Raw genomic sequence first — 115,343 nt, 5'->3', positions numbered from 1 at the left:
AAATTCTTCCACAGTCCGCACAAAAGGCAACAGTAGATTCACATTGCTGTAGCCAGCTTGCTGTACACTCGCTAAAGCTTGCAGTTCCAACTCAAAGACTGCGGGATTTTGTAAATAGCTGAAAGTGCCGCGTTCACCCAACATCGACTGTGACGAAGATGGTAAATTATTACTCAATGATGTTAAATCTTGCGGCCAATCTAAAGAACGATAAAAAACTGGTCTTGGTGCAAAGGCATGGGCAAACTGCATAATCTGCTTAGACCATCGCTGTAATAATTCTGCTTGCCGCCCGCCTAAAATCCAATTATTAGGATGTTGCCCGTCCAATATATTTAGTACCATCAATTCTGAGCGCAACAACCCCACTCCATCCACAGGGAAGCTTTGTACTTGTTCTATTAAACTGGACTGACTTAAATTAACCAGCAATTGCGTTGCAATCATAGGTGAATGAGGAGTAAAGGGAGGACGGGATGGAGAGGTAGGGAGATGAAGAGGATTTTCTGCGACTTTCCTCCTCTCCATCTCTCCCCCTCTCCCACTTTCCCCTTCTCCTCTAAGCCGATAAACTTCTCCTCTATCGCCATCGAGCAGGAGTCGTTCGCCAGTTTTGATTAAGGTTGTAGCAGATGTTGCGTTGACTACTGCTGCGATACCTAATTCTCTAGCAAGAATTGCAGCGTGGCTGGTTAATCCGCCTTGTTCGGTAATAATGCCACCAACTTGTTGCAGTAATGGTAACCAATCAGGCGCGATCGCTGGTATGACTAAAATTACTCCTTGGGGCAATTCTTCGGGTTTCTGTAGCTGATTAATAATTACTAAGGCAGTCGCCACAACACGTCCTCCTGCCGCCCCTAGCCCCCTAATGAAGTGTGCGTGGGTGATTACATGGGGAGAACTAACTTGTGTTATGTAGAGCTTGCTAGATGCAGTTTGCCCGGCGATAGTCCATTTAATGGTGAAGGTTTTACCTAGTTCACTTACCAGTTGAGTTCCCAGAGCAATTATTTGTTGTAAGTATTCTTCTTGTAAAGCGTACTGTTTTTGTTGGGCTTCGGGAAGTAGATAGGTATTTAGGCAAGTGTGATCTGGTGTTAGCGCTGACTTGGACACGGGTTCTAAAAAAGCTCCAACTGCTGCATCACCCACACCATAAGCCAGCATTTTATTGCCCAACTGTTGCTCCACAACACCGACTGCCTGTTGAATATAGTAAACATCTGGCTGGACTTCGCCAAGAGCGATCGCAATTCCTAATCCCCAAGTAGCTTCAATTTCCCACCCAGAAGAGTTGGCTCTGAGCAGGCCACTAGCGATCGCATTCTCAACAGGTTGAACCAAAACCGCTAAACTGATTTGTTGCAGGTTAATTCCTGCCCGTTGCCAATATAGTAGACTTCTGGCACGAAATATCTGGCTCCAGGTACGCTTTAGGGCAGAAGCGATCGCTTCGGGTTCGCACTGGCAAAATACCGACTCCAGCAAACCAGATATATTCTTCATCCCTGGAGTGGCAGTTGATACTGCCAAGGTAGGTCGAAGAATCAAACAGCCAGTTGGCCATTCTCTAGCTGCTTGGAAAATTGTATTCACCCAATCCTGTGGCACAGTTGCAGTCAGAATTTCTTGGCGCAGGCGACTAGCCACCTGCTGAAGTTGACGCCAATTAGTGACATCCAAGTGTAATGAAGAATGGGGTAAGTCAGCCACTAATGATTCTGAACTGTTGAGATTTTCGAGAAATTGTCGTAAAATTTCCGCCGGAACGACAAAACCAGGCACCACCGGATAGCCACGCTGGATAATTTTGCTCAAGTAAAACGCTTTGTCACCTACTTTGGCGCGGTCTTGTAGTTTAATTTGGTCTAGCCAGTAGAGTTTATCCACTCAATTTGTTAGTTGTCAGTTGTCTATTTGTAGCCACAGCTATGAAAATCAAATTTTTGCCTTCATTTGCCTCTCTTCCCTAAAACCAGGAGTTTAGTTCTTTATCGAGATTGTACATAGCGGTATCATATTTAATTATTAAGTGTATGGGTTAAACTTAGCAATTTAAGGTAGAGTTTTATAGCATTAGTTATTTTCAATAGTCAAAAACTATTTGATAAACTTAAAAGTCATGTAGTTTGCCCAAATTATGAACATTGCCATAATTTCCCAATGCAAATCTCAATTTATTCACCAAAAGAATATATTATTGGAAAATAATCCTAATAATGGAAGTTATTAATTAGTAGCTTAAAAAGCATTCCTGAATCGATAAAATTCAGAGATGAGATAGGCTATTGCACTACACCCATTGGATTAGACTCCATTAATAAAAATATTACCAGTTAACATAGTATATAGAATACTCTATAGCAAACTAAGCATTGTCAAACACTTACTACCTTGCAACTAATGATTGGCTGAATATAAGCTTCCGGCTATGCATTGCATTGCTTATGGGAGCAATAATCGGCTTAGACCGCCAAATTAGGAACAAACCAGCCGGTTTAAGAACTCATATGCTGGTGAGTTTCGGTTCAGCCATGTTTATTTTGATAATTATGCAAACAGGAGGACTGCAAGATAGTCCTGATGCACTGAGCCGCGTGATTCAGGGAATTGCAACTGGTGTAGGATTTCTCGGTGCTGGAGAAATTGTCCGCCAATCTCCCCAAGAATCACACAGACTTGAAATTCATGGACTTACATCAGCAGCAGCTATTTGGGTTTCGGCTGCATTGGGAATTGCTGCTGGCTGTGGTTTATGGCAGTTAGGATTAATCGGTTCTATGCTGACTCTTGTAGTTCTCAACGTTTTTAAAAGGTTTGAATAATGTCAAAATTCATAATTGATAATCACTGTTGGATTATTTCTCCTGCTTTCACAAAAAGAATTTGGGAGGACTTTAACCATTGCGAATCAAAAGAACCCAAGTGAGTGGTAGTAATTAGGGTCTGAAAGCGGTCTTGAATAGCATCGAGCAATTGATTTTGACGGGATAAATCGAGTTCGGCAAGAACATCATCAAGTAATAGCAATGGTGGTTCTTTGACGACTTCTTCAATTAATTGTAATTCGGCTAATTTTAAGGCTAGAACCAGCGTTCGTTGTTGACCTTGAGAACCGTATTGACGAGCGGGTGTCTGGTTAATAGTTAATTCTATTTCGTCACGATGAGGGCCGACAAGAGTAGTGCCTTGGTGCATTTCAGCAACAGCTCGCTGTTGAATTTTTGCTAAAAAAGCTTGCTGCACTTCTTCTGGATGGTTATCCTCTGAAATAATATTAGGCAGGTAATTGATATGCAAAACTTCTGTACTGCCGCTAATACTGGCGTGCCAAGCACTAGCAATGGGAGCTAATCTTTGGATGGCGCGATCGCGTCGTCTAATTACCCTGGTTCCTGTAGTAGCTAACTGTGCATCCCACACAGCCAATTCTGAGTGTAGAGACGTTGCATCCAATGTTTCTATATGGCGTTTTAAAAAGGCATTGCGCTGGCGTAACACATGGTTATACTGCTGCAAAATGTGAGCATAAACTGGTTCAAGTTGAATTAAGAGTGTATCTAACCAGTTGCGGCGACCTTCAGGGCCGCCGCGTACTAGGTCTAAATCCAGGCTAGAAAATTGGACTGCATTGAGAACGCCGAGAAAATCCATTTGACGGCGGATAAATTCACCATTGAGAGCAACGCTACGGCGACCATTGCGGCGCAACGTTAAGCTAAGGTCACTAACGCCTGTTTGTCGCTCAAGGGTGGCATTAATTTGGGCTATGGCTTCCCCTTCTTGAACTAAATCGCGATCACGGGTCATACGGTGCGATCGCAATGTCGCCAGTAACTCCACCGCCTCCAACAAATTCGACTTTCCCTGAGCGTTATTACCTACCAAAATTGTTTTGGCAGCATTAAACTCAACCTGTTGGTCTTGGTAATTGCGAAATTGTCGGAGGTTTAGAGTTTTCAGGTACATAACGAAAAGTTAGGAATGAGGAGTTAAGAGTTAGAAATTATGAGTGAGGAGTGAGGAATTTTAAATTTTGAGTTGTGAATGCAAAATGTTCTTCAACTCATAACTCCTAACTCCCAACTCCCAACTCCCAACTCCTCACTTTTTCAGACAGCCTTCTTGCCCATAATCCGCAGAAATATCTTCTCCGCTTCAATCCACACAAACATTAAGGCACTGAAGCCAATACAAACCCCCAACTCTTGCAAATTCAGGTAGTGAGTACCAAAGAAATCTCGCAGGGGTGGGACGTAAACTAGCATCAACTGCAAAATTGTAGTCACTACAACAGCCGCTAGTACAAATATATTGGAGAAGGGATTCATCTCAATGGCCAGTCGGTTGTTAGAGCGAATGGCGATCGCATGACCCATTTGGGCGAGACACAAGGTAGTGAATACCATTGTCTTCCAAGTATCCCGATTGCCCTGATACTCAGGGGCATGGGTATGTTGATAAGCCCACCACATCAAGGCAATGCTGATAATGGCAAAAATGATCCCAATGCGAATCATGTAAGAACCCAATCCCCTAGCGAAAATACTTTCGCGGGGACTAAAAGGCGGACGTTTCATTACATCTGGTTCTGGAGGTTCCACAGCTAATGCTAAGGCTGGTAAACCGTCTGTTACCAAGTTCATCCAGAGAATTTGCAAGGGGGTAAGGGGAACGCCTCCTAAACCAATTAGGGGCGCAGCTGCAATGGTGATAACTTCGCCAATGTTACTGCCCAGAATGTATTTAATAAAGCGGCGAATATTGGTGTAGACAACTCTACCTTCCTTGGTGGCGCTGACAATGGTAGCGAAGTTGTCATCAAGTAATACCATGTCACTGGCTTCTTTACTGACATCAGTGCCAGTAATGCCCATTGCAATACCGATGTCGGCTTGTTTGAGGGCTGGGGCATCGTTGACGCCATCACCTGTCATCGCCACAAATCTGCCCCGGCGTTGTAGTGCTTGGACAATTCGCAGTTTGTGTTCTGGGGAAACCCTAGCATAGATGCTCACTAGGTCAACGTTTTGCTCTAGTTCCTGGTCACTCATTCGTTGCAATTCTTGACCTGTGAGGACGCGATCGCCTTCTTGGGCAATTCCCAAATCGGTAGCGATCGCTCGTGCTGTTAACTGGTGATCGCCAGTAATCATCACTGGGCGAATGCCTGCATCCCGGCACTCTTGGACTGCTGCCCTTACCTCTGGGCGTGGTGCATCCAACATTCCCACCAATCCCAGCCACACTAGGCCTTGTTCAGATGCTTGATCTGAACCTTCCGGCGGAATCTGTGCCAGGGGTTTGTAGGCAAAACCTAGCACCCGCAAACCTTTACTCGCCATTTGGTCATTTTCTGCCAAAATTTTCTGGCGTTGTGCTTCGGTTAAGGGCGCTGAGTGATTGCCCAAATGAATCTGAGTGGAACGTGCCAAGGTTAACTCTGGAGAACCTTTGGTAAACATTAAGTAAGGTTCAGATTGGAGAAAGTTAGCGATCGCAGGGTCAACGCCTCTTGAAGATGCATCACCCGTAGCGACTCCCTCCACCTGAGAAATCACGCTCATCCGCTTACGTTCCGAGGAAAAGGGAAACTCAGCAACGCGAGGTAACTTACTGTTCCACTGGTCTTTTTCGATTCCAGCTTTTCCGGCTAGGGTGACTAATGCTCCCTCTGTCGGATCTCCCAAAATTGCCCATTCACCTTGTTCTTTTTGCAACACTGAATCATTACAAACAGCACAGGCAACAGACAACGCTGAGATTTCTGGAGATTCTTCTAGGGAAATTTTTTGACCATCTAACTGAAAGTCCCCTGTGGGAGCATAACCTTGACCGGTAACGCGAAAAGTTTTGTTATTGGTGAAAACCGATTGCACGACCATTTTATTTTGCGTCAGCGTACCGGTTTTATCAGAACAGATGGTAGTTACAGAACCCAATGTTTCCACTGCTGGCAGTTTGCGAATCAAGGCATTCTGGCGCACCATTCGCTGGGTTCCCAGCGCTAGAGTCACGGTAATTACAGCAGGTAAACCTTCTGGCACCACAGCAACCGCCATACTCAAGGAAACTTCCAACAGTTCTTGGATGTTACTAAAGCCTCTTGCTTGGATCACACCGCCGACGACAACGATCGCCACGAGAATCAAAGAACCCGTAACTAGGACGTTACCCAGTTGAGTCATCCGTTGCTGTAACGGCGTAGGTTCACTTTCCACCGACTGCAACATGGTGGCAATTTTGCCGAGTTCTGTAGTCATTCCGGTGTTAGTCACCAGAACCTTGCCGCGTCCTTGGACTACTTCAGTTCCTTGAAACACGACATTTAGGCGATCGCCTAATGATGTTTCCTGCGGCAATTTTAATGATGCCTGTTTATTCACGGCTTCGGCTTCACCAGTCAATGCCGACTCACGCACTTGTAAATTAGACTGTTCGATCAAGCGTCCATCTGCGGCTATCTGCATCCCGGCTTCTAGCAGCATTACATCCCCTGGGACTAATTCCTTGGCTGCTATCTCCACCAGCCTACCCTCGCGGATGACTCGCACTAGGGGAGAGGTGAGTTTTTTCAGGGCTGCCAAGGCTTTTTCAGCACGGCTTTCTTGGACGTAACCGAGTATCCCATTGAGAATGACAATTGCTAGGATAGCGATCGTATCTTTAAATGGCACTTCGCCAGGCTTCAAATCGCCCGCCCGCAAAGCCACCAGGTCTAAAATCCCAGAAATCAGAGCTACGCCAATCAGCATCAACAACATAATGTTCTTGAACTGATCCAGCAGAATTTCCCAAGCACTACGGCCAGCAGTTTCTTCAAGTTCGTTGGGGCCGTACTTTTGCAACCTCTGTTGAATTTCTTGGGGTGTTAAGCCACTGTCTGCGTTACTATCGAGCAGGCCTAGCGCTTTATCAACTTCTAAACTATGCCAAACGGCGGCACCTTCAGGCAGAGAATTAGCAGACATCGTGTAAGTCACAGGAATGGTTATAGAATTCGATCATAATTTAGTGATGGCAGGAATTCCATCTTCTAAAGTTACATTAAGGCGATCGCTCAGTTGCATGAGTGTATCTGTAATTTTTAACATTTGTAAATTTATACTTTTTTGAGGTAGTGTTATTTCTCACGAAAGAGTTTTTCGGAACACATTGTACCGATAATTATGAGTTATAGAGGTTTAAAGTTTAGTTACAGAGCATATGCCACAATTAATTTTAGGCTGTCATTGCTTTAATTTATATCTTGTCAATAGCCAGGATGCATGGCACGATTGCATTTCTCCTCTACGAGACGCTACGCGAACATTTTAAATTTTGCCCTAAGTTGAGTCAGTCGCTTGTGTATTTCCCCACTCAAGCTAACTGGTGTGCCAGTAGGATTTCCCGATCTAGCAAACTTTTCAAGCTGAATTTTGAATTTTGAATTGCTTAAGCGTGCTAAACCATTCAAGAAATATGATTAATTAATATGAGTTTTGCACTCCCCACGACCGTTAGCCAGATGTTTGGGCAAAAAACAATTCGACCGCTTACTGCTGCTACCCTGTGTGGCATTACTTTCATTAACGATAGACTAATTGCTATTGACAGTATTAAAGGGCATCTACTAGAAATTGATCCGACCTCTGACAACAGCAAAATTCTCAATCCCCATCAAGTTAAAGAATTTACCGATGTCACTGGTTTAGCTGTGTGGGAAGATACCCTGTGGGTGAGCCGAGAAAATAGTGTTTACTTGTGCAATTTCAATGCTTTGGGTCTAGAACATTTTGTGACATTGCCTTATGCTGTTGATGGCGTTGCTGTTTGGGAAACAACAGTTTATATCACCTGCCAACGGCTGGGCTACATTCTGGTTTATGACCGCGAAACGCGAAAAGAGATTACCAAATTTTATGCCCCTGGAGTTGGGATAGAGAATTTAGCAGTCACTCAGGAAATGCTGTGGATTTGCGATCGCACCGAACAATCAGTTTACGCGATGGATAGGGCCACAGGAGAACTTCAATTTAGTGTCTTGACCCCCTTTGAATGTCCTACAGGCATAGCAATCCATAAAAATGGCGAAACAGGCAAAGAAAGTATCTATGTAGCCTACGCTTCAGAGGAACCTTATATCAGGGACAACCCTAATGCTGATCCGAGTCATGAGCTAACATTCCGCGATCGCACTTTTATTCATCCCCTGTATTATCATTACGAGCCAGATAAGCGCTACGCCCTCTCTAATGGCTATCTCATTGAAATGTCTTATGCTGAGGAAATTGCTCCCTTAGACGAGGTTTATTTACCTGATGTAGAATGGCGTATTGCCCTCCCATCAGAAACTGAGCGTCAAAAGGTAAAACACGTTGAACCTATTGGTATACCATTTACCGAGGAAGTGATAGGAGGGCAACGTGTAGCAGTCTTCAAATTTGATTCTCTTGCTCCAGGAGAAAGGCATATATTTGGCTGGAAAGCACTTTTGGAAGTTCGAGGTATTAAGTATCGCATCACACCCAGAGATGTGGAAGACGTTCCTGATCTCTCCCCAGAATTACAAACGCGCTATCTAGTGGATGACGACGATTTAGCAATGGATACTACCATTGTTCGCCGTAGCGCCAGAGAAGCAATTGGTTCTGAAACTAATGTGCTGCGGAAAATGTACAGCATCCGTAACTACGTGTATGATGAGTTGTCCTATGGCATTAAACCTTATATTGACACGCCAGATGTAGTTTTAGAACGGGGTGTTGGTTCCTGTGGCGAATATGTCGGCGTTTTACTTGCCCTATCTCGTTTAAATGGCATCCCCTGCCGCACTGTAGGTAGGTACAAATGTCCTGCCCATAGTGACTTACTAGGAGTCCCGCTACAACCAGACTTTAACCATGTTTGGCTAGAGTTCTACGTCCCGAATTTTGGTTGGTTGCCAATGGAATCAAATCCTGACGATGTAGGTGAAGGTGGGCCTTATCCGACGCGCTTTTTTATGGGCTTATGCTGGTATCACATTGAAATTGGCAAAGGCATCACCTTTGAAACTGTGACAAGTCAAGGTGCGCGGCTAACCAAAGAAGATATCCCCATTGGCGATTTGGCGATAAATCATATCCGATTTACAATTCTTAAAGAATTACCGCCTTTTTAAATTAGGGAATTGGGCATTGGGCATTGGGCATGGGGCATTGGGCATGGGGCATGGGGCATTGGGCATGGGGCATGGGGCATTGGCAAGAGGACTTGGGGACAAGGAGAATTGGGGACAAGGGGAAAGACTTGTTTCAAGTTCTCACCCCTTGTCCCCCTCATCTCCCTCATCTCCCTCATCTCCCCCTGCCTCCCCTGCCTCCCCTGCTCTCTCATCTCCCCCCACTCCCCACTCCCCACTAGCTATTAACTCTTAAACTGGGCATTGGATACGATTGATGCTGCTTAAAATCAGCAAACTCGCAGATTGAGTTAAATGGACAAAAGCGGCAGTGAGAGCCAGGATTGGGAGGGAAAATTTTACTAAAATTACTAGTTTCTTCCTGATATTTTTGCAAATCGTGCTGGTGCTTGTGGGCAATATTAGCTAACTCAAATTTTAAGGATTCTAACTCACTATTATTGATGCTAATTAACTCAGACTTTTTACATATTTCTAAATTATAAAATGATGCAACGGCTTCCCGTCCAGGATAAAGATAACGAGCAGCTACTAAATAAACTAATGCTTGTCGTTTGTCAAAAGCTGACTTACCAGTTTTGAAATCTAAAATATGTAAAGTGTTATCAGACTCGATGAAAACGCAGTCCATAGCCGCATATAAGCGAAAGCAATAATCTTCTTGTTCAACTACTATCGGTTTAGGAAAGCCTTCATCACCCGGAGTTAATTGGATAATATCTTTATCCAAAAGCAACGGCGCATCATGATATTTTTTCAGAATTTGCAGCACGCGTTGCTGGACTTGATCGCTTGAGTTGCCTAATTTAAGTAGCTGTGCAACTCTTTCTACACCATCGGCTTGCTTCAACAGATACCTGTGATGATGAAACTCATAAATGCCTTTTTGGGCAAGTATGCCAATCCTCTGGGGTGCGGTGGCTTTCGCTAACAGTACTTTAACTTGTGGTTCGTGTTGCCGTGCTTTGATAAACCCCCGCCTCATCTGGCAATGCCAGCGTTCTTGCCCGGTCGCTGGGGCAACTAGAGACCAAAGGTGATAACTGGCAAAAGGTCGATCGGGAGTTGACATTGCTCAGAAACAGTGAGAGAAAATACGGGGGGAGAAGTTTAAGCTAAGGCTTGCTTAGAAAAGAACTTCGGAGGATACTTGCTGCTACACACGCTTTGCGGGAAGCTTTGATAGTACCGATAATGTACGGGGGCAAGTGGCAAAAATGTCCAGCAAGATAAAATTTGGTACCGATGGATGGCGAGGGATTATTGCCGATGACTTTACTTTTCCCAATGTGCGGAAAGTAACAAGGGCAATCGCCGCTTATTTGGAAACAGCCTACACAAAAGACAGACCAGTACTTATTGCCTACGATACTCGCTTTTTAGCTGACCAGTTTGCCCAAACAGCAGCCCAAGTTTTAGCAGATTTAGGTTGGACTGTAAAAATTACTAATCGGGATTGCCCTACACCAGTAATTGCCTACAACGCCCGTCACCTAAATTCGGCTGGGGCGTTAATGTTTACTGCTAGTCATAATCCAGCACCCTACTGTGGAATTAAATATATACCCGATTATGCTGGGCCTGCCACTCCAGAGATTACTGATACTATTGTGGCAAATATAGAAAGTGCATCGGATAAGTTGCCTGGAAGCAACCCATCAGGTTCAATTTCAATTTTCGATCCGAAACCAGATTACCTACAATTTATCTACACCCTACTTGATATAGAAAAGATCAAAAGCGCTAATTTAAGGGTAAAGTACGATGCTTTGTATTCTACCTCTCGCGGCTATTTAGATAAAGTTTTGCAACATAGTGGTGTTCAATTAGAGAGTTTCCACGATTGGAGGGATGTTTTATTTGGGGGTGGGATGCCAGAACCCAAAGGAGAACAATTAGTTGAATTAATGGAAGCAGTACTTCACGATCAAGCTGATTTGGGCTTGGCAACGGATGGAGATAGCGATCGCTTTGGTATTGTTGATGAACAAGGAACCGTTCTTACTCCTAATACTGTGCTGTTAGTTCTAGCGCGTCATTTAATTAAAAATAGAGGTAAAACAGGGGCTATCGTTCGCACTGTAGCGACAACTCACCTGCTGGATAATTTCGCTGCTAAAAATGGACTGCAAATTTATGAGACAGCAGTTGGTTTTAAATACATCGGCGAAAAAATGCGAGAAACTGCCGTATTAATTGGTGGAGAAGAATCAGGCGGTTTGAGTATTATTGGGCATATTCCCGAAAAAGACGGGATTTTAGCCGATATGCTGGTGGCAGAAGCGATCGCTTATGAAGGCAAACCCCTGAGTCAACTTGTCAAAGAAGCGATCGTAGAAGCCGATGGTCCCCTTTACAACAACCGCCTTGACTTGCACCTCACAGAAGCTCACAAAACCGCCGTCATCGACTTCTTCACTAAAAACCCACCTACAGAGGTAGCAGGAATTAAAGTCAAGGAAGTGGGGCGTAAAGACGGTATTAAGCTGTATCTAGAAGAAAGTAGCTGGGTGCTGCTGCGTCCTTCTGGTACAGAACCACTGATGCGCGTCTACCTAGAAACCAACACTCCCGAAAAACTCACCAAAATCGCGCAAGAGTTAGAGAGTGCCATTGCTAAATTAGAGGCATAAGAAAAAGGAGTTAAGAGTTGTAAATTAATAATTCTTAACTTATATTTATTAACATTTATTTATGGTTCTAAATTAATAACTCCTAACTCCTAACTCCTAACTCCTAACTCCTAACTCCTAACTTCTCACTTAAATCAAACTATGAAAACTTTTGCTCCTTTTTTGACAACCCTAATAATAGCTATTTGGGTAATAGCGATCGCAATTATTTCTGTTCAAAACGCTACACCCGTATCGTTAAAATTCTTAACATTTCAATCGATTCAAATACCAATGGGTTTACTGCTAGCTTTTAGTGCCGGTATAGGATTAATTGGCATGGCAATGCTGCAACCTCTTTGGGGACTTGCTAGTTTTGGGCAGCGTAATTCTCGATTGGAAGACGATGCCGAATTTTTTGTTGATGATGAAGATTTTTGAGGACTGAGATAGGATTATTTGTGAACAACAAGATTCCCCGATTTCTGAGAGAAATCGGGGAATTTGAGTCGTGGAAATATGACAGCGTGTCTTTTGACATGATTTTACTATTACAGCAACAATACTACGTGGTGACTGTTTTTAGTTGGTGTGAAAGAGAACGTGAAAAAGGATTTTTTGTTGCTAACAGTTGCTTTACCGAGTTTACTGATAGCGTTTCCTGGTTTTGCTGCTGAGAATGAAATTAAGCAGAGAAATACTGATAAATCAACCGAAGTCATTTTAGATATTCGGAGTTTGAGTGAAATTGAGCTACCCGCTACTAATGCCGAATTATTAACTCAAGAATCTCTACCGAGTGAAGTTTATCCAGAAACTCAGCCAGAAACAGAGCAAACTCCGAGTGATGATGCAGATATTTATATAGAAGCGATCGCAGAACCAGACAACCTACCTCAATCTACTCCAACTTATGTAATTGATAAAGAAGAAATTAAAAAACAGGGCGCTACAAGTTTAGCGGATATTTTAAAAAGAATGCCTGGTTTTGCTATCAATGATGTAGGTCATGGTGCAGATATTCATACAGGTACATATTACCGGGGAGCTTCAATTAATCAGTCTGTATTTCTGATTAATGGCAGACCAATTAACAATAATGTTAACAATTATCATGGTGGAACTGACTTAAATAGCATCCCTGTAGAGGCTATTGAACGAGTAGAATTATATAGCGGCACAGCTTCTGCATTGTATGGTTCTTCAGCCTTTGGGGGAGTTGTAAATATCATTACCAAACAAGGCTATGGCAAACCTGAATTGAGCGCTATTGCAGAATTTGGCTCATTAAATTTAAATAATCAGCAAGTAACTTATGGTGGTTCATCTAATAATGTCAATTACAACTTTAGCTTTGAAAGATTCTTTATAGATAACCGTTACCGCGTCCCTGTAGGCGCAGCAAATCGTGATGAGCAGGGATTCTTATCAAATGCAGACACAGCTACAAGTACCTATTTTGGTAGTATTGGTCTAGACTTAGATCAGAAAAATTCATTGAATTTAGATGTTACTGCACTCAGCAGTCGTCGCGGCTTAATTTATTTCGGTTTTCCTCTTCAAAGAGATAGATTAGACCACGATGGTTTAAATGTTGGCTTATCCTGGAAAACTCGGCTAGGTAATGGGGAAAGCTCGAATCTTACAACCTCAATTGGTTATAACCAAAATTATTTCAGCACCTATGGCCCGACAGGAGAATTTTACCGTACAGCATCTTTAGATACACAACAACTTACAGCCAGGGTAGATCACGAGTGGAAAATTACTTCTAATAATAAATTACGCTGGGGATTAGATTTGAAAAACACTGACTTAATCGGTGATGTTTTAAGTACAAATCCTGATAGAATTGCCAATAATGAAACTGAAGATAGGAGTTTGTTCAATACAGCTTTATTTGCTGTTAATACTTGGAATATCAGCGATAATTTTCTGATAGATTTAGGGCTAAGACAAAGCTTTGACAGCCAGTTTGGAAATTATCTCAACCCTAGTGTTGGGTTACGTTATGCGGTCACACCCTTAGTAGCAGTGCGTGGAAGTTGGGCAGGGGCACAACGCAATCCTGGGTTAGATCAGTTGTATGTTTATGATACAGTTCATGGTTGGGAACCTAACCCTAATTTAAGACCAGAAACTGGCTCTACTTGGAGTGCGGGAGTAGATGTGAATTTTTCGGAAAATCTGATTGGACAGTTTACTTACTTTGGTAGTAGTATAGGCGATCGCTTGGGAGTCATCGCCGGCAGATGGGAAAACATTGGATTAGTAGATACCAATGGTTTAGAAGTTGCATTGCAATTAAGAATTGCGGCTGGCTGGTCAACTTTTCTCAACTATACTTATACAGATGCTCAAATAAAAACAGGCTCAGAGAGAGGTTTACAGTTAGGTTTAATTCCCTACTCTGTACTTCAAACTGGCGTGGGTTATCAAAATTTAGGTTGGCAGGCTAACTTGTATGTTACCTACAATAGTGGCGCTCGTAGAGCCTTCTTTACTAACCCTGGTGACACTATTACAGATTTTGCACCATCTTTTGTGAACTTAGATTTGAGTGGTCGTGTACCTTTAACTAGGAATCTAGGATTGACAGTTTACTTAGAAAATTTACTCGGTGAGCAATATGAGCGAGTTAATCGCATCTATAGCCCCGGATTGACTTTTCGTGTGGGTTTAAACGCCAATTTTTAGGTTAGCGTAACATCAGGGCGTTGTGTTATGTCATTCCGGTTAATTAGTTATGATTCCCACATCCGTGCAAAAATCGGAAAAGCCTCTTTCCCCTTGCCCTCTGCCCTGATGGAATGTCCACAATCTGAGTTCTATGCTTCCCTTTGGTATAATTTGCATCAGCGATTGATTGAATACCAACGCTGTAGCGCCAAACGTTGAATTTCGCGCCAGGGAATATTATGTTTTCGGGCTAACTCTGCACAATCTTCATATTCTGGCTGCACATTTGCAATAACTTTTTCTGGTGATTGTCCCTTCCATGCTACTTTGACACGCACTTTGCCATATTCAATTTCCACGTGTTGAATTTCTCGTTGTAAAATGGCGCGTTGCTGAGTTGTTCGCCGAATACCCAAAGTTGTAGTTTCGCGGAATATAACCGCTTCACAACTGAGCAAATTTTCTGGATGACAAATCACAGTCAGCAAAATCCCTAGACGGGACTTTTTCATGGCGATCGCTTGGGTGAAAACATCCACTGCACCAGCAGCAAACAACGCCTCAAACACATACCCGATCGCTTGGGGATTTAAATCATCAATTTGGGTTTCTAGTACTGATATCGTTTCTAAATTTGAGCTAGTATCTTTCGAATCGCTGAAATTTGACTGTAAACTTGCGCTTTCGCCCAGCCAGAGGCGTAGAATATTGGGAATGGGTAAATTTATGGTTCCTGCTCCCAGTCCTATCTGCTTGATAGCGATCGCAGGTGGTGAACCAAAATCTCTTGCCAAAGTAGTAGCGATCGCAGCTCCTGTTGGTGTCACCAGTTCTTTATCAATCCCATTGCTATAAACTGGACAACCCCGCATTTCCCACAGTTTTAATACGGCTGGTACTGGTACTGCCATCTGACCATGTGCAGCCCGAACAGTGCCGCCACCAGTCGGGAACGCCGAGCAGTAAAGTAGAGGCCATCCTTCCTCATTACTCTCAATCCCCAACCAATCTAACCCCAGGCAAGTACCCACAATATCGACGATCGCATCTATAGCACCTACTTCATGAAAATGAACTTTTTCAGGAGAAATGCCATGCACCGCTCCTTCTGCCACTGCTAGCTGTCGGAATACCCCTAAACTCCAAGCTTCTGCCCGTGATGGCAACCCCGCTTTGAGAATCATCCGCTCTATTTCTGGCAGGTGGCGTGTGTGATGGTGATTGTGTTCGTGGCCTTGGTGATGATGATGATCGTGTACTAAATCCACATGGACTTTAGTCGCCTGCTGACCATTCCGTTGGACAAATTCTGCCCTTAACTGATATTCCTGCTCAATACCCAACCCATTCAGCTTTTTAATTAAATACTCCACAGGAACACCCAAACTTACCAAAGCACCTAGGCACATATCACCAGAGATTCCTGTCGGACATTGAAGATAAGCAATTTTATTCATAATAAATTAGTCATTAGTCATTAGTCATTAGTCATTAGTCATTGGGCATTGGACATTAATTTATTCTCCTCTGCTCCCTCTGCTTCCCCTGCCCCCACTCCCCACTCCCCCTGTTATGGCAAAAATTTTCTCAGTTCATCCGGATAATCCTCAAATTCGCCGAATAGAGGAAATAAAGTCGGCGCTTTCTAGTGGCGCAGTCATGCTTTACCCTACTGATACAGTCTATGCGATCGGTTGTGATTTGAATGCCAAGTCGGCGGTAGAACGAGTGCGGCAAATTAAACAGCTAGCAAATGATAAACCACTGACATTTTTATGTCCCTCGCTTTCAAATGTGGCAACTTATGCCTTCGTAAGTGACACAGCTTATCGGATTATGAAACGCCTGATTCCAGGGCCATACACGTTTTTGCTCCCAGCAACTAAATTAGTACCGCGATTGGTGCAAAACCCCAAGCGGAAAACTACTGGAATTAGAGTACCAAACCATACTGTGTGTTTGGAGTTGCTGGCAGCCTTGGGCAATCCGATTATTTCAACTTCAGCACATCTGCCACCAGATGAAGCAGATAATGGCATGATTCGGATAGATCCAGAAACTGTTCAGTCGCGGGTAGAGCTATTTGACCTTTTAGACAAGTTGGTAGACATAATTGTAGACACTGGCGAAGAACCTACATACGAGGTATCTACCATCTTGGATATGACGCAAGATGAACCAGTAATTATACGGAGGGGTTTAGGTTGGGAAGCAGCAGCAGCATGGGTATAAGAATTAAACTTCACAGGCGCACCTCTCCGTTTCGGAAATTGTGATAAAAGCGACTCCAGTTTTGAAATTGTCATACTTAAAAGCGATGTCTACGATGGTTTGTTTGGTGAGGCAGTGGATATAGCAGGATGGTGGCAACAGTTGGTACAACAAGAAATTTGACAACTTGGAGAAAATGGCGGGTACTTATGTCCCAGCGTCAATGTGGTGGCTTGTGAAAAAACCGACACATTGCCATAACTGTAACTCTCTCGTATTTCCTACAGTAGTTTTATATATGAGCTTTAGATGTGAGCATTATATGCGGCAAGTTTTGATGGATGAATGCCTAAAGATTCACAAGCCAAGGCCTGTCTTGATTGCTGTGTCTGCGTTGTAATTACGGTGCAATACTACTCCCTGGAAAAGTCATGAAAACTAACGTCGTTAATCTACCAAACTCTACACCCATTTTTGATAACCACCTTTCGACTGAAGAATTTTCAGACAGCAGCAGCGAGACTTTGATTGAATTGCTGTGTCACGAAATGCAAGCGCAAGTGAAAGCAGCGCCCAGGTGTGTAGAAGCTTTAGCAAACCGAATAGCCATAGAAGTAGAACGTATTTGCGATAAAAGCTCCCGTATCCAAACATCTGGGGAAATCAAATCTTGGCAGATTACGTTGGGAAGGCATCGGATGCACAAGTGCTTACGTTACTACCAACTAGGTTCAAAACAAGGGCGTGTGGAACTACATAGCAATTTAGGTGCTATGGTTTACCGTCATGTAACTATATCCGGCTCTGAGTTGGGTTTTGAGGCTCGTTACAGCCTAATTGAAGATTTTTTACAAGCATTTTATATTGAAGCTATTAAAGCTTTCCGCAGAGAAAACGAACTACCTAATGATCACACACCGCGTACTCAGCTGCAACTAGCTGAATATATGGCATTTACTGAACAGTATGCTAAACGCCGGATCAATTTACCTGGTGGTGCAAATCAGCAATTAATTATCTTGCGGGCCCAAGGCTTTGCTCGTCGTCAGCCCCAAGAAACTACTGTGGATATTGAAATGGCGGTAGAGTCTGCTAAGGGTGAAGAAGCAGAATCTTACCAGCGTAACTCGGCGGTGCAGCAGCTGCGATCGCAAATGGTTGCCCAAACTAATTTCGATCCATCTGAAGAGTCAGAACGCGATCGCGTCATCACTGAATTGATGAAATACCTGGAGTCTCAAGGTCAATCTGACTGTATGAACTACCTCAGCTTGAAGCTTCAAGACCTCTCAGCCCCAGAAATTGATCAAATTCTTGGTTTAACCAGCCGTCAGCGCGATTATCTCCAACAACGGTTTAAATACCATGTGGAAAAGTTTGCCAAACAACACCATTGGCAATTGGTACATCAATGGTTAGGTGCGGGTTTAGAGCAAAAGTTAGGTTTATCTTCCCAGCAGTGGGAAATCTTTGTAAATCAACTCACAGAACAGCAACAGCAAATATTAGAGTTGAAAACTGCACGACAAAACGACCAAGCGATCGCCAAAACCATCAAATGCACCCCCAAACAGTTACAAAAGCGCTGGACTCAACTTTTAGAAATAGCATGGGCTATCCGCAACGGTCATATTGAAGCCCAGACAGGCTGAAGCTAAGGTGAAATAACTAAAATTTATCCAAGCTCAATTTTTTATGTTAAGTAATATTTCGCCAACGGGATCAGGATCTCGGCTTAATGCCTACTTTGGTTATCGAAAGGAAGTCTAAGCAAGTTACATATGTAAAACTAGAATCCCCTCGCCTAAAAGCGTGGGGAATGTCAATCTAACCATACTCCTTATCTTTTCGTTATATACATATAAATTTTTCCGTCGACTTACTTATCAGATTAAACAAATTATTTATGAACCAATTCAAGAGGTAATTGTACAATGGATACCCTAGAATCTTATCGCCATATCATTCAGTCGTTGTTGACTGCTTATGCTGCTATCCCAATAGCCAATGGTCAGATTGATTGTTACACTGTTTTTGATACAAAACAAGACCATTACATGGTTATCAATGTGGGATGGGATGGTCATCGGCGAGTCTATGGTTGTGTTTTACATTTGGATATTAAACAGGGAAAAATTTCGATTGAGCAGAATATGACGGAAATGAGAGTGGCTCAAGAACTTGTAGAGCTAGAGCTAGGGGTTCCAAAAGATGATATTGTTCTTGGATTTCAATGTCCTGAAATGCGGGAATATACGGGCTATGGAGTTTTTTAACGACAACATCGCAATCGCACTAACGCACCCTACAGGATCAGGCGATCGCCCTATTGTTCATCCCAAGCACTCAAAAATTCTACTTGATTTTGCATCTCTTGGGCTGATTTAGTAGCAATTATTCTTAAAATCCGACGCATTTGCTCGCCAATCGAATAATTTTGAACCCCTAAAATGATACCTGTGTGTCCTTGTCCTTCTTCCACTAAATTAGTATGAATTTTGTAAAAATCTCGAACATTAAAGCTATAAATAACACGCTGATTATCTAATGCCCATTTTAATTGTTCTTCATCGCTACGGGATGACATTTGAGCTTCATTGGTCGATAAAACATCAACATTACGAAGGCGTAAAGCGTCTAGAAGATCGCTGTCCATCGTATCTTCATCTAAATAAAGACGAATTTTGGTCATTTGCCAAATGAAGCTTGCTGATGATGTTGTTTTGCTAATTGTTCATAGGCGGTTTTTTCTGCTGCTATATCTTCATCGATTTCATCTCGATTGGCATGATAATAGGTTAAAGCCGCATAAATTTGAGTTATCGTCAAGTGATTTAACCGTCTCGCTATTTCTTCGGCGTTGTTTCCTTGATTATATAAGCCAGCTATTCGGCGCACAGATGTTCCTGTTCCGGTAATGATCGGACGACCACTATGAAGGTTAGGATCGGTTGTGATCAATGTGCTAATGTCATTAAGGGTTGCCAAAATTTTCTCCTTGGGACTTTTTTGGGGTTGTTTCTTTCACCATACTAAGACAATGGTCGGTTTGTTGGGTTTCGTTCCCTCAACCCAATCTACAATAGGAGGCAATCGCACTCAACCGACAACAGCAATCGTATTTTTAGTGAGAATAGAGAGAGCGATCGCACTACAAGATTAGGCGATCGCACTAAAAGATCAGCGATCGCACTATGAGTTTTACATGAGTTTCGCAAAAAATAAAAAGAATTATTGCGGAGAATACACAATTTCAAAGTTTTTGCGGTTTTTGCGGTAATAATCTGCAATCTCTATGAAATTAATGCCAAGGGAGTCATTTAGTTGAGGATACGCATCCGCCATCGTACGTGCATGCTGTTCGAGGACTGCCTTGCGTTTATCTTCTCCCAGCCTGTTTACCCTGCCGTGATCGAATGCCTTCCAAATGTATTGTAGAACTTCATTTTTATTTAATTTCGGCTTATGACCCAATTGAAACTGACGTTCCTGATGCTGAAGGGAACCCGCCCATGTTCCTTCTGCATTTCCGTGCCCCCCTTTTGGCAGTGATGTTAAAGCTATGTTATTCCGCAAATATAGCATCTCCGTAACTGCCGTTTGCAATGCATTGATATCGCCTTTTTTATTCAGCAAGCCTTCTACATGATTCCCGTAGGTCTCCTGTATCCACTTTGTGGAAAGCTTCCAGCCCGGAAGAGTCCTATACACATTGAGGGTATCATACAGATTCACCCATGCGTCGTCTAGCGTAACACCTTCAATCGCGTTTGCGATCTGGTCTTGCAGCGAGGTAAACGGCGTTGTATGATCGCCCTGGTGACCACCTAGACCTGACGGCCTCTTACCGTCTTGTTTCGTATAGATAAAGTTATTATCGTCAATTTTCAAGTCAATCATCCGCTGGATCACGCGCTCGCCAAGCGATGCACTTGGTTTTTCGATGGAGGGGTGTTTCTGTAATTGCTCCTGTGTCTGCAATGATCGCTGCACCGCCCCACCATTCTGCTGCACAACATGGGTCAACTCATGCGCCAACAACTCCTGACCGCCCCGACTCCCTGGATTATATTCTCCCGAACGAAAGAACACATCCTGCCCCGTTGTGAAAGCACGCGCCTGAATTGACCGATTCAACTGGTCAGATTGACCATCAGTGTGAACCTTCACCCCACTGAAATCTGCGCCAAACGCCACCTCCATCGGTTCGCGGATATTGTCTGCGATCGCTTGTCCACCACCCCTTGCACTGTTAATGGAGGATTCCAAATCCGTTGATGCTTCCCCTCCACCTATGGCTTCCCGGCGCTGCACCTGGGATTTCATTTGCAGTTCTTCCTCATCGTCAATCTCCACGCGCTGGATAGAATCTGCCAGGGATTTCATTTGTAGTTCTTCTTCTTCATCTTCCAGGCGCTGAATGGAATCTGCCAGAGGTTTCATTTGCAATTCGTCCTCTTCTTCTGGCATTGCCTCACGCTGTACAGATTCCCCTGTCGATGATGGTGCATTAATCCTTTGTACTACAACGGATGCCACCCGATCTGCTTCCTGTTCGTAGCGATCGCCTGGTTCCCCGATACTCAACTTGGGCTGTATGCTTAATCCATTGGTTTGTGGCGATGCACTACTACTTTCTTGCCCTGCCAACTTGCTAATACTGTGACCAAAGGTTTTTGCTTGCAAAAGTTGGGTGCTTAAGTCAGATTTTTGGGTATGGGTATCTGATTTTTTTTGCACGGTAAACCCACGACCTTCAAATTGATTATCTTGGGTTTCTGTATTGGTTGAGGTAGATTTTCGAGCGAGGGCTTTTTGATTACTCATAGTAGTTGGATACGTATTATGTATAATTTAGTTTGATTTTTTAATCGTAAGTTTTTCTAATACAATATAAATTTAATTTGATAAAATTAACGCCTTAACGTATTCAAAAATATTGGCGATCGCACTTAGTAATTTGGCATAGGCTCTAAATTATTCTCTTATTTGAGCGATCGCACTTCGTTAACGCACCCTACAAGATCGGGCGATCGCACTACCTTAGTACAGCCCACCATAATAGATGAGGTACGGAATTCACTTTTGGAATGAGTAGCGTCTAGTGCGATCGCAATTTTCATTTACGACCACTTTTTGCGGTGACGTGTACTTAATAACTATTCAAGTTGGTATGAATGTTTCTTGGTATGAATATTTCATGTCATTCGCCAATTTGTTTATCAAATCACATGGCAAACCCACGACCTTCAAACTAATTTTTTCGGGTTTCTGTGATCGCGGCGCACACGTCAGTGATCTTATCCCATACTGCCCGTCCTGACTTCGTTTGGTCATAGCTTAGTCCCACCCACTCTGGCTCCGCATTATCTTCTCGGATAAATGTAGTCAAGTCTGCACGGTTTGAGCCATCCACCGTGATCGTGCCATCCTTCAATACAACATCGCGGATAGCTTTGTACATACTTATGTCTCTACCTTTATTTTGTGCTTTTTTTTGCGCTTTAATACTATACAGTCTAAGTGGATTTAAACTCAATCCATCTAACTCTGCACCTTGAAATATTTCGCCGTTCACATTTTTTACCCTTACCGTTCGATACGTTACCTCGTCGTGCGCCATTGTAGCAAATTCCTCTTCTATTACGTCTCCCAACTGCTGCTTTACTGTAGTGTTATCTAACTTCTTGGGCCTTCCGCCCTTCCCTTTAGCGGATGCTAGTTTCTCTATGACCTCAATCGCTTTCCGACCCACCTTGGAATCCTGCAAAACGCTAATATCTATTTCTAGCGATTCTCCTAGCGATTGTACGCTAAATGCTTTGTCAGTTTCCATGCGCTGGATGGTATCTGCCAGGGGTTTCATTTGTAGTTCCTCCTCATCGTCAATTTCTACGCGCTGAATGGAATCTGCCAGAGGTTTCATTTGCATTTCTTCTTCATCTTCTGGCATTGCCTCACGCTGTACAGATTCCTCTGTCGATGTTTGTACTACTTGCGATGCTATCCGATCTGCTTCCTGTTCGTAGCGATCGCCTGGTTCCCCGATACTCAACTTGGGCTGTATGCTTAATCCATTGGTTTGTGGCGATGCACCACTACTTTCTTGCCCTGCCAACTTGCTAATACTGTGACCAAAGGTTTTTGCTTGCAAAAGTTGGGTGTTTAAGTCAGATTTATGGGTATGGGTATCTGATTTTTTTTGCACGGCAAAGCCACGACCTTCAAACTGATTTTCTTGGGCTTCTGTGTTGGTTGAGGTAGATTTTCGAGCCAAGGCTTTTTGATTACTCATAGTAGTTGAATATCTATTATATTGAATGTGGTTGAAGTTTTATAATCGTAAATTCTTCTAATAAAATATAAATTTAAAGAAATTTCAGTTAAGAAAGTTAACTTAATTTTCCCCTCAATAACTGCGTAACTTTAACTAATAAATTCCTTAAACTTTGTTTTTGCTGGGCATTTATATGTTGTCACTACAGAAAATTATAACTTAATTAAGTTATTGCAAATCTCCTAAAAATTCGACTTAAGTATAATTTTACTTCGTAAATATTTTTGAATCGCTGCTTTATGTAAGTAAAACCTCGTTCATTTCGGAACGCCCAAATTTATCAGTGAGGTGAGTTCAACCAGCTTTTAACTTCTGTATCTGTGAGCGATCGCTCTAATTTTATATACTCGCGGAAATTGTTCGGGCAAATGATAATGGTGTGGCGGCGCATTGGATTGTAGGGGCGCAAGGCCTTGCGCCCCTACAGATATACAAATAATTTGGGATAATTTATTTTTTGCAAGCCCCTTATTCAATCTAAATAGAGATGCGATCGCACTAACGCACTCTACAATATCAGGCGATCGCACTTCACACATTTAGGTAGTTAGTAGAGGTTTCTTCTAAAGCTTCCACTATTTTAGAACCTACTGGGATGACTTGAAAGATAATTTTGAACCTACCTCCAATCTCACTATCTTCGGAATATGCCTCATCTTCTCTAAAGGCAGTATTCAATATCTCGATTAATGTAAGTAGGTCTTTCTTTTCAGCGTCGATCAACAGGTTATCTGCTTGATTAAACATGATAACAAAGGTAGTATCTTTTTCCCAGTAAAAGTCATTAAGGCTATCCCAAAATGCATTCCAATTACCTCCGAAATAGCTGGGAAATCCAAGCTTACTTGCTATTTCCTTGAAAAAATTAGAGGTTGTTCTATTCTCTTGTCCTGATATGAGGATTGGCTGAGTTTTAGAGTTGTTTTTGAGCGCCATCCACCACTGAACAAAACTATCTGGATTTATAGTTGTAGTAAAAAATCTTTCTTTAGCGCTGATGTTAGGATATGACATAATTCCTTTCTTTCACTAAACTTATAATTCTTCAGGTAATTTCTGTAAAAGTATTGTAATGGTCGCCTGTATACCAAACTCTATTATCCGAACCAAGGACTACCCTTTCGGCATCCCTTCCTTTTCCGTTATAGGCATTCACATCATACTCTTTGTACGTTATTGGATTACCTAATGCATCGCTAACTGGTAGTGGGTTTCCTAGATTTTTAAAAGTAAATCCTCCTGCTCTTTGTCCCGCCGTCAATTTAGGTGGTCTCAAAGAAACATAACCTGTCGATGTTAATAATAACGCATCAGATCGACTTGCAGGTTGAGCGCATTGAATCATTTCCATTCTTTGCAAGGTACTTGTAATATTGAGTGGGAAAGATATCAAGCCTGGATAATTTGACTTCCGGCGGATCAACCCACTTTTATTCTGTTGCACAACATGAGTCAACTCATGCGCTAACAGCTCCTGACCTCCCCGACTCCCTGGATTATATTCCCCTTGCCGAAAGAACACATCCTGTCCCGTCGTGAAAGCACGCGCCTGAATTGAGCGATTCAACTGGTCAGATTGACCATCAGTGTGAACCTTCACCCCACTGAAATCTGCGCCAAACGCCACCTCCATCGGTTCACGGATGTTGTCTGCGATCGCTTGTCCACTACCTCTTGCACTGTTAATGGAGGATTCCAAATCCGTTGATGCTTCCCCTCCACCTATGGCTTCCTGGCGCTGCACCTGGGATTTCATTTGCAGTTCTTCCTCATCGTCAATCTCGACGCGCTGGATAGAATCTGCCACAGGTTTCATTTGCAGTTCGTCCTCTTCCTCTGGCATTGCTTCACGCTGTACAGATTCCCCTGTCGATGATGGTGCATTGATCCTTTGTACTACAACGGATGCTACCCGATCTGCTTCCTGTTCGTAGCGATCGCCTGGTTCTCCGATACTCAACTTGGGCTGTATGCTTAATCCATTGGTTTGTGGCGATGCACTACTACTTTCTTGCCCTGCCAACTTGCTAATACTGTGACCAAAGCTTTTTGCTTGCAAAAGTAGGGTGTTTAAGTCTGTTTTTTTTGTATGGGTATCTGATTTTTTTTGCACGGCAAACCCACGAGCTTCAAATTGATTATCTTGGGCTTCTGTGTTGGTTAATGTAGACTTTCGAGCCAGGGCTTTTTGATTAGTCATAGTAGTTGAATAGGGATTACATCGAAATGTGGTTTAATTTTTGTAATCGTAAATTCTTTTAAAAAAAATATAATTTCAAGAAATTTCAGTTAAGAAAGTTAACTTAATTTTTCCGCTAAATAACTGCATAACTTTAACTAATAAATTCCTTAAACTTTGCTTTTGCGGAGCATTTTTATGTTGTCATTACAGAAAATTATAACTTAATTGATTTATTGTAAACCTCCTAAAAATTCGACTTAAGTATAATTTTACTTCGTAAAGATTTTTGAATCGCTGCTTTATGGAAGTAAAACCTCGTCGATTTTGGAACCCCCAAATTTATCCGTGAGGTGAGTTCAACCAGCCTTTAACTTCTGTATCTGTGAGCGATCGCTCCAATTTAATATACTCGCTCTTAGCTGCCTGCAATATATAATTCATCGTGATCGCGCTCCCTTCATCTGCGGCTAAAAAGGCCGCATTCATGGCAATACTGCGAATATTACCTCCTGCGACACTCAATTGTCCCAACTTCTGATAATCTAAATTTTCTGTGGGTGTCGCTTTAGGAAAAACCCGCCGCCAAATTTCTGCCCGTTGAGTGGAATCTGGAAAGGGAAACTGAACAATAAAGCGGATACGACGCATAAATGCTTGGTCTAATGAACTTTTCAAGTTAGTTGTTAATACTGATAATCCCCGGTAGCTTTCCATGCGTTGTAGTAAGTAACTCACTTCCACATTAGAATGGCGATCATGGGAATCTTTGACTTCAGTACGCTTACCAAACAAAGCATCGGCTTCATCAAAAAGTAAGATCACACCTCCCAACTCTGCCGCATCAAATACCCTACCCAGATTCTTTTCTGTCTCCCCAATATACTTACTAATTACTGCACTTAAATCAACACGGTATAAATCCAATCGCAGTTCCTGAGCGAGTACTTCTGCTGCCATTGTCTTACCTGTACCGCTAATACCAGCAAATAATGCACTAATTCCCAATCCTCGGTTGCTTTTACCTCCAAATCCCCACTGATCATATACTTTCGCTCGCTGTTTGACTTGGAGGGCAACATCTCTAATAACTTGTAACTGTGATTTCGGTAATACCAAATCTTCCCAATCAGCAACCGAATCAATCCGTTGTGCTAAATCATCTAATTTCGGACGGGCTTGGGCGCGGCAAGTATCCCAGAGAAGATGGTTGAAATCGCCTGTAACTTCTGACTCCTTTGCTTGCTGCCACTGAACACAGACTTGGGAACAGACAGCTTGAATCACAGGAACACTGAGATTAAATTGAGACACTAAATTACTAACTTGAGCATTCATCGACTCCGATGTTCCATTCAATGCCTGCTCCCAGATAGTATACTGTTCAAGAGTCGTGGGGCGTTTGATATCAAAAACTAGCGCAGGTCTTAAACGCGATCGCCTACGTTCGGTAGTGGTAATAATTATCGGAGAACGCATCCATTCGCACAAATATGTAATCGTGGATTCTTTATTTGCGTCTACCCCTTCCAAATCATCGCAGTCAATCAACAGCGCGTAATTAGCTAAAAGCACTTCCCGTTCCCAAAGTTGCTTAAACTTGTTGATTTCACTGGGAGTTGTTGGTAAAGCGTGTGCCGCGATTACACACAAATTTAGCTCCAAATAGTGACAAGCAACAGCTGCGATCGGACGTTTGCTAGCAACTTCATTCCCACATAATTGCAATATTGGCAATTTGAGAAAATCATAAATATCTACCCACCAAGCAGCTGTCATTTTCTCTATCAACTGCAAGTGAGATGAAACCAAGTCTTCTGTAACTACTACAGGTTCTACCATTCCCAACAAATGTTGATCTAGATGCTGCACCCCAATTAAATAATGTAATATTCGCTCATCAATCCGTAGAGGACTGCTCATCAACTCACTTCCCGAACCCACTTCGATTAATTGCCATCTGCGTAATGCACCCGCGGGAGTAAAAGCACTCCAATGCAAACCTTCTAGCACTGTCATCGCTAAACCAAAAGTAGGGTAGGTACGCTGTTCATTCCCACAAGCAGCAGCGCAAAGTATGGAAAAGCTGGTATCTAGTTCTACACCAGCACACAACAGCAGTAAATTACGTTCAAAATTACTTAAATTAAAAGTGGCGCAGACTCTATCTAACGCAGACGGTTCTCTGGATGTAATCGAGTCATCTATTAGAGAATCGTCTACTAGATTTTTTGCTATAAGATTTTCCCCATGTGCAATATCCTTCTCCAGCAAACTTGGGTCAGCGTGCTTCACCAAAATCTCCCTGAGTTTACCCAAGGCTACCGTCATATACGTATAATTATCAACGTTCTGATGGTTGGTGGTCGTTGCGTCCATTGTTAAATATTTTCCTATTTACCAACTTGTAGTCTGCGCCAAATTCTTTAATGGTAAAAACTACCACCACAAAGTTGTGGAATAAAGAAAGAGTTTTGGTGCTAACCCTGAGAATCAATCACATAGACTATTAGTACTGCAAAGTTCGTAGTAAGAACTCCAGTCTTCACTCTAGATAATCATAAAAGAAAATACATTCCCAGCATTATCAACTAAAGTCTATGATTATTAATTAGGCGCGATACCAAATCCACCTATTAAAAGTTGTAACCAATTCCTAAGAGTAGCCCAACATCATGGTAATAATCATAAAACTTGTTTTTGATCCAAATAATTAATACATTTATATTTATTTAGTACAAAAATACCAATTTTTTCCTACTTCATACCTGACAAATTTAGACTTTTGCATTTAAAATCAAAAATTTATTAATCTAGGATTTGCTGTTGCTTCCAAGGAATTCTAAAAGCAGGAAACCTTTTGAAGATAACCAGGATAAAGATGACTCAGGGTGCAAGAGCAGTTACTTCTGGCAATGTTTTAGAAAAAGCTGTGGAAGGAACTTTACTAGGTCATGGATATGTCCAAGTGGGCTTTGATTTACCAAAAAAACAGCGCCTTGGATGTCTCTTAAACTCGAATACCATACCAAAACGATATGCAAGGCAGGTTTATATTGGAGCAGGAATTTATGGAAGCTATATATATGTAGATTTTTACATTATTGGCGCTGCATCCGTTTCTTCCGGGCTGATTATTGAGTGTAAATGGCAGCAAACTAGCGGTTCAGTTGATGAAAAACTTCCTTACCTTAACTTGAATATTCAAAATTGCTATCCTGCACAAGCAGTTGTATTAATTGACGGTGGCGGTATGAAACCGCAAGCTGTATCGTGGTTAGATAAACAATTTGTTCTCAATCAAAATCTTCTTTCTGTTCATAATTTAAGTTCATTCATTGCTTGGTCTAACAATAATCTTTAATACGAAGTTACTAGTACTTCTGTAATTTTTCCGCGCTTTTTAGCGTTAGAATTAATTGCCCTAGATGCTGATATGGTGTGGATATTGAAACTGCTATAAAGGTTGCGAATAAACTCACAATCTGAATTAGATAGCATGAGTTTGACTCCACGTTCAGCTAATTTTTCAAATACATCTTTGAGTTGAACTTGCTGATCTTTAGCAAAGCGATCGCTACTGTAAGCTGTAAAATAGCTAGTTTCACTTACAGGATAGTATGGTGGATCAAAATAAATAAAATCATCATTGCTTGCAGCATAATTTAGTACATCAACAAAATTTGCTTGTTTGATTTTAGATGTAGAAAGCACTTCTGAGGCTGTTCGCAGTAAATCCTCAGAACAAATATTGGGATTTTCATATCTGCCTAAAGGTACATTAAACTTTCCCTGTGAGTTGACTCGATAAAGACCATTAAAACAAGTCTTATTAAGATAAATTAAACGAGCAGCTTTTTCTATATCAGTACCGCCGGAGTTATTCCTAACACTATAGTAATAATCTTGATCATGTCGGGTTTTATGCTCTTTCAATATAGAAATTAATTCCTCAACATGATCTCGAACACAACAATAAGTATTAATTAATTCTGCATTAATATCAGTTAAAACTGCTGCGGTTGGTTGGAGATAGAAAAAAACAGCACCACCACCTAAGAATGGCTCATAGTAATTTTTATAACTGTTGGGAAAATAAGGAATATATTGCTGTATCAACCTACTTTTGCCCCCTGCCCACTTCAAAAATGGACGCGGGCTAGTTTCCTTGAGGGTTTGAATTACCATTTACTTACAATTTAATTTAAAATAATCGTGACTAAATAAAGCCAATATAACCGACGGAGTATATTTTATATTAACTGGCTAATTTTCCAGCTGCATAGATTACAATTGAGTAGATAAAGCATATCAAAACAAACGTAAGTATATAAGAAGGCAGTTTACATTCAGATGTTTGACGGATTTTGGGATAACGTCTTTCGCTACCCCCGGTACTTAATTAGTATCGTCTTAGGACTGTTTCTGAACGCCTTTGCGCCGTTAGTGCCATTGTTGAAGCGCCCAGTTACCTTAATCGCTATCTTGGGTTTGTTTGTCAGCAGCCTAGTCTTCCTTACTCTTACCTTACGGGCAATGCTGGGCTTGAGTACAATCTAGACTAGCGCTATATCGGGGCTGTGCCCCACAGACAGTTATTCTTGGCGTTGCTCCCGCTAAGTACTGTCTATCCAACTTGCATATATTTTTGTTGTACAACCTCTGTGAGGAGGCGAAATTTTTATGGCTACAAATCGCCGGGTTTCCCGCGTTGCTGAATTGATCAAACGGGAAGTTAGCCAAATGCTACTCAACGGCATCAAGGATGACCGTGTGGGTACAGGAATGGTAAGTGTTACTGATGTTGATGTTTCCGGCGATCTCCAACACGCCAAAATCTACGTCAGTATCTATGGTACAGATGAAGCTAAAGCAGAAACAATGGCAGGCTTAAAGTCCGCCACGGGTTACGTCCGTAGCGAACTTGGGGCGCGGGTACGGCTGCGTCGTACACCAGAAGTGCTATTTCTCGAAGATCGTTCTATAGAACGCGGCAATAAGGTACTGGCCCTACTAAACCAACTTAACCATGAGCGTCCGCCAGAAAATCCTATGTCAGTAGATGGCAGCACTGATCAAGATGATGAATTATTTGATGAATAAGTAACTTAAATAACAATGTAACTTCAGAACAATTAATCTCAGCAAATCCGCCAAACAGTTTACAGACGTGACTAAATCGCGTCTGTTTTAATATGACCATAACCTAGTTCAAGGATCGGTAGTTGCATCTATATACTTTTTTCTGTTTACCTTGGTCAATGCTAGGGAGCAAGGGTTCAAACATCCTACTGAACTCTCGTAAGAAAGCGGGAAGCTAACGCAACAATGGCTTTAAATCGGGGATCTGCTCCTCCTGCCTCTTTCAAATAACGAATTAGTACTCCACCCTTCTACAAATGTTTATCCAACGAAAACTGTGTAATTTTAGTGCTTAAATTAACCAATAAATTACGGTTTTATTTAAGAAATTATTAACAGATGCCGGGATAAAAGCCTTCATAGTGTATTTTGGGCGTTATGTTTTGGAACACTTTATACCCTAGTATCTGACAAATATTCTTATGTTGTTTAACCTTAGATAAATACCAGCAGTTCTAGATCCGGCTTTAAGGTGATTATTTGATATGTAACCAATGCCTGCGGTGGTCACAGAGCTTGCGTTGCCCTGACTTGTACTGAGCGCAGCCTCTCCAAGAGTTGGGTCGAGGTGTAGTTTAAGGCTACGCAATATAAATTCTTCCCACACATTATATCTTGCTTAAAGACCTTAATAGGAAGACTTTCAGGCTTGTTGAATGAAGATAATACAGCCACCATAGCAGGTTAAGTTAACTACTCGGAATTTTTTTTGTAAAGCGGATTTTCGATGAATGTCAGGATTCGTTGACTTTCTTAACATTTCTTGAGATAATTTTAGGATATGTAGCGTCAAAATAAAAATAGTTCCGTATAGCAAACTACAAAATCCTAGCCACAAGTCTAAATTCTGTCATGTTTGTTCCTAATTATTAAGGGGAACACTATCGTAAGTGTTAATTTGTGAGTAAAAACCATGAGTGTGAATACGGTGCCTTCTATCAATTACTATTCTCTCGATCTGATTCAAGACGAAGCACGCCGACTGGTGCAAAAGGGAATGATTAGCAGACAACAGCCAATATATACTCTCTGCCAATATATTCCAGCGAGAGAGTGGGTTTGCGTTGAATGTGAATTAGAAAAATGTGACTTTTTGTTACGCGATCGCATTGGCGACCTCATTGGTCGTGAACAGTGGGACAACGATTAATCAATGTTTGATATCGGGTTTGGGATTAGGGGTTCATTTTCGATGTGTGGATGTCACAATCAGCGATCCTACGCCCAACCTGGGGGATCATCTCTGTTTTTTGATCAGCATCGCCCTACATAGAATCTTGCGTTTTTCATTAACCCAGAAGCATTTGAGTCTGAATTTATACAACTTTTCAAGTTAGGGAAGGCATCAGAAGGATTTTTTCTGTAATATGTGATGCTACAGCTTGAGTCTAGTATGTAGATTCTGTGACGTTCCTACATTTATCTGATAGGTAAGTCTAGGAACTTCACTTTTGACTCGCAATTAATTGCTGTTCAAAGCTAAAACCCGTCTTGAAAAGCTTGCTAAATTCGACAATGAAGAGAACCTCCGCAAGTAACTGACTCAATTTTCGCGAAATCTAAAATTTGTATAGTATTTTTTCTGAAAAAATCTCAAAAAGCACAGAAAAATTACGTAAACTATTATCCTACTTGCTCTAAATACTGATTAATGTCTTCAATGATCCGGGTAAGTTCAGCTTCAGTAGTCAAGCGGATGTTGACATTGCGGACAGTCAACAAAACTTTGGCTGCGAAGGGCGTTGGCCAGATATTAGGATTACAGAAAATTTCTAAAAAAACTTCACCCGTATAACGATATTCAAGGGGAGGTTGGGGAGTCACTTTACCGCCGCCAGGAGTGGGTTTAGCGGCGACAGCTTTCAGGCGCTCCATTAGTTGATCTGTCGCTGTCTTTAATTCTCGTGCTGCTTGGGGTGAAAAACTAAAGGAGACAGAACCTTCAATTAGGTTCAATGTTAGAGGGGTTGAAGACATATCTTTTTTATTAAAAGTTCTTGATAAGTACTAATATTACCGGAAGAAGGTATCTGATCTGAATCTTACTGTGATAGTTCCCCGTATTTGTCAGTCCTGGTGGCAACTGGAGCCACTCAGAGGGAATTACTGCGGGTTTTGAAGAAAGCGTTGAACCGTGGCGGGAGTAAGACAACACCTATTTGGTGTTGGATGTAGAAGTATTAATAAAAAAATTAATTAAAATATTTCTGGAATTATTAATGCTAAATATGCCTTTTTATCTGTAAAGCTATTACTAATTATTATCTAGCTTCTAGCTGCCGTTACTAAAAAAGAATGTCAAGAAATTGGTATAAAAGATAGAGGCTATAGAGAGTCTTAATCCTTACTGCGTAAGACTTCGATACAGTTTATTTGTGTTTATTTATATTTTGAGTTCTACATTAGAAGTCATAGAACTTGATGTGATAAATTATTCATGACTTACGATAACCGCGCCAAAGTGCAAAAGGTTTTAATTATTACCCTACTTCTCAACCTGTTTGTAATGGGATTGAAAGCACTTGTAGGCTACTGGACAGGTTCGTTGAGTTTGATAGCTGATGCCTTGCATAGTGTGACAGATAGCGCCAATAACGTTTTAGGATTAATTGCAAGTAAATTTTCTTCTCCGCAACCCGATCGCGAGCATCCCTATGGACATAGCAAGTTTGAAGCTGTGGGAGCGTTAGGAATTGCTTCATTTTTAGGAATAGCCTGTTTTGAAATTCTGCAAGGAGCAATCGAGCGAATTCTCAAAGGTGGTGGTGAACCTGTGAGAATATCGCCACCAGAGTTGTGGTTATTACTAATTGTGCTGGGTGTGAATATTTTTGTGGCGTTTTACGAACGTAGTGTGGGTAGGCGTGTAGGTAGCTCAATTCTCATAGCTGACGCGACACATACCATGAGCGATATTTGGGTGACAATTTCTGTAATTGGCGGCTTGATAGGAGTTTGGTTAGGTTATCAATGGATGGATTTGGTGCTAGCTTTCCCTGTGGCTTTGTTGGTATTTTGGAGTGGCTGGTCAGTTTTAAAAGAGAATTTGCCTTGGCTTGTGGATCAAATGGCGATCGCACCAGAAGCAATTCATGCGATCGCAACTTCTGTTCCAGGTGTAATTAACTGTCATGCGATCGCTTCTCGTGGTGTTATTGGTCGTCAACTGTTCATTGAAATGCATTTAATAGTAGATGCACCAGACGTAGAAACCGCTCACCACATCACCGAAGAAGTAGAAAGCCGATTAGAAGAACGGTTCCGTCCAGTGAGGATTTTAATTCATGTTGAGCCACCAGCATATAAGTCTGAGCAAATTAGCTTTGAAACTGGAGCAAAGTAATTTCATCAATTCAAAATTATGCCCTGTTAAAATGTTAAGCAGTGCATTTTAATGACATACAAATAACTGCATATTTGCATTAACTTTTATAAGAAGCAACCAAATTAGCGACGATTGCAACTAGTTGTCCTGGATCAACAGGTTTAGCCACATGAGACTGAAAACCCGCTTCTAATGCACGGCTACGATACTCACTATCGCCGTATGCAGTTAAGGCGATCGCGGGGAGTTTCTCCCAAATATCAGGCTTCAGCGCCCGGATTTTGCGAATGAAGGTGTAGCCATCTTCACCAGGCATAGCAATATCACAAATTAAGACATCTGGCTGCAACTCAGGTAGTACTTTCAATGCTACCGCAGCCGATGGAACTGCCGTGACAGTGGCTCCATCAGCTTCTAACACGGTAGTAATGTAAAAACGGCTATCGTCATCATCATCAACTATGAGGATGTTTAAGCCAGCAAGGGAAAGAGGAGGTTCCATAACATCTCCATTAATGTTTATCAAATGAAAGTTATTTCTAATGAGCTGCTGGTTTTTTTCTCAGTGACCACACCATTGGTAATTTTACTGCGATCGCGCCTATTTTCATAGACAATAATTCAAGTTTTCCAACCACCATTTAATTGATGGTTAATTGTTTGCTGGCATTTATAATTATTGGCTAAAGAAAATTATGTAGATATTTAAATTACTTTACATTTAAAAAACTTACTTTAATAAATAGTTTAATTTGCAAAATTATTTTGCTAATTGCTGCCTGCTTTATTACTAAAAACTTGCGATGCTGATGAGGCTTTTAAATTTAGTAACTATGACATTTTGTTATAAAGAGAAAAAATATAAGTTGCATAATCAAATTAATATAGCGGTTCTCGTTTACGTGAGGTACACCCGTAAGGGCACGGCACTGCCCATACGTGTCAACTTAACGTGAAACCCTAGCAATGACGTTATATCAAGCCTACTGAATTACCAATTAAGTCGTCGGAACCCCACCCCGCTTTTGTCTAGCGACAAAACCTCCTCTCCCCGTTCACGGGGAGGGGATTAAGGGGTGGGGTTCTTTATTTTTGATTTATGCAAAAGTCTATGGAATAGCTTACTAAACCAAGAGTCCAAAAAATAGACAATGCCAAAACTCAAAACAAGTCAGGTTAGCATTGCCATTTTGAAATATGTAAATCTAAACTACCGTAAAGAATCTGAATTATCAGAAGGAGTGATGAGCTTTTAGTTAAGTCAACTCAAAACTTGATTATTCCCACTCAATAGTTCCAGGCGGCTTAGAGGTGATGTCATAAACCACCCGATTCACCCCTTTAACCTCATTCACAATCCGCGTGGAAATCACTTCTAGGACATCGTAAGGCACTCTTGCCCAATCAGCAGTCATGCCATCTTCACTGGTAACAATCCGCAAAACGATGGGGTAAGCGTAAGTACGTTGATCACCCATAACGCCGACACTACGAATTGGCAGCAATACAGCAAACGCCTGCCAAAAATCATGATACATACCGCGTTGGTTAATTTCTTGCCGGACAATCAAATCTGCATCACGCAAAATGTTTAACCGTTCAGATGTGACTTCCCCCAGAATCCGAATTGCCAAACCAGGCCCAGGAAAAGGTTGCCGTTGGACAATTTCTTCTGGTAAACCAATGGAACGCCCAACTTTGCGGACTTCATCTTTAAATAATTTCCGCAGTGGTTCTACCAATTTAAATCTTAGGTCTTTGGGCAAACCGCCAACATTGTGATGACTCTTGATTTTCACCGCTACCCGCTCCCCAGTTTGGGGATCAACGTTGGTATCAGCAGATTCAATGACATCTGGATAAAGAGTCCCTTGAGCCAGATAGTCAAAGTGACCAAGGCGTTTAGATGTTTCCTCAAATACACTGATGAATTCGTGTCCGATGCGGCGGCGTTTTTCTTCAGGATCGGTGACATCAGCAACTTTAGCTAAAAAGCGATCGCGAGCATTTACATACTCTACAGGAATGTGAAACTGCTCTTGGAACAGCTTTACTAATCGCTCTGGCTCATACTTTCGCATAAAGCCTTGATCGATAAATACGCAAGTCAGTTGATCGCCAATGGCTTTATACAGCAAGAAAGCTAAGGTAGAAGAATCCACCCCACCAGACAACGCCAACAGTACTCGCTTTTCACCAACTCTGGCGCGAATTTCCCGAATTGCCTCTTCGACAAAAGCTGCTGTTGTCCAAGTGGGTTCGCAATCGCAGATGTGATAGACAAAATTACGGATTAATGCTAAACCGCCAATAGAATGCACTACCTCTGGATGGAACTGAACGCCGTAAAGTTTCTTTTCGTGATCGGCGATCGCAGCACAGGGAGTATTTTCTGTATGTGCCAGCAATTCAAACCCTGATGGCATTTTGGTAACTGAGTCTCCATGACTCATCCACATCGTAGTGCCATCTTCGACATTAGTGAGCAAATCTGTGGGATCATCAATATATAATGAAGCTTTGCCGTACTCACCTCGGTCAGCCTTTGCCACTTCGCCGCCGAGTTGGTTTACCATCAGCTGCATCCCATAGCAAACACCCAAGACAGGTATTCCTAAATTCCAGATTTCTGGGTCACAATGGGGAGCGTTATCACCATAAACCGAACTCGGCCCACCGGAGAGAATGATTCCCTTGGGATTAAGTTGGCGCAATTGTTCAGAAGTAGTGCGATAGGATAAAACTTCAGAGTATACTTGAGTTTCGCGGATGCGACGGGCAATCAACTCAGAATATTGAGAGCCGAAGTCCAGAATTACAATCAATTGGCGATCAAGTCTCCCCAAATTTTCCAATGTTTGGGGCGCTTGTTCTGTTGGTATCACCGCTGTATTCATGACGGGAGTGTTATGTCTGTTAAGGGTAGATGCTTTGTGGTCTATGATGGTGCTATTATTCAGCCTGGGTAGGCTAATAATGGTATAGAGAGCCTTTACAAACGCCGGGTTATGTGCGTTTGTTTAGTACCGGAGTCGGAGATGGTATTAAAACGATCAATTTACCTTAGAGGGGTTACTTAAGAAATTATTTATTTGGATTGTTTACGATTATTCATAATAAATTAACATAATTTTCCCATCAACAGACCAGCAGTTTTACTCTTCACGATAATTTTGCGATCGCGATCAAAGAGGATAGAACCACAAATTGTTACTCCTGTGCCCTTTTCGCTATGACTTTGGATGTATTCTTTAGAACGGACATCGATGGCTTCGGTGATCGCACTATAAACTTGATTTACCCAATTACTACCAGTTGCAGCGTCGAGCGATTTTAGGTATGTTAGTGCGGCTTCAGCGGTTGCGCTGTTAAACACAGCTTGGATATCTGGTGATTTTAAACCTGCGATCGCACAGTGTGCTGCTAAGATTTCTCGCCGTCCATCAGCCAAGTAGTGATGGGTGTGAAAAATCCCTCCTGCCAGTTTCATCAGCTTACCGTGATAACCAAATAATAAGATTTCCTTTACACCCAGCACATTAGCTTCTACTAACATTGGGCCGAGCCAGTTAGCAGTTTTGACCAATTGTTCAGGATTAATCCCTAGTTTACGCGCCAAATCTAGGCCATTCTCCCCGATACAGAGTACTAAATTTTCAAAACGACTGGCTTTATTTTGTAATTCAGCTCGAAAAACAGCAAGCTGATCTGGTGTACTCAAAGGTTGAGAAATGCCGGTTGTGCCTAAAAGGGAAAGTCCTTCAACCACGCCAAAAGCAGAATTTGAAGTTCTAACAGCAAGCGATCGCCCTTCGGGTAAAATAATCGTCACCGTGATTTTTTCTTCCGGCGCTAGCATCCGTTGCAAGTTTTCTTTTAAAAGCCTTTGAGCATAAGCATAAATAGCAGGCTTGTCATCAGCATTCATCTGTCTGCCAATTCCTTCCCCGCCTTTAATAATTATTGCTTCCCCCTCTTCTCTCCACTCCACCAATGCCCAAATCGGTGTATCTTTAGTCAGGTCAAGATTATCACCAGGATCGCTGCGGGTGATTGCTAAAGCTGCATTCTCAGATAATCCCGCTACCTGTTCAATGGGGATTTCAGCGATTTGAGCGGGTTCAATCAAATCTACAGAGGCAAAAGTTAGGGATTTGCGATCGTGTAACCAGTGTAAAGCTGCAACAGCAGCAGCACAGGCAAAGACGGGAAGTGTGTATCCAGGACGGGACATTTTTTAAATTCAAAAGTCAAAATAATTCTTCAAAAATAAAGACAGTTTTAGATAGCAATTTAGACCAAAAATGTAGCTTACTTCCTTCAGGGTAGCGTTCTTGCTCACCTCCCGAACTCAACAAAGAGACTCAATACGGTCAGCGTGCAACAGGCTTGTTAAACCGTGTTTACTTTGCTGAGTTCGACGCGACCGTTTTCAAATACTTGCACCATTAGCTGATAACCCTCCATCAGGGACATCCCAACGAGTGGTTCTGAATCAGCCTCATCGACCGGGATTATCAAAATATCTCCATCCCAAACTAAAACTACTTCATAGACATTGAAAACGCATTCACTCCCATCTCCGAGAATGGCTCGCCCTCGCCTCTTCCATCTCAGATTTAACTGCCATCTGAGCCACAGATTGAAATTGAAATAATCGGTTCCAAATCCGCGTTAACGATTCCGGCGATCATACGGCTTTTTTCGTGCGTCCGCCGAATCGACGAACATGGCGAGAACCAATGCGGACAATCCAGATTCGAGCGTCTGGGTAACGGGCTTCGAGGCGATCGCAGGCTGCGATTTCACTTGCATCGACTTCAAAAGCTCCGGTTTCGATGTCGATCGCCACAATCTTACCATGATTATCTGCTTCAACCTGTGAGCGCACCTGAGATTCATAAATCTCATCGCCACGTCGAGCGAATTCTTCTTTGCTGTAACGGGGTTGGTGAACTGTCATAGAAATAGCCTCGTGTTCACGCCTCTAATTTTTCTACTTTAGGACTACAATTTAGACCTTATCTTTAATCATATGGGTTGGATAACTGTTCGACTTGCGCCTACCAAGCTATCCGACTTGGTTTTATTTTCGGACAAAGTTATCTCTGTCGCCGGAACAGGTCTAAACTCTTCAGGGTACGCCCGAACAATTCCCATTCGGCCTGGCTGGGTTCCGAAAAATAATGCACCCACGTGCGATTCTACAATCTGTGAAACAATGCGATCGCATTGTTTCACGGGGATACCACAAACTTCTTCTGGCATCGGCAGCAAAAGCTAGACAAGCTTTGATGCCTTCAGAAGTTTATTCAGAAAAATCCTCTAAGATTTCTGCTTCAGTCATTCCGCCCGCAAGATACTCCAAAATATCATAAACAGTGCTTCGGATTCCTCGGATACAGGGTTTACCACTGCGTTTTCCTGGTTCAATCGTAATAAGGAACTTCCAATTATCCCATCCCTGTGGGACGCGGGCGCAGGGACTTGCGCCCCTACAAATCTAGAAATTATTTGGGATAATTTATTTTTTGGAAGTTCTTAATGTCGTGGTAATTCATAAATTAGTCAAGATATTAGACTTCTTGTTAGTTAAAAGTTGAAAGGGCGATAGACAAATATGGTTTTCCAGTACACTAAGGCATTTGTCACCATAGCATCGGTTAATTGTGATAATTTAGTGGATTTTTATACCAAATTGCTGGAGCAAAAGCCAGTTATTTTAATTCCGAATGTCTATGCTGAGTTTAATTTGCTTAATATGCGTTTAGGTATTTTTAAACCAAAGAACACAAATGAATCGGAATTTGAAGCCATTGCTAAAAGTAAGATAAGTTTGTGTTTAGAGGTGAGTAACTTAGAAGATGCGATCGCTCACCTAACAGCATTGGGTTATCCCCCACCAGGAAATATTTCCATTGCTTCCCACGGCAGAGAAATTTATGCTTATGACCTTGATGGCAATCGTCTGATTTTACATCAAGCCAACGAAGAGTGCTGAGTTAGGAGTTATTATTCTCCCCTAGTCCCGTTTATTGGCGATAATTAAGTAATTGGTAATTAATAATAAATTATGGCTATAACTCAAAACTATAGATTAAACCTGATTCAATGGTATCCAGGTCACATTGCTAAAGCTGAAAAGAAGCTCAAAGAACAGCTTAAACGCGTAGATGTGGTGTTTGAGGTACGAGATGCCCGGATTCCCTTAGCGACTCACCATCCCCAAATAGGTGAGTGGGTGGAGGGTAAGAAACGGGTGTTGATACTTAACCGAGTCGATATGATTACGCCGCAAATGCGATCGCTGTGGATGGATTGGTTTAAACGTCAAGGGGAAGTCCCTTATTTTACCAACGCTCAACATGGAAAAGGTATAGCAGAAGTGGCGCGGGCAGCGCAAGCCGCCGGGGTAGAACTCAATCAAAGAAGAAGCGATCGCGGGATGTTACCTCGTCCAGTCCGGGCTGTGGTGATTGGTTTTCCTAATGTCGGTAAATCAGCTTTGATTAACCGCCTGTTGGGAAAGCGAGTAGTGGAAAGTGCAGCCCGTCCTGGGGTGACTCGCCAACTGCGCTGGGTGCGAATTTCTGAACATTTAGAATTGCTAGATGCTCCTGGTGTCATCCCTTTAAGATTGGAAGACCAAGACGCAGCATTGAAATTAGCCATTTGTGATGATATCGGTGAAGCATCTTATGATAACCAACTTGTAGCAGCAGCCCTAGTAGATTTACTAAACTATTTGGATGCTGTAGCTACAGATTTATTACCGAAGAAGCCATTACAGTCCCGTTACCAGCTCGATTCGACATCCGACACTGGAGATACCTATTTGCACGCCTTGGCAGAGCATCGTTACAAAGGTGATGTAGAGCGAGCTGCAAGGCAACTTTTAACAGATTTTCGCAAGGGGTTGTTGGGTGAACTGAGTTTGGAATTACCTCCTAACTAGATGACAAGCACTTTCAGATCGTTTTTAAGTAGCAATCAAAAATCTGGATACTCGGCTTTGGTGATATCTGGGTGGTAGTAATAAGTCAAAACGCCCCCTGCTTTTGCGTATCATTGCTACCGTAAGTTGAAAATTTGGTGGCTCCCCTTTACAAAGGGATTCAAACCCCCTCTATACTGAACCTACAGCAAAATGACCTCCAATGTAATATCCGTCACATATAGTTGTCGGATTGCAGTTAACAGTGTCATAAAGAAAAGGTGAAGGTTAACCTGTAGGGTATAACTTAACTTTAGAGTTGCTTGCACCTCTAGCTTCGATGGATCTATCACACTCATGACTGAACTCACACTACGCCTACAAGAGGGAGATACCGAGACAACGATCGCAGTTGATCAAGATATATTCACAATTGGTCGTTTGCCGGAATGTAACTTATATTTACCTTTTGCTGGAGTATCCCGCAACCATGCTCGCTTGGTGAAAAAGGCTGACGGTGTGTGGACTATTGAGGATCTAGGTAGCAAAAACGGGACGCAAGTAAATAAATATCTTGTTAAGTTCCCCCAAGAGTTACATCACGGCGATGTTATTTGGTTAGGCAATGTTAACTTGGTAGTATTGCTCACAAGCCCCGCGTCTCAATCTACACCTGAGTATTCCCCAACTTCGGAAAGTAATGAGCAAAGAACAATCCTTCACAATGTCGAACAATTACAACAGCAATGGATCGCAGCTGATAGCAAAGATGGTGACATCAGCAATAAGGACAAAACCATTGCTCGTCTCAAAGACTTAGTAGATATAGCTAAAAATCTTTGTGCAGCAGCATCTATAGAAGAGATTTTTTCTCAAGTGCAGCAAGTAGTTTTTCGTTACCTTGATAGTATCGAACGCTTGGCATTATTAATTGATGTTAATGGTTGCGGTCAATTAGAGTTAGTGAACGCTGCCACTAGAAACGTTTCCCAACAGAAACATCTTGCTTCTGATGGGAGTTGGATTAGTCGTAGTATTTGCCAAAAGGTATTTGAGGAAAAAGTCGTCATTCAAACCGCCGATACCCATCAAGATGAACGGTTTGCTAGTGAACAGAGTATTTTGGTCAAAGGCATTCGCAGCGCGATGGCAGTGCCTTTATGGGATGAAAATAAAGTTGTAGGCGTACTGTATGCTGATGCCAATCTTTCTTCTTACCATTGGGCAAATGAAGGCGAAGAAGAACTCAGCTTTTTTTCGGCTTTAGCAAACCTTGTGGCTTCTAGCGTGCAGCGTTGGCTATTGGTAGAGAAACTCAAAACTGAAGAGATGATTCGTCACCGACTAGAACGCTATCATTCTCCAGCAGTTGTGCAGCAGTTAATCTCTATAGGCGGATTACCGGGTGGTCGTTTAGCTCCCACCGAGAGCGAAATCAGTATTTTGTTTGCAGATTTGGTTGGCTTTACGGCAATCTCTGAACGGTTAACGCCAACTGCGATTGCTCAACTATTAAATAATTTATTTGAAGAAATGCTAAAAGAAGTGTTTACTTGCGGTGGCACTTTAGATAAATATATTGGCGATTGCATTATGGCATTTTTTGGCGCTCCCGAACCGCAAGTGGATCACGCCGATCGCGCTGTTACTGCTGCCAAGGGAATGCTCACTCGTCTGGAACATCTGAATGCCAATGGTTTTTGGCACGAACCGCTTCAATTACGTATTGCTATTAATAGTGGTAAGGCTGTTGTGGGAGATGTCGGTAGTTCCCAAAGGGTAGATTATACGGCATTAGGCGGGACGATTAATCTTGCTGCTCGCATGGAAGCAGTTTGTCCTCCTAGTGAATGTGTGATTAGTCAAGCTACTCATAAAATGCTTTCACACCCCTCAGACTTTGAGGAAATGGGAGATTATCGTTTCAAAGGTATTGAACGATTGGTAAAGGTTTATCAGACAAAATTGCAGCAAGCGTCAACAATCATTAATCCATTTATTAATCTTTAAGCATTGGGCATAGGGAATAGGGAAAAATGGTTAATTATTTCAAATAAAAAATATCTAACTATTTATTGTGGAGTGGGCGAATTTAGCTGACCATGCCAGCGCGAAAAATTTGTTCTGCGGTCAAATTCAACTCTGGAAAAGTTGGCGACTGGATACGCTCATCTCTTCGAAACTTACTAATGCGATACTCACCTTCTTCTAAACAGCAAATTAAAATAGTAGGTTGTTTGGGTTTGCCAATAAATTCCCTACCGCCCAATGCACCATAATCTACAATCCAGTATTCAGGAATTCCCATTTCTTCATAGTCAGCGTATTTTTTCAGATAATCATCACGCCAGTTTGTACTTACCACCTCAATTACTAAAGGAATTGATGCTGCTTGAGTAACAGTTGATTCTTTTTTCCACCGAGGTTCATTAACTAAATTAGTAAGATTTAGGAGCAGCAAATCTGGCGAATAAGCTGATTCGTTTTCAAGTGGTTTGACTAATACTGTTTTTGGTATACCATACCGCAGTCCGAGACGACTATATTCTAAAGTGATTTTTGTAGATAAAAATACAACAATCTCTTCATGGTCGCCTGTTGGTTGGGGCATTTCTACTACTACTCCATCATATAGTTCATAACGTTGTCCTGTGTTATCTGGATATTTAGCAACGAATTCATCGAATGTAACTACTTTGCCTAAAACTTGAGTCATAGATTGATTCCTCGATTGTGGAAATTATAACAACTTTAATTGGATTTAATTTATCAATATTAATACTTATTGATTGGTATACTTTAATTCAATCAAAGTTGCGAAATTGTAATATTGGACAGCTAATTCTTGGTTAAAAGACTAGAATTTGGGTAGTAGCTTCTTAAATTTATATGTATAACATTAGGAAGCCTACTTCAAGCTATTTTTTAACGGGAGGTCAGGTAATGGCGATCGCCACCATTAATCCCGCCACTGGGGAGACGCTCAAAACCTTTGAGCCACTCAATGATGCAGAAATTGCCGCTAAACTCGATTTGGCTAATCAGACTTTTGAAAAGTATCGTCAGACTAGTTTCTCTCAACGATCGCTCTGGCTACAAAAGGCTGCTGATATTTTAGAGCAAGACAAAGCAGAATTTGCTAAATTGATGACTCTAGAAATGGGTAAGCCATTTAAAGCTGCGATCGCGGAAGTCGAAAAATGCGCTGTCGTCTGTCGCTACTATGCTGAACACGCTCCTGCTTTTCTAGCTGATGTTTCTGTAAAAACTGATGCTAGCCAAAGTTTTGTTCGCTACCAACCAATGGGTGCAATTCTCGCGGTGATGCCGTGGAATTTCCCCTTTTGGCAAGTGTTCCGCTTTGCTGCACCAGCGCTAATGGCAGGAAATGTCGGCTTACTCAAACACGCTTCCAATGTGCCGCAGTGTGCCTTGGCAATTGAAGATATTATCCGACGCGCAGGTTTTCCTGAAGGTGCGTTTCAAACTCTATTAATAGGCGCTGCCAAAGTTGCTGATTTGATGGCTGATGACCGTGTAAAAGCTGCCACATTGACAGGAAGCGAACCAGCAGGTGCATCCCTCGCCGTCGCCGCCGGCAAACAAATTAAAAAAACCGTCTTGGAATTGGGAGGAAGTGACCCGTTTATTGTGTTAGAAAGTGCTGACTTAGAGACAGCAGTTGTCACAGCTACTACAGCACGGATGTTGAATAACGGGCAATCATGTATTGCAGCGAAACGTTTTATTGTCGCAGAAGCGATCGCAGATAAATTTGAAAAATTGCTTTTAGAAAAATTTGAGGCGCTAAAAGTAGGCGATCCCATGCAACCAGATATCGATTTAGGCCCACTGGCAACTCCTGGTATTCTCCAGGATTTAGACCAACAAGTGCAAGCTGCTACAAAAAGCGGTGGTAAAGTCCTCACCGGTGGACATTCTTTATCAGATCGTCCAGGTAACTTTTATCCGCCAACGATTATCATCGATATCCCGCTTGAAGCACCAATTGCCAAAGAAGAATTCTTTGGCCCGGTAGCCTTGTTATTTCGGGTTCCAGATATCGATGCTGCCATTAAACTCGCTAATGACATCCCCTTTGGATTAGGTGCAAGTGCTTGGACAACCAACGACCAAGAGAGCGATCGCTTGGTTGAGGAAATCGAAGCCGGTGCCGTATTTATCAACAGTATGGTCAAATCTGATCCCCGGTTGCCCTTTGGTGGTATTAAGCGTTCTGGATATGGCAGAGAATTGAGCATCCAGGGTATACATGAGTTTGTCAATGTTAAAACTGTGTGGGTTAAATGATTAGGGATTAGGGACTGGGTATTGGGATTAGGAATTAGAGATTACAAATTAAATTTTGGGAAAGATATTTTCATTCCCCACTTTCCAGTCCTCAGTCCCCAGTCACCAATCCCCATTCCCCAATATTTATTCGTCAATAGTTAGGAAATAAAATGAATACAGCAGAGTTATTGGTGCAGTGCCTAGAAAATGAAGGAGTGCAATATATTTTTGGACTCCCTGGCGAAGAAAATTTGCACGTTTTAGAAGCATTAAAACATTCTTCCATTAAATTTATTACGACTCGTCATGAACAGGGTGCAGCATTCATGGCCGATGTCTACGGACGCTTAACAGGAAAAGCCGGGGTGTGTCTTTCTACTCTTGGGCCTGGGGCAACTAACTTGATGACTGGGGTAGCAGATGCTAACCTCGATGGTGCGCCCTTAGTGGCGATTACCGGTCAAGTGGGGACAGATAGAATGCACATTGAATCCCATCAATATTTAGATTTGGTGGCAATGTTTGCACCTGTTACCAAGTGGAACAAGCAGATTGTGCGGCCGAGTATTACACCAGAAGTAGTACGAAAAGCATTTAAGCGATCGCAATCTGAAAAACCTGGTGCGGTTCACATAGATTTGCCAGAAAATATTGCTGCCATGCCCGTCGAAGGCAAACCTTTGCGTAAGGATAACATCGAAAAAACCTATGCATCTTTTGCTAGCATTCGGGCAGCAGCCGCCGCAATTTGCCAAGCAGTTAACCCATTAATCTTAGTCGGAAATGGGGCAATTCGCGCTCAAGCAAGTGATGCCGTCACGCAATTTGCAACATTGCTAAATATACCCGTTGCTAATACCTTCATGGGTAAAGGCATTATTCCCTACACACATCAATTAGCTTTGTGGTCAGTGGGATTACAGCAAAGAGATTATATTACTTGTGGCTTTGATAACACAGATTTAGTAATTGCGATCGGCTATGATTTGATTGAATTTTCCCCCAAAAAATGGAATCGTAATGGTGAAATTCCCATTGTGCATATTGGGGTAAATCCGGCGGAAATTGATAGTAGTTATATTCCCAACGCCGAAGTAGTGGGAGATATTTCAGATTCCCTTTATGAAATTTTAAAATTAGCAGACCGACAAGGTAAACCCGATCCTTTTGCCATTAGCTTAAGGTCAGATATTCGGGCTGACTACGAACAGTATGCCCATGATGATGGATTTCCCATAAAGCCGCAAAAGTTAATTTATGACTTACGCCAAGTGATGGGGCCAGATGATATTGTCATCTCTGATGTTGGCGCACATAAGATGTGGATGGCCCGTCATTACCATTGCCATAGTCCCAATACTTGCATAATTTCCAACGGCTTCGCAGCTATGGGTATTGCTATTCCTGGCGCTTTAGCAGCAAAACTCGTTCATCCCAACCGCAAAGTCGTGGCTGTAACAGGCGATGGCGGCTTTATGATGAATTCTCAGGAATTAGAAACAGCCTTGCGTGTCGGTACGCCCTTTGTCACCATAATTTTCAATGATGGTGGTTATGGGTTAATTGAGTGGAAGCAAGAAAATCAATTTGGCAAAGGAAACTCATCTTTTGTGCATTTTAGCAATCCTGATTTTGTAAAATTAGCCGAAAGCATGGGTTTAAAAGGCTACCGAGTTGAATCGGCTTTAGATTTGATTCCCACTTTGAAAGAAGCCCTCGCTCAAGATGTACCCGCCGTGATAGATTGTCCCGTAGACTATCGGGAAAATCACCGCTTTAGTCAAAAAGCCGGCGAGTTGAGTTGTGCGGTGTAGAAAGTTAAGAGTTATTTATTCGGGACTTAAACATTTTTGAGCCAGGGTAAGGAGAATACACTAAAGGCTCAAGAATAGCTAATTTCACAGCAAAGCACCACCACAACTAGAACCACATCCAGCAGTACAACCATAGCAATAAGCAGCAGTTTGGATCTCACTAATCAGGTCTAAACTGCCAGCTTCTAATAGTTTGCTAACTGTCAAGGTTTCACCGTTGCGATTTTTAGCAGGCAAATTCATCATTTGATTAAAGTCACAATCATATACATTACCTAGATAGTCAATTGAAAGTTCATCGCGACACATCAAATGTTCAACTGTACTAGGATTAAAATGCGATTCTAAAAACTGCAAATAGCTGGTGTACAGTTTTCTCCGTTCTAAATGCATTTTGGTTCTACCAACTGGTAGATTGGTAATGGCGAAGAGGTTGTTAAATACAATATTAAAATGTTCTTGCAAGAACATTTTGTAATCTTGTTCTAGGTTGGACTGTTCAGGAGCTAAGGAAAATTTTTCATTAGTGGGTAACTGGGGATTAAATATCAAGTCCAAAATTAAATTTGGTTTTTTACCATAGCCACGTTGGTTAAGCCACTGCAAAGCTTTGACTGAACTATCAAAAACACCAGCACCGCGCATTTTATCAACATTATCTGCTAAATAGCAGGGTAGGGAAGCTACAACTCTTATTTGGTGTTGAGCAAAATATTCTGGTAAATCAGCAAATCCATCTTCAAAATAAATGGTCAAATTAGACCGGACAATAACTTGCTTCCCGCTTGCTCTTGCTGCTTCTACAAGTGGCTTAAATCCATAATTCATTTCTGGTGCGCCACCAGTCAAATCCACAATTTGAATTTCGGGAAATTTATGCATTAGCGAAATCAATTGCTCACAAATTTCAGGAGAAAGTTCTTCTGTACGCTTCGGGCCAGCTTCGACATGACAGTGTGTACAGGCAAGGTTACAACGCTTACCGAGATTAATTTGTAAAACAGTAATTCCCTTTTTTGTCAAAGGGGAATTTAGTTTATTTTTAAATGGTATGGCTATTGATTGAGTTTGCATTAGTTACTACTCCTTAAACATGGCAAAATATATTCAATCAATTTCTCTAACCTTGCAATAATCTGTAAGTTATTCCACTAATAATTGCAGCAGTAGGTAAAGTTAAAATCCACGATAATAATATCTGAAAAAAAACACGTATATTGGCTTTTTTTCCAGTTAATCCCACTCCAAAAATAGAACCAACTGAAACGTAAGTGGTGGAAACTGGAAATCCAAAACTACTAGCTGCAATAACTAGAACTCCAGTTACTATATTTGCTGATAAGCCTTGAGTATGATTCAATGAGGTAATCTTTTCACTCATGGTTACTGCAACTTTTTGGGAGTTTAGTAAACCGCCAAGTGCCATTGCGATCGCAATCGTGATCATTCCCCCCTGAATCGAAAAATACTCAATAACTAGAATGAGTGAGAAAATCTTGGGAGTATCATTTAATCCTCTAGCAAAACTGACAATTCCCGCACTCATAAAATGGCAAGTATCAATAATTCTCTGATTGACTCGTAGATTCCATTTTGAAATGATACAGTTAGATAAGCTATAAATTCCTGCTCCTAAGGGAATAGCAATGATGGGACTGAGTAATAAAGGCAAAATAAAGGAAGTTCCCAAAGCTGCAAAATTAACTTTGAGTCCGATCGCAACTAATCCAGCCCCAACCAGCGCACCTGTTAAACTGTGAGTTGTGGAAATGGGAAATCCCATGAAGGTGGCTATCAGTACAGTTAAACCAGCAGCGATCGCAACTGCCAGATGAAACTCTGGTGAATTAGCGATCGCATCAGGCACTAGTCCTTTTCCAGAAAAATTTGCGATTAATATACTTGCCAAAAAAGTTGCAGCAACCGCACCAGCCAAAGTTGTAAAAGTTGCCCACAGAATTGCTGTTTGATAGCTGCTGGTTCGGCTACCAAACAACGTCGCTACCCCTTTAAAGTTGTCATTTGCCCCATTGGAATATGCTAAAAAAAGCGTGGCGATAAATAAACTAATTAACAACATTTCGGGGTTATAAAGAAGAAATAAGAATCCAGAATCCAGAATTCAAAATGCAATTACTAAAATATTAAAATTGTGCATTCATTCCCCAGGGATGCACTGAGCTTGTCGAAGTGTCGTACAGAATTGTTCTGAATTCTGACTCCTGACATCTGAATTCTTTCTTAACGTCAGTTCGAGTTAAGAAAGAATTCAGCGTTAGTTGACGGAAACGACACAAACACGTTGAAATATCTCAGAATCAAGCAACGGTGTAATAAGGGTTTCAGCTTATCTCGAACTCAGGTTTTCTTAAGAAATTAACAGCAACCACCACCGCTATAGTGCCAGGTTGAATCGGTAATAATTATTTCTGCTGGCTTGATAGCCGCAAGTTTAGCAGCAGTTTTATCACATACTGCTGCGGGAATACCTAGCTGAAGTAGATGTCCTGCTGAGTCGTCGAAGAAGGGTTCCAAGCCAGCATAAACTGCTGTTTTTCCCGTAAAGATACAAGCACCATCTTCTGGAATAGCAACTTTAAAGGAGACAGAATCTAGGCTTTCTAAAAGTAGGTGTTCTTCTAAATTATAAGTTTGGGAATCTAGTAAACGGTAAGGACGACGGGCGCGAATTTCAACTTGACCAAAGCCAGCATTTGTAATTCGTTCAGTATACTCTTCATAAGTGAGTGCGCCTGATAAACACATGGCTCTGAGCCGTTCATCTTGTTGAAGATGTGCTGGAATTGGACTAGTGGTAATTGGATCGCTCATCTGCAAGCGTCCGCCCGGTTTTAATATCCGATAGGCTTCTTTTAAAGCACGGGTTAAATCTTCTGGTTCAAAGATGTTGAAAAGGCAATTTTGCGCTACGATATCGACACTAGCATCAGCAACAGGTAAGTTAAAAGCATCACCTTCGCGGATTTCTACAAAACTGGTGTCAAACCAGGGGTTTTCTTGAGCAGCAATTTCCAGATTGCGTGCAGCTGCTTCTCGCATAGCCCCAACCGGTTCAACGGCAATCACAGCACCTACATAGCGGGAAAAATAAGCGAATTGTAACGCTTCTAAGCCGCCGCCAACACCGACATACAGCACAGTAGGCTGGTTTCCTAATTCAGTGGGGTGAACGGTAGTGCCACAACCATAGTTCATTTCCTGCATTGGCAAAGGAATTTTCAACCCTGGTAGTTGCAGGGGTGTACTTTGCACACAACAAAGTCCAACTTGCGGGGTTTGGGCAACTTCACGGTAGAATTGCGCTGCTGTTTCTAGATAGGTCATGCAATTTTAGATTTTAGATGATCACAGCTTTGTGCATCCTAATACAATTAACCCTGAGTTTGGATGAGTTTTTACTCAAATTGCCAAAAACCGCAAATCTTCATCCGATAAAAGTTTTTGGGGCATCTGCGTTAATCGAAATTTAACATTAATCATTAGGGGAGCAGGGGGAGCAGGGGGAGCAGAGGAAGGAAGAACAACTATTGCCCCATGCCCAATGCCTAATGCCCAAATTCAATCATGCAACGTGTAGCCAACACCACTCACCGTTTGAATAAGGCACTTTTCGTTATTGGCTTCAAGTTTTAGACGCAGGTAGCGCATATGAAGTTCGATGATGTTAGCATCGCCTATGAAGTCATAACCCCAGACTTCTCCTAAAATGCGATCGCACGTAATTATCTGTCGCGGATGGGTCAGTAAATATTCCAGTAAATCAAATTCCTTGGCAGTTAACTCAATTAACCTCTGCTCTCGGTACACTTGGCGCGTGCGACGATTTAAAGTTAGACCTTTAAACTCTAAAACATCTGCGGTGCCTACTTGCTGGCTTCTTCGCAGGTGAGTGTCAACTCTTGCTAATAATTCATCAACGCTGAAGGGTTTAACAAGGTAATCATCAGCACCAGCGTCTAAGCCTACAATGCGATCGCTCACTTCATCTTTCACGGTTAATAAGATTATCGGCACTTTATCACCAATACTTCGCAGGCTGCGGCAAATTTCTAAACCCGACAAACCAGGCAACATCCAGTCTAAAATTACTAAATCTAGATGTAACTTACGCGCTGCGGTAAGTGCAGTTAATCCATCGTAGGCAATACTGACTTGATAGCCTTCATAATTCAATTCCAACTCGACAAATCGTGCCAGTTTGACTTCATCTTCAACCAGTAAGATGTGCGTCATGATAATGTTAATAATTTCAGCAGGGTACGGTAAGCAGAAATACGGTCTGGAAACACTTTAGCGAGGTGCAAGCTACTTAAATAGCCAAACATCTAAATTAGGTGTACGTTAGCTTAGTATAAACCTAGGTAAGTAACAACCGTAAATCTGCAATTACCGATGGCTGCTTGATCAAAGAACGATCCAACTGGCTATTAGCAATAAACTGTGACATCTTCACCGCATTCATCAGCAAGATAACAGAGCGCTTTAAAACGCAAACCAACTACTTCCTCGTATAGGGGATTTAATTTACACATCGGAGGAATGTGAAACAGCTTCCGGCTAAAGAGCGTAATATCTCGCTCGAAGGGACACTGAGCAGGAATAGCTTTGCACAAGAAATGAGCCAATTTGGAGTTATGAATTTCTATCGTTTCCAACCACTCGCGGACTGGGTGCAGTAGATCATTGTGTAATTGTTGTTGAATAAAGCTTGTCATAATTTTTCACCTTAATCATTTCAAACTAGATTGAGTTTGTTTTATTTGAACCTCTATAGATAAATACGGTTAGATTCTATAGTTTTATGCACTGATTAATCATTCTTTATTTCTCTACAGAGATAGAATGAGTCTCTAGGCACACTGTTAACTACAGATTCAATTGCCAAGGTTCCGGATAACTTATACCATTCCCAAAAATTATTGCAACAAATCAATCAGATGTAGGGGCTTATAGCTGTAACCTCTAGCAACATATTTTTAACAAGAATTTCGTGAAATGGGATTGTGCCAAACGCTAGGCTAGATATTGCCAAGCTGCAAAGCTATAACCAATTTCTTGGAGGTGCAGCTAAACTTACCCTAGAAAAGCGATGAGCTTCAGGGAAGCTGCTAAAACTAATGACTAATGACTTTTTTAGTAACAAAAAGTTCCTTTTTGACCTATGGGCACCAAGTTACGACTGGCTCTTTCCTTCGGTGTTTTATCGAGCCGTTCACAAACGATTGCTTGAGTACGTCGATTTACCAGAGCTAGCAAACGTACTTGATATCGGGTGTGGTACTGGACGCTTACTTGAGCGCCTTGCTACTCAGTTTCCCAACCTGCAAGCCACCGGATTGGATTTATCTACTAATATGTTGCAGGTAGCAAGACAGAGCAACCGCCACCGTCCACGCTTAATTTATGTTGAGGGTAAAGCTGAGTTTCTTCCCTTTGCTGATGGTCAATTTGATGCTGTTTTCAGCACTATCAGCTTCTTGCACTATTTAGAACCTAACCAGGTGGTTAGTGAGATAGCGCGGGTACTTTCTCCTGGTGGACGCTTCTACTTGGTTGACATTACTTCTAAAAAAGAAGGAGAACCGCAAATACTGCCAGTCTCTCCCCGTGGCATTAGGCTCTACAGCCCTAATCAACGTCAACTTCTTGGCTCCTCTGCTGGGCTATTGTGTTTGAATCACCACTATTTACTAGGGCCAGTCTTACTAACGATTTTTGCTAAACCTCCGATTTAAAAATGGGGAATAGGGAATGGGGGGATAGGAAAGGGTTGGAAACAGCTTGTATCAAGCCTTTTTTGCAAATATTAATTACGAATTACCTCGATATTCCATGAACACCACAGGAACTCTGAGCAGTCTTTTAGCTAACTGCGAGAATCTAAATTTCCCCTTGAGCGAAGACTTGCTTCTTGTCGTAGGAAATTGTGGCAAGTCTTCAAAAGATATTGGTACAAAACCAAAGCGACTGTAAAACTGCGCCAATCGTTCACCTAGACATTCAAGATAAAGTGGTTGCGTTGCTGTATTAATCAAATGCTGCGTTAGCAAAGTACCCAAACCGCGCCCTCTCCAAGCTGATGCAACGACCAAACTACCAAGTTCTTGTGCCCCTGAGAAATTACGTAGCTGTCCACAAGCTACCAAATTGCGTAGGCTTTGCCCGCCGTAGGCATCGCATTCAACTATCCAAAATTGCTGCCAATTTAATTGGGTTGGGTCGAGTTTCGCTGAAAACACCAGCAATCGAATCGGCCACTTATCCGCAGAGGTTGCCTTGCGAAGCATACACCCAGATGGTAACGATAGATTGCTCTGGTTCATTAGTTATACTTTGATAATTTGTATCATAATCATCACATCATATTATTCACCTAAGCAGACTCAGATCACTTGCCATTTCCTGGCAACTATCAATACAGTAATTCCAAAAGCATCTTGGACATAAAACCCATTCCAAGTTCTCTTTTAACCATAGAAAGCCTTGTCAGGTTTAAAAACTCTGTATTTCTGGGTTTTTTTCAGTATACATGGGTAGTACTAAACAATACTTTCGATAGAGGTAGAAATCAGCCATAACTATATCTGGATAGATGCACTCAGACTATTAATCTTCTTAAGATAATACCAACAATAAAATTATTAGGAATGTAATAATGTCTGAACCACAAAAAGCTGGTAGCCAAGAAAATACACCCGCTTCTGGTAATTACGAAACCAGTCTTGACGAAAGTAAGCGCAAAACTGGCGATGATGAAAAGAGCGATGCTAAACCTACTGCTACACCAGAAGCACCTGAAAATGATTCTGTAGCAGGTAGCCCCAATCAGGGAACTGAGTCACGTTAAGTGGTTTGATCTTTCCCAAGTTTCAATAATCTACTTGGGTTTTTTTAGTAACTCTGATTTACTAAACTTTGAGTGGATAGTTGTGGTTTATATCACGACTATCCACTCATTTTTGTTGTGTGAGAATCGTTTTTAGGGAGGATAGGGTCTGGTGTGATAAATGCGTAGGCGCAGCCCACCATAGGCTATCGCTTTAGTATAATATCTGAAGTTTGTCAGTACAGCATTAAGGATAAATCTGTTAAACTTCACGATTCTTAATCATGTCAGCTTACTCCTGTGGCTGACAGAAGTCACACAATCCAATAGGCTGATTTTAAAGTGGGAATTTTTCATAAAGCTCATCTGCACCAAAAGGCAGGCTTGTCCAGCACTTTTGGATTCTTGCCTATCCTCTCTTATCACTTAGCCCTTAATAGCTACCTATACAGAAAATGATCCTTAAAATCGTCCAGAACTTTGATAGCAGTTTCACTCTTGAAGCACAAGCTCAAGAAACTTTATTCAATTTATTGACAAGCGAGGCTTTTTTAAGCCAAATTCGTCAACAGTTACAGTGTGAGCAAGTTAAATTTACAGAATTACTTTTTCAACCAGTTCCTTACAGCTTAACTACCACTAAAGGAATGCCAGCAGAATTTGAAAAGTATCATGAATCTGATGAATATGCCATTATCAACGTTCCACCAAATTTTATGTTTAGTGCTAAGATTTTTAAACCCAGTCGCCTTTGTGCAATCTACCAAAAATTTGATAATGAGTAATTTTAAAGATAGTTTTTCCCTAATTAGCAATTCTTAATCTTGCAGGCAAATAGTAAGTTTAATATTTGATGTATGGCTCTTGAAACGAATCTTTCTTCTTTGGCAGCCCTGGAATACATTCCTTACATTGACGATCGCGGTCAATTACCCGAACAATTTCAAGGTAAAATCGGGGTATATGCCATCTTTAACCAAGAAAAAGTGCTGCAATTTGTAGGATATTCTCGTGATGTTTACCTCAGCCTCAAGCAGCATTTAGTCCGTCAACCACAGCAATGCTATTGGGTAAAAGTTGAAACTATTGAACGCCCTAGTCGCACAATTTTAGAAAATACTGAAAATGCTTGGATTACTGAAAATGGCAGTGTGCCTTGGGGAAATGGGGATCAAAAAGAAAAATGGACTCATCCTATTGATGTCAAAGTTTTAATGACATCTGAAGAACAGGCAAATTATCAAAATCCAGCTAATGATGAATTAGCACAAATAAAAATTATTAAAAATGTAGCGCGGAGAGTAGAAGCAGAAATTTCAACGCAATTGTTAGAAGTGCGTGGTTTGCAAATACAAATTCGCTTCAATCCTAAATTGAAAGAAGAAGGTTTACTAGATTTGAAATGAAGGTAGTTTTGCGGAAAATTATCTTAGGAATATTGCTTGTAATCTCCCATGACAATATAGCTGCTGAACGATCGCTATCAAGTTATTCACACACTGGGCGCTGGTGGATTTGGTGAAACCTATCTAGCAGAAGATACGTACCTATATAGCTTCAAAGCGCCGTTGTGTGGTTAAACAGCTAATATCGATTCACTACAATCCCCAAATCTCCCAGTTAAGCTGTTACGCATTTAACTTGAACATTTACATGAAGGCTGTTGACGGTTAACAGTTAACAGCCTAAATTACTGTCAAAATTAGAGCAGCAGAATGTAGAGCATATCAGCAAATATCAAGATTGTTACGGCTTGAAATATTTTAAAAGATAATACTTTCATAATTATAGCATTTCACAGAATACTTGACCTATACAACGGTTCTCCTTTGCATGAAGTACATTTTTAAATCTCACCCCTAACCCCTCTCTTTAGCAAGAAGAAGGGAGTATTTGCGTGTCTCAAATACAAGATGAGGTTCAGACTGTATTGCACTAAAGTGAGAACCTCTGTATTGGTAGGGACATCACACACGATATATTTATTGCAAATATTCTTATAAGTGCTATACTTCTTTAAGTATATTAGCTTGGACTTATCAAACTATTTATTGCTACTTATTAGATAATATCTAAGTTAGCTAGTGTAACATACCGGACAGATTACTAGATATTTAATAGCCTAAAATCGCTGGATATTAGAGGCTAATCCTAGCAAAATCTATATGGAGTTAGAGCGAAACTGTTTTTTTGTTACCCAAAGTCCATCTCTAGATACTAGGCAGTTTGAGAACCAAGCATTTATACAGGCATTTATATGTGATATATAAAATTGCTATCTCGAAGATTAGCAATCCATAAGTTAAAGAAATGCCATATTTATATTTTCTTTGTTATTTTGTATTTAACGGGACAGTTCTTCCTCATTTGGTGGGCTTAAATAACAATTAGTTAAACCATTTCCCCCCAAAGATCCATGTAAATTCTTTGCCTTGTGCTTATTCTCCTTCCTAACTTCCAAGCACAATGCAAATTGACCAGATAGATTACATGGTAATATTGCAAATCGGCAAATAGTTCATCTACACAAGGAAAACCTTGCCTACGACTATGCTTAAAACAATTAATCAGCGTATTTTTCTGCCTGCTTTTATTAGCCCTTTAGAAGAAAAGAATCAAAAAGGTAGTAAAAAGCAATTTACTAGACCGAAATTAGATTTTCTGCAACCATTACGTCAATGGTTAGACAAAATCGAAATTCAGAATCGGAAGTTAGCCAAATTAATTGCTAAAGTGATCCCCGCTCAGTGTCCATTCGAGCGCGATATCACGCTTTTTGGTCGCAAAATAGGTCACATTCCGCCAATGTGCAAGCTCAATCCGCTTTATAACGAACTTGTCTATTTGCGTTTTCGCGCTTTGTGTTATCTAGTAGATCAGTGTGGAGAGGATATTCAATCCTACTGCTGAACATAACTAGAGAAAACCAATATGGACATTAAAATTGAGCATCAACCCCAACAAGAACGCCTCAATGAATTGGGTGTCTTTAAATGGGAAATTTGGAAAAAGGAAGTATCAAAATTTCCTTGGACTTATGATTCTCAAGAAACTTGCTACTTTCTAGAAGGTGACGTACTTGTTACTCCTGATGGTGGACAATCAGTGCAAATGGGTAAAGGCGATTTGGTGACTTTTCCTGCTGGTATGTCTTGCACATGGGAAATTACCAAGGACGTGAAAAAACATTATTACTTTGATTAATCAACGGAAAAGCGTGATCCCCTTTGTTTAATTGATGATCTAGAAGGTGAATATCTCATAATTTAGTTGAGATTTCTAGTATAGGGCGATTCGCAGTAAGTGTTGTAAGATAAAGTGGCAGAATCGGTAAATTGCTTATATCCATATCTGTCAAAACTTGTTGCAACTACATCCCCTAAACAATATTTGTAGAAATAAATAGTCTCATTTACTGCAAAATTTGCAGTAAATTCTTGGTTGGTGGCTGATAACTAAAAATGTGAAAAGCTTAAGATCCCCGACTTCTTTGAGAAGTCGGGGATCTTATTTATTGAAATTTATTATAGCGATCGCCACCACTGTTAATCTTAGGAGTTCATAATCGTGTTAGTGGGAGTTTAATTACAGAAAATGCTATTTAGCAGAAAAAAATTTTGTCCCACACCATTTTATTGAGGGAAATCATCAAAAATGTTACTGCATTTAAGTACTTGGCCAGAAGTCGAAGCTTATTTACAACAGTCCAAGGGGATTATTTTCCCTATTGGTTCCACAGAACAACATGGGCCAACCGGGTTAATTGGTACTGATGCCATTTGTGCAGAAGCGATCGCAGCTGGTGTGGGTGATGCAACTCAAGCGATCGTTGGCCCTACAATCAATGTGGGGATGGCATTGCATCATACTGCTTTTCCTGGTTCAATCAGTCTGCGTCCTAGCACTTTAATTCAAGTAGTGCGAGATTATGTAACTTGTTTAGCTAAAGCTGGTTTTAGCAAGTTCTACTTTATTAACGGACACGGTGGTAATATCGCCACCCTCAAAGCAGCTTTTTCAGAAACTTACGCGCATTTAGAAGATTTGCAGATTCCCAATGCTCAACAGGTGCAATGTCAAGTGGCAAACTGGTTTATGTGCGGTTCTGTATATAAGCTAGCTAAAGAATTATATGGGGATCAAGAAGGTTCTCATGCAACGCCAAGTGAAGTAGCCCTCACTCAGTACGTTTATCCAGAGGCGATTAAGCAAGCGCCTCTTTCACCAGAAGTTGCAAGCGGACACAGGATTTATAGCGCAGCAGACTTTCGAGCGCATTATCCAGATGGACGTATGGGATCAAATCCGGCTTTAGCAACCCCTGAACACGGTAAGCAATTTTATGATTTGGCGGTGAAAGAACTTAGCAGTGGGTATTTGGAATTTGTGAACGCACAGTAAAAGTCATGGAAAGACGCTGTAGAGATGCGAGTAAAATCGTGTCTTTGCACAAAATATCTTGAGAAAAGTTATACTCAATCCTCCTTTTGCTGAAACTGGCTCAATAACCAAGTTCCAACTTGAGATTGATTTATTTCACGACTACGGTGTAAGGCTTCTTCTAAAATAGACATCGTCAGCCCAGGCAATACCTGTGATTCTTGAATACGTTTACTACCTTGGTCTGCGATCGCATAAGCGATGATTTGGGCATTTTGGACATCTACTACCCAGTATTCAGCAATACCTAACTCTTCATAGAGCGATCGCTTTGTACCCAAATCATCCAAGAGAGATGTTTTTGCAACTTCAATCACTAAATCTGGTGCAGAATACCTATCAAGGTTGACAATTCCTGTACCTGCTGGGATAGTTTGGGCGCGTTCTCTGAGGTAATACGCCACATCGGGCTGACAATCCTGAACACCAGTTTTACGAAAGGTGGTTGTGTCTAAACCTGTGGCTGCAATGCTTTTAAGTGCTGCAAATAGAGTCACTGCAAAAATAATTACAACATGGTCTTTACCATGATCGAAACTAACTGGTGGCATTTCCAGCCTCATGTGTCCTTTGTAGTAGTAACTCTTTCCCTTCTCGTTGAGCAAGTTAGCGATCGCTTGCTCATACTCTTGCCAAGAAGCACAAATCCATGTATCTGTCGGTAACTGGGTCTGAGTTTCACTCATTGCCTAACCCTTATGCCAGTAAGCTATATCTCTTGTAACTCAAATTCTAAACTTCTAGCTCAACTCTTTAACCTCTGAAGCCAAATGTTCGAGTTCTGAAGAAGATGCTTGAGCCTCTGAACTCGGAAGTTGAACCTTTTTGCTCGAACGTTGAGCCTTTGAACTCGGAAGTTGCACCTTTTTGCTCGAACGTTGAACCTCTGAACTCGGAAGTTGCACCTTTTTACTCGAATGTTGAGCCTTTGAACTTCAAAAATAAAGCTCAGAACTCGAAATGTCGTGCTTTTAACTCCAACATTCAAATTCTGAGCTTCAACGGTGCATTTTTTAAGTGCAAGTACTGAGCTATTTTCTACAAAGCTGCTTTTTGAGACTTGGATTTTCCAGGTTTACGAGCAAATCGTTGTCCCATTTCCACAACCACTGCATCTAAACCCTATTAACTCGCAGATCCCTAAGGCGAAAAATCAAAGTTTTATAATAGTATTTCCACGCTGATAAATCAAAGGCGACTGTGACCACTACATTACACTGGCAAGAACGGGTTGGTAATCAAAGAGATTGGGTTTGGCGCGGTTGGCAAACTCGCTATACTTACATTCGCGCTGCCCAAAATAACCACAAGACAACACCCTTGATATTGCTACATGGCTTTGGCGCTTCCATTGGTCATTGGCGACATAATTTAGAGGTGTTGGCTGAACATCACACAGTTTACGCCATCGATATGCTGGGTTTTGGCGCTTCCGAAAAAGCCGCAGCTAATTACAGCATCGAACTCTGGGTTGAGCAGGTTTACGACTTTTGGAAAACATTTATCCGTCAACCAGCGATATTAATAGGCAATTCCAACGGTTCGCTGATTTCTATGGCCGCGGCCGCCACTCACCCCGATATGGTGCTGGGTATGGTGATGATGAGTTTACCCGACCCTTCTCTAGAGCAAGAAGCAATCCCGCCTGTGCTGCAACCGATTGTCAGAGCAATTAAAAATGTTGTCGCTTCGCCGTTGATTCTGAAACCCGTGTTTAACTTCGTGCGCCGTCCTGGCGTGCTACGTCGCTGGGCTAGCCTAGCCTACGCTAACCCAGAGGCGATTACCGATGAACTTATAGAAATTTTAGCTGGCCCTCCCCAAGATAAAGGTTCAGCGAGGGCTTTTAGTGCTTTGTTCAAAGCTGCGATCGGAATTAACTTTAGTCCCAGTGTCAAGACGGTATTACCAACCTTAACAATTCCCATGTTGTTAATTTGGGGACAAAAGGATCGGTTTGTTCCCCCAGCCCTGGCTAGCCAATTCGCCCAATATAACGACAAGTTGGAAGTGCTGAATTTAGAAGACGTGGGTCATTGTCCCCATGATGAATGCCCGGAACAAGTCAACCAAGCTATTTTAGATCGGATTGAGAGGTGGGTTAGCGATTGCCAACCATCAACTCCTTAAATAATTAGGCAATAGGAGCGTAGGCGTAGCCCGCCGTAGGCATCGCGCCAATCAATACCTTTCCCACTATTAAATTTTGAATTGCTTAACACCTAGCCAATCGTGGCTTGGTTAGTGTCAACATCTGTAGCGCCATGCACAGAACGAGCTACAGAAACCATCTTGTTGAGAATGTCTTGACTGGGAACTTTACCTTTCAACACTACAGTACTACCCGTTTGAGCAACCCAAAGAGTATTAACATCATCGAGTTGGGGATCTTGATCAAATGCTAAGGCTACCCGCTTTGCCAACCCACTTTGGTCGTATTCACCGCTTAAGCCTAGACGTTCCGGGGGTATTGATTGAGTAGCAGTAGGCGCAATATTAGTATTAGGAGCTTGTGCTACTGACTGCGGAGTAGGATTTACCTGTGCATTTTGAGGTTTTTCCATCCCAAATAGTCTTTTTAACCAACCCATAAAAACTTTTCTCCTTTAGAGACTCATTAAATCTGAGTATAAAAGCTTTACAAAATTGCCACATCTGCCAAAGAAAAGAGATGCATTCAATGAAATTACTCCTTGCAGGATGATTTTTGCTCAATTTTTTCTCTCTAGAGAATGCAATGAGTGCAGCTATTGAGTTTACAATAAAAGGTCGCACTGACAATTAGTGCAGTAGTACGCCACAACAGAAATCAACATACATTTGACAAAATGTCAAGAGTTTACAACTCAAGGAATTTTGAATTTTGAATGAGTGAATTCTGCAAAGCGGTACTAGTGTCTGCGTTCCTCCAATCCTGTGCTAGCCTCTGTTGGCGAAGATGAAACATACCCTTTCAGTTCTCGTAGAAGATGAGGCGGGTGTTCTTTCCCGCATTTCTGGTTTATTCGCCCGTCGCGGCTTTAATATTGAAAGCCTTGCTGTTGGCCCTGCTGAACAGGGAGGAGTTTCCCGAATCACGATGGTTGTACCTGGTGATGATCGCGTGATCGAGCAACTCACCAAACAACTATACAAGTTAGTCAATGTTCTTAAGGTACAGGATATTACCGAAACTCCTTGCGTAGAGCGAGAATTGATGCTTGTGAAGGTGAATGCTAGTAGCAGCAATCGCTCAGAAGTGATCGAACTGTCTCAGATTTTCCGGGCGCGAGTCGTGGACGTAGCGGAAGATTCTCTCACCTTAGAAGTTGTGGGAGATCCAGGTAAAATGGTAGCGATCGTGCAAGTGTTGCAAAAATTTGGTTTAAGAGAAATCGCCCGCACTGGCAAAATTGCCCTGACTCGTGAATCGGGTGTGAATACCGAGTTACTCAAGTCTTTGGAAGCAAAAGTTTAGTTAGCAACTTAAATAAAGGCTTGTCAAAAGAGGCAGGGGAGCAGGGAGCAGGGAGCAAGGGGGACGGTCTGAGACGGGGCTTGTACTCCGCCCCAGATGAACACTCGCTTAAGGGCGGGGCACTCATGTTCCGCTACGCTCCACGCAGAGGGAAAGGGCTTGCTCCCCCTGCTCCCTGCCCCCTTCCCCTCCGTCTCTTCGGTAAATAATCAACTTGTGGGGGCGCAAAAGTCAAAATGTAGCGAATGCACTACTAGCATAAAACAAAGACGCAAAAGCACTCTCTGCGCCTCTGCGTCTCTGCATCGGATATTCTCTACCTACACCATCTCTGATTCTGCCTGCATCATTGGCTGAGGCTGCGGTTGGAACATAAACAACGAGTACACCACATCTCGGCGGATGTTGACCATCATATCCAAGAAGAGTTCGTAACCCTCGCTCTTATACTCAATCAGTGGGTCTTTTTGCCCATAACCACGTAATCCTACCGATTCGCGTAAAGCATCCATTTGTTGCAGGTGTTCCCGCCACAGAGTATCAATGCGTTGCAAAATAAAGAAACGTTCTGCTTGGCGCATAAGTCCGGGTTGAACTTGGTCAATCTGCGCTTCTTTAAGGTCGTAAGCAATCCGCACCTGTTCATGAAGGAAGGCTTTAATCTCGCCGACAGACATATCCTCTAATTGATTTGGCTGCAAATCCGCTAGCAGATAGACAAATTCTTTAACTTTCTCAACCAGCTTTTCTAACTCCCACTCTTCTGAGGGTAAGTCTATGTTGATATAGTAATCAACGATGTCATCCATCGTTTTTTCGGCGTACTTGATTACTTGTTCTTTCAAGTCTTGACCTTCTAACACCCGCCGACGTTCAGCATAAATAGCACGACGTTGATTATTCATCACCTCGTCATACTCAAATACCTGCTTACGGATGTCGTAGTAATAGGTTTCAACTTTTTTCTGTGCGCCTTCCAAACTGCGGGTGAGCATCCCAGATTCGATGGGCATATCTTCTTCCACTTGGAAGGCATTCATTAACCCAGCAACGCGATCGCCACCAAAAATCCGTAGTAGGTTATCCTCTAAACTGAGGAAGAATCTCGTAGTTCCAGGGTCGCCTTGTCTTCCCGCACGTCCCCGCAATTGGTTGTCAATCCGCCGCGATTCGTGGCGTTCTGTACCAATTACGTGCAAACCGCCGATTTGCACTACCTCATCATGTTCGCGGGTAGTAAATTGTTCATATTCTTGCTTAACGCGGTTGTAAGCTTCCCGCAACTTCTGAATTACAGGGTCATCGATGGGAGCTTTTTCTGCGGCTACAGCTACCTTTTCTTCAGCTTCCAATTCTGGTAAGCTGCGATCGCCATATTCACGCACCGCAATTTCTACTGCATCTTTGAGTAGTTTTTCTGTTTCTTTTGTCAACTGCGTGGGGAAAATTTCTGGTGAAGCCCGCCAAGTTTTGACTTTTTTACCAGGGACAAAGCCTTGACCACCACCGTGTCCTGTAGGCAATCCGGCTGGTCTTTGCACGCCAAAGCTATCTTCATCTTCTGGCATGACGATTCGGGGCATGAAGTATTCCCGCAGCTTCAGACGTGCCATGTATTCGGAGTTACCACCCAAAATGATGTCTGTACCTCTACCAGCCATGTTAGTAGCAATGGTTACAGCACCTTTTCGTCCAGCTTGGGCGACGATTTCCGCCTCACGCTCAACGTTTTCCGGGCGGGCGTTGAGTAATTCGTGAGGAATCGCCAGTTCCTTCAACAGTCGGCTGAGAAGTTCGGATTTTTCTACACTAGTGGTTCCTACTAATACAGGTCTGCCAAGTTCGTGCATTTCGGCACATTCTCTAGCGATCGCACCCCACTTGCCCGGTTCTGTCTTAAAGACCATATCAGACAAGTCTTCGCGTCTTCTGTCACGGTTGGTAGGAATTACCGCAACTTCCAATTTGTAAATTTTTTCAAATTCCGGTTCTTCTGTTTTTGCCGTTCCGGTCATTCCACCAAGCTTTGGATACAGCAAGAACAGATTTTGATAAGTAATTGTCGCTAGAGTTTGAGTTTCTGGCTGAATTTCTACGTGTTCTTTGGCTTCAATCGCCTGGTGTAGTCCATCACTCCAACGCCGTCCGGGTAGCACCCGACCGGTAAATTCATCCACAATTACCACTTCGCCATTACGGACGATGTAATTTACATCCTTGAGAAAAAGTTCTTTGGCTTTAATCGCATTGAAAACGAAGTGCGCCCAAGGATCTTCAGGGTCAAATAAATCTGTGACTCCCAAAAGATTTTCGGATTCTGCAAATCCTTCATCTGTCAATAGCACGTTACGAGCTTTTTCATCTACATCATAATGCTCGTCTTTTTTGAGTGTAAATGCGATTTCAGCAGCTTGCAGATACTTTTCTGTAGGTCTTTCCACCTGCCCAGAAATAATCAGTGGTGTCCGTGCTTCATCAACTAAAATCGAGTCTACCTCGTCAATCACGCAATAATTGAACGGGCGTTGCACCACATCTGCCATTGATGTCGCCATGTTATCCCGCAGGTAGTCAAACCCTACTTCGCTGTTGGTGACATAAGTGATATCACAGTCGTAGTTTTTTTGGCGTTCGCTGGGAGTCATACTTGACTGGATTAGCCCCACACTTAGCCCCAAGAACCGATGCACCTGCCCCATCCATTCAGCATCCCGACGAGCCAGGTAATCGTTCACAGTGACGACGTGTACACCTTTACCAGTCAGGCCATTTAAATAACTTGGTAAAGTTGCTACAAGCGTTTTACCCTCGCCGGTTTTCATTTCGGCAATTTGCCCTACATGCAAAATGATACCGCCAAGGAGTTGAACATCAAAGTGCCGCAAGCCTAAGACTCGCCGTCCTGCTTCCCGGACAACGGCGTAAGCTTCAGGCAATAGGTCATCCAGAGTTTCGCCTTTGGCAAACCGTTGTTTAAATTCAACGGTTTTACCTTTTAACTCTTCATCGGAAAGAGCCTTAATTTCTTCCTCTAGAAGGTTAATTTCAGTAACAGAAGGTTGATATTTTTTAAGCTTACGAGCGTTGGGGTCGCCCAACAAAAGTTTTAGCATGGCAGATTATAGAACTGAATCAAGGGGGATGGGGATTAAAGGGTCGGCATTGATTATAAACATTTAACCCAACCCAACCGTCTTGGTTGTGGATGGGTGTCAAATCAGAATTAACTCAAAAACAGGAGAAAAACTAGGCAATCAGTTTACTAAATGATTGGTTTTAACTCTTATCTTATATTTAGTCTTTCTTCATAGTATCATTTTGCCCCCAGATGGGGCCAGAGAAGGAGTAGGGGAGAAAAGGGGAGAATTCTTTCCCCCTGCTTCTTGCTCCCTTGCCTCTTTTTCAGATCCTAACTTTTCACTTCCATTCTGCTGTCAGGCGGCGGAAATTGTAATCATTAGCACTGGGATGACAGCTAACACAGCTACCAAGCTGGACGGAACGTGGTAACTTAACTTCTGGATGCAAAGCTTTGAAATAACGCGAATTATTAAGGCGATAGGGTGTTTCTTCGTCGTCTAGCTGGACACGGGAGAAAGTCGAAAGATATTTCCACACCAAGATGCGCGGCGGATCGACTAAAGGCTTTAACTGTGCGCCGTAGTGCTGCGAGTCTTGCAGGAGATTTTTCCAAGTTTGGGTAGGTAAAACGGCTGGTGGTAAGGCGATGTGGCACGTGGAGCAGTTTTCCAAATACAGTTCTTGCCCTAGTTGATACTGTGCAGGCACTATGTCAACAGTACCAATTTCGGCGGTAGGAGTAGCACTTTGGGCGTTAGTTACCAAGGCTAGAAGCCAACCCATAGCTAGACTCCACGTTACAATTACCAGAAGTAAACCGAAAAATTGACGCTTGAATTGGCGTTCGGCGCTTTGCTGTAGCGCTTGGCGTTGGCGTAGCCCGCCGTAGGCATCACGGATTTTGCGCTTCACAAAAATTGACATTCCTCACATTCCCAATATTCAGAAGTGGCGCTTGTGCTAATCATAGGACTTACGCAGCGTTGGCAGTAACAACACATAGCAATGCCTCTTAGCAAATCCTTCTGCGTCTGTGCATCTCTCAACATTTCAAGGAAAAACCTCTTAGCAGTTTTAACCTGACTCACTAGAAAAATCAGCCACAATATTTCGGATTTCATTTGCACCAATATCTTCTCGGTCAGATTTGGAATAAATCGTTAATAGCAAAATACTTGTAAGTGACTCAACTTGATAAATCAATCGGTATCCAGCACTCTTACCTTTTTGAATATTACTGTTGCGTACTCTTACCTTGTAAACAATATACTCTTCACCAATGCCCGCAATCCTATCTCCTACAAAATTCCTTTGTTGTAATTGCTCAATAATCGGTTGAACATCAGAGCGAATATTGCGGAAGCTCTTAGAGAGGTAGCGCAAGTTTTGTTTATATTCAGGAGTTAAATCGATTAATACCGATGGCTGTTCATTCGGCATCGATTCCCTCCCACATTTCCGATAATGGCAGGCGTTGTCCAGCTTTTGCTTGCTGTAAGGCTCTCCTCAAGCTAGCTTTAATCTCCTCAATGGGTGTATCGTCAGGATCATCCTCTTCTACTTGCTCTGGAACCAACACAATCACCCGAACCTGATGAGGATAAGTTGTTCCCTGAATTGGCTCATCTAGGATCAAGTTTCCCTGAGAGTCAATCTTGCCAGTAACTTCGATCGCTTTCATTATGTTATCTACCTCATTTTGTTGGAGATTCTAACATCCTGAAATCTAAGCAGGATAAAACCTTAAGTTTAGGGAATAGAAACCGATCGCAATAATCGCTCAACAACGGTTCTTGCATTCCGCCCTCCTCTAGGAATAAGGCGATGGCAAAGAACGTGAGGGACGAGAAATTTTACATCATCGGGAATGGCATAATCACGCCCTAATAGAAAAGCTAGCGCTTGGGCAGCCCGTTGTAATGCTAATGTGCCACGTGGACTGACACCAAGGGCGATTTCTTCATCTTGCCGTGTTGCCCGCACCAATTCGAGGATGTACTGTTGCAAGGAAGTTGCCACTTTTACTTGAGAGCAGAGGTGACGCAATTCCTGTACTTCTGCCAAGGTAATGCAAGGCTGCAAATCACCAACCTTTACACCATTTTGGAGATTTTGCAGCATTTGGAGTTCTTCTAGCTCGGAAGGATAGCCCAAACTCAGCGATAACATAAACCGATCCATTTGCGCTTCCGGCAAGGGAAAAGTACCTTGATACTCAATAGGGTTTTGAGTGGCAATGACAAAGAAGGGCTGGGGAACCGCACGAGAGACACCATCGACTGTTACCTGATGTTCTTCCATGACTTCCAATAAGGCTGACTGAGTGCGGGGTGTAGCGCGGTTAATTTCGTCAGCTAGGAGAATATTGGTAAAGACTGGCCCAGAAAGAAAAGTAAATTCGCCGCTTTTTGGGTTCCAGATGTTGGTGCCAGTAATGTCAGTTGGCAGTAAATCGGGGGTACATTGTAGCCGTTGAAACTTGCCATCCAGCGAACGAGCTAAAGATTTAGCAAGAAGAGTTTTACCAACACCTGGGACATCTTCTAAAAGAGCATGACCACCGCCTAGTAAGGCTACTAGCACTAAGCGTATTGCCTCAGCTTTGCCAACGATGGTAAGAGCCAGATTTTGTGTTAAAGCGTCAATTTTTTCTCTCATACGTCTGGGGAGTGGGGAGTGGGGAATTGGGAATTGGGCATAGGGCATTGGGAAGATGAATTAATAATCTATGCCCCATGCCCTATCTATTGTTCCCACTCAGAACTCCTAACTCCTAACTTTTAACTTTGCGTTTGCGCTTTAGCATTCAAAATTTCTTTAGCAGCAACACAGTCAAGTTGAATTTGTGTTTTCAAAGCTTCTAAAGAAGCAAATTTTTGTTCAGGGCGTAAAAATTTCACTAGTTCTACAGCCAGTTTTTTGCCATACAAATTACCAGACCAATCGAATAAATGTACTTCCGCAGATGAATAAGTACCATTTACAGTTGGGCGGTTACCGATGTTCATTACGCCCAAGGTTTCACTAGGAGCGACATTTGATGTTTCACTGAGAGTGAAAACACGGACAGCGTAAACTCCTTGGCGGGGCACAAACTTTTCTTTTGGTAATTGGAGGTTGGCAGTAGGAAAGCCAATTGTTCTGCCTAATTGTTGACCTTGAACGACAACACCAAGGAGAGTGTAGGGGCGTCCGAGTAGTCGATTTGCATTTTCGATGTCGCCTTGCTCAAGGGTTTGACGGATTAATGAAGTGCTAATGCGGGCATCTTGAGTCGGAGTAGTACTGATGCAACTGCTTTGGGTGGGTGAGTCACCTGTATAAGTTTGTAAGGGAACGATGGTAACGGGGATATTGTGCTTGGCAGCGATTAATTGCAAATCTTTGGCAGTACCACTGCGCTTTTCGCCAAAACAAAAATCCTGCCCGATGCTAATTCGCTGGCATCGCAGTTGTTGCACAAGAATTTTTTCGACGAATTTTTCGGGGGTTAAAGCAGATAATTCTTTGTCAAAGGGTAATAGTACCAGTTGTTCTACCCCAAGCGATCGCAATTGTTGGACTTTTTCATCCAGTGGCGTTAACAAAGTCCGGGGCTGCCCCGTAAAAAATTCCTGTGGATGGGGGTCAAAGGTGACAACTGTTGAGTAGGTATATTCTTTATTCGTTAGTTGTTGATTTTCCTTTGACTGCGGACTACTAGCTACTGACAACTGACCATCAGCGTGCAAGACTGGTTGAATTACCCTTTGATGACCAAGATGAACACCATCAAACTTGCCAAGGGCAACAGCAGTCGGCGTTAGCAGCCCAACGCTAGAAGAAGCAACCCACACAGAACACCCATTTTTAGACAAATTTAGCACGTGGATTCTGAGATTTTAGGTTTATTTTAGCTATCAGCAGGAAGCTACCTTATAGTAAACCGCCTTGAGGAGTACAGGTTTTCTAGTAGCAACTTGTAATTTGTCATTTGTCATTTGTCCTTTGTTCTCTCTTACAAAATTTCTACTCTTAAGCAAGCTAGCAAGAGCGCCTCGTAGAGAAGCCAGACGCTCTCTACAAGACGATGTGCGTAGCTAGCTTGCTAAGGGATGCGGACTCGACGAATCGCTACTCTATCGCCGGAAGTTGGCGCACCCTGCGGGATCTTGCTACAGATTTTGCGCTTTGTCCAATGACTAATGACCAATCACCAATGACCAATGACTGCTGAAAGCTTCTGATCACCAATCTAATCTAAAATCTCCAATTCCTCCGATCGCAATATTTAGGTAGAAAACTTACTAACAGGAAAAGATTCTGATAAGGCAACTGAGGTGGAAATCTGAAGTTCCATTCCTTCCCGTGCCATGATGGCTCCAGGAAATTGCGCCGCTACTTGTTTCCCTACATTATCCAAAAAGTCGTCATTGTGGGCGGGGTCGTGGTGGTAAATCACCAGAGTTTTGACGTTAGCGGCTTGTGCCACTTTCACTGCTTCTTGCCAGGTAGAATGTCCCCAGCCAATTTTTGGAGATTTTGGGGAGTGGTATTCTTCGTCTGTATAAGTGGAATCGTAAATCAGGATGTCGGCATTACGAGCTAGCCACAACACATTGTCATCGAGTCGGTCGGGGAAATGTTCGGTATCGGTAATATAAGCAGCAGCACCACCACGCCAACTGACACGGTATCCTATAGCCTCACCTGGATGGTTTAAAGGTGCTGTTTCTACGGAAACGTCATCAATTTGTATTGGTTGCCCCGGTCGGATGTCGTAGAAACTTAAATTAGCTTGCATAATCTGCAAGGGTACGGGAAAGTTCGGGTGCAACATTTGGTCATTGAGGCGCTGTTCTATGGTAGAACCATCAGGTGCGATCGCGCCGTAAATATGAAAGTCATTCCCCTTCACAAACCCTGGGGTAAAGAAGGGAAAACCCTGCATATGATCCCAGTGAGAGTGTGTAAAAAATATATGAGCTTCTAACGGCATTTGGCGCAATAACGATTGCCCCAAAACATGTAGTCCCGTGCCTGCATCGAAAATTAAGCGTTTATCGCCCGCTTGCATTGATATGCAAGGGGTATTACCGCCGTAACGAACGGTGTGTGGTCCTGGACTGGGGATGCTGCCGCGAACGCCCCAAAATTGTACGCTAAATTGGTTCTCTATCCTAGACATGGGTGTTGCTTGCTGGACTGAGCGGGCGATAAGTGGAAAAAATGTTACTTATTTTGTCTAAGTTTATGCTGCCTCACCGATTTTGCTAGAGGGAGGATTTCTTGGTAAAACAGCATACACCGTTTCTGGCTGATTGTGTAAATGTAGATCAAATACCCTCAAGTGGGATTTTCCCGTTTTTGGGGTGGATGTGTATCGGTTATTTCAAGAGTGCCCCTACGTTATAGCCTACATTTTTCTCTGATGCATTTAAATAGCTCTAGTTTTATTCTGATAAATCAAATGATTCACGAAAAATTGAATTCCCAATCAGATAATTTATCTAACCCATCTGCGTAAGTAAGATTGTATTGTAACGGAGTTATACTGATGTAGTTTTTACGTACAACATGCACATCTAACGGTACATTTTGAGGCAGATTTAATCCGGTTAGGGGTTCTACATCCTCAACTACCTCTCCGGTTAACCAGTAGTACGTTTTTCCACGAGGATCAACTCGTTTATCAAACACATCAATGTAATGCCGTAGGCCTTGACGGGTAAGAGTAACTCCAGCAATTTCTTCCCATCTCACAGCAGGAATATTGACGTTAAGCAACATTAAATCTGGCAGAGGTTTTTGGGCTAACTGGTCTACGAGAATTTTGGCAAACTTAGCAGCAGGTTGAAAGTCTTTAGATGTGTGACTAATAAGACTTAGGGCTACACTGGGAATGCCTTCAATTAAACCTTCCATTGCCGCCGAAACAGTGCCAGAATACAAGATTTCAGTTCCCAAATTCGCACCTTGATTAATGCCAGAGAGAACCAAATCAGGGGGAGTATCTAGCAAAGCCCATAGTGCTAATTTGACGCAATCTGAAGGCGTACCATCGCAAGCCCAAGCTTTGACAGCAGGATGAAAAATTGATTCAACAATTTCGGCGCGAATGGGTTGGTGTAGAGTTAATCCGTGTCCAGTTGCCGATCGCTCTCGATCTGGGCAAACTACACTGACATCATGACCTGCCTCTGCCAAGCAGTTCGCTAAGGTACGAATCCCCAAAGCAGAAATGCCGTCATCGTTGCTAATTAGTAATTTCATAGTCATTAGTCATTGGTCACTTGTACTGAGGGTACTACTACGGAGAAGCAAGCTACGCGAATGCTTAGGGCGCAGCCTCTCGTAAAGAAGTATTGCTCATTAGTTATTTGTTATTTGTTATTAGCTATTTGTCAATGTCTGAGGTCACAAGCAGCAAAAAAACATTTATTTATACTGACTAGTACACTGTGACGCAAGTTTGCCTACCTCTAACAAGGGGGCTTTGCACCTTGCCTGTAAGTTGATTTATCGAGCAGTTCACAGCTTTTGATTATAGACTAATGACTAATGGCTAATGACTAATAACTAATGACTAGCAATTTAGAAGCTCAACTTTTAGCACTGCGGCAGGAAGGAGAAAAAGCGATCGCAGCCGCCGAAACCCTAGAACGTCTGGAAGAACTCAGAGTTAACTATCTGGGTAAAAAAGGTGAACTGGGGGCACTGTTGCGAAGTATGGGGCAGATGAGTGCAGAGGAACGACCAAAAATTGGAGCGATCGCCAATACAGTAAAAGAATCTCTGCAAATTAGTCTAGACCAGCAACGCGCCGCCCTGGAAGCCGCACAAATTCAAGCTTTGCTAGAGGCGGAAACTCTGGATGTGACTATGCCGGGAATTTACAGCCCCCAAGGTCGCATTCATCCCCTCAATGGTATTATCGACCGGGCACTGGATATCTTTGTTGGTATGGGCTACACCGTGGCTCAAGGGCCAGAGATGGAAACAGATTACTATAATTTCGAGGCTCTTAATACCCCGCCGGACCACCCCGCCCGTGATATGCAGGATACCTTCTACCTGCCAGATGGTAATCTCCTCCGCACTCATACCTCGTCAGTGCAAATTCGTTACATGGAAAGAGAAGAACCACCGATTCGGGTTGTGGCTCCAGGGCGAGTTTATCGGCGAGATAATGTAGATGCGACTCACTCAGCTGTTTTCCATCAAATAGAACTTTTAGCCATTGATGAGGGGCTAACTTTTACAGACCTCAAAGGCACAATTAAGGTATTTTTACAAGCAATATTTGGCGATTTACCAATTCGGTTCCGCGCTAGTTATTTCCCGTTTACCGAACCATCGGCTGAGGTGGATTTGCAGTGGAATGGGCGCTGGCTAGAGGTGATGGGCTGCGGCATGGTCGATCCAAATGTACTTAAGTCTGTGGGTTATGATCCAGAAGTTTATACAGGGTTTGCTGCCGGTTTTGGTGTAGAACGCTTTGCAATGGTGTTACACCAAATCGATGATATTCGTCGGTTATATGCTAGTGATTTGCGATTTTTGCAGCAATTTTAGGCATATGTAATGTTTATGTACTGCAAGCAAGGTAACAATAAACAATGACCTCAATTTCTAGGTTAGATCAAGTTCTAGAAAGTATCGAAAATTTATCAGTAGATGAACAAGAAACATTAATTGATCTGATAAGTCATCGGTTGGCAGAACGGCGGCGTTCTGAAATTGCTGCTAACATCGCTCAAGCACAAGTAGAATACCAGTCGGGAAAAGTGTTTCGTGGTACAGTTACTCAAATAATGGATGAGTTACGCAAGTGATAACTGTAGTTCTGGCATCATCGTTTAACGAGCATTTAAGCGATTGGTACGACGACAGCCAGAATTACAAGAGCGGATTGGAGAGCGGTTAGCACTACTAACCGCCGATCCATTTGATACATTGTTGCAGACTCATAAGCTTAAAGGCAAACTGTCTGGAGCTTGGGCGTGTTCAGTGGACTATGATTGTCGCATTGTCTTTAATTTCGTGCAAAATATAGAATCTGGGGAAGAAGAAATTTTGCTAATTGATATCGGAACTCATGATGAAGTGTACTGAGTTGTAGGTGCTGTTCAAGAAACCAGATTTGCAGTCAATAGTGCGATCGCTTCTACTATTTTCCCAGAGTTACAGCTAACCGCAAAGCAAGTACTCAACGCTGGAGAAAGCAATGCAGGTAATGCCATCTCTTAGTTTAAATTTAAAAGGAAGACTGACGAAGGGGTTTGAGAAGTGCGATCACGCAGTTTTTTTGCGCGAGAATGGCCAAACAGATTTCTGAACGTACACGAGTTAGAATAACGAGACAATTAAGGAAATTTTGCAGATTTTAAATTAATTATTTTTTATTAGATATGTATTTCTGTATAGATTGCTAATGGGTCAATGACTGTTTGAACTTCTCCTGCCATTTGAGTCCATAACTCAGCCATGTTTAGAGTTCCTGCCAATCCAGGGAATGTAGTTTGTTCTATTCTTCGTTTTGGTACAAATGCAACAATAGTTGTTTCTACATCTCCCGGCATTACGTATGTTGAACGTAGTTGATCCTTTGTCATACATAAATTTTCAACATTAAGAGAGCTAATTAAAATTGAATTTCCTATTTTCGTGTGTAAAGTAATTTCTTCAAGAGAAAATAATTTTACTGCTTGTAATATTAGTTTAGTTGCATCTGCTTGTAATGCTTCTTCTGGAGGAGAATTATTAACTATAATATTTCCAAATTCGTCAAAAAATTTTAATAACGAATTCCAATCAAAAAGCTTTGATGTTCCTGTAATTTTGATTAAAGATGCGTACTGCTTTAATTGATTTTCATGGCGAATTTCTTTTAAAATACCTTTTGTAATTAGTTGCTTTTCAAATATTAGATAAGTATTATGATAATCAATTTTATCTTGTGAAAAGCTTTCCGATGATTCGTCAAATATTGTTTTTGCGCCTTCTTTATATCCTTCTTTCTTAGTTATCTTATCATTTCCTTTCCCTGACACCCCGCCTATAAGGTTCTTTGGACCTAGACTAAACTCTATGTCTCTTGCTTATTCTTCTGTTTTTTATGTATATCTCTCTCCGTGTACATCAGCAGTTTTATTACCTAAATTTTCTGTTAATCTTCTTATTTGAATTATCCCGTCTTCTAATTGAGAAGAATATGAATTTAGACGGTTTCTATCTAAGTAAATAAAGTGTTTTAGACTAATAGCGCTTCCATTGTTTTCTGATTTCATTTCTTCTTGCTTCACGTTTAATCTCTGCTTGTGAGGTTCGCTCTTCTTCTTCATTCTCATTATTCTTAATATTTGAATTAAATTCTTCTGAGGCTTGCGCTAATTTCTTTTTTGATGTTTCTTTTAATGCGTTAGTAATTTTTTGACTCAGTTCTGCCGCAGACTGAATCTTCTTATCTAATTCACTGGGTTCGGAGGACATCATTATTTGCCCCACTACTTGCGGACTATTCTAATTTATTTTACCCATTTTAGCTAAGATTTTAATCTATTTTCTTTAATACAGTTTTAACAAAGCCATGATTGAACTCTGTAAGCGTAATCCGTATTGCTTAAACTAAATCGAAAATCAATATCTTTTTCATCGAAATTAAACTAAAAATAATACCCTTCCAAAAATATTGCTAATAAAAGCTTTTAACTTAGGTCAGTATAAAATTTTCCCGTTTTGGAATAGTAATACCATTTGCGTCTACGTTTACTGAATTGAAAATATCAAGTGGTTAGTGAATGACACTAACCACCCTTTTTAAACTTTATCTAACAATTCCTGAATGACCGGGGATATCTGCCAAAGGTTCAAATCTACCGCCTAAGTATTTGGCGAGAAACTCTTCTGCGATCGCAAAAAAGTGCAACCTATTTTCTGGTCTGGCAAAACCATGTCCTTCATCTGTGTAAAGTGCATATTGCACTGGTAAACCAGCCTGTTGCATTGCATTGACAATTTGATCGCTTTCTGATTGTTTCACTCGCGGATCATTTGCACCTTGACCAATAAGTAAAGGTTTTTGAATTCGGTCAGCAAAGAATAAAGGCGATCGCGATTTCAGAAACTCCTCTTCTGTCTCTAAATTACCAACGCGATGATAAAGCATTGCCTTCAATGGTTCCCAATAGGGCGGTATAGTTTCTATCAGGGTAATTAGGTTACTCGGCCCGACAATATCCACACCAGCAGCAAAGATTTCTGGTGTAAAAGTCAATCCTACTAGAGTGGCGTAACCTCCATAAGAACCGCCCATAATTGCAATCTTTTGAGGGTCGGAAATACCTTTTTCTACTAGCCAGTTAACACTGTCAATCAAATCATCGTGCATTTTGCCAGCCCATTCCCGATTTCCAGCATTCAAAAATGCTTTACCGTAGCCAGTGGAACCGCGAAAATTCACTTGCAGAACAGCATAACCCCGATTAGCTAGCCATTGCACTAAGGGAGAGAAACCCCAAGTATCCCGCGCCCAAGGGCCGCCGTGAACCAGCAGTACTGTTGGGAGATTCTGCGTAGGTATTCCTACAGGGGTTGTCAGGTAACTGTGAATAGTTAAGCCATCCCGCGCTTCGTAGGAAATCGGTTGCATTGAAGCTAACTGCAACGTTTCGAGTTTGGGTTGGTTGCTAAAGAGGAAGGTACTAGTTTTTGACGCTCGGTTGTAGGCATAGTAATAAACTGGGCCATTGTCAGTTCTATAAGCTACTAGCCAGGTTTTATCTTCCAAGTCGCGGCTAATTACAGAGAATTCTCCAGGACGCACCTTGGCGATTTTCTCAAAATCTGCGGCAATACTCTGGTCAATTACCTGCCATTCCTGCTTATCTTTGTAGAAAGAAACTGCTTGGATAACTCGCGTCAGTGGGTGAATAATTATCCCTACGACATCATACTGCTGGTCTTCAGCAATGACAGTTTCTTGACGGGTGTCTAGGTCAACAGCTAACAGACGTTTGGCGTTAGCATCGTGATTCCCTTGAATATAAAGGGTTTTACCATCATCTGAGAAACTTACAGAATTCCCTTCTTCTTCTGACCCCCAGTGGCGGAGAGTTTCCCACTGTTTATCTGGTTTCTGTAATAAGAGGTCGTAACCACCATCGGCTGTGCTAGCTGTTGCTGCACGTATTTGGAAATCAGCGTCAGATGTCCAACTGATAATATTACCGGGGTTATCAGTGTCGAACTCAACTGCACCATTTTTAAGGTTGATGCGGTAAACGTCAAACTTCTGGGGATTGTTCAAGTTCAACGCTACCAGCACTTCATCTGGAAATTTGGGTTCCAGTTCCACGAGTTCAGCTTTTACACCCTGGAATGGCGTTAAGTCACGCACAATCTTAGAGTGAATATTAACCAAGTGGAGGTGAAAGTTCTCGTCGCCATCCGAGTCTTGCATATAAATCAACTGGTCGGCGTTATAAGTCCAGAAGAAAATGCGGATACCGCGTTTTTTATCGGCAGTTAGTATCTGGTCGTCTTCTTGTCCTACAGTTCGCAACCATACCTGCAAGACATTTTTCTCATCGGGGGCGATATATGCTATGTACTTGCCATCAGGCGAGAGTTGTGGGCTGGTTTTTTCGGGATTCCCAAAGAGAATTTCGCGCGGAATCAACGGTGGTAGGGAGGTCGCTTGAGCAGATGACATATTTTCATCCTCTACTTGACTACCCTATTGTCACTTGGTTATCAAAATGACAATTCATCCTATTGGGTGAACCTAATTAGAGAATATTTAGGGGAACAGGGGAAAGAAAAAAGTTTTAACTTACTCCTGTCCCGCTAGAAAATTATTTATCTTTTCCTTTGTGTTCTTCTTTAACGGGACGCTGCGCGATCGCAGTTACTAAAAAAATCTAGGTATTCTAGCGGGAACATCTGACGGTGAACAAGCAGCAAGGGAGTAATACTCGTAAATGAGTCTTTTATACTCGGCGACGAGCCTTTAATACTCGTGAATGAGTCTTTGATACTCGACGACGAGTCTTTAATACTCGTGAATGAGTCTTTGATATTCGACGACGAGTCTTTGATACTCGTGAATGAGTCTTTTATACTCGGCGACGAGCCTTTAATACTCGTGAATGAGTCTTTGATATTCGACGACGAGTCTTTGATACTCAGCGATGAATCTTTGATATTCATTGACGACAATTATCACAATGTCCGCAACGCCAGTTAGCAGCTTCTTTATCAAAACCAAAGGCGTTTAACAAAAATTGCCAACGACATTGCTTGGTTGTCAGATATTGATTCATCTGTTTAGCAGCGTGTAATTGCGTCGGTGGCTGATTTCCAGCTTTTTGGCCAATAGTGTAATGAAAAGGGTCAAGCCAGTTTAACTGACCATTGCTGTGGAGTAAAGCCAGCGCCGTAGCACCTTCAGGAAATTGTCGGGTTACTGCATTCACTTCTCCCTGTTTAGGTAATTTTTTCACAAGTTGCTGCGCTATTTGCTGTTGCGATCGCATTTGTTCTTGAAAAAATTGCTGTCTTTGCTTATCCTGTGGATCTAACCATCCCGTAGGTTCACTTACCAATGTCAGTGCTTCGGCCGGTTTCCCATCCCTTCCAGCGCGGCCAATTTCTTGCACATATTCAGATAGCAGATGTGGTGCGTGAAAATGGGCAACCCAACGAACATCTGATTTATTAATCCCCATGCCAAACGCACAGGTACATACAACAAAGGGTATTTTACTACTTAACCAGCTTGCTTCAACTGCACGGCGTTCTGTTGCACCCAGTCCCGCATGATAACTAGCTGTTGCATAACCCATCTCTGCTAACCATTGGGCTAAATCCTCGCTATCTCGCCTCGTGCGAACATAAATTAATCCAGATTGTTGCGGTCTATTTTGAATAAACTTTAATAATTGTTGTTTTCTACCTCGTGGTGTCCAAGCAATGCGAACGCTGGGATGCAAATTAGGACGGTAGGGATTCAAGCGGAAAATTTCTGGTTGCTGTAATTGTAAAACTGTTTGAATAGTTTTTTGAGCTGAAGGGTCAGCAGTCGCGGTAAAAGCGGCGATGCTGATTTTTGTTCCCAGTGGTTTTGATTTTAGCAATGCAGGACGCACAGCCCCTAATCTGCGATAAGCTGGGCGAAACGTGTCTCCCCACTGCACTAGACAATGGGCTTCATCCAAAATTAAGCCATTGATTTGCAATTGCGGGTGACATAATCTTTCCCACACTGGCGTACTTAGCAAAGTTTCTGGTGATAAATAAAGTAATCGTAGCTGTTGACGTTCTAAAGCTTGCAGAGTTGCACGGCGTTGAGATGAAGGTAATTCACTATGCAAAAGCGCAGCTTTTTGATTACTTTCTCGTAGTTCCTGTACTTGATTTTCCATCAACGCCACTAAGGGCGAAACTACCAATGTTAACCCTGTTTGTAGGAGTGCAGGAAGTTGAAAACAAATAGACTTTCCGCCACCTGTGGGCATAATAATTAACGCATCTTTTTCTGCCAATAAACTACTAACAATTTCTCCTTGTGGTGGGCGGAAATCTTCATAACCCCAGATTTTTTGAAAAGCTGCACGAACTTCTTGCCAAGATTTTGTTGTAGGCTGATTCATAATCTATAGTAAATACACCTATATTCTTGAAAAATGAATATGAACATAATGTTTACTAAAAGAACCGCAAAGTAAGAGATAAATTAAGAATTATTTGGTGCAAGTTTAGAAAATTTTTGGATTAAAAAGTTTTGCTGCATAGTTAATTCTTTGTCTGAGCAGTAGCTATTAATCTCGTTGACTATCGAATTTTCTTCGGTACTACTCCTTGTCAGAGATACCAAAAATCTCTGTGTTGCTGGCAGATTATTTTTTTCTATAGCTATTGCTGCATTATTCAACTCGTTGCTGATGTTTTGATAAAATGTAAGAAAGCGCATTTGGAAACCTTGCAAATTTCCATCTTTAATTTCTAGCGCTTTCATCTCCTTGGCAAGTGGATTTATCTTACTAGCAAGTTCAGTTAAAGCTTTAGAATTTGCCGAATTAGGATTTTTACCGAATTCCTGACCTAGAGTTGATGCCTGATTAGCAAGCTTTATGACTTTGCTACATTGGGCAACTTTACTTTCTTCACAACCTACAAATAATAATGCGATCGCAGTAGCTACTGAAACTATAAAACTTTGCTTAAATACCCGTTGCATAAATTCTCTTATCTCTAGCTATGTTTCGGAAAAGTTAGCCAGCATAAACGAATTTTCAGCGAAAATACTTTTTTCTCAAAGGAATCTTGATTTATGCTGTCCTGTTACTTTATACTTGCTTTTCTATATGATGCGTATGTAATTACACGTAAATAGCAGAATTTTAAATTCTATATGTGGCAAGCCGCTTTGTGTCTACGCTTACCTGAATCGCTTGCTTTAAGCCTCCAACAACCTGCTGTACCAGCAGAAATTTACCGATATATCCTAGATTTTTTGGCCAGCAACCCCACTCCTGAACAAATTGCTGAGTCTAAACCTACTCCCGAAATGCAAGAACGGTTGCTACTCCCTGCTCCCTTTCCTCTTCGTTGACGCAGGCATTCACTTGCACAGCTACAATGATTTCAAGGAAAATTTTTAGCATAACCACAACGCTGAGAATTAGCCTAAAAGTATCTTATGGTGCGATCGCAGGAGGCAAAAAATGAGCTTGGCTGGATTAAGAATTGTGTTGGTAGAACCAGCTGGGCCGATAAATATCGGAGCGATCGCCAGGGTAATGAAAAATTTCGGGCTATATAATTTAGTATTAGTGAACCCTCAATGCGATCCGCTATCGACGGAAGCTTTGATGATGGCTGTTCATGGTCAGGAAATTATAGAATCTGCGGTATTAGTGCCGACCTTACCAGAAGCATTGCATGGATGTGTACGAGCGATCGCTACTACTGGTCGCGTTCGCAGTTTAGAAACACCTTTAGAAAATCCCCGCACTGCATTACCCTGGTTACTGGAGGAACCAGAAAAACCCGCAGCACTTATTTTTGGCAGAGAAGACCGGGGATTAAGCAATGAAGAATTAAATTATGCCCAGAGGTTTGTTGGCATTCCCACAAGTCCAGATTATGTAGCCCTGAATCTAGCTACCGCCGTAGCAATCTGCTGTTATGAATTATCACAATGTGCCCAGCCTGACACTCAGAATATAACCCAAACTGAACTCGCACCCTTAGATGTTGTGGAAGGATACTACCAGCAACTAGAATCACTATTACTGAAAATTGGTTATATATATCCCCATACGGCAGCTAGTCGCATGGGAAAATTTCGCCAACTATATAATCGCGCTCACCTGAAATCTGGGGAAGTAGCCATGCTTAGAGGAATTTTGCAGCAGGTAGAATGGGCCCTTAAAAACCAAAGAGATGGTGAAAACTTGTAATTATTTGTTTAGTATATACGCAAGCATCCCCCAAAATATTTAATATGGCTTAAACTAAACACAAAAATGCTACTTAGTGGCAAAGTGGAATTTGAGTATTAATATTGCTTAAAGATTAAGTTTTGGGTTAGGAGTCTGCAAGAAAACAGTCAAGTGGGTCACAAGGAGTAATTGTGTCAGAGTCAAGTGACGAACTAACAGCTTTCTCGCGGCGACAACCCTTAAATCGCCGCCAACGGCCACAAAAAGTTCAAAAAGTGGTAAAGAAGAAAGTTAAAGTTAATAGCCAGCAGCAAGCTGCCAATGGACGAGAAGAGGCACTAACACGCCCAAAAAATCAAATCAGTCCTCCTCCAATCCCTGGTGCTACACGTAGGTTAAAATCGGGGTTAGTCATGCCAACGGCAGTAAAACCAATGCCTAGTGTAAAGGGAAAAATTCCTCCCTTTCGACCAGGTGCTGTGATGGTGAAAACAGTACGGATGGAAAAGCCAAAAATAGGCAGGCGTTCATCGCGGAAGACGCGGTTAAAGCCAATGGCCAAAACCTTGTTGTATGTTGTGCGGTTGTTGATTGTGGGTGTTGGCATGGGTGCAATTGTTGGCACAGCATTGTCAGTATTAGACCCGGCTAGTCGCATCAGCACAACTTATGCGCCGCCATCTAATAATAGTAATATGGGGCGATCGCAGCCACAACCTACCCAAACTCCCCCAGCCGCAGGTTCGAGTCTATATCTATCTCAGGAAATTACCTCTTTAAAAAATGTCGTGCAAAATTTGGCGACGACCAACCCAAATCTTACACCCGGAGTTTTCTTGGTAGATTTAGATACTGGTAATTATGTAGATGTCAATGGCTCTACCAGTTTTCCAGCAGCTAGCACCATTAAAGTGCCGATTCTAATTGCTTTTTTCCAGGATGTGGACGCGGGGAAAATTCGCCTTGATGAAATGCTGACCATGCAACAAGATATGGTAGCTGGCGGTTCGGGAAATCTGCAATACAAACCCGCCGGAACTCAGTATGCTGCTCTGGAAGTCGTCACTAAAATGATTACAATCAGCGACAACACGGCGACAAATATGCTGATTGCCCGGCTGGGAGGAATGGAGGTGTTAAACCAGCGTTTTCGGGACTGGGGATTGACAACCACAACAATTCGGAATCAACTTCCAGATTTGCAAGGCACAAACACTACTAGTCCCAAAGAATTGGGGAATTTAATGGCGATTGTGAGCCAGGGAAATTTAGTGAGTATGCCATCACGCGATCTCATGCTCGATATATTGCGTCGTACTCAGAGAGACACTCTGCTACCATCCGGTTTGGGAGCAGGAGCAAGAGCATACCACAAAACGGGCGATATTGGCACAATGTTGGCAGATACAGGTTTAATTGCTCTGCCAACTGGTAAGCGCTATGTAGCTGCTGTTATGGTACAACGCCCCAATAACGACCCTCGCGCCGAAAAATTGATCAGTTCAATTTCTCGTGCTGCCTACCAAGAGTTTAGCCAGAATGCTGTCACACCCAATAGTACCACAAGCATTATACCCGCAAACGGTTATCAGCCCCAGGTTGCGAGTCCGGTACCCAATAATACAACAGGCATCTTACCTATGAACGTTTATCAGCCTCCTGTTGTCAGTCCTGTACCCAACAGTATGGGAAGTACAGTACCCACAAACGGTTATCAATCTCCAATTATGAATCCACAGTATTATCCTCCAAGATAATTTAGGATTTTTGAATGTAGAGTTGCTACATCAGGATTTACTAAGGCAGCATATAGTAAGCTAGTCAACTAATGCTTGCAAATCCATGTTTGTTTCTCCTGAAGTCCCACCAAAACACGAGTTAGAGGAACTTGCCACGCAGTTTCCTGAGCTAAATGTTCCCGCAGTGGAGACTTGTTTAGCCTTTTTGAAAACTACAGCCCTTGTTTATGCCGCATTGGATGCCCATTTGGCTCGCCATCAGCTGTCTATGGGTAAATTTACAGTTCTCATGCAATTATTCCGAGCAAATGGTCAGCACTTAACACCTTCAGAATGTGCTGAACGTTCTGGCGTAACTCGTGGAACTATCACTGGACTATTAGACGGTTTGGAACGAGATGGATGGGTGAAGCGACAACCACACCAAGAAGATAGACGCCGTTTAGTCGTGCAAATGACCGAACAAGGGCAACAGAATTTGATCAAGATGCTGCCAGATCATTTTTGTCGAACTACTGGACTGATAGCTCATTTGAGCCTTACTGAGCAGAAGACACTGATACAACTCTTGTCTAAGCTACAGGCAGGAGTACCAGCGATGCGAGATTTTTAACTTAAACAAGTAAATATCTTTGAAGTTAGGAAATTTTATCCTATTATGATAAGGAACCATATTATATGGAAGCTAATTAAATTTAGCTGATCTGCCGTTGTTCGTGCATCAAATTTGGAGACTTTATGCCCAAACTCAACGTTAAACAGAAAAACTGGTTGCTCTCTGCTCATGTCGCTTCTGGTAGCATTTGGTTTGGCTCTGCTCTATGCATGGTTGCCATCGCGTTGAAGAATGCCAATATTACCAATGGCGACGAACTGTATGCGATTAACACAACCTTGAAATTGCTTGATGATTTCGTGGTTATTCCCTCTGCAAATCTCTCTTTGTTAACAGGAGGACTTCTCTGCTGGCTCACCGTTTGGGGATTCTTCAAACACTACTGGGTAATTGTCAAATGGATTGCCACAGTTACTTTGATTGTGGTAGGAACTATATGGCTAGGGCCGTGGGTCAATGCGGTTACAAGTATTTCAGATGTGGCGCGATCGCAAGCATTGAGCAATCCACTATATATGTTTGACTTGAATGGAGTCCTCATAGGTGGTGCAACCCAAACTCTTTGTATACTTGCCATCATCGGCATTTCAGTGATCAAACCTTGGGGTAGAAGAGTAGTAAAATCTCAAGAATCGTCTACCTCTTCAAGCAGCTAGAAAAATCCAAGTGCGATCGCCACCAGCTTTTTGTTTCTAAAAGCTCAACTATAGTGTTATCTCTTAATTCTTAACTTTTTTGATACCGCATTCCTGGTAGTTGCGAAACAAAACCCATAAGTTCCAACTGTAACAACGCACCGGAAACTGCACCAGCAGTCATGCCGGTTTGTTGGACGATCAAATCGAAGGGTAAAACTTCACTTGCGAATGCATCCATTACCGTTTGTAATTCTGACGATAAAGTTGGTATCAACTGTTCTGGGGCTGTGGAAGCCTCGGCTGCATCAATTTGCGGTATTGCTCCTAGCATTGTTAACAGTTCATCTAATTCTTTGAGGATGAAAGAAGCTCCTTGGTTCAATAATTTTAAGCATCCTTGAGATGGGTGATCGTCCACTCTCCCAGGCAATGCATAAACATCTCTACCAAATTCATTTGCGTAGGTAGCAGTAATTAAAGCACCAGATTTTACAGGCGCTTCCATTACCAGGATGGCGCGGCTTAAACCTGCAATAATCCGGTTGCGGCGGGGAAAGTGAGTGCGATCTGGTGGGGTTTTTGTGGGGTACTCACTCACGACTAACCCAGCCGTCAAAATCTGCTTGTACAAATCTCGATTTTTATGGGGATAGATGACATCGACACCAGTTCCTAGAACTGCGATCGTGCGTCCACCTGCTTTCATCGCGGCGCTGTGGCTTTCTGTGTCAATTCCCTCTGCCATCCCAGAAACAACTGTAAAGCCATTTTTAGCCAAAGCTGTACTAATTTGGCGAGTCCAACGGATACCATATTCTGAAGGTTGGCGGGTTCCGACAATTCCAACCATCGGTTTTTGTCCGAGATTTTCTTGGAGTTCAACTTCACCGCGATAGTATAAAATTGGCGGTGGACTCGGAGTTTCCAACAGTAAGCGCGGATAATCTGCATCTGCTGGTGTCCAGAAATGGGAATTTTCCTGTCGGTGCTTGGTGAATAGTTGTTCTGGGTGCAAACGCGATCGCTGTTGTACTACTTTTTCTAGTGTCTGAAAACCAAAACCCTCCACTTCTCCTAACTCTACTTTGGTAGCGTTCCAAGCTGTTGCTAACGTGCCAAAATGCTGTTGCAGTCGCCGCAGCAATACCGGGCCAACCCCAGATATTTGCGCCCAAGCTATCCAATATGCGCCTTCTTCTACCACGGTTTCATCCTCACGCCTACTGGGTTGAGTATTCCCAAATTGGGGTTGGATGTTGAGGGGGATGAGGGAGCAGGGGAGGCAGTGGAAGAATTAATGACAAATGACTAATGACAAATAGACTAACCCCTTGACTTTTGACACTTGACTCTTGACTATTAACTATTAACTATCTTCTTATCTTCATCTGATGAAATATTTCTATCGTTTTTTAGTATGCCTATCTGGGTGCTTAATATTTTTACTGTTGCACAGCGGACTTGGTTTGTTGCCTAGTTTGGCAGCTGAGAAAGTTACTGTCAGATACGGATTGTTTGAGCAATCGATCCCGGTGGCAGATATACGCAACTATGCCGAGACACAAAAGGCTTCTAGCGATTTGCAATCTTTTCTAGATTACCTCAGTGCTGAGGAGAAACAGAAGTTCCAAGATGCTCTTCAGGTAAAAATGTCTCTTGATATTGTGGCTTTAGATAAGCTGGTAAATACAGGAATGGGTAAGCAGATTTTATCTTTTGCTTCCCAAGCGATCGCTCGTCGTGATCAAGCCAGTATACAAGCCCTACGATCTGCCATGATCATAGGAGCAAGATCACCAGAAGGTCTAGGATTAGTCAGCTTTTTAGAAGCCTATCCTAGTAATCAACTAGTTGTTGATGTGTCCAAAATTTCTAAGCTAGTTGGCATGGCAAATTCTTCTTCTAATTCTGCTGATGCACCTCCAAAGGATAATGTAAGTTCTTCACCTTTAGGGAAAATTGCATTACAATATCAAACACTTGCCGCCCAAAATAAACAGTTTTCAGGTTGCTTATTTGGCGATTCTACTTCGGCTGCACTTGGTAATACCCTTGGGAGCGGGACTTTTAATTTTGGCTTAAATGGTCTAAGTACAATCTCATTACTGGAACAACTTAAAAGTTTAATTCCTACCAAGGTGAAATGTGAAAAAGCTATTATTGCCGTAGGTGGAAATGATGCTTTGTATGGAATTAGTGATGAGTTATTTAGCAAAAATTTACAAGAGGCGATCGCACTTGTCCGCACAATGGGAAATCAAGAAATTTTTCTCATTCCGGCTTTTTATTCAACAGTTGCAGCAAGCTCAGATCCAACTGTAGCAGCCCCACTTTCTAGAGTTGAACAAATTAATGCTTTGATTAATCAAGTTGCTGAAACAGAAAAAGTGCCAGTTGCAGCAGCAGGACTAGCGCCATTGTATGAGAATAATGCTCTTAAAGGGAGTTTTACGAGCAATGGAGAGCATCTAAACGCAGAAGGTCTTAAAATTTATCGGCAAGCATTATTACAAATCCTGGGTAAGTAATATGATGTCTGCCTAATTCTTTATATAGCAGTCCTAAATCATTTGTAAAAATAAATTAACCACAGAGGTGCAGAGAGAGAAATTGAGGATTTTTACGACTCATTTAGGATTGCTATAGTAAAAGCACCCCACCAAAGCTATGTTTTATCTTACATAATCCGCAGTTTGTAACTCAAGATTACGAATTCTCATTTTTATGCTTTCCAATTCAGAAACCGTGCATAAATATAAGCGATGCCTTCATCAATAATTGTCCGTACACCTTGGCTATAATTCCACCATTTGTTTGGATCATAATCTTGTGTTTTGGCAGCAATCGCACCAACTTTGATGTTAGGGGTAAGTAGTTTTTTGAACAGTAACCAACTTCTACGGGTGTGAACATCTAAAGAAAAAACATTAACTGATTGTAGATTTAAATTTGAATTGGATAGCCAGCGATTAAATTCGGCAGCAGATGCATAACTACGATCCTTAATTACTACAGGTGTCGGAACAGCTATCACCTTTTCTGATTCTAAACCGAGTTTTTTGAAGGTAGCTGCTGACACTTCTGCAAAGTTTTTGTATTCGCTAAGATAATTACCTTTTTCTATTGAGCCTCCCGTGGTAATTACTAGACGATAAGAACCGTTTTTAAATTCAGTCAAAGCTTGTTTTATGGCATAATCTGGGAGCCATCCTTCAACAACTAATACTTCTGCCGATTTGATAGGGGAAGTCACGGCGAGAAATGAGTGTACATGAGTAATAGTGAAAAAAATTAAATAAGCAATCGAAGCGATTGCAATCGCCCACCCCTGAGCCGTAAGTGTCCACATTTCTTGGCGTTTTATTAGTTTGATTTTTGGAAATTTTTGACACCGACGATTTTTTGTCTGCATTAAACCTTAGCTAAACGTTGTTCTTTCAAGTAAGTAAATACAGACTTATCTCCGATATCGGCAGGAATTGCTTGCACTGTCTTTCGCAGGGCAAACACCAAAAACAAGGTTGCCCAAATCCCTAATAAAACACTTTCCGCTTGAGTTGGTAAAATTCCCACCAAATGTCCTAACAATAGTAGCGGTACTATTAGGGTTAATATTTTGGTTTCCAGGCGATTAAAGCAAAAAGCTTCTTTAAAATAAATACCTGTCAAAGCAACAAAGATAAAACCAACTCCAAATAAGGTAACGGGCTGATTGTAAACAGTGAGAGCTAGAGGTTCACTGCTAGAGATTGCCAGAATCACTGATGCTATACTACCGATTGCCCAAAAAATTTGCAATATTCGGTGCAGTGATGCCATATAAATATGAATGGTAAATAAACTCACACCCAGAGCGAGACTAAAACAAGTATATAGAAGTGTAAGTGTGGTAAAAATAGTCGGGTTATTGTTGAGCAAAACCAATGCACTGCCTATGGCAAAGCTCAGTGCTGCTACCATTAACCCCGCGCGGTAGATAATTACGCCAGTGCGATCGCTCTGAGTAATTGTAAATTCCCCAAATTGACCTTGATAAACTTCTGGTGGAGGTAGGGTTTGCGTAGTCATAGTTAAAAATATAGTTACGAATTACTATTAGAGTACAACAGGAAATTGCTGAAGGGTCATTTTTATTATTATGGGCAATGAGACGAATTTAGTGTCACAATCGCGAAACTCTTAAGCCATTTTTATAGTATTAGTTGACTTGACTGACGCAGCGACTGACGAATTATCTCTACCATTTGACCAGATTTCCTTTGAGAGCGAAAGACATAGTAATTAGTAAAGCACAGCGTTAATCCAGCTACCATCTCAATTAACCAGACTAACAAGGGGCAAAATCTCCTTGTTAAAGGTAGGTAAACTTTTGCCATAGTGTACTAGTAATTAAAAATGATTTGTATAGTCTCTAGTTTAGCTGAGGACTTGATTCTAAAATTAGACTTTAAGTTATACACGTATTTATTGACAAATTTTAACTTTTATGAATTAAAAATTTTGGCAATCAGATAACCCCATAACTAGTTGATATAGGAAGGTGAGATGAGCGATGGCGCTGTTTCTCCCACCGTCGGCGATCGCATTTGTCTCAAGAATTGCAAAACTGTAGACTCTTCCTCAGTTTGTCGTCAGATATTGCTCTTTGTCGAGGATGTGCGATCATCGCTTCACAAAATAACTTCCACTTACGCGAACGCAAATAATTGTATGACGTGTATTATGGATATGCCTTGGTTTAGCTAGAAATGAAGGGAAGGTGACATGAGCAATGATGGACGACAAGCTTTTGGCCGTCTACGCATACTTCAGCACCACAAAGTAGGCATATCTACTCAATAATAGCAGGAATGGTTAACACAGCTTTGAGTCGCGCAGTTGGAAATTTTTTCAACTTGCTTAGGAGCTTTGATTTCAGTAAATAGCTGAATTGCTCGATTAAAATTCATTTGACTTTCATCAGGCTTTGCCATCTTTTGATAAGTTAAACCTAATTGAAAATAAGCTTCAGCTAGATCACACTTAGCACCTATTATATCCAAAAGTTCGATTGCTTCTGTATGATGAGTAAGAGCTAATGCAAAATCTGCTTGTTGTCGATGGATTTCTGCTAAACCATTCAGTGTTTTTGCTTTTACCTGCATATAATGGCTCTCTTCAGCAAAAGTCAAAGCTTGGTGCAGTATTTGATTTGCTCTATAAAAATCTCCTAAATTTACATAGGTTTGACCCAAAATTTGCATGAAATAGACAAATCTTCCAGTCTGTTCTACCAGTTTTTCATTCGTAATATTTTGATAAGCTACATTTGCTAATGCAGATGAGGCATCACGTAAACCTAAATAAGAATATACTAAAGCTAAACACACTGAAGCTTTCTCTGCCCAGCTATGATGCTCGGTATTTTGAGCCAGATAAATTACTTGTTGGAATAACTTTGCGGCTGTCTCTAATTCCCCCAAATCTATTTTGTAAAGACCAATACTTAATAAAGAGTCTACCTCTAGCATTCTCAGATAATAAACTGAATGTTTATTTTCTGGCTGAGGCACAAGTGATTTGAGTGCTTGTGTTGCTAGATTAATAGTCTTTTGTTGACAAGTTATTGCTTGACTAATTTTACCTGTTATCCAATACAGATCACCCAATATATTATAAAGTTCGGTGAGATTTTGGTCATTTTCAAGATTCTTAACAACTTGATTAATTGCAGTAAGTATAGGTTGAATTAAACCCATACGATATAACGTACTACCAAGAGGTAAGAACTGCTGCCATTGATTATTTCTGCTTTTGAGAATGACTTTACCTGCCAACTCAAATTCGTGAATCTCTATGTAGTGATAATATGCTTCCAGAGCTTGCAAAGCATCCTTAAAGGATTCAATTTGTTTAACACTAGCTGTCCAAAATTCTGCGGCTTTGTGGTTGACAATTTCCCATTCATCACTCGGACGTAAACGCGCGATCGCTTCTGCACGAATTACAGGATGCAACCAGTATTCACCCTTATCGCACTCCACCAAAGACCGATTTCTCAACGAGGCGATAATTTGGCGATGTTCAGCAGGTGGGACATCCCAAAGTAAACAAAACAATCCTTGTGATGAAATGCTGGGTATATCTTGGTAACGATAACATCCCAAACGGCAAAGTAGGCGATATGCTTGGGGATCAAGGACTTGTAGACGATTAATTTGACTAACTGCTAAATTTTTTAAGTCGGTTGCTGCTAACGGATCGGCATGATTTTCTTGCCAATAAAGAACCATGTCACCGTCGAAATCCTCCTGAATCGAACCACAGAGAATTCCCATTGCTTTAGCATTACCGCCATAAGTGCGATGCATGATTTGCAAAGTTGGCGAGTCGATAGTTAACCCACGGTTGCTAAAAAACTGTTGCCATGTATTTTGATCTAAACCAGGAAGCCGATAATGATTCACATTTAGCCCAGGTTCACAAAGGCGATCGCGGCTAGTAATCAAAGTAACAGATTGCACCCTGGCATCAGCCAAAACCCGCAATAGTTCTACATAGTTGCGGTGAGAAGCAATCAACCCACCTTGTTGATCCAGTGCAGGTTCGAGATTATCAATTAACACCCCAATCCGCCGATTGTGGAGTTGGCGCTTGAGTCGTCCCAAAGTTACCCCAAATTCTACCCCAGGTTCTTGATCAAAATCTTGTTTGAGCCATTCCTCTACTACTCGTTCGGCAGGGGTGATATTCTGCGTTTCCTTTGCCATCAGTAGTTCTAAAACCAAGTCAAACCCCTGATGAAGATATTGCTGCGCTAGAGTGGTTTTGCCTAAGCCTCCCTCACCTTGGATAACAATGACTTTCGATCCCTGATTTACCAAAGTATTCAGGTGAGCGATCGCTTCTGTTCGTCCAAGAAAATTGGTATCCTCTAATTTTGGGGTGAAGTGTGGCGATCGCGAGTGATCAATCAGACTGGATATCGCAGTAGTTTTTCTCAGAACTCGCTCTAAAGTAGCGCGACAATTACTTTTAGTAATCTTTTCTCGCAATACTTTAGAAAGCAGCTTCCATAACTGAGAACCAGCATCCTTGGCGTGTCCTTCCGTACAACCGTAAGAATGAGCTATATCCAAGTATTTTCTACCCAACCAAACTTGCACAAGAATCACTTTTTGCAAATCGCTCAACCGTTCCCCAGTCTGCGGGGGAATTATGGCATCTAACCATGCTACTGCTGCTTCAGCGTCCATTGTGTAACGACAAGGGTAGTTCAGATTTTAGGGACAACTATAAATTACTTTACAGTTATGCTGCTGAAGTTTTCGGATAAGATTCTGTAAATCCGACTTTTTTCCCGACTTTTCAAAATAAAGCTTTCTCATCTAATAAAATAAAGGTCATTAGGTCATCTCAGCACCATCATTACTTATGGTGAAATCAGACCCCCGTCAATTGCCTAGCAGTGCTGAACTTCCTTGTTCAGACGATACTCCTGTGGATAACGAAGACCAGAACTTTATTCCCAACCTGCTTCTCTTTTTGTTGCAATACATTTGGGCAAACCGTAATGACTGGTTTTTCAGCGTGGATATGGGCGTTTACCATACTACAGGGGTTAGTCCACTTGTGCCGATTGTACCAGACGGATTTTTGAGCTTAGGTGTAGAACGCCGCAAGGCAGATAAATCTCGTAAAAGCTATGTTGTTTGGGAAGAAAATAACATAGTGCCTATCCTGGCTTTAGAAATTGTCTCCTTAACTCCGGGTGGAGAATACGATAAAAAATTAGACACCTATGCCAAGCTAGGGGTACTGTACTACATTATTTATAATCCAGAGTATTGGCAACGCGATCGCCACCAACCTTTTGAAGTTTATCGCTTAGTAGATGGTAGCTATCAATTACAAATTGGTGAACCCTTTTGGATGCCGGAAATTGGTGTGGGAATTGGTAGAGGGCAATACGTATCTGGTAATATCCAGCGTCAGGTTTTGTATTGGTATGACCAACAAGGAAAGCGCTATCAAACTCCAGAAGAACAATTGGAGTTAGCCCAAAAACAACTTGAGCGTTATCGTCAGCAATTTGGCGAATTGACAGAATAAGTAAAGCATTAGTATTAAGGTAAGGACTTCTCAGCTTCTAGCAAAAATAGAATTGTACTAGCCGTCGACATACTGATAAACATCAGGGAAGTCGCCCATAAGTCTTTTTTGGCGTTTTGAGTATATATCGTAGACCTTCATACTTGATAAACCTTTATACAATACATTTATACTACACTAAAGACTTTTCCCCAGACTTTTGCAACCCTATCACATAAAACTGCCGACTTCAGCCGACTGACAAAAGGAAGTGCGATCGCTTAGGCTATTGGGTATAGAGATAAAAAATTAAGTATAAAAATATGCTTAACACCCTCAGCCCACTTACAGAAGACTTAGCAGGTCAAAGCTATCTTAGTCCTCATTACTTGCAAACACAGCGCCGCATTCGTTCACTTATAGATAGATATATTGCAGTCGAAAAACTACATGAACGTCTGCAAGATTTACCGATACAGTTTACCAACCCCCAACCGCGTCCCTGGAAACCCATTGATTGGCAGACGATTAACCGCAATCAAATTATCGGCTTAGACGCAGAGGTATTTTTATCTATATTAATAGGTGCGATGGATACAGAAGCTCCCATTCGCGGCTATACCCAAACCAGTCGGCAGTATTTGGAAAAATTGCATCCTCAAATGGCTCGGTTTGTTGGTGGAACAGTTGGAGAAGATGGCGAACTCCTGGAACTTGGTTTATGGGAAAAGGAAGAACGTCAACATACACCTGCATTAATCAAAATCTACACCCAATTAACAGGCGAGAAAATTACCCCAAAACTTCGTACTGTTAGAAGCTATCTCCCTACAGATGACGCTCACGAAGACTTATATCGCCACGGCTTACACCGCATTGCCACAGAATACGGTGCTACCTGTCTTTATATCTGGTTGATGGCTCACACCACTGGCGCACTCCAGGATGTTTTAGAGGAACTAGCACAGGATGAAGTCAATCACATGACCAAATTCTGGGGTTTTGGGATTTGGACTTTCCCTGATACTGGATTGATGCGAATTGGACGCACGCTGATCAAAACGCGATCACAGAACTATCCACGTAACAACCTGATGCGTACCCTCCGCCGCATGATGGCTACCCTCAACTGGAATGCTTGGTCATTAACCAACAAAACAACTCTCCTCTTCACCTTCATCTACACAATGCATCGTCTGTGGAGTTGGAACAACACCCTCACACCAGAGTATCTGCAAGATTTATTTGGAGTAAAAACGAATGACAAATAACAAATCAAAATTACCCACCGATTTAAACCCCCAAAAAATTCCCCAACATATTGCCGTCATCATGGATGGTAACGGACGATGGGCAACCAATCGAGGATTACCGCGCATTGCTGGACATCGCCAAGGAGCAAAGACACTCAAAGAACTATTACGTTGCTGCAAGGATTGGGGAGTCCAAGCGTTGACAGCCTATGCTTTCTCAACAGAAAATTGGCAGCGTCCCGTTGAAGAAGTGGATTTTCTGATGCATTTGTTTGAGCGATTACTACACCGCGAGTTGGCCCAGATGCATCAAGAAGGAGTACGAATCTCATTTATTGGAGATTTATCGGCTTTACCCAAGTCTCTACAAACGGAAATGGAATGTTCAATGACAGAGACGTTGAACAATCAAGCAATCCACTTTACTGTTGCAGTCAACTATGGTAGCCGTAACGAAATTACCAGAGTTTGCCGTCAAGTCGCTCAACTCGTGCAACAGGGCGAACTAAGTCCCCAAGAAGTGAATGAAAGTCTTGTAGAACAACATCTCTACACAGCAGATACTCCAGAACCCGATTTGCTGATTCGTACTAGTGGTGAGATGCGATTGAGTAATTTTCTTTTATGGCAAATGGCGTATACAGAGATGTATTTCACCGATATTCTTTGGCCAGATTTTAATAGAGAAGCATTTCATCAGGCTTTGTTGAGCTACCAAAGACGCGATCGCCGTTTTGGTCAAGTTAAAGCTTCAGTGTCAGCTTAGTGTACCAAACACCAGACATCGCCTCAAAATTAAACCGGATTTTTGCCATGAAGGATAAAGTAAAAGCACCCACATAACCCGGATGGTATATGAGCGCTAACAAATAAAAACATTATTGAGGATAATCTATCTGCTATGACAGACCGAAGTAACTATAAGAATAGCAGGCGGTGGGTAAATAAACTGCAAGGGTAGTTACAAATGTTTTGTTAAAAATACTACTTACTGTCAGATATTGTTTATTTTGCTAAAATGTGATGTGCAAAACTGATGCGATGTCTAGGTTAGGCTACGCCTAAGCTAAACCTGACACTTGGACTATCTTCAATTACTTCACGATCAAATATTTTGAACATCGTAGAGTAGGTTTCTGTATCTAGCTTCCTACCCTTTTTCTACCAATAGTTCCTGCAATTTTCTGTAATCAACACCAGAAGTATGAGATATAGCAATCCTATCTGAGTTCTAAAAAATACTGCGTAGACATTGCTCTACACATAACCTAATTGTTCCTTTTGCCTGGGTTATCGCTTTGATTTGAAGGTTGGTACTTCTTTATAACCTGCTCAATCTGGTAAGTTACCGCATTTATTCTATGTTGAACTTTATCAAAATCAATATTCACCCAAATATAGGCTTTGTTAAATCTTTTCTGCTTGTTATTCATAAATTTTTTGGCTTGTCAAGATATTTTTTTATATCTATACAATATAGCCATCTCAATTTCTAAACTACATTCTCTAGACATATAAGTAGATATGCTTAATATTTACTTAAGATTTTACACGGTGATTCGTACGGCTACAGCTATGCATCCCCACTAAAAAAGACGCGATATTTCGCGCCTCTGGCGGCTAAAATCCAAATTTTAAGTGTTAGCTTAAACCTTTGTTTGTAGATATTGCACCAACTGCGGTGCTTGCATGACTCCCTCTATCCGATCCACAGGCTGACCCTGCTTAAATAGTACTAAGGTTGGTAGAGCGGAAATTTTATATTGACTGGCTAAATCTGTGTATTTTTCCGTGTCGATTTTGACAATTCGCAGGCGATCCTGAAGTTGGGCATTGACTTGCTCTAAAATTGGCACCATCATTTGACATGGGCCACACCAGTCAGCGTAAAAATCTACTAATACAGGTACATCAGAAGCAGACAGCATCTCTTCAAAGCTGTTAAATTGCTTTTTAGTTGCCATGTGATACAGACCGATTTTCAATTGTTTGTTTCAATAATAATTCTTAGAAAATAAAAGCGGTATAGGTTCATAGGTTTTTGTTGGGAAAGGATTAAATTAATCAATATAGACTGATTCACAAGCCAAAAATCTTAAATAATTATAATAAAAGACATATGTTGTTTATATTTGTGTATATGCATTAGATATGTATTTAAATTTATTTGAGTTAACCAAATAACAACTATACAAGCATTCACGAAAGTGATGTCTACGACGTTTGTGGCTCCAACACTGCTAGTTTATCCAATCAAGCGATGTCTACGACGGGCTATGATCTTTTCTAGGAGACGCTGCGCGTGCTTCTGGGTAAGAGTACGCTATCGGCATTGCAGCTATACATTAAATCAACAATATATATTGCTTCAATTTTTTCATCTCTTAACAGAGAAATAACTATAGACATTTACTTATCCAGACAATATTCATTCAGATGTTCCCTAAATCACCATAAGATAATTAGCGCGGTATTTTTAAGATTGAGGAACATCAAATGACACTATTACAAGATAAAGTCGCAATTGTCACAGGTGCATCACGAGGAATTGGGCGAGCGATCGCAATTGAATTAGCTACACAGGGAGCGATCGCAGTTGTCAATTATGCCAGTTCCAGTGCAGCTGCTGAGTCAGTTGTTACAGAAATTACAAGTGCGGGAGGTCAGGCGATCGCTATCCAAGCAGACGTTTCTAAAAGCGATCAAGTAGACGCACTAGTTAACGCCGTTATGGAAAAGTTCAGCCGTGTGGATATCTTAGTTAACAACGCAGGTATTACCCGCGACACGCTGCTTTTACGTTTGAAGCCAGAAGATTGGCAAGCTGTGATAGACCTTAATTTAACTGGTGTTTTCTTATGTACACGAGCTGTCAGTAAAATCATGCTCAAACAGCGATCGGGGCGAATTATCAACATTACCTCCGTTGCTGGGCAAATGGGCAACCCAGGTCAGTCAAACTACAGCGCCGCCAAAGCAGGTGTAATCGGCTTCACTAAAAGCGTTGCCAAAGAACTTGCCTCTCGTGGAATCACCGTTAACGCCGTCGCTCCTGGTTTCATCACTACCGACATGACCAGCGATCTCAACAACCCCGAAGATATTCTCAAATACATCCCACTCGGCCGTTTCGGTCAGCCAGAAGAAGTCGCTGGGATGGTGCGCTTTCTTGCCGCCGATTCCGCGGCCAACTACATCACTGGACAGGTCTTTAACGTCGATGGCGGTATGGTGATGGCCTAAATACTAATTTTTGTAGGGTGCGTTAGCCTACAGCGTAACGCACCGATTTTATCTGGTGATCGCCGATTTAGGGACTTCCAAGAAATCTTCAGCTAATTATCAAACACCCCTAAAATGCCCTTCTGACAGTTACTTTGTCGTTGTTAACCACAATGGCATCAGCACTGCCATCGCCTGTAACATCAGCAAAGAATGTTCCCCGTCTTCCGAAATAGGGATTCTGTGTGAAGGATTCGTTATCAGTAAAACTAAAACCGTTGGAGCGTCGGACAGTTACTTTGTCATTGTTAACCACAATGGCATCAGCTCTGCCATCGCCTGTAACATCAGCAAAAAATGTTCCCCGGCTTCCGAAATAGGGATTCTGCGTCCAAGATTCGTTATCAGTAAAACTAGAACCGTTGGAGCGTCGGACAGTTACTTTGTCATTGTTAACCACAATGGCATCAGCTCTACCATCGCCTGTAACATCAGCAAAAAATGTTCCCCGGCTTCCGAAATAGGGATTCTGCGTCCAGGACTCGTTATCAGTAAAACTAGAACCGTTGGAGCGTCGGACAGTTACTTTGTCATTGTTAACCACAATGGCATCAGCTCTACCATCGCCTGTAACATCAGCAAAAAATGTTCCCCGGCTTCCGAAATAGGGATTCTGCGTCCAAGATTCGTTATCAGTAAAACTAGAACCATTGGAGCGTCGGACAGTTACTTTGTCATTGTTAACCACAATGGCATCAGCTCTGCCATCGCCTGTCACATCGGCAAAGAATGTTCCCCGGCTTCCAAAATAGGGATTTTGCGTCCAAGATTCGTTAAGATTGAATTGCGCTTGTGCCGGACTTCCAAGTGTTGACAAAAGCACAACAGCAGCAATTAGCTTTACACTTGTTTTTTTCATTGGTTATGTTGAAGTAGATAGAATTTACGCATGAATAAAAGTTAATTCTGAGTGTTCAGTCCAAGCTTTAGCTTCTGATATTTAACACAGATAACTTTTTAAGTAGTATAATTTTTACAATAGTTTCTAAATATTAATTAAGTATTAATATTAATAATTACATCAAGCTAATAAGCTCTATCTATCAAGCGTGCAATTTAGCGCTAGTAGGTACTTCATACATAAATAATTAATTTCTTAAAAATCTATATTACGTTTAATGTAAATTAAGTTTTGAAGCCTTTGTAATTTCGTCGGTAGCCTCAAAACAATAATTTTGGGCGAATTTAGAAACCCTTGTGGGATAAGAGGCATTTCTAATTCACATCAGGTGTATATCATAATTTTGCCACAGTAGAAAATAAACCATAGTAGGGCTAGCACTGCGATGCCCACCCTACAAGTGATTAAGGTTGTTGATGTATCCTTTGCCAGATAGTAAAGCCCAAAAGAAGAATAATGCTACTGGCGGTAGTCAGTATCACAGCCAAACTCATACCTTGTACTCTCATCGCCAGCAAGTTAAAAACTAGAGTAATTGACCAAAGGGTGAACGCAGCATTGCGCTGAGAAAGTCCCCAAGCAAGTAAGCGGTGGTGCAAATGGTCTTTGCCAGGAGTACTTAGAGGGTTATTTCCTGCTAATAGCCGCCGCACAAATACTTGGGTGGTGTCTAGCACTGGCAATAATAGAAATAAAACCGTGGGAATTAGCGCATAAACTGTGTTTTGTTGTAGTTTACCTAAAATACTAGTTGCTGCCAGCACATAGCCGAAAAAGTATGCTCCGGCATCACCCATAATAATCCGTGACGGATGGAAGTTATGGCGCAAAAAGCCTAATGCTGCACCCCCTAAGGCTGCTAATACCAAAATTGCCGCAGCACGATTGTTAAATTGGGCTGCAACCCCCAACAAACTCATGGCGGTAATAAAGCTGATTCCTCCTGCCAAACCATCCATACCATCCATCAAGTTGATGGCGTTGGTAATCCCTACTACCCATAGTACTGTTAGCGACATAGACAGGAGCGAGTCAATGGGGGTGCCAAACATAACTCTGACACTGATCCCATTAGCAACCAGCAACAGGGCCGTGATAATTTGCGCCCACAATCGAACAGAGGGTGGTAAGCCGAACTGATCATCGATAAAGCCCACAAGAACTAATATCGAACCTCCTAACAGAATAGTCAGTACCTGAGCCAGTACGTTTTGGAGTTCGATAGGTCGTAAAAGGCTAGCTAATACCAGTGCGGCAATTACACCTGCGTAGATAGCTAGCCCCCCTGCATTAGGCAAAGGTTCTCGGTTGAGTCGCCGTGCATTGGGTTGGTCAGCCCAACCTACCCGCAAGGCGAATTTGCGTACTGTCGGAATTAAACGCCACGTTACAAGCCAAGCCAAGAGAAACGTAAATACTACCGCCAACCAGCCGGTGCCGCTAGGGTCGGCAATACCGAGGGACTTAAGGGAGTTGTCTAGATTCATCTCCCAATTCAAGCATTACTGCCTGTATCTAATATGAGCATCACCTGTATATTAATCAATTTTTTTATTTCCATTTGTAACTTGAGCCGCTTGGGAGATTAGCACTCTTGCCCTGTGAGTGCTAAATTGTCTAATGGAAGCGCTAGAGAAATAAAACATGGCGAAAATTATTGCATTTGACGAGGAATCGCGGCGAGCTCTAGAAAGGGGTGTTAACGCCCTTGCCGATGCCGTAAAAATCACCTTGGGGCCCAAAGGTCGCAATGTCCTTTTAGAGAAAAAATTTGGCGCACCTCAAATTGTCAACGATGGTATCACTGTTGCCAAGGAAATTGAATTAGAAGATCCTTTGGAAAATACTGGTGCAAGACTCATCCAGGAAGTAGCGTCAAAAACGAAAGATGTCGCTGGGGATGGTACAACCACCGCAACAGTTTTAGCACAAGCCTTGATTCGGGAAGGTTTGAAGAACGTCGCGGCGGGTAGTAACCCGGTTAGTTTGAAGCGCGGGATCGACAAAACCATTGAGGCATTGGTACTAGAAATTGCCAACATAGCCAAGCCAGTAGAAGGGAGTGCGATCGCTCAAGTTGCCACTGTCTCTGCTGGTAACGATGAAGAAGTTGGTCAAATGTTAGCCCAAGCAATGGAAAAAGTCACCAAAGATGGTGTCATTACCGTTGAAGAATCTAAATCTCTAACCACTGAACTAGAAGTAGTTGAGGGGATGCAGATTGACAGGGGTTATATTTCTCCCTACTTCGTCACCAACAACGAGCGGCAAATCGTGGAATTTGAAAACGCCCGGATCCTGGTTACTGACAAAAAAATCAGCAGTATCCAAGATTTAGTGCCGATTTTGGAAAAAGTCGCCCGTTCTGGTCAGCCCTTGCTGATCATCGCTGAAGATGTCGAAGGTGATGCTTTGGCAACTTTGGTAGTGAACAAAGCGCGGGGTGTACTTACTGTAGCTGCAATCAAAGCGCCTGGGTTTGGCGATCGTCGCAAAGCTTTGTTAGAAGATATTGCTATTCTCACCGATGGACAGTTGATTTCTGAAGAAATCGGCTTAAGTCTGGATACTGCTTCTCTAGAAGCTTTGGGAACTGCTCGCAAAATCACCATTGACAAAGAAAGCACCACCATTGTAGCTGGCAGTGTCACCAAGCCAGAAGTACAAAAGCGGATTGGTCAAATTCGCAGACAGTTGGAAGAAACCGATTCTGAGTACGATCAAGAAAAACTGCAAGAACGCATCGCCAAGCTCGCTGGCGGTGTGGCAGTGATTAAAGTGGGTGCGGCAACCGAAACCGAACTCAAAGACCGCAAACTGCGGATTGAAGACGCGCTGAACGCTACTAAAGCCGCCGTGGAAGAAGGTATTGTTCCTGGTGGTGGGACGACCCTAATTCACTTAGCCAAGGCGGTAGAAGCGATTAAAAATAGCCTGGAAAATGAAGAAGAAAAGATTGGGGCTGATATAGTCGGACGAGCGCTAGAAGCTCCCTTGCGTCAAATAGCAGATAACGCTGGTGCTGAAGGTTCTGTTATCGTCTCTAGAGTCCGAGATAGCGACTTCAACATTGGCTACAACGCCGCTACCGGCGAATTTGAAGACTTAATCGCTGCTGGTATTATTGACCCTGCCAAAGTCGTGCGTTCAGCTTTGCAAAACGCTGGTTCCATTGCTGGTTTGGTCTTAACCACCGAAGCGATCGTTGTTGAAAAGCCAGAGAAGAAATCCGCTGCTCCTGCCCCTGATATGGGCGGCATGGGCGGTATGGGTGGCATGGGTGGCATGGGCGGCATGGGCGGCATGGGTATGTTCTAACTTCTCCTCACCCAAATAAATATTTTTTTAGCAGTTTGTCTTGCCAAGGCAAACTGTTTTTTTATAGCATTGCTGATTCAGAAGCAATATGTTATCTGTATTGCTGGTAACTCACTGAACGTAAATAAACTTACAGCAGCTTCATCTATTTAAACCACACATATCGTAGGGGCACAGCATTGCTGTGCCCATACAACTGACTACCAACAAAATGTTGATGACCAAATTAGCAACTTAAATAATTGCTTAATCTAAAAATTGCTGTCTTTGTATTAATTTTTGTAAAATTACGTGTAAGTTGTCAGTTACCACGAGTCAATTATTTTTACTAATGACAAATGACTAATAACTAATACTATTAGGTAATATTGCATGGCACGAAAACTGCATCCTCTTTCCAAAATAGTAAATAAGCCACATGAAGATGAGTTCTATCACCAACCAGGTACTGTACCTGGAACCATTTTTATTGATGCAGATGCTCCACCACCGATAATTTTCTTGATTGACTATAACCAAACCCATTTCACTCGCGAACAAATAGTAACTCCAGAGGAGTGTGCCCCCTATCTTGATAGCGAATCTATTTCTTGGGTAGATGTACAAGGTTTAGGAAGTCAAGACATATTACAACGATTGGGTAACGTTTTTGAGTTACATCCTTTAGTTTTAGAAGATATAGTTAATGTACCGGAGCGTCCGAAAACAGAGGATTATGAAGACCAATTGCTATTCATTAGCCGCATGGTAGTAGCAAAGGAAAGAATATGTGGTTTTTACAGCGAACAAGTGAGTTTGATATTAGGGAAAAATTACTTACTGACAGTCCAAGAAGAACCGGAACATGATTGTTTTGAAGGAGTGCGATCGCGGATTGAAAAAAACAAAGGGATCATTCGCAAACAGGGAGCCGATTATTTAGCTTATGCCGTGTTAGATGCGATTATTGATGGCTTTTTCCCAGTACTGGAGCTTTATGGGGAGCGAATCGAAGAGTTAGAAGAGGAAGTAATAATTAAACCTACTCCGCAAACACTACAAAATATTTATCAAATTAGACGAGAATTACTGCAACTACGTCGTGCTATCTGGCCCCAGCGAGATGCAATTAATTCTTTAATTCGAGATGGCAGCGAACTAATTGGTGAAGAAGTACGAATCTACTTGCGAGATTGTTATGACCATACAGTGCAAGTGATGGATATGGTGGAAACTTATCGAGAGCTAGCATCTGGATTAATGGATGTGTACCTTTCGGCAGTGAGCAATAAAATGAATGAAGTTATGAAGGTGCTAACGGTAGTTTCATCAATTTTTATTCCACTGACTTTTGTTGCAGGAATATATGGTATGAATTTCAATACCGAAAAATCGCCATATAATATGCCGGAATTGAATTGGTATTGGGGCTACCCAATTTGCTTGGCAGCGATGGGAGCGATCGCACTTGGTTTGCTATTCTTTTTTTGGCGACGAGGGTGGCTGCAAAATTCTGTAACAATTAAGCGTAATTAACAATTCTAGATAAGCGAGAAGTCAAATATATATTCATTATTACCGGGAGTTAAAATTCTGATTTATGAGGAGTAGTGACCAGAATTTAGTAGTTTTAACAATTTATATTATCGGCGTTTCCTATGTTTTTAACCGCATGGTTGAATCCATCGATGACCAAGTTAAATTTGAGTTTAAAAAGGGAATCGTTGACGAACAATTGAAAGAACAAAATCTCGATGATAAAATTGGAATTTCTTTTAAACTCAAATCCTCATATCCAATTGACGATTTAAAAGATTTAGGAATTAGCATTGAAAATAAATCTGATAATGTTGCTGTATACGTTGACTGGGACAACAGTTCTTTAGTAGTTGAACATAGCAAGCAATCGCGCCGCGTAATTCGGAAATCACCAGACTTAACCCGCGACTTAGCAGTACCCCAAAGCCCTAGCCTGATTGCCCCCAAGAAAACACTTTCTGAGACGGTGACAGCAGAAGATGTTTTTGAGCGCGATCAAGTAGCTGGAACCTATTCAGCAAAAAAACCATTAATTGATATCAACGGGCTACAAAAAGGACAAAAAAAATTGTACAACGACTTTATTAACAGAAGAAAACAATTGGACTTTTCCCTGCAACTGGTACTAAGGATATCTGAGGTGCGTTTAGGTCTAGCTCCAGGCCGTGATTTTCCTCCCATTAGCATTATTAATTGTCCTTTCACAGTCAGAAAACTACCTTGGACTTACGCTCTACCTTGGAATAAAAAAAAGTAATGCCATGTCAACATACTACGCCAACCAAAGATTACACTGGATCTAAGGAGAGAGTAGGCGCAGGCGGTTGCAGATCAGTCATAGTTACTGGTTTGAGGAAAGTCCGGGCTCCCGAAAGACCAAACTTGCTGGATAACGTCCAGTGCGAGTGATCGTGAGGATAGTGCCACAGAAAGATACCGCCAAAACAGTTAGGAGTTAGGAATTAGGAGTTAGGAATTATTAACTTTTAACTCATCACTCATAACTCCTAACTAAATTTGGTAAGGGTGCAAAGGTGCGGTAAGAGCGCACCAGCAGTATCGAGAGGTGCTGGCTCGGTAAACCCCGGTTGGGAGCAAGGCGATAGGAACTACGGTTGGTCTTTTACCAGTTCCGCTCAACGAGAGCCGCTAGAGGCGTTTGGTAACAAGCGTCCCAGATAGATAACTGCCCTCGCAAGAGAACAGAACCCGGCTTATGTACTGCTCTCTCCCCCCTTTTTTAGTGCTGAGTGCTGAGTTAGGAGTAAGTATTTTTCCCTGCCTCCCCTACCCCCTGCTTCCCCTGCCCCCTGCCCCCTGCCCCTTGTCATGTAATGCCCCTTGCCTATCCACGCCGTCAACGGCAACTCGAAAGTTTAGTCCAAAAATTAGGTTTGTCGCTAAAAGCACCTATAAAATGGGAACTGCTGGATTTAGCGCTAACTCATCCGACTGTCTCTGATTCGGCAAATTATGAACAACTGGAGTTTGTTGGCGATGCAGTGGTGCGACTGGTGTCGGCTGTTGTGTTATGGGAAAATTATCCCGATTGTCCAGTTGGGGATTTTGCGGCAATTCGTTCGGTATTAGTGAGCGATCGCATCCTCGCCCAATTAGCCAGAGTTTATGGTTTGGAGTTATACTTACTAGTTGCTGGCAGTGCTACTGCTGATAAAGTTGGTCAAGAGTCACGGCTGGCAGATGCTTTTGAAGCAGTTCTAGGTGCGCTTTACTTAAGCACTCAAAATTTGGAACTGATTCGCCCTTGGCTAGATCCCCACTTTCAAGAACTAACGACAGAAATTCGCCTCGATCCTGCCAGACTTAATTACAAAGCTGCTCTCCAAGAATGGACTCAGGCACAATTTAAAGTTTTACCAGAATATAGAGTTGTGGAAGTAAATCAGCCGCACCGCAATCAAGAACGTTTCGTAGCTGAAGTGTGGCTGCATGGAAACAAGCTTGGAGTTGGTAAGGGTCGCTCGATCAAAACTGCTGAACAAGCCGCAGCTAAGGTAGCCTTTTTAGCAATCCCTAACCCGGAAAACCCTTAAATAAAAAACACGGCTGATAAACTGATAATTCAATATGATTGTCAATGGTCATTTGTCCCAAGCTCCTTGCATACTAATGACCAATGACTAATTACTAATAACAAATAACTAATGACAAACCAAATTAAAATTGCTGTCATCGGAGTTGGGCGTTGGGGAGTGCATTTGCTGCGGAATTTCTTAGCACATCCCCAAGTAGATGTAGTTGCTGTAGTAGATCGCCATCCAGAACGATTAGCGGCGATAAAACAGCAGTTTAATTTAGATGATAATGTAGTCTTAACAACCCAGTGGGAGGATTTAAAGAAAGTTCCAGAGTTGACAGGGGTAGCGATCGCAACTCCAGCTACCACCCACTATACTTTAATTAAAGACGCTCTCCAACAGGGATATCATGTTTTAGCCGAAAAACCCTTAACTCTCGACCCAGCAGAATGCCGCGAACTTTGCTATTTAGCAGAGCAGCATAATCTGATACTTATGGTTGACCATACTTATTTATTTCACCCAGCAGTTGAGCGAGGAAAAACTGTAGTACAGGCGGGTAAATTAGGTGATTTACGCTATGGCTACGCGACGCGCACCCATTTGGGGCCTGTTCGGCAAGATGTTGATGCGCTGTGGGACTTAGCTATTCACGATATTGCTATCTTTAACGCTTGGCTAGGACAGATTCCTGTGAAAGTACAAGCTACGGGTACAGTGTGGCTACAGGGGGAGGGGAGTAGGGAGTGGGGAGTAGGGAATGGGGAAATGACCCACTCTCCATCTCAAGGACTAGCTGACCTAGTATGGGTAACACTGACATACCCAGATGGCTTTCAAGCTTATATTCACTTGTGCTGGCTGAATCCTGATAAGCAGCGACGATTGGGGATTGTGGGTAGCCTTGGTAGTTTAATTTTTGATGAAATGTCGCAATCATCACCTCTAATCCTGCTACATGGGGAGTTTGAACAGCAGGGCAATCAATTTATTCCGGTAAATCAAAGGCAGGAGGTGCTGGAATTAGAGCTAGGGGAGCCATTGGGGCGAGTTTGCTCCTGCTTTGTTGTCTCTGTTCTCAACAATACTCCCTCAGAGATTTCATCTGGTTGGGTAGGCACACAGTTAGTAGAAATTCTTGCTGCTCTAACACTATCTCTTCAGCAAGGCGGCCAACCTGTTCTGATTGACAAGCGCTCTCAACTTTAATCTTCTGGAAAATCCAAATTTCTTTTTTTGAATTAGAGTCTAGCAAAGATTACCTTTTAGAAGTCCCATTTGCATAAACTTCTACTTTTGGAAGGCTTACCAAGAGAGTTTGCTGCGGCGAAAGACTAATCTCATAAGTTTCGTTTCCAAGCAGCAATTGGAACTTCGAGGATTTCTCTTTGTCTACACCTGCTTTTACAGATTTGTTGATCCCCAAAGAGGGATTTTTCCCAGACTCCTGTAGGCTAGGGTAATGGCTTGCTTTTGCCCCGTCATTCCCAGAGGAAAATTCTAGATCCCCTACATTTCCTTCTTTCTTGGGAACAGGTAATAGCGAGATATCAATCAAGGGTAAGGTAATCTTCAGTGTCGTACCTTGATGAAGCCCCGCACTCTCAAGAGTAATACTGCCTCCCATGAGTTCAATTAAGTTTCGTGAAATTGCTAGTCCCAGTCCAGTACCTTCAAACTGGCGCGTGGTTGTGCCATTCACCATTACAAAAGGACGAAATAGTTTGTGCTGTTGAGTGGGATCAATGCCTATACCTGTATCCTTGACAGCGACCACCACCTGAGATTTACCATTACTAGATTGAATTTCTGTAGCAATGGTGATGCTTCCTGTATCAGTGAACTTAGTAGCATTGCCGATAACATTAATCAGCACCTGCCTCAATTTTGGTGCATCCGCCTTAATTGGTATCACTTGGGGATTTAACTCGCATTTCAATTGCAAGCCCTTTTGTTGAACATTAACTGATTGTAAATTAATCACCTCTAACAATATTTGTCGGAGGTCAAGAGGTGCCATGACTACTGAAAGCTTACCTGCTTCGATTTTAGAAATGTCGAGTAAATCATTAATAATACTTAACAAGTGAATCGTTGTTTCATTGGCACGTTTGAGAAACTCCATTTCTTCTTCCCGGCTATCACATAAGCCATCTTCAACTAGGCGAATACAGTTAATAATAGTATGTAATGGGTTTCTCAATTCATGAGAAGTTGTAGCCAAAAACTGGCTTTTAATCTGGTTAGCGCTTTTTGCTTCTTTCCAAGCTATTTCTAGTTCTTCTGCCCCAGCTTTGAGCCGTTCTACCATTTGGTCTAATGCTTGGGCCAGTTGATTAAATTCCCGGATTTGAAAATTGTGCGGAACTGGTTGTGCGGCGTGGTGAGAGTGAATATTGAGAGCATAGTCTCGCAATTCTTCTACAGGGCGTGCCAAGTAAGGAGCTAGGTATAGGGATGCTAACAAACTTGCACCAATCAAACCAACTGTTAAAACGATAAGGATTAGTTTGATTTCCTCTAAACCAAAAAGTGCATTATCGACACTAGTAACAGCTAAGACTATCCATTTTTGCTGCTGTTGGGTAAGTGGATTTGCAATAGCCGTATAGCCAGCTACTAATTCGTTACCTTGTGTAAAAGAGAAATTTATCGAACTCTTTTGTCCTGCAACGGCATTTTTTATTATGCTCTTGAGTTGCGAAGCATTTGGGTGGTGATTAATATTAGTTCCTACCCAGTCTGTGAATGGGTGAGCCAAAACCGTTCCATCTTCAGCAATCACTACCATAGCGCCTGTAAGCGATCCCGGTGGATTTCTGATTTGTTGATACAATGCAGACTGAATACTTAAACTGTAAACTAAATTTTTTTGGCTATCAAAGACTGGTGCAGATAACACTACTTGCAGTTGATTTTGTGCATTTCTTTTTCCAGTCATTCCTGTCTTTGGCGGGAAGATTGCTTTGACATCAATTCCGTCGCTAGGTAAAGGTAATGTCAATTCTGCAATTGCTTGATCCCCACAGCTACTAGCAATTATTTTTTGGCTTAATAGATTCGTTAATTGGATGCACTCAATACTAGCTGGAAGTTGTTGCTTTAACTGCGTGAGAATTTCTTGCTCTTGTATAGGTAATTCCGACGGAATCACCGTTGTTTTACTTACACTTAGCAAAGTAGCTCTTAAGAGAGCGATCGCATCTCTAATTCTCTCTCCTTTACTAATGGCGCTTTCTGTTAAATTTTGACGTGCAGTTCCCAATATGCTAGAGCGTGCCTTATTTAAGGCAACAATCTCGCCTATAAGTAACACTGGGACAAACAGAAGCAGTATTCTCGTTACTAAAATTCGACGAAAGGAAGATTGGCGGTAATTAGTCATCGAGTGTCTCACTTTGCATCTGCAAACCACAACAGCAAAGATATGTAATTAGACGAGCTAGATGAGACATTTTATTAAATTACCAAAATTTTATTTTCAATGTTTAAAAATAACAAATTGCTATAAGTCAAAAAGAAACGTGGTATACCAAAATTCATATATGCTTGATGTAGAAACAATTTGTGTTGCATATAAATACAGGAGTGAAATTACAAAATAGTAGCTTGTAGGCATAGATTTTTTTATAATCTATACACTAACAAAAAAATATTCAAACTATCAAATCAATTAAATTAATGTTGCAACATCGTCCTCATACTACAGTTGTTTTAGCAATGAGTGCAGATGGCAAAATAGCAGATTTTAGGCGATCGCCTGCTCGGTTTGGCTCAAGGGTTGATAAAGCACACTTAGAAAAGCAAATTGCGGCCTCTGATGCGGTTTTATTCGGTGCTGGTACTCTGCGGGCCTATGGAACAACACTTACTGTATCAGATCCAATCCTAGTGGAACTTCGGACACAAGCAGGGAAGCCTCGGCAGCCAGTTCATATAGTGACTACACACTCTGCAAACCTCAATCCGGAAATTAACTTTTTCAGGCAACCAGTTAGACGCTGGCTACTCACGACAACAGCGGGAGCGCTTTCATGGAAAGGACGCTTACAGACGCTTACCTCAACTCTGGGAACCGAAGCACAGGAGTGCCCTCCAGAATTTGAGCAGATTTTGGTTTTTGAAACACCAAAGCGAGAAATTGACATTCCCACAGCTTTAAAGCATCTAGCCACTCTACATATAACACGCTTGGTGATCTTAGGTGGAGGTGAATTAGTCGCTTCCTTGTTGGAATTAGATTTAATTGATGAATTATGGCTAACTGTCTGTCCACTGATTTTAGGTGGTAATACCGCACCCACACCTGTAGAAGGGAAAGGGTTTTTACCCAATTTAGCTCCCAAGCTGCAACTTCTGGAAGTTCATACAGTGGAACAAGAAGTGTTTTTGCACTATCGCCTGCAACGATCGGCAGATTAGATTACCCTAAATAAGGGATTGGGGGCTGGGGATTGGGTACTGGGTATTTTCCTTATCCTCCTACTCCCCAGTCCTCGGTCCCCTAGTCCCTAGTCCCTAAAAAGTGGAACAACTTAAGCCTCGCTATTCTGTCGTTTGGACAAACAAAATTGCTGAAGTACCCCAAAATGCCTGGAATGCTTTGGCAATGCCACTCAAAACGCCATTTTTGGAATGGGAGTGGCTGAACAATATCGAAACTTCCCACAGCGCTACGGCTAAAACTGGTTGGTTGCCAAATCACTTGACATTGTGGCGAGATAGAACGCTGATTGCTGCTGCGCCACTTTATCTCAAAGGACATAGTTCTGGTGAATTTGTTTTCGATCACCAATGGGCAGAGTTAGCCGATCGCATTGGAGTCCAATATTATCCAAAATTGCTGGGAATGTCACCATTTACCCCAGCTGAAGGTTATCGGTTCTTAATTGCCCCAGGAGAAGATGAGGATGAAATCACAGCGATAATGGTGCATGAAATTGATACCTTTTGCTCCAAAAATCGAATTTCTGGGTGTCATTTTCTCTATGTCGATCCCCAATGGCGTTCGATGCTGGAACGGCATGGCTTTACAACTTGGCTGCACCACAGCTACATCTGGGAAAATGCTGATTTTAAAACTTTTGATGACTACTTGAAAGTGTTTAACGCCAATCAGCGTCGCAATATCAAGCGGGAACGCAAAGCTGTGGAGAAAGCAGGGTTACGGTTACAACCACTGAGTGGTGATGAAATTCCCTACTCTGTATTTCCTTTAATGTACCAGTTCTATGCTGACACATGTGATAAGTTTGGCTGGTGGGGTAGCAAGTATCTTACTCGGCGGTTTTTTGAGCAGCTACACGCCGATTATCGCCATCGAGTTTTGTTTTTTGCTGCATATAGCGAACAAGATAACTCTCATCCTTTAGGAATGTCATTTTGTTTGTTTAAAGGTGACAAACTCTATGGACGCTATTGGGGAAGTTTTCAAGAAATAGATTGCTTACATTTTGATGCTTGCTATTATGCACCGATTGAGTGGGCCATCACTAACAATATCCAAATTTTTGACCCTGGCGCGGGTGGACGCCACAAAAAACGGCGCGGATTCCCTGCTGTGCCCAATCATAGTTTGCACCGCTTTTACAATAATCGTTTAGGACAAATTTTACGTCCCTATATTAAGGAAGTGAATCAACTCGAACAGCAGGAAATTGAGGCAATTAATGCAGACTTGCCATTTAGTAACCGAGATTCTTGAAAAATGCCAAGGCAGAGGATGAACGACGAATTACACTGGATATATAGTGTAAAAACCCTCAAGAAAGAAAATTTCTTTTTATAATGCTTATGGATTTAGTAGTTGAAGATTTAGCCGCAATTGATGATAAACTTTCCCAGCGTCATATTGACCTTGATCCCGGTGGATATTTCATTATTTACTTGGATAGAGATGCAGGTTTAATTTATGCCAAGCATTTCACAAATGTGATTGACGATCGCGGTTTAGCTGTCGATCCTGAAACAGGAAAGGTAATTCCAGCACGAGGAAAGGTAGAACGAACTCACGCGACGGTTTTTAGTGGAAGGACGGCGAAAGAACTTTGCGTGAAAATATTTGAGGAAACTCAGCCTTCTCCTGTAACTCAATTAAATCATGCAGCTTATTTGGGTCGAGAATTTGTTCGGGCTGAGGTAGCTTTAGTCAAAGAGCAAGAGTATGTTCAAGATTAAAAGTTAGGAGTGAGGAGTTGAGAGTTAGAAACTCCTAACTACTCACTCTTTCATTACCCATCAGATGATGGCTGATTTATCTGATAGATATAGTAAGTCGCCATTGGGATAACGGTGGCGGCAATTAACAATCCTACTACCCAAGCAGTAGCGTTACCTTGGTTGGTTTCTTCTGCTTTCTTGAACGTGCCTTCTACCTGTACATTCTCAGTAATTTGGGGTGGCCCTGGATCGGCTTTGCCAGAGAGGACGGCGACAAGGCGATCGCTTGCATCTATAAATGCCTGATTGTATTTGTTACCATTGCGTAACGGCACACTGACTGTTTCAGTAGCTACACTTTCAGCAATAGAGGCAGTGAGTAAAGGTTTTACTTGATCACCACTAACAATCGCAGTACCGTTGGTAACGGTATCAATAACCAATAAAGTTTCATTAGCTTGGGCTTCTTTTGTAGGAAACCATTTTTCAAACAGTTCTTTGGTGAAGCTTTCCGGTGTTTCCCCGTAGTCGAGGCGGCGAACAGTAACAATTCTAACTTCCTTACCTGTTTGCTTGGCCAAATCCTCGAAAGCGGTGTTAATCTTACCTTCATTCAGACGGCTGATAACTTCACCTTGATCTAAAACCCAGGTGTTATTCCCTGCTGTGAGGTTGGGTATTTGATTCACACCTGTGGCAAAAGCAGGTGTGGCAAACAGCGAGCCTGCTAAAATAATCGTCACCAAAGGGAGAATTAGCCGGATGAGGTGTTTTTGACTGCTAAATACTTGTTTGAAGAGCTGTTTCATTGTATGAACCCTAAGACAGACTTGCACCAAAAATACTACAGAACCACTGTCAAAATCACCTCGTTCCCAATTTTCTCCACTTTTAAGTTTCCGCTACTGCTAGCAGATATATATTCTCAGGTATTTTTTGATTGTACAAACTTGTTTTGAAGCCAGATGCAACCATTAACCTGACATTAACAGCCTTACTGAGTGACAAGAAATATCGCCCATCTTCATCTTGGGGACTAACCCAAAAAGTTAGGGCAGAATTTGCAAAACCATGTAGAAATTATATCGTAATTTTTGGCAGAATCAAGTATATTTTTTAATATCTGCAAGTAGCCATTGATGGGTTGATATCTGCATTTTTGTTTTTTGGATACTTTAGCTAAATCTATATCAATTTTTTCTTGAGCTTTGTAATCAGTTGAAAACCACGCTCATAAAGTCCCTCAAACAATTTGTGTGAAATGTAGCCGTGAGCGATCGCCAGATAATTTAACAACCCTAGTACCCTGAGCGCTATAGCGATTGTTACATTTTAATTTTTATCTGGTTTAAATAAGAAACCTTAATAGGTTTACTATCAAGGTTTCTTATTTACTAAACATTACTCGTACTGCTAACAAGTTTTTCCCCTTTCAACATCCGCGCCGCAGCTTCGAGGAGAGCTTCTTCGAGATAGGGCTTAGTGAAGTAACCACTAGCACCGAGTTGAGCTGCTATTTGTCTGTGCTTGTCTGCACCCCGTGAGGTAAGCATCGCTATGGGTAAGTGGTTGAGGTTAGAGTCTTTCTGAATGCGAGAGAGTAATTCCAGACCATCGCAACGAGGCATTTCGATGTCGCAAAATACGATATCGCAAGGCAGACCGGAGCGCAGTTTATCCCAAGCTTCCTGTCCGTCACGCGCCTGTTCTACACGATAACCTGCCTTATTAAACGTTAGAGAAAGCAACTCTCGGACTGTAATCGAGTCATCGACGATCAGCACTGTCGGGTCAATCTTCGTAGGAGAGGTGTCTACAGGAATCCCTTTCTGTTGCCAAGAATTGCCACCAGTTCGCGTAGAAATCCGTCCTTGGAAGATGTCAATTATTTCTAGTACGTCAGCAATAGGCATAATCCGACCATCGCCCAGGACTGTAGCACCAGCTACACCAATGGGTTTAGGTGCTGGTCCTTCAAATTGCTTAATTACAATTTCTTGTTCGCTCAACACTAGGTCAATCTGTAGAGCAATCAAAGTATTTGCCGATCGCACCACGACAACAGAAACCATATCATCATCTCTAGTGCCGCCATAGACATTACCGCGACTGATTTGGCGATTGAAGGTTAAAAGTTCCTTCAGGGGTCGGAATGGCAACACTGTATCGCGCCAGGAAATAAATGATTCCCCATTGGCATCGTGCTGAATATTTTTGAGTGGTATATCCAGCGTATCTTCTACACCGTCCATCGGGAAAGCAATCCTAGCTCGATCAGAGACACAGCAGAGAGCTTTACAAATACTCAGAGTCAATGGCAGACGGATAGTGAAGGTGGTTCCCTTGCCGATCGCAGAATCGGTGTTTACTGTCCCTCGAATTTCGCTAATCTCGGAGCGTACTACGTCCATACCCACACCACGACCAGAAATTTCATCTGCTTGGTCTTTGATTGTAAAACCAGACTGGAACAGCAGATCGTAAACTTCCAGGCGAGACATGGCTTTTGCCTGCGCTTCTGTAATCATGCCAATCTTCACCGCCTTAGCCTTAACCTTTGCTGAGTCTATGCCTGCGCCATCATCGCCTACAGAAATGATCGTTTGGTTGCCTTGGTGGAAGGCACGGATAGTAATGATTCCTACAGGTGGTTTACCAGCAGCTTGTCGTTCTTCTGGCGTTTCAATACCGTGAGCGATCGCATTATTTAGCATATGAGTTAACGGATCAGTCAGATGATCCAAAATCATCTTGTCAATTAAGGTATCGCCACCTTCGATCACCAACTCTACTTGTTTGCCACACTTGATGGCGTTGTCGCGCACTCCTCGCCGCCAGCGATCAATAGTTTGAGCAAAAGGCACCATTCGTGCTCTTGTTAATCCCTCTTGTAGCTGGGTGGTTACTTGGCGGAACTGCCTTGCTACTCGCTCGGTTTCTTCGGTAACAAAATCAATGTCACTTGCCGACTCACGCACTCGCACAATGCGTTCAATCATCTGCTGTGAGAGTGTATGAAAGGGAGTAAAATGATCCATTTCTAACTCGTTAAAACCCCGATCAGCATTGGAATTAGAGCCTTGGAAGCCGGAGTCTTTCTTTTTGCGTCCAGCTAACAGAGAGGCTTCTAGGAGCGATCGCTCGTACAACTCCTGCATTCTTGCGCCTACATCGGAGAGTTGTTGTACCTGAATCAGCAAGTTATCTAACGACTGCCGCAGCCGTTCATGATCCTGCTCTAAGGTGTTGCGATTTACCACCAACTCCCCAACTAAATTACTCATATCGTCCAGTTGCTTAACTGGAACCTTCATCGTTTCTTCAAATCTCGCAGCTCTACGAGTAGAAGAACGGGGAGCTTTGCTGGTGTTCGATTTTGCTACTGGTGAATGAGATATTGTTTGATCCGCTTCTGCCAGCAACTTCTCTAAGTCGCCAAATTCATCTATAGCTGGTGATGGAACAGTATTTGTGGCTAAGATTGGTTGAGTGTTGAAGGGCTGGTGTTGGCGTAGCCCATCGCTTTCGTTATCATTTGTACCTAGCAATTCCTCCAGGGCAGCAAAATCTACTTCTGGTATTGAGGTAGCTCTGGGGCTAAGTGCTACTTCCTCTCCTAGTAATGCTTCCAAGTCTGCAAAGTCATCTTCTGGAGCAACTACTTCAACGGTTTCTCTCGTTACCAATTCTTCAGTTGAGGTAACAATAGCGTTTTCGCTCTCTGACACTAGTACAGGTTCAGATGTCTCTGTCTCGGCTAGATCCCACAATTCGGTTTCTACACCTTCCTGAATAACCGTTTGTGTGAAGTCATTGACATCTTGCAAATCAATTGTTGTTGCGCTTTCTCTTAATTCTTTCTGGTTTTCTGATTCTAATAGAGCAGTTTCTGTAAACAATAAATCATCTGCCAAACCAAGCTCTGTATCTTCAACATCTGTCTTTTCTGGGAAATCAAAGGCAGTGTCTAAGTTATTGTTCGGCTCAATATCTAAAACTTCTGTGCTTGTCTGGGCTGAATCTAAAGTTTCCTCAGAACTAATATCTAGAGAATTTTCTATAGCTGATAGTTCATCCACAGTATTATCTGTGGTTTCCATCTGAATATAAGTGGAGTCTGTAGTAATCTCAAACAGCAGTTGCGGATTTTCATTGAAAGAGCCGAGCAAATCATTTGGCTGTGCTTGAGACGATGCTGAATTTGGAGTTTCCTCAGAACTGATATCTAGAGAAGTTTCTGTAGCCGATGGTTCATCCACAGTATTATCTGTGGTTTCCATCTGAATATAAGTGGAGTCTGTAGTAATCTCAAACAGCAGTTGTGGATTTTCATTGAAAGAACCAAACAAATCATTTTGCTGCGCTTGAGGCGATGCTGAATTTGGAGTTTCCTCAGAACTGATATCTAGAGAAGTTTCTGTAGCCGATGGTTCATCCACAGTATTATCTGTGGTTTCCATCTGAATATAAGTGGAGTCTGTAGTAATCTCAAACAGCAGTTGTGGATTTTCATTGAAAGAACCAAACAAATCATTTTGCTGCGCTTGAGGCGATGCTGAATTTGGAGTTTCCTCAGAACTGATATCTAGAGAAGTTTCTGTAGCCGATGGTTCATCCACAGTATTATCTGTGGTTTCCATCTGAATATAAGTGGAGTCTGTAGTAATCTCAAACAGCAGTTGTGGATTTTCATTGAAAGAACCAAACAAATCATTTGGCTGCGCTTGAGGCGATGCTGAATTTGGAGTTTCCTCAGAACTGATATCTAGATAATTTTCTATAGCCGATAGTTCATCCACAGTATTATCTGTGGTTTCCATTTGAATATAGGTGGAGTCTGTAGCTAGATCCTCAAATAGCAGTTGTGGATTTTCATCGAAAGAGCCGAGCAAATCAAGTTCCAGCTCAACAGCAGATATCTCTGGGGGCTGATTAGTAAATTCTGGAATAAAATCTAAAGCTTCTGGTTGTTGCGATCGCTTGAGAATTTCTTCCCCTAGATGCTGGGCGAACAAAGTCGTTTCAGGCGTGGAGGGCTGTATGCGATCGCTGATTTCAGGTGAAATAGTTGAGTTCGTATCTAACTCATCAAATAAATCATCTCCCGAATCTGATGAGAATATTAAATCTACCTGCTCCTGCTGCTGAAAATTGATATCAAAATCATCTTCTATGTCAAAACTGGCAACAGCAGAAGGTATTGGCTGCTGACTATTGGCAAAAATGTCATCAGCCGCAGCAAACAAACTCTCCTCTAAGGCTTTTTCTACATTTTGCTCAATTAAGGAATCGAATTCGTCCTCTTCCTCTGTGGCTTCCTGGTTCCAGAAGTTGCTCAGATCATTTTCTGATTCAGAAAACTCAGGTGTTGTTGCTGGAGATGTACCAAATAAATCACCAAGTTCTGGTTCACTTGTAGGCAGTAGTGTCTGTTCTTCCATTTCAGCAAACAGGCTATCCAAAGACAAGCTTGTTTGCTGGGGTAATTCTATGTAGTCACTAGGGGTAATTTCTTCTACCCAATTTGCATTTCTAGTTTCTAAGAATAAGTTATCAAAACTATTTTGTTGGTTAGTAGATCGCTCCACACTGGCGAACGCTTCAGTTTCTGGTTGAGTTATTTCGCCTGTAGGTAATAGTTCTTCATTATCATCATCTAGTTCCAGTGTCAATAAATCTTCAACTACATCGTTTTTGTTGACATTATTTTGGGCAGTTTCCTCAAGAGGCTGGTTTACATTACTAGGAATATCAATAAATTCTGGTAAATTTTCGGCAGAAGAAGAGTCGAAATTTATATCAAGTACGCTAAGATCGCTTAACTCTAAAGTCGTGGCAGATGTTTGTTGATTTTGCGGTTCTGAATTT

106 protein-coding genes, 1 other RNA gene and 1 pseudogene (2 of these 108 only partly in view) are annotated in these 115,343 nt (G+C 42.0%); 51 read left to right on the top strand and 57 right to left on the bottom strand.

The annotated features are described in order from the left end of the window. Window positions 1–1,893, bottom strand: partial view of a putative PEP-binding protein gene (locus H6G96_RS11435; protein WP_190911555.1) — the 5' portion only. Its footprint begins 453 nt before the window's first position; the window shows 1,893 of its 2,346 coding nt (coding positions 1–1,893); it begins with the start codon at window positions 1,891–1,893; its stop codon lies off the left edge, out of view. A gap of 485 nt (window positions 1,894–2,378) precedes the next feature. On the opposite strand from H6G96_RS11435, the gene H6G96_RS11430 reads away from it, so the two are divergent. Further along, on the top strand, window positions 2,379–2,828 hold the full coding sequence (locus tag H6G96_RS11430) for an MgtC/SapB family protein (protein WP_190911554.1): 450 nt from the start codon (window positions 2,379–2,381) through the stop codon (window positions 2,826–2,828). Between the two features lie 22 nt (window positions 2,829–2,850). Here the strand turns inward: H6G96_RS11430 and recF are convergent, their stop codons facing one another. Beyond that, complete coding sequence (gene recF / locus H6G96_RS11425; protein WP_190911553.1) at window positions 2,851–3,972, bottom strand: DNA replication/repair protein RecF; 1,122 nt, start codon at window positions 3,970–3,972, stop codon at window positions 2,851–2,853. Between the two features lie 143 nt (window positions 3,973–4,115). After that, a complete protein-coding gene (locus H6G96_RS11420; RefSeq protein ID WP_190911578.1) occupies window positions 4,116–6,974 on the bottom strand; it encodes a cation-translocating P-type ATPase in 2,859 nt (952 codons plus the stop codon). A gap of 503 nt (window positions 6,975–7,477) precedes the next feature. Between H6G96_RS11420 and H6G96_RS11415 the strand changes: the two genes are divergently transcribed. Next, a complete protein-coding gene (locus H6G96_RS11415) occupies window positions 7,478–9,145 on the top strand; it encodes a transglutaminase family protein (RefSeq protein WP_190911552.1) in 1,668 nt (555 codons plus the stop codon). 238 nt (window positions 9,146–9,383) lie between these two features. Here H6G96_RS11415 and H6G96_RS11410 read toward each other — a convergent pair whose 3' ends face one another. Continuing rightward, complete coding sequence (locus H6G96_RS11410) at window positions 9,384–10,238, bottom strand: PD-(D/E)XK nuclease family protein (protein ID WP_190911551.1); 855 nt, start codon at window positions 10,236–10,238, stop codon at window positions 9,384–9,386. 145 nt (window positions 10,239–10,383) lie between these two features. On the opposite strand from H6G96_RS11410, the gene H6G96_RS11405 reads away from it, so the two are divergent. From H6G96_RS11405 to H6G96_RS11395, 3 genes are all read left to right on the top strand, one after another. Beyond that, the gene (locus H6G96_RS11405; RefSeq protein ID WP_190911550.1) at window positions 10,384–11,799 is read left to right on the top strand and encodes a phosphoglucomutase/phosphomannomutase family protein; all 1,416 of its coding nucleotides are present in this window, start codon (window positions 10,384–10,386) and stop codon (window positions 11,797–11,799) included. Between the two features lie 141 nt (window positions 11,800–11,940). Next, window positions 11,941–12,219 carry a LapA family protein gene (locus H6G96_RS11400; RefSeq protein ID WP_190911549.1) on the top strand — a complete coding sequence of 93 codons (279 nt, stop codon included), beginning with the start codon at window positions 11,941–11,943 and terminating at the stop codon, window positions 12,217–12,219. A 162-nt stretch (window positions 12,220–12,381) separates the two neighbouring features. Next, window positions 12,382–14,475, top strand: a complete 2,094-nt coding sequence (locus H6G96_RS11395; protein WP_190911548.1) for a TonB-dependent receptor — start codon at window positions 12,382–12,384, stop codon at window positions 14,473–14,475. 158 nt (window positions 14,476–14,633) lie between these two features. Here the strand turns inward: H6G96_RS11395 and larC are convergent, their stop codons facing one another. Then, window positions 14,634–15,914 (bottom strand): nickel pincer cofactor biosynthesis protein LarC, encoded by a 1,281-nt coding sequence (gene larC, locus H6G96_RS11390; protein ID WP_190911547.1) that lies wholly within the window; start codon window positions 15,912–15,914, stop codon window positions 14,634–14,636. 115 nt (window positions 15,915–16,029) lie between these two features. Here larC and H6G96_RS11385 point away from each other — a divergent pair, with 115 nt between their 5' ends. The 3 genes from H6G96_RS11385 (at window position 16,030) to H6G96_RS11375 (ending at window position 18,944) form a co-directional block, all read left to right on the top strand. After that, window positions 16,030–16,689 carry an L-threonylcarbamoyladenylate synthase gene (locus H6G96_RS11385; protein WP_190911546.1) on the top strand — a complete coding sequence of 220 codons (660 nt, stop codon included), beginning with the start codon at window positions 16,030–16,032 and terminating at the stop codon, window positions 16,687–16,689. A 410-nt stretch (window positions 16,690–17,099) separates the two neighbouring features. Next, window positions 17,100–18,320, top strand: coding sequence for a HetZ-related protein (locus tag H6G96_RS11380; protein ID WP_190911545.1), 1,221 nt, complete (start codon window positions 17,100–17,102; stop codon window positions 18,318–18,320). A 282-nt stretch (window positions 18,321–18,602) separates the two neighbouring features. Further along, the gene (locus H6G96_RS11375; RefSeq protein WP_190911544.1) at window positions 18,603–18,944 is read left to right on the top strand and encodes a XisI protein; all 342 of its coding nucleotides are present in this window, start codon (window positions 18,603–18,605) and stop codon (window positions 18,942–18,944) included. A 50-nt stretch (window positions 18,945–18,994) separates the two neighbouring features. Here H6G96_RS11375 and H6G96_RS11370 read toward each other — a convergent pair whose 3' ends face one another. The 9 genes from H6G96_RS11370 to H6G96_RS11330 form a co-directional block, all read right to left on the bottom strand. Further along, a complete protein-coding gene (locus tag H6G96_RS11370; RefSeq protein WP_190911543.1) occupies window positions 18,995–19,360 on the bottom strand; it encodes a DUF5615 family PIN-like protein in 366 nt (121 codons plus the stop codon). Further along, a complete protein-coding gene (locus H6G96_RS11365; protein ID WP_190911542.1) occupies window positions 19,357–19,656 on the bottom strand; it encodes a DUF433 domain-containing protein in 300 nt (99 codons plus the stop codon). Before H6G96_RS11365 ends, H6G96_RS11370 begins: the two co-directional genes overlap by 4 nt. An 89-nt stretch (window positions 19,657–19,745) precedes the next feature. Next, window positions 19,746–19,886 carry a hypothetical protein gene (locus tag H6G96_RS11360; RefSeq protein ID WP_190911541.1) on the bottom strand — a complete coding sequence of 47 codons (141 nt, stop codon included), beginning with the start codon at window positions 19,884–19,886 and terminating at the stop codon, window positions 19,746–19,748. A 13-nt stretch (window positions 19,887–19,899) separates the two neighbouring features. Next, window positions 19,900–21,495: a DUF4157 domain-containing protein gene (locus H6G96_RS11355; RefSeq protein WP_190911540.1), complete on the bottom strand. Its 1,596-nt coding sequence runs from the start codon at window positions 21,493–21,495 to the stop codon at window positions 19,900–19,902. Between the two features lie 158 nt (window positions 21,496–21,653). Continuing rightward, the gene (locus H6G96_RS11350; RefSeq protein ID WP_190911539.1) at window positions 21,654–21,791 is read right to left on the bottom strand and encodes a hypothetical protein; all 138 of its coding nucleotides are present in this window, start codon (window positions 21,789–21,791) and stop codon (window positions 21,654–21,656) included. Window positions 21,792–21,922: 131 nt separating this feature from the next. Continuing rightward, window positions 21,923–22,963, bottom strand: a complete 1,041-nt coding sequence (locus tag H6G96_RS11345) for a hypothetical protein (RefSeq protein ID WP_190911538.1) — start codon at window positions 22,961–22,963, stop codon at window positions 21,923–21,925. Between the two features lie 573 nt (window positions 22,964–23,536). Next, a complete protein-coding gene (locus tag H6G96_RS11340) occupies window positions 23,537–24,019 on the bottom strand; it encodes a barstar family protein (protein WP_190911537.1) in 483 nt (160 codons plus the stop codon). A gap of 31 nt (window positions 24,020–24,050) precedes the next feature. After that, on the bottom strand, window positions 24,051–25,205 hold the full coding sequence (locus H6G96_RS11335; protein ID WP_190911536.1) for a DUF4157 domain-containing protein: 1,155 nt from the start codon (window positions 25,203–25,205) through the stop codon (window positions 24,051–24,053). A 321-nt stretch (window positions 25,206–25,526) separates the two neighbouring features. Next, window positions 25,527–27,563 carry an ATP-binding protein gene (locus H6G96_RS11330; protein WP_190911535.1) on the bottom strand — a complete coding sequence of 679 codons (2,037 nt, stop codon included), beginning with the start codon at window positions 27,561–27,563 and terminating at the stop codon, window positions 25,527–25,529. A gap of 502 nt (window positions 27,564–28,065) precedes the next feature. Between H6G96_RS11330 and H6G96_RS11325 the strand changes: the two genes are divergently transcribed. Then, a complete protein-coding gene (locus H6G96_RS11325; RefSeq protein ID WP_190911534.1) occupies window positions 28,066–28,548 on the top strand; it encodes a PD-(D/E)XK nuclease superfamily protein in 483 nt (160 codons plus the stop codon). Here the strand turns inward: H6G96_RS11325 and H6G96_RS11320 are convergent. Next, window positions 28,545–29,372 carry a DNA adenine methylase gene (locus H6G96_RS11320; protein ID WP_190911533.1) on the bottom strand — a complete coding sequence of 276 codons (828 nt, stop codon included), beginning with the start codon at window positions 29,370–29,372 and terminating at the stop codon, window positions 28,545–28,547. The two genes, H6G96_RS11325 and H6G96_RS11320, sit on opposite strands and share 4 nt — an antisense overlap. A gap of 165 nt (window positions 29,373–29,537) precedes the next feature. Here H6G96_RS11320 and H6G96_RS11315 point away from each other — a divergent pair, with 165 nt between their 5' ends. The 3 genes from H6G96_RS11315 to H6G96_RS11305 all read left to right on the top strand — a co-directional run bounded on the left by H6G96_RS11315 (window position 29,538) and on the right by H6G96_RS11305 (window position 31,476). Then, window positions 29,538–29,744, top strand: coding sequence for a DUF751 family protein (locus H6G96_RS11315; RefSeq protein WP_190911532.1), 207 nt, complete (start codon window positions 29,538–29,540; stop codon window positions 29,742–29,744). Between the two features lie 123 nt (window positions 29,745–29,867). Further along, window positions 29,868–30,287, top strand: coding sequence for a 30S ribosome-binding factor RbfA (gene rbfA / locus H6G96_RS11310; RefSeq protein WP_190911531.1), 420 nt, complete (start codon window positions 29,868–29,870; stop codon window positions 30,285–30,287). Window positions 30,288–31,239: 952 nt separating this feature from the next. After that, a complete protein-coding gene (locus H6G96_RS11305) occupies window positions 31,240–31,476 on the top strand; it encodes a DUF4327 family protein (protein ID WP_012407481.1) in 237 nt (78 codons plus the stop codon). Window positions 31,477–31,949: 473 nt separating this feature from the next. On the opposite strand, the gene H6G96_RS11300 is transcribed toward H6G96_RS11305, so the two are convergent. Further along, window positions 31,950–32,303, bottom strand: coding sequence for a hypothetical protein (locus tag H6G96_RS11300; protein WP_190911530.1), 354 nt, complete (start codon window positions 32,301–32,303; stop codon window positions 31,950–31,952). A 460-nt stretch (window positions 32,304–32,763) separates the two neighbouring features. Here H6G96_RS11300 and H6G96_RS11295 point away from each other — a divergent pair, with 460 nt between their 5' ends. Further along, entirely contained in the window at window positions 32,764–33,669 is a 906-nt protein-coding gene (locus H6G96_RS11295) for a cation diffusion facilitator family transporter (RefSeq protein WP_190911529.1), read from the top strand. Between the two features lie 79 nt (window positions 33,670–33,748). On the opposite strand, the gene H6G96_RS11290 is transcribed toward H6G96_RS11295, so the two are convergent. The 7 genes from H6G96_RS11290 to H6G96_RS11260 all read right to left on the bottom strand — a co-directional run bounded on the left by H6G96_RS11290 (window position 33,749) and on the right by H6G96_RS11260 (window position 39,154). Further along, on the bottom strand, window positions 33,749–34,153 hold the full coding sequence (locus H6G96_RS11290) for a response regulator (RefSeq protein WP_190911528.1): 405 nt from the start codon (window positions 34,151–34,153) through the stop codon (window positions 33,749–33,751). Window positions 34,154–34,928: 775 nt separating this feature from the next. Continuing rightward, window positions 34,929–36,548: a glutamine-hydrolyzing GMP synthase gene (gene guaA / locus H6G96_RS11285; protein WP_190911527.1), complete on the bottom strand. Its 1,620-nt coding sequence runs from the start codon at window positions 36,546–36,548 to the stop codon at window positions 34,929–34,931. Between the two features lie 224 nt (window positions 36,549–36,772). After that, the gene (gene cbiD, locus H6G96_RS11280; protein WP_190911526.1) at window positions 36,773–37,885 is read right to left on the bottom strand and encodes a cobalt-precorrin-5B (C(1))-methyltransferase CbiD; all 1,113 of its coding nucleotides are present in this window, start codon (window positions 37,883–37,885) and stop codon (window positions 36,773–36,775) included. Window positions 37,886–38,043: 158 nt separating this feature from the next. Further along, window positions 38,044–38,172, bottom strand: coding sequence for a hypothetical protein (locus H6G96_RS42340; protein ID WP_277932911.1), 129 nt, complete (start codon window positions 38,170–38,172; stop codon window positions 38,044–38,046). Window positions 38,173–38,341: 169 nt separating this feature from the next. Next, window positions 38,342–38,614: a hypothetical protein gene (locus H6G96_RS11270; protein ID WP_190911525.1), complete on the bottom strand. Its 273-nt coding sequence runs from the start codon at window positions 38,612–38,614 to the stop codon at window positions 38,342–38,344. A 68-nt stretch (window positions 38,615–38,682) separates the two neighbouring features. After that, entirely contained in the window at window positions 38,683–38,919 is a 237-nt protein-coding gene (locus H6G96_RS11265) for a hypothetical protein (RefSeq protein ID WP_190911524.1), read from the bottom strand. A gap of 40 nt (window positions 38,920–38,959) precedes the next feature. Continuing rightward, window positions 38,960–39,154: a DUF433 domain-containing protein gene (locus H6G96_RS11260; protein WP_190911577.1), complete on the bottom strand. Its 195-nt coding sequence runs from the start codon at window positions 39,152–39,154 to the stop codon at window positions 38,960–38,962. 117 nt (window positions 39,155–39,271) lie between these two features. Between H6G96_RS11260 and H6G96_RS11255 the strand changes: the two genes are divergently transcribed. The 3 genes from H6G96_RS11255 to H6G96_RS11245 all read left to right on the top strand — a co-directional run bounded on the left by H6G96_RS11255 (window position 39,272) and on the right by H6G96_RS11245 (window position 42,595). Beyond that, a complete protein-coding gene (locus H6G96_RS11255; RefSeq protein WP_190911523.1) occupies window positions 39,272–39,652 on the top strand; it encodes a VOC family protein in 381 nt (126 codons plus the stop codon). Between the two features lie 72 nt (window positions 39,653–39,724). Then, window positions 39,725–40,606 carry a ribosome biogenesis GTPase YlqF gene (ylqF, locus tag H6G96_RS11250; protein WP_190911522.1) on the top strand — a complete coding sequence of 294 codons (882 nt, stop codon included), beginning with the start codon at window positions 39,725–39,727 and terminating at the stop codon, window positions 40,604–40,606. Window positions 40,607–40,942: 336 nt separating this feature from the next. Continuing rightward, window positions 40,943–42,595 carry an adenylate/guanylate cyclase domain-containing protein gene (locus tag H6G96_RS11245; protein WP_190911521.1) on the top strand — a complete coding sequence of 551 codons (1,653 nt, stop codon included), beginning with the start codon at window positions 40,943–40,945 and terminating at the stop codon, window positions 42,593–42,595. 82 nt (window positions 42,596–42,677) lie between these two features. Here H6G96_RS11245 and H6G96_RS11240 read toward each other — a convergent pair whose 3' ends face one another. Beyond that, on the bottom strand, window positions 42,678–43,301 hold the full coding sequence (locus tag H6G96_RS11240) for a Uma2 family endonuclease (protein WP_190911520.1): 624 nt from the start codon (window positions 43,299–43,301) through the stop codon (window positions 42,678–42,680). A 227-nt stretch (window positions 43,302–43,528) separates the two neighbouring features. Between H6G96_RS11240 and H6G96_RS11235 the strand changes: the two genes are divergently transcribed. After that, window positions 43,529–44,896 carry an NAD-dependent succinate-semialdehyde dehydrogenase gene (locus H6G96_RS11235; RefSeq protein ID WP_190911576.1) on the top strand — a complete coding sequence of 456 codons (1,368 nt, stop codon included), beginning with the start codon at window positions 43,529–43,531 and terminating at the stop codon, window positions 44,894–44,896. Window positions 44,897–45,048: 152 nt separating this feature from the next. After that, window positions 45,049–46,692, top strand: coding sequence for an acetolactate synthase large subunit (locus tag H6G96_RS11230; RefSeq protein WP_190911519.1), 1,644 nt, complete (start codon window positions 45,049–45,051; stop codon window positions 46,690–46,692). Window positions 46,693–46,776: 84 nt separating this feature from the next. On the opposite strand, the gene arsS is transcribed toward H6G96_RS11230, so the two are convergent. The 5 genes from arsS to H6G96_RS11205 form a co-directional block, all read right to left on the bottom strand. Further along, window positions 46,777–47,766: an arsenosugar biosynthesis radical SAM (seleno)protein ArsS gene (gene arsS, locus H6G96_RS11225; RefSeq protein WP_190911518.1), complete on the bottom strand. Its 990-nt coding sequence runs from the start codon at window positions 47,764–47,766 to the stop codon at window positions 46,777–46,779. 46 nt (window positions 47,767–47,812) lie between these two features. Then, window positions 47,813–48,772, bottom strand: a complete 960-nt coding sequence (locus H6G96_RS11220; protein WP_190911517.1) for an inorganic phosphate transporter — start codon at window positions 48,770–48,772, stop codon at window positions 47,813–47,815. Window positions 48,773–49,068: 296 nt separating this feature from the next. Continuing rightward, window positions 49,069–50,037 carry an arsenosugar biosynthesis arsenite methyltransferase ArsM gene (arsM, locus tag H6G96_RS11215; RefSeq protein ID WP_190911516.1) on the bottom strand — a complete coding sequence of 323 codons (969 nt, stop codon included), beginning with the start codon at window positions 50,035–50,037 and terminating at the stop codon, window positions 49,069–49,071. A 234-nt stretch (window positions 50,038–50,271) separates the two neighbouring features. After that, the gene (locus H6G96_RS11210; RefSeq protein WP_190911515.1) at window positions 50,272–50,946 is read right to left on the bottom strand and encodes a response regulator transcription factor; all 675 of its coding nucleotides are present in this window, start codon (window positions 50,944–50,946) and stop codon (window positions 50,272–50,274) included. Between the two features lie 194 nt (window positions 50,947–51,140). After that, window positions 51,141–51,428 (bottom strand): Mo-dependent nitrogenase C-terminal domain-containing protein, encoded by a 288-nt coding sequence (locus H6G96_RS11205; protein ID WP_190911514.1) that lies wholly within the window; start codon window positions 51,426–51,428, stop codon window positions 51,141–51,143. Window positions 51,429–51,830: 402 nt separating this feature from the next. Between H6G96_RS11205 and H6G96_RS11200 the strand changes: the two genes are divergently transcribed. After that, entirely contained in the window at window positions 51,831–52,448 is a 618-nt protein-coding gene (locus H6G96_RS11200) for a class I SAM-dependent methyltransferase (RefSeq protein ID WP_190911513.1), read from the top strand. Between the two features lie 75 nt (window positions 52,449–52,523). Here H6G96_RS11200 and H6G96_RS11195 read toward each other — a convergent pair whose 3' ends face one another. Next, a complete protein-coding gene (locus tag H6G96_RS11195) occupies window positions 52,524–53,036 on the bottom strand; it encodes a GNAT family N-acetyltransferase (RefSeq protein WP_190911512.1) in 513 nt (170 codons plus the stop codon). Between the two features lie 332 nt (window positions 53,037–53,368). Here H6G96_RS11195 and H6G96_RS11190 point away from each other — a divergent pair, with 332 nt between their 5' ends. The 7 genes and pseudogenes from H6G96_RS11190 to H6G96_RS11165 all read left to right on the top strand — a co-directional run bounded on the left by H6G96_RS11190 (window position 53,369) and on the right by H6G96_RS11165 (window position 57,940). Beyond that, window positions 53,369–53,560, top strand: coding sequence for a hypothetical protein (locus H6G96_RS11190; protein ID WP_190911511.1), 192 nt, complete (start codon window positions 53,369–53,371; stop codon window positions 53,558–53,560). Between the two features lie 434 nt (window positions 53,561–53,994). Then, window positions 53,995–54,324 carry a hypothetical protein gene (locus tag H6G96_RS11185; protein ID WP_190911510.1) on the top strand — a complete coding sequence of 110 codons (330 nt, stop codon included), beginning with the start codon at window positions 53,995–53,997 and terminating at the stop codon, window positions 54,322–54,324. A 72-nt stretch (window positions 54,325–54,396) separates the two neighbouring features. Continuing rightward, window positions 54,397–54,945 carry a GIY-YIG nuclease family protein gene (locus tag H6G96_RS11180; RefSeq protein ID WP_190911509.1) on the top strand — a complete coding sequence of 183 codons (549 nt, stop codon included), beginning with the start codon at window positions 54,397–54,399 and terminating at the stop codon, window positions 54,943–54,945. A 60-nt stretch (window positions 54,946–55,005) separates the two neighbouring features. After that, window positions 55,006–55,162: pseudogene (locus tag H6G96_RS41265) on the top strand (serine/threonine protein kinase); the annotation flags it as partial. Between the two features lie 927 nt (window positions 55,163–56,089). Next, on the top strand, window positions 56,090–56,449 hold the full coding sequence (locus H6G96_RS11175) for a Mo-dependent nitrogenase C-terminal domain-containing protein (RefSeq protein ID WP_190911508.1): 360 nt from the start codon (window positions 56,090–56,092) through the stop codon (window positions 56,447–56,449). 21 nt (window positions 56,450–56,470) lie between these two features. Continuing rightward, a complete protein-coding gene (locus H6G96_RS11170; protein WP_190911507.1) occupies window positions 56,471–56,743 on the top strand; it encodes a cupin domain-containing protein in 273 nt (90 codons plus the stop codon). Between the two features lie 450 nt (window positions 56,744–57,193). Continuing rightward, entirely contained in the window at window positions 57,194–57,940 is a 747-nt protein-coding gene (locus H6G96_RS11165; RefSeq protein ID WP_190911506.1) for a creatininase family protein, read from the top strand. Window positions 57,941–58,014: 74 nt separating this feature from the next. Here the strand turns inward: H6G96_RS11165 and H6G96_RS11160 are convergent, their stop codons facing one another. Continuing rightward, a complete protein-coding gene (locus tag H6G96_RS11160) occupies window positions 58,015–58,665 on the bottom strand; it encodes a Uma2 family endonuclease (RefSeq protein ID WP_190911505.1) in 651 nt (216 codons plus the stop codon). 514 nt (window positions 58,666–59,179) lie between these two features. On the opposite strand from H6G96_RS11160, the gene H6G96_RS11155 reads away from it, so the two are divergent. Further along, window positions 59,180–60,109 (top strand): alpha/beta fold hydrolase, encoded by a 930-nt coding sequence (locus H6G96_RS11155; protein WP_190911504.1) that lies wholly within the window; start codon window positions 59,180–59,182, stop codon window positions 60,107–60,109. Between the two features lie 92 nt (window positions 60,110–60,201). Here H6G96_RS11155 and H6G96_RS11150 read toward each other — a convergent pair whose 3' ends face one another. Beyond that, entirely contained in the window at window positions 60,202–60,570 is a 369-nt protein-coding gene (locus tag H6G96_RS11150) for a BON domain-containing protein (RefSeq protein WP_190911503.1), read from the bottom strand. Window positions 60,571–60,917: 347 nt separating this feature from the next. On the opposite strand from H6G96_RS11150, the gene ilvN reads away from it, so the two are divergent. Beyond that, entirely contained in the window at window positions 60,918–61,436 is a 519-nt protein-coding gene (ilvN, locus tag H6G96_RS11145) for an acetolactate synthase small subunit (RefSeq protein WP_114080075.1), read from the top strand. A gap of 320 nt (window positions 61,437–61,756) precedes the next feature. Here ilvN and secA read toward each other — a convergent pair whose 3' ends face one another. The 8 genes from secA to surE form a co-directional block, all read right to left on the bottom strand. Beyond that, the gene (secA, locus tag H6G96_RS11140; protein ID WP_190911502.1) at window positions 61,757–64,549 is read right to left on the bottom strand and encodes a preprotein translocase subunit SecA; all 2,793 of its coding nucleotides are present in this window, start codon (window positions 64,547–64,549) and stop codon (window positions 61,757–61,759) included. Window positions 64,550–64,853: 304 nt separating this feature from the next. Next, window positions 64,854–65,441: a cytochrome C gene (locus H6G96_RS11135; RefSeq protein ID WP_199339486.1), complete on the bottom strand. Its 588-nt coding sequence runs from the start codon at window positions 65,439–65,441 to the stop codon at window positions 64,854–64,856. Window positions 65,442–65,591: 150 nt separating this feature from the next. Next, the gene (locus H6G96_RS11130) at window positions 65,592–65,957 is read right to left on the bottom strand and encodes a type II toxin-antitoxin system RelE/ParE family toxin (RefSeq protein WP_190911501.1); all 366 of its coding nucleotides are present in this window, start codon (window positions 65,955–65,957) and stop codon (window positions 65,592–65,594) included. Next, the gene (locus tag H6G96_RS11125; protein WP_190911500.1) at window positions 65,947–66,198 is read right to left on the bottom strand and encodes a hypothetical protein; all 252 of its coding nucleotides are present in this window, start codon (window positions 66,196–66,198) and stop codon (window positions 65,947–65,949) included. The genes H6G96_RS11130 and H6G96_RS11125 overlap by 11 nt, the downstream gene beginning before the upstream one ends. A gap of 68 nt (window positions 66,199–66,266) precedes the next feature. Next, entirely contained in the window at window positions 66,267–67,175 is a 909-nt protein-coding gene (locus tag H6G96_RS11120; protein ID WP_190911499.1) for a MoxR family ATPase, read from the bottom strand. A 122-nt stretch (window positions 67,176–67,297) separates the two neighbouring features. Continuing rightward, the gene (locus H6G96_RS11115) at window positions 67,298–68,383 is read right to left on the bottom strand and encodes a bifunctional riboflavin kinase/FAD synthetase (protein WP_190911498.1); all 1,086 of its coding nucleotides are present in this window, start codon (window positions 68,381–68,383) and stop codon (window positions 67,298–67,300) included. 404 nt (window positions 68,384–68,787) lie between these two features. Beyond that, entirely contained in the window at window positions 68,788–69,684 is an 897-nt protein-coding gene (locus tag H6G96_RS11110; RefSeq protein WP_190911497.1) for an MBL fold metallo-hydrolase, read from the bottom strand. A 287-nt stretch (window positions 69,685–69,971) separates the two neighbouring features. After that, on the bottom strand, window positions 69,972–70,769 hold the full coding sequence (gene surE / locus H6G96_RS11105) for a 5'/3'-nucleotidase SurE (RefSeq protein WP_190911574.1): 798 nt from the start codon (window positions 70,767–70,769) through the stop codon (window positions 69,972–69,974). A 309-nt stretch (window positions 70,770–71,078) separates the two neighbouring features. Here surE and pheS point away from each other — a divergent pair, with 309 nt between their 5' ends. Genes pheS through H6G96_RS11090 form a run of 3 tightly spaced genes read left to right on the top strand, consistent with a single transcriptional unit; the run spans window position 71,079 to window position 72,611 of the window. After that, on the top strand, window positions 71,079–72,071 hold the full coding sequence (gene pheS, locus H6G96_RS11100) for a phenylalanine--tRNA ligase subunit alpha (protein WP_190911496.1): 993 nt from the start codon (window positions 71,079–71,081) through the stop codon (window positions 72,069–72,071). 44 nt (window positions 72,072–72,115) lie between these two features. Next, on the top strand, window positions 72,116–72,331 hold the full coding sequence (locus tag H6G96_RS11095) for a hypothetical protein (RefSeq protein ID WP_190911495.1): 216 nt from the start codon (window positions 72,116–72,118) through the stop codon (window positions 72,329–72,331). Window positions 72,332–72,374: 43 nt separating this feature from the next. Beyond that, window positions 72,375–72,611, top strand: coding sequence for a type II toxin-antitoxin system mRNA interferase toxin, RelE/StbE family (locus H6G96_RS11090; RefSeq protein WP_190911494.1), 237 nt, complete (start codon window positions 72,375–72,377; stop codon window positions 72,609–72,611). A 290-nt stretch (window positions 72,612–72,901) separates the two neighbouring features. On the opposite strand, the gene H6G96_RS11085 is transcribed toward H6G96_RS11090, so the two are convergent. The 6 genes from H6G96_RS11085 to H6G96_RS11060 all read right to left on the bottom strand — a co-directional run bounded on the left by H6G96_RS11085 (window position 72,902) and on the right by H6G96_RS11060 (window position 78,735). After that, complete coding sequence (locus H6G96_RS11085; RefSeq protein WP_190911493.1) at window positions 72,902–73,549, bottom strand: hypothetical protein; 648 nt, start codon at window positions 73,547–73,549, stop codon at window positions 72,902–72,904. Window positions 73,550–73,754: 205 nt separating this feature from the next. Next, entirely contained in the window at window positions 73,755–73,991 is a 237-nt protein-coding gene (locus tag H6G96_RS11080; RefSeq protein ID WP_190911492.1) for a hypothetical protein, read from the bottom strand. Between the two features lie 331 nt (window positions 73,992–74,322). Then, window positions 74,323–76,209 (bottom strand): S9 family peptidase, encoded by a 1,887-nt coding sequence (locus H6G96_RS11075; RefSeq protein WP_190911491.1) that lies wholly within the window; start codon window positions 76,207–76,209, stop codon window positions 74,323–74,325. A gap of 170 nt (window positions 76,210–76,379) precedes the next feature. After that, complete coding sequence (locus tag H6G96_RS11070; RefSeq protein WP_190911490.1) at window positions 76,380–76,706, bottom strand: hypothetical protein; 327 nt, start codon at window positions 76,704–76,706, stop codon at window positions 76,380–76,382. Further along, the gene (locus H6G96_RS11065; protein WP_190911489.1) at window positions 76,703–78,148 is read right to left on the bottom strand and encodes an ATP-dependent DNA helicase RecQ; all 1,446 of its coding nucleotides are present in this window, start codon (window positions 78,146–78,148) and stop codon (window positions 76,703–76,705) included. The genes H6G96_RS11070 and H6G96_RS11065 overlap by 4 nt, the downstream gene beginning before the upstream one ends. A gap of 83 nt (window positions 78,149–78,231) precedes the next feature. After that, window positions 78,232–78,735: a hypothetical protein gene (locus tag H6G96_RS11060; RefSeq protein ID WP_242063240.1), complete on the bottom strand. Its 504-nt coding sequence runs from the start codon at window positions 78,733–78,735 to the stop codon at window positions 78,232–78,234. A 174-nt stretch (window positions 78,736–78,909) separates the two neighbouring features. Here H6G96_RS11060 and H6G96_RS11055 point away from each other — a divergent pair, with 174 nt between their 5' ends. The 5 genes from H6G96_RS11055 to H6G96_RS11035 all read left to right on the top strand — a co-directional run bounded on the left by H6G96_RS11055 (window position 78,910) and on the right by H6G96_RS11035 (window position 82,953). After that, window positions 78,910–79,110, top strand: a complete 201-nt coding sequence (locus H6G96_RS11055; protein WP_190911584.1) for a hypothetical protein — start codon at window positions 78,910–78,912, stop codon at window positions 79,108–79,110. A 112-nt stretch (window positions 79,111–79,222) separates the two neighbouring features. After that, window positions 79,223–79,960 (top strand): RNA methyltransferase, encoded by a 738-nt coding sequence (locus H6G96_RS11050; RefSeq protein ID WP_190911488.1) that lies wholly within the window; start codon window positions 79,223–79,225, stop codon window positions 79,958–79,960. Between the two features lie 173 nt (window positions 79,961–80,133). Beyond that, window positions 80,134–81,699 (top strand): serine hydrolase, encoded by a 1,566-nt coding sequence (locus tag H6G96_RS11045; protein ID WP_190911487.1) that lies wholly within the window; start codon window positions 80,134–80,136, stop codon window positions 81,697–81,699. A gap of 85 nt (window positions 81,700–81,784) precedes the next feature. Next, complete coding sequence (locus tag H6G96_RS11040) at window positions 81,785–82,294, top strand: MarR family transcriptional regulator (RefSeq protein WP_190911486.1); 510 nt, start codon at window positions 81,785–81,787, stop codon at window positions 82,292–82,294. A gap of 125 nt (window positions 82,295–82,419) precedes the next feature. Continuing rightward, window positions 82,420–82,953, top strand: a complete 534-nt coding sequence (locus H6G96_RS11035; RefSeq protein WP_190911485.1) for a hypothetical protein — start codon at window positions 82,420–82,422, stop codon at window positions 82,951–82,953. A gap of 70 nt (window positions 82,954–83,023) precedes the next feature. On the opposite strand, the gene dprA is transcribed toward H6G96_RS11035, so the two are convergent. Continuing rightward, window positions 83,024–84,139 (bottom strand): DNA-processing protein DprA, encoded by a 1,116-nt coding sequence (dprA, locus tag H6G96_RS11030; RefSeq protein WP_190911484.1) that lies wholly within the window; start codon window positions 84,137–84,139, stop codon window positions 83,024–83,026. Window positions 84,140–84,326: 187 nt separating this feature from the next. On the opposite strand from dprA, the gene H6G96_RS11025 reads away from it, so the two are divergent. After that, window positions 84,327–85,463 (top strand): alpha/beta hydrolase, encoded by a 1,137-nt coding sequence (locus H6G96_RS11025; protein WP_190911483.1) that lies wholly within the window; start codon window positions 84,327–84,329, stop codon window positions 85,461–85,463. Window positions 85,464–85,657: 194 nt separating this feature from the next. On the opposite strand, the gene H6G96_RS11020 is transcribed toward H6G96_RS11025, so the two are convergent. The 3 genes from H6G96_RS11020 to H6G96_RS11010 form a co-directional block, all read right to left on the bottom strand. Further along, on the bottom strand, window positions 85,658–86,347 hold the full coding sequence (locus H6G96_RS11020; RefSeq protein ID WP_190911482.1) for an ElyC/SanA/YdcF family protein: 690 nt from the start codon (window positions 86,345–86,347) through the stop codon (window positions 85,658–85,660). After that, window positions 86,347–87,003, bottom strand: a complete 657-nt coding sequence (locus H6G96_RS11015; protein WP_190911481.1) for a DUF2301 domain-containing membrane protein — start codon at window positions 87,001–87,003, stop codon at window positions 86,347–86,349. Before H6G96_RS11015 ends, H6G96_RS11020 begins: the two co-directional genes overlap by 1 nt. 122 nt (window positions 87,004–87,125) lie before the next feature. Next, the gene (locus H6G96_RS11010) at window positions 87,126–87,311 is read right to left on the bottom strand and encodes a hypothetical protein (RefSeq protein WP_190911480.1); all 186 of its coding nucleotides are present in this window, start codon (window positions 87,309–87,311) and stop codon (window positions 87,126–87,128) included. 169 nt (window positions 87,312–87,480) lie between these two features. Between H6G96_RS11010 and H6G96_RS11005 the strand changes: the two genes are divergently transcribed. Continuing rightward, window positions 87,481–87,681, top strand: a complete 201-nt coding sequence (locus tag H6G96_RS11005; protein WP_190911479.1) for a hypothetical protein — start codon at window positions 87,481–87,483, stop codon at window positions 87,679–87,681. Window positions 87,682–87,770: 89 nt separating this feature from the next. Here H6G96_RS11005 and H6G96_RS11000 read toward each other — a convergent pair whose 3' ends face one another. Beyond that, window positions 87,771–90,170, bottom strand: a complete 2,400-nt coding sequence (locus H6G96_RS11000) for a tetratricopeptide repeat protein (RefSeq protein WP_190911478.1) — start codon at window positions 90,168–90,170, stop codon at window positions 87,771–87,773. Window positions 90,171–90,348: 178 nt separating this feature from the next. Here H6G96_RS11000 and H6G96_RS10995 point away from each other — a divergent pair, with 178 nt between their 5' ends. The 3 genes from H6G96_RS10995 (at window position 90,349) to H6G96_RS10985 (ending at window position 93,024) form a co-directional block, all read left to right on the top strand. Further along, window positions 90,349–91,026 carry a Uma2 family endonuclease gene (locus H6G96_RS10995; protein WP_190911477.1) on the top strand — a complete coding sequence of 226 codons (678 nt, stop codon included), beginning with the start codon at window positions 90,349–90,351 and terminating at the stop codon, window positions 91,024–91,026. Window positions 91,027–91,328: 302 nt separating this feature from the next. Then, window positions 91,329–92,276, top strand: coding sequence for a ferritin-like domain-containing protein (locus tag H6G96_RS10990; RefSeq protein WP_190911476.1), 948 nt, complete (start codon window positions 91,329–91,331; stop codon window positions 92,274–92,276). Further along, window positions 92,266–93,024 (top strand): isoprenyl transferase, encoded by a 759-nt coding sequence (locus H6G96_RS10985; RefSeq protein WP_190911475.1) that lies wholly within the window; start codon window positions 92,266–92,268, stop codon window positions 93,022–93,024. Before H6G96_RS10990 ends, H6G96_RS10985 begins: the two co-directional genes overlap by 11 nt. A gap of 880 nt (window positions 93,025–93,904) precedes the next feature. Here the strand turns inward: H6G96_RS10985 and trxA are convergent. After that, a complete protein-coding gene (gene trxA / locus H6G96_RS10980; RefSeq protein ID WP_190911474.1) occupies window positions 93,905–94,222 on the bottom strand; it encodes a thioredoxin in 318 nt (105 codons plus the stop codon). A gap of 532 nt (window positions 94,223–94,754) precedes the next feature. Between trxA and fabG the strand changes: the two genes are divergently transcribed. Further along, on the top strand, window positions 94,755–95,501 hold the full coding sequence (fabG, locus tag H6G96_RS10975) for a 3-oxoacyl-[acyl-carrier-protein] reductase (RefSeq protein WP_190911473.1): 747 nt from the start codon (window positions 94,755–94,757) through the stop codon (window positions 95,499–95,501). Window positions 95,502–95,610: 109 nt separating this feature from the next. Here the strand turns inward: fabG and H6G96_RS10970 are convergent, their stop codons facing one another. Further along, the gene (locus H6G96_RS10970; protein WP_190911472.1) at window positions 95,611–96,399 is read right to left on the bottom strand and encodes a VCBS repeat-containing protein; all 789 of its coding nucleotides are present in this window, start codon (window positions 96,397–96,399) and stop codon (window positions 95,611–95,613) included. A 446-nt stretch (window positions 96,400–96,845) separates the two neighbouring features. After that, window positions 96,846–97,928 carry an MraY family glycosyltransferase gene (locus H6G96_RS10965; protein WP_190911471.1) on the bottom strand — a complete coding sequence of 361 codons (1,083 nt, stop codon included), beginning with the start codon at window positions 97,926–97,928 and terminating at the stop codon, window positions 96,846–96,848. A 157-nt stretch (window positions 97,929–98,085) separates the two neighbouring features. On the opposite strand from H6G96_RS10965, the gene groL reads away from it, so the two are divergent. The 6 genes from groL to H6G96_RS10935 all read left to right on the top strand — a co-directional run bounded on the left by groL (window position 98,086) and on the right by H6G96_RS10935 (window position 104,525). Then, window positions 98,086–99,759, top strand: coding sequence for a chaperonin GroEL (groL, locus tag H6G96_RS10960; RefSeq protein ID WP_190911470.1), 1,674 nt, complete (start codon window positions 98,086–98,088; stop codon window positions 99,757–99,759). Window positions 99,760–100,131: 372 nt separating this feature from the next. After that, the gene (corA, locus tag H6G96_RS10955) at window positions 100,132–101,274 is read left to right on the top strand and encodes a magnesium/cobalt transporter CorA (RefSeq protein ID WP_190911469.1); all 1,143 of its coding nucleotides are present in this window, start codon (window positions 100,132–100,134) and stop codon (window positions 101,272–101,274) included. Window positions 101,275–101,338: 64 nt separating this feature from the next. After that, window positions 101,339–102,034, top strand: a complete 696-nt coding sequence (locus tag H6G96_RS10950) for a hypothetical protein (protein WP_190911468.1) — start codon at window positions 101,339–101,341, stop codon at window positions 102,032–102,034. Window positions 102,035–102,083: 49 nt separating this feature from the next. Then, window positions 102,084–102,510, top strand: an RNA gene (rnpB, locus tag H6G96_RS10945) — RNase P RNA component class A. A gap of 101 nt (window positions 102,511–102,611) precedes the next feature. After that, window positions 102,612–103,331, top strand: a complete 720-nt coding sequence (rnc, locus tag H6G96_RS10940; RefSeq protein ID WP_190911467.1) for a ribonuclease III — start codon at window positions 102,612–102,614, stop codon at window positions 103,329–103,331. A 111-nt stretch (window positions 103,332–103,442) separates the two neighbouring features. Beyond that, window positions 103,443–104,525, top strand: a complete 1,083-nt coding sequence (locus tag H6G96_RS10935; protein ID WP_190911466.1) for a Gfo/Idh/MocA family oxidoreductase — start codon at window positions 103,443–103,445, stop codon at window positions 104,523–104,525. 49 nt (window positions 104,526–104,574) lie between these two features. Here H6G96_RS10935 and H6G96_RS10930 read toward each other — a convergent pair whose 3' ends face one another. Next, window positions 104,575–106,701 carry a sensor histidine kinase gene (locus tag H6G96_RS10930; RefSeq protein ID WP_190911465.1) on the bottom strand — a complete coding sequence of 709 codons (2,127 nt, stop codon included), beginning with the start codon at window positions 106,699–106,701 and terminating at the stop codon, window positions 104,575–104,577. 296 nt (window positions 106,702–106,997) lie between these two features. On the opposite strand from H6G96_RS10930, the gene H6G96_RS10925 reads away from it, so the two are divergent. The 3 genes from H6G96_RS10925 (at window position 106,998) to H6G96_RS10915 (ending at window position 109,493) form a co-directional block, all read left to right on the top strand. Beyond that, window positions 106,998–107,738 carry a RibD family protein gene (locus H6G96_RS10925; protein ID WP_190911464.1) on the top strand — a complete coding sequence of 247 codons (741 nt, stop codon included), beginning with the start codon at window positions 106,998–107,000 and terminating at the stop codon, window positions 107,736–107,738. Between the two features lie 103 nt (window positions 107,739–107,841). Beyond that, window positions 107,842–109,020 (top strand): GNAT family N-acetyltransferase, encoded by a 1,179-nt coding sequence (locus H6G96_RS10920; protein ID WP_190911463.1) that lies wholly within the window; start codon window positions 107,842–107,844, stop codon window positions 109,018–109,020. Between the two features lie 89 nt (window positions 109,021–109,109). Next, on the top strand, window positions 109,110–109,493 hold the full coding sequence (locus H6G96_RS10915; protein ID WP_190911462.1) for a DUF4346 domain-containing protein: 384 nt from the start codon (window positions 109,110–109,112) through the stop codon (window positions 109,491–109,493). 53 nt (window positions 109,494–109,546) lie between these two features. On the opposite strand, the gene H6G96_RS10910 is transcribed toward H6G96_RS10915, so the two are convergent. Both H6G96_RS10910 and H6G96_RS10905 read right to left on the bottom strand, forming a co-directional pair. Next, entirely contained in the window at window positions 109,547–110,284 is a 738-nt protein-coding gene (locus tag H6G96_RS10910; protein WP_190911461.1) for a TPM domain-containing protein, read from the bottom strand. Between the two features lie 585 nt (window positions 110,285–110,869). Then, window positions 110,870–115,343, bottom strand: the 3' portion of a protein-coding gene (locus H6G96_RS10905; protein ID WP_190911460.1) for a response regulator. 1,487 nt of this gene lie beyond the right edge of the window; only the last 4,474 of its 5,961 coding nucleotides appear in the window; the start codon falls outside the window, past its right edge; the stop codon is at window positions 110,870–110,872.

It is taken from the genome of Nostoc sp. FACHB-892 (assembly GCF_014698795.1).
Lineage (GTDB): Bacteria > Cyanobacteriota > Cyanobacteriia > Cyanobacteriales > Nostocaceae > Nostoc.
The sequence above is the reverse complement of the archived record's forward strand: the minus strand, read 5'-3'. Positions and strand labels throughout refer to the sequence as shown.

Excerpts from the sequence above, each read along its gene's own strand:
- recF (WP_190911553.1), bottom strand. The coding sequence starts at position 3,972 with ATGTACCTGAAAACTCTAAACCTCCGACAATTTCGCAATTACCAAGAC.
- H6G96_RS11420 (WP_190911578.1), bottom strand. The coding sequence starts at position 6,974 with ATGTCTGCTAATTCTCTGCCTGAAGGTGCCGCCGTTTGGCATAGTTTA.
- H6G96_RS11415 (WP_190911552.1), top strand. The coding sequence starts at position 7,478 with ATGAGTTTTGCACTCCCCACGACCGTTAGCCAGATGTTTGGGCAAAAA.
- H6G96_RS11410 (WP_190911551.1), bottom strand. The coding sequence starts at position 10,238 with ATGTCAACTCCCGATCGACCTTTTGCCAGTTATCACCTTTGGTCTCTA.
- H6G96_RS11405 (WP_190911550.1), top strand. The coding sequence starts at position 10,384 with ATGTCCAGCAAGATAAAATTTGGTACCGATGGATGGCGAGGGATTATT.
- H6G96_RS11400 (WP_190911549.1), top strand. The coding sequence starts at position 11,941 with ATGAAAACTTTTGCTCCTTTTTTGACAACCCTAATAATAGCTATTTGG.
- larC (WP_190911547.1), bottom strand. The coding sequence starts at position 15,914 with ATGAATAAAATTGCTTATCTTCAATGTCCGACAGGAATCTCTGGTGAT.
- H6G96_RS11385 (WP_190911546.1), top strand. The coding sequence starts at position 16,030 with ATGGCAAAAATTTTCTCAGTTCATCCGGATAATCCTCAAATTCGCCGA.
- H6G96_RS11380 (WP_190911545.1), top strand. The coding sequence starts at position 17,100 with ATGAAAACTAACGTCGTTAATCTACCAAACTCTACACCCATTTTTGAT.
- H6G96_RS11375 (WP_190911544.1), top strand. The coding sequence starts at position 18,603 with ATGGATACCCTAGAATCTTATCGCCATATCATTCAGTCGTTGTTGACT.
- H6G96_RS11370 (WP_190911543.1), bottom strand. The coding sequence starts at position 19,360 with ATGACCAAAATTCGTCTTTATTTAGATGAAGATACGATGGACAGCGAT.
- H6G96_RS11355 (WP_190911540.1), bottom strand. The coding sequence starts at position 21,495 with ATGAGTAATCAAAAAGCCCTCGCTCGAAAATCTACCTCAACCAATACA.
- H6G96_RS11350 (WP_190911539.1), bottom strand. The coding sequence starts at position 21,791 with ATGAAAATTGCGATCGCACTAGACGCTACTCATTCCAAAAGTGAATTC.
- H6G96_RS11345 (WP_190911538.1), bottom strand. The coding sequence starts at position 22,963 with ATGAGTAATCAAAAAGCCTTGGCTCGAAAATCTACCTCAACCAACACA.
- H6G96_RS11340 (WP_190911537.1), bottom strand. The coding sequence starts at position 24,019 with ATGTCATATCCTAACATCAGCGCTAAAGAAAGATTTTTTACTACAACT.
- H6G96_RS11335 (WP_190911536.1), bottom strand. The coding sequence starts at position 25,205 with ATGACTAATCAAAAAGCCCTGGCTCGAAAGTCTACATTAACCAACACA.
- H6G96_RS11330 (WP_190911535.1), bottom strand. The coding sequence starts at position 27,563 with ATGGACGCAACGACCACCAACCATCAGAACGTTGATAATTATACGTAT.
- H6G96_RS11325 (WP_190911534.1), top strand. The coding sequence starts at position 28,066 with ATGACTCAGGGTGCAAGAGCAGTTACTTCTGGCAATGTTTTAGAAAAA.
- H6G96_RS11320 (WP_190911533.1), bottom strand. The coding sequence starts at position 29,372 with ATGGTAATTCAAACCCTCAAGGAAACTAGCCCGCGTCCATTTTTGAAG.
- H6G96_RS11315 (WP_190911532.1), top strand. The coding sequence starts at position 29,538 with ATGTTTGACGGATTTTGGGATAACGTCTTTCGCTACCCCCGGTACTTA.
- rbfA (WP_190911531.1), top strand. The coding sequence starts at position 29,868 with ATGGCTACAAATCGCCGGGTTTCCCGCGTTGCTGAATTGATCAAACGG.
- H6G96_RS11305 (WP_012407481.1), top strand. The coding sequence starts at position 31,240 with ATGAGTGTGAATACGGTGCCTTCTATCAATTACTATTCTCTCGATCTG.
- H6G96_RS11300 (WP_190911530.1), bottom strand. The coding sequence starts at position 32,303 with ATGTCTTCAACCCCTCTAACATTGAACCTAATTGAAGGTTCTGTCTCC.
- H6G96_RS11295 (WP_190911529.1), top strand. The coding sequence starts at position 32,764 with ATGACTTACGATAACCGCGCCAAAGTGCAAAAGGTTTTAATTATTACC.
- H6G96_RS11290 (WP_190911528.1), bottom strand. The coding sequence starts at position 34,153 with ATGGAACCTCCTCTTTCCCTTGCTGGCTTAAACATCCTCATAGTTGAT.
- guaA (WP_190911527.1), bottom strand. The coding sequence starts at position 36,548 with ATGAATACAGCGGTGATACCAACAGAACAAGCGCCCCAAACATTGGAA.
- cbiD (WP_190911526.1), bottom strand. The coding sequence starts at position 37,885 with ATGTCCCGTCCTGGATACACACTTCCCGTCTTTGCCTGTGCTGCTGCT.
- H6G96_RS11270 (WP_190911525.1), bottom strand. The coding sequence starts at position 38,614 with ATGACAGTTCACCAACCCCGTTACAGCAAAGAAGAATTCGCTCGACGT.
- H6G96_RS11265 (WP_190911524.1), bottom strand. The coding sequence starts at position 38,919 with ATGCCAGAAGAAGTTTGTGGTATCCCCGTGAAACAATGCGATCGCATT.
- H6G96_RS11255 (WP_190911523.1), top strand. The coding sequence starts at position 39,272 with ATGGTTTTCCAGTACACTAAGGCATTTGTCACCATAGCATCGGTTAAT.
- ylqF (WP_190911522.1), top strand. The coding sequence starts at position 39,725 with ATGGCTATAACTCAAAACTATAGATTAAACCTGATTCAATGGTATCCA.
- H6G96_RS11245 (WP_190911521.1), top strand. The coding sequence starts at position 40,943 with ATGACTGAACTCACACTACGCCTACAAGAGGGAGATACCGAGACAACG.
- H6G96_RS11240 (WP_190911520.1), bottom strand. The coding sequence starts at position 43,301 with ATGACTCAAGTTTTAGGCAAAGTAGTTACATTCGATGAATTCGTTGCT.
- H6G96_RS11235 (WP_190911576.1), top strand. The coding sequence starts at position 43,529 with ATGGCGATCGCCACCATTAATCCCGCCACTGGGGAGACGCTCAAAACC.
- H6G96_RS11230 (WP_190911519.1), top strand. The coding sequence starts at position 45,049 with ATGAATACAGCAGAGTTATTGGTGCAGTGCCTAGAAAATGAAGGAGTG.
- arsS (WP_190911518.1), bottom strand. The coding sequence starts at position 47,766 with ATGCAAACTCAATCAATAGCCATACCATTTAAAAATAAACTAAATTCC.
- H6G96_RS11220 (WP_190911517.1), bottom strand. The coding sequence starts at position 48,772 with ATGTTGTTAATTAGTTTATTTATCGCCACGCTTTTTTTAGCATATTCC.
- arsM (WP_190911516.1), bottom strand. The coding sequence starts at position 50,037 with ATGACCTATCTAGAAACAGCAGCGCAATTCTACCGTGAAGTTGCCCAA.
- H6G96_RS11210 (WP_190911515.1), bottom strand. The coding sequence starts at position 50,946 with ATGACGCACATCTTACTGGTTGAAGATGAAGTCAAACTGGCACGATTT.
- H6G96_RS11205 (WP_190911514.1), bottom strand. The coding sequence starts at position 51,428 with ATGACAAGCTTTATTCAACAACAATTACACAATGATCTACTGCACCCA.
- H6G96_RS11200 (WP_190911513.1), top strand. The coding sequence starts at position 51,831 with ATGACTAATGACTTTTTTAGTAACAAAAAGTTCCTTTTTGACCTATGG.
- H6G96_RS11195 (WP_190911512.1), bottom strand. The coding sequence starts at position 53,036 with ATGAACCAGAGCAATCTATCGTTACCATCTGGGTGTATGCTTCGCAAG.
- H6G96_RS11190 (WP_190911511.1), top strand. The coding sequence starts at position 53,369 with ATGTCTGAACCACAAAAAGCTGGTAGCCAAGAAAATACACCCGCTTCT.
- H6G96_RS11185 (WP_190911510.1), top strand. The coding sequence starts at position 53,995 with ATGATCCTTAAAATCGTCCAGAACTTTGATAGCAGTTTCACTCTTGAA.
- H6G96_RS11180 (WP_190911509.1), top strand. The coding sequence starts at position 54,397 with ATGGCTCTTGAAACGAATCTTTCTTCTTTGGCAGCCCTGGAATACATT.
- H6G96_RS11175 (WP_190911508.1), top strand. The coding sequence starts at position 56,090 with ATGCTTAAAACAATTAATCAGCGTATTTTTCTGCCTGCTTTTATTAGC.
- H6G96_RS11170 (WP_190911507.1), top strand. The coding sequence starts at position 56,471 with ATGGACATTAAAATTGAGCATCAACCCCAACAAGAACGCCTCAATGAA.
- H6G96_RS11165 (WP_190911506.1), top strand. The coding sequence starts at position 57,194 with ATGTTACTGCATTTAAGTACTTGGCCAGAAGTCGAAGCTTATTTACAA.
- H6G96_RS11160 (WP_190911505.1), bottom strand. The coding sequence starts at position 58,665 with ATGAGTGAAACTCAGACCCAGTTACCGACAGATACATGGATTTGTGCT.
- H6G96_RS11150 (WP_190911503.1), bottom strand. The coding sequence starts at position 60,570 with ATGGGTTGGTTAAAAAGACTATTTGGGATGGAAAAACCTCAAAATGCA.
- ilvN (WP_114080075.1), top strand. The coding sequence starts at position 60,918 with ATGAAACATACCCTTTCAGTTCTCGTAGAAGATGAGGCGGGTGTTCTT.
- secA (WP_190911502.1), bottom strand. The coding sequence starts at position 64,549 with ATGCTAAAACTTTTGTTGGGCGACCCCAACGCTCGTAAGCTTAAAAAA.
- H6G96_RS11135 (WP_199339486.1), bottom strand. The coding sequence starts at position 65,441 with ATGTCAATTTTTGTGAAGCGCAAAATCCGTGATGCCTACGGCGGGCTA.
- H6G96_RS11130 (WP_190911501.1), bottom strand. The coding sequence starts at position 65,957 with ATGCCGAATGAACAGCCATCGGTATTAATCGATTTAACTCCTGAATAT.
- H6G96_RS11125 (WP_190911500.1), bottom strand. The coding sequence starts at position 66,198 with ATGAAAGCGATCGAAGTTACTGGCAAGATTGACTCTCAGGGAAACTTG.
- H6G96_RS11120 (WP_190911499.1), bottom strand. The coding sequence starts at position 67,175 with ATGAGAGAAAAAATTGACGCTTTAACACAAAATCTGGCTCTTACCATC.
- H6G96_RS11110 (WP_190911497.1), bottom strand. The coding sequence starts at position 69,684 with ATGTCTAGGATAGAGAACCAATTTAGCGTACAATTTTGGGGCGTTCGC.
- surE (WP_190911574.1), bottom strand. The coding sequence starts at position 70,769 with ATGAAATTACTAATTAGCAACGATGACGGCATTTCTGCTTTGGGGATT.
- pheS (WP_190911496.1), top strand. The coding sequence starts at position 71,079 with ATGACTAGCAATTTAGAAGCTCAACTTTTAGCACTGCGGCAGGAAGGA.
- H6G96_RS11095 (WP_190911495.1), top strand. The coding sequence starts at position 72,116 with ATGACCTCAATTTCTAGGTTAGATCAAGTTCTAGAAAGTATCGAAAAT.
- H6G96_RS11080 (WP_190911492.1), bottom strand. The coding sequence starts at position 73,991 with ATGATGTCCTCCGAACCCAGTGAATTAGATAAGAAGATTCAGTCTGCG.
- H6G96_RS11075 (WP_190911491.1), bottom strand. The coding sequence starts at position 76,209 with ATGTCATCTGCTCAAGCGACCTCCCTACCACCGTTGATTCCGCGCGAA.
- H6G96_RS11070 (WP_190911490.1), bottom strand. The coding sequence starts at position 76,706 with ATGAATATCAAAGATTCATCGCTGAGTATCAAAGACTCGTCGTCGAAT.
- H6G96_RS11065 (WP_190911489.1), bottom strand. The coding sequence starts at position 78,148 with ATGAATCAGCCTACAACAAAATCTTGGCAAGAAGTTCGTGCAGCTTTT.
- H6G96_RS11060 (WP_242063240.1), bottom strand. The coding sequence starts at position 78,735 with ATGCAACGGGTATTTAAGCAAAGTTTTATAGTTTCAGTAGCTACTGCG.
- H6G96_RS11055 (WP_190911584.1), top strand. The coding sequence starts at position 78,910 with ATGTGGCAAGCCGCTTTGTGTCTACGCTTACCTGAATCGCTTGCTTTA.
- H6G96_RS11050 (WP_190911488.1), top strand. The coding sequence starts at position 79,223 with ATGAGCTTGGCTGGATTAAGAATTGTGTTGGTAGAACCAGCTGGGCCG.
- H6G96_RS11040 (WP_190911486.1), top strand. The coding sequence starts at position 81,785 with ATGTTTGTTTCTCCTGAAGTCCCACCAAAACACGAGTTAGAGGAACTT.
- H6G96_RS11035 (WP_190911485.1), top strand. The coding sequence starts at position 82,420 with ATGCCCAAACTCAACGTTAAACAGAAAAACTGGTTGCTCTCTGCTCAT.
- H6G96_RS11025 (WP_190911483.1), top strand. The coding sequence starts at position 84,327 with ATGAAATATTTCTATCGTTTTTTAGTATGCCTATCTGGGTGCTTAATA.
- H6G96_RS11020 (WP_190911482.1), bottom strand. The coding sequence starts at position 86,347 with ATGCAGACAAAAAATCGTCGGTGTCAAAAATTTCCAAAAATCAAACTA.
- H6G96_RS11015 (WP_190911481.1), bottom strand. The coding sequence starts at position 87,003 with ATGACTACGCAAACCCTACCTCCACCAGAAGTTTATCAAGGTCAATTT.
- H6G96_RS11010 (WP_190911480.1), bottom strand. The coding sequence starts at position 87,311 with ATGGCAAAAGTTTACCTACCTTTAACAAGGAGATTTTGCCCCTTGTTA.
- H6G96_RS11005 (WP_190911479.1), top strand. The coding sequence starts at position 87,481 with ATGAGCGATGGCGCTGTTTCTCCCACCGTCGGCGATCGCATTTGTCTC.
- H6G96_RS11000 (WP_190911478.1), bottom strand. The coding sequence starts at position 90,170 with ATGGACGCTGAAGCAGCAGTAGCATGGTTAGATGCCATAATTCCCCCG.
- H6G96_RS10995 (WP_190911477.1), top strand. The coding sequence starts at position 90,349 with ATGGTGAAATCAGACCCCCGTCAATTGCCTAGCAGTGCTGAACTTCCT.
- H6G96_RS10990 (WP_190911476.1), top strand. The coding sequence starts at position 91,329 with ATGCTTAACACCCTCAGCCCACTTACAGAAGACTTAGCAGGTCAAAGC.
- H6G96_RS10985 (WP_190911475.1), top strand. The coding sequence starts at position 92,266 with ATGACAAATAACAAATCAAAATTACCCACCGATTTAAACCCCCAAAAA.
- trxA (WP_190911474.1), bottom strand. The coding sequence starts at position 94,222 with ATGGCAACTAAAAAGCAATTTAACAGCTTTGAAGAGATGCTGTCTGCT.
- fabG (WP_190911473.1), top strand. The coding sequence starts at position 94,755 with ATGACACTATTACAAGATAAAGTCGCAATTGTCACAGGTGCATCACGA.
- H6G96_RS10970 (WP_190911472.1), bottom strand. The coding sequence starts at position 96,399 with ATGAAAAAAACAAGTGTAAAGCTAATTGCTGCTGTTGTGCTTTTGTCA.
- H6G96_RS10965 (WP_190911471.1), bottom strand. The coding sequence starts at position 97,928 with ATGAATCTAGACAACTCCCTTAAGTCCCTCGGTATTGCCGACCCTAGC.
- groL (WP_190911470.1), top strand. The coding sequence starts at position 98,086 with ATGGCGAAAATTATTGCATTTGACGAGGAATCGCGGCGAGCTCTAGAA.
- corA (WP_190911469.1), top strand. The coding sequence starts at position 100,132 with ATGGCACGAAAACTGCATCCTCTTTCCAAAATAGTAAATAAGCCACAT.
- H6G96_RS10950 (WP_190911468.1), top strand. The coding sequence starts at position 101,339 with ATGAGGAGTAGTGACCAGAATTTAGTAGTTTTAACAATTTATATTATC.
- rnc (WP_190911467.1), top strand. The coding sequence starts at position 102,612 with ATGCCCCTTGCCTATCCACGCCGTCAACGGCAACTCGAAAGTTTAGTC.
- H6G96_RS10935 (WP_190911466.1), top strand. The coding sequence starts at position 103,443 with ATGACAAACCAAATTAAAATTGCTGTCATCGGAGTTGGGCGTTGGGGA.
- H6G96_RS10930 (WP_190911465.1), bottom strand. The coding sequence starts at position 106,701 with ATGACTAATTACCGCCAATCTTCCTTTCGTCGAATTTTAGTAACGAGA.
- H6G96_RS10925 (WP_190911464.1), top strand. The coding sequence starts at position 106,998 with ATGTTGCAACATCGTCCTCATACTACAGTTGTTTTAGCAATGAGTGCA.
- H6G96_RS10915 (WP_190911462.1), top strand. The coding sequence starts at position 109,110 with ATGGATTTAGTAGTTGAAGATTTAGCCGCAATTGATGATAAACTTTCC.
- H6G96_RS10910 (WP_190911461.1), bottom strand. The coding sequence starts at position 110,284 with ATGAAACAGCTCTTCAAACAAGTATTTAGCAGTCAAAAACACCTCATC.